Origin of the sequence: Rosenbergiella sp. YN46 (assembly GCF_036620675.1) — a bacterium.
Taxonomy (GTDB): Bacteria; Pseudomonadota; Gammaproteobacteria; order Enterobacterales; family Enterobacteriaceae; genus Jejubacter.
The window spans coordinates 1-92,906 of the sequence record NZ_JAZHEE010000015.1 but is presented as its reverse complement, the minus strand read 5'-3'; the positions used below and the strand labels follow the sequence as shown (position 1 = coordinate 92,906).

82 protein-coding genes and 7 tRNA genes are annotated in these 92,906 nt (G+C 55.3%); 37 read left to right on the top strand and 52 right to left on the bottom strand.

Annotation, left to right across the window (positions count from 1 at the left end; genetic code table 11):
• Positions 1–334 precede the first annotated feature (334 nt).
• Entirely contained in the window at positions 335–1,513 is a 1,179-nt protein-coding gene (locus V3W49_RS12795; protein ID WP_500145939.1) for an MFS transporter, read from the bottom strand.
• A 100-nt stretch (positions 1,514–1,613) separates the two neighbouring features.
• Positions 1,614–2,834, bottom strand: coding sequence for a beta-ketoacyl-ACP synthase I (gene fabB, locus V3W49_RS12790; protein ID WP_500145938.1), 1,221 nt, complete (start codon positions 2,832–2,834; stop codon positions 1,614–1,616).
• A 163-nt stretch (positions 2,835–2,997) separates the two neighbouring features.
• Between fabB and mnmC the strand changes: the two genes are divergently transcribed.
• On the top strand, positions 2,998–5,040 hold the full coding sequence (gene mnmC, locus V3W49_RS12785) for a bifunctional tRNA (5-methylaminomethyl-2-thiouridine)(34)-methyltransferase MnmC2/FAD-dependent 5-carboxymethylaminomethyl-2-thiouridine(34) oxidoreductase MnmC1 (RefSeq protein ID WP_500145936.1): 2,043 nt from the start codon (positions 2,998–3,000) through the stop codon (positions 5,038–5,040).
• Between the two features lie 74 nt (positions 5,041–5,114).
• Here mnmC and V3W49_RS12780 read toward each other — a convergent pair whose 3' ends face one another.
• The 6 genes from V3W49_RS12780 to prmB form a co-directional block, all read right to left on the bottom strand.
• Positions 5,115–5,393, bottom strand: a complete 279-nt coding sequence (locus V3W49_RS12780) for a YfcL family protein (protein WP_500145934.1) — start codon at positions 5,391–5,393, stop codon at positions 5,115–5,117.
• Positions 5,394–5,419: 26 nt separating this feature from the next.
• The gene (locus tag V3W49_RS12775) at positions 5,420–5,962 is read right to left on the bottom strand and encodes an elongation factor P hydroxylase (RefSeq protein ID WP_500145932.1); all 543 of its coding nucleotides are present in this window, start codon (positions 5,960–5,962) and stop codon (positions 5,420–5,422) included.
• Between the two features lie 4 nt (positions 5,963–5,966).
• Positions 5,967–6,764, bottom strand: coding sequence for a sulfite exporter TauE/SafE family protein (locus V3W49_RS12770; RefSeq protein WP_500145931.1), 798 nt, complete (start codon positions 6,762–6,764; stop codon positions 5,967–5,969).
• Positions 6,765–6,776: 12 nt separating this feature from the next.
• On the bottom strand, positions 6,777–7,601 hold the full coding sequence (gene mepA / locus V3W49_RS12765; protein ID WP_500145930.1) for a penicillin-insensitive murein endopeptidase: 825 nt from the start codon (positions 7,599–7,601) through the stop codon (positions 6,777–6,779).
• Between the two features lie 4 nt (positions 7,602–7,605).
• Positions 7,606–8,691 carry a chorismate synthase gene (gene aroC, locus V3W49_RS12760; RefSeq protein WP_500145928.1) on the bottom strand — a complete coding sequence of 362 codons (1,086 nt, stop codon included), beginning with the start codon at positions 8,689–8,691 and terminating at the stop codon, positions 7,606–7,608.
• Between the two features lie 66 nt (positions 8,692–8,757).
• Entirely contained in the window at positions 8,758–9,690 is a 933-nt protein-coding gene (gene prmB / locus V3W49_RS12755; protein ID WP_500145926.1) for a 50S ribosomal protein L3 N(5)-glutamine methyltransferase, read from the bottom strand.
• 160 nt (positions 9,691–9,850) lie between these two features.
• Here prmB and smrB point away from each other — a divergent pair, with 160 nt between their 5' ends.
• A complete protein-coding gene (smrB, locus tag V3W49_RS12750) occupies positions 9,851–10,402 on the top strand; it encodes an endonuclease SmrB (protein WP_500145925.1) in 552 nt (183 codons plus the stop codon).
• 80 nt (positions 10,403–10,482) lie between these two features.
• Here smrB and sixA read toward each other — a convergent pair whose 3' ends face one another.
• From sixA to V3W49_RS12730, 4 genes are all read right to left on the bottom strand, one after another.
• Entirely contained in the window at positions 10,483–10,971 is a 489-nt protein-coding gene (gene sixA / locus V3W49_RS12745; protein ID WP_500145923.1) for a phosphohistidine phosphatase SixA, read from the bottom strand.
• A 236-nt stretch (positions 10,972–11,207) separates the two neighbouring features.
• On the bottom strand, positions 11,208–13,337 hold the full coding sequence (gene fadJ, locus V3W49_RS12740) for a fatty acid oxidation complex subunit alpha FadJ (protein ID WP_500145921.1): 2,130 nt from the start codon (positions 13,335–13,337) through the stop codon (positions 11,208–11,210).
• Complete coding sequence (fadI, locus tag V3W49_RS12735; protein WP_500145919.1) at positions 13,337–14,647, bottom strand: acetyl-CoA C-acyltransferase FadI; 1,311 nt, start codon at positions 14,645–14,647, stop codon at positions 13,337–13,339. Before fadI ends, fadJ begins: the two co-directional genes overlap by 1 nt.
• 175 nt (positions 14,648–14,822) lie before the next feature.
• A complete protein-coding gene (locus V3W49_RS12730) occupies positions 14,823–15,107 on the bottom strand; it encodes a YfcZ/YiiS family protein (protein ID WP_500145918.1) in 285 nt (94 codons plus the stop codon).
• A 370-nt stretch (positions 15,108–15,477) separates the two neighbouring features.
• Between V3W49_RS12730 and fadL the strand changes: the two genes are divergently transcribed.
• From fadL to V3W49_RS12715, 3 genes are all read left to right on the top strand, one after another.
• Positions 15,478–16,800: a long-chain fatty acid transporter FadL gene (gene fadL, locus V3W49_RS12725; protein WP_500145917.1), complete on the top strand. Its 1,323-nt coding sequence runs from the start codon at positions 15,478–15,480 to the stop codon at positions 16,798–16,800.
• Between the two features lie 383 nt (positions 16,801–17,183).
• Positions 17,184–17,672 carry a hypothetical protein gene (locus V3W49_RS12720; RefSeq protein WP_500145915.1) on the top strand — a complete coding sequence of 163 codons (489 nt, stop codon included), beginning with the start codon at positions 17,184–17,186 and terminating at the stop codon, positions 17,670–17,672.
• Between the two features lie 345 nt (positions 17,673–18,017).
• The gene (locus V3W49_RS12715; RefSeq protein ID WP_500145913.1) at positions 18,018–18,926 is read left to right on the top strand and encodes a hypothetical protein; all 909 of its coding nucleotides are present in this window, start codon (positions 18,018–18,020) and stop codon (positions 18,924–18,926) included.
• Here the strand turns inward: V3W49_RS12715 and V3W49_RS12710 are convergent.
• From V3W49_RS12710 to ccmA, 14 genes are all read right to left on the bottom strand, one after another.
• Entirely contained in the window at positions 18,898–21,012 is a 2,115-nt protein-coding gene (locus V3W49_RS12710) for a peptidase domain-containing ABC transporter (RefSeq protein ID WP_500145911.1), read from the bottom strand. The two genes, V3W49_RS12715 and V3W49_RS12710, sit on opposite strands and share 29 nt — an antisense overlap.
• Positions 21,005–22,288 (bottom strand): HlyD family secretion protein, encoded by a 1,284-nt coding sequence (locus V3W49_RS12705; protein ID WP_500145910.1) that lies wholly within the window; start codon positions 22,286–22,288, stop codon positions 21,005–21,007. The genes V3W49_RS12710 and V3W49_RS12705 overlap by 8 nt, the downstream gene beginning before the upstream one ends.
• A gap of 188 nt (positions 22,289–22,476) precedes the next feature.
• Positions 22,477–22,728 (bottom strand): hypothetical protein, encoded by a 252-nt coding sequence (locus tag V3W49_RS12700; RefSeq protein WP_500145908.1) that lies wholly within the window; start codon positions 22,726–22,728, stop codon positions 22,477–22,479.
• Between the two features lie 55 nt (positions 22,729–22,783).
• Positions 22,784–23,008, bottom strand: coding sequence for a hypothetical protein (locus V3W49_RS12695; RefSeq protein ID WP_500145906.1), 225 nt, complete (start codon positions 23,006–23,008; stop codon positions 22,784–22,786).
• Positions 23,009–23,543: 535 nt separating this feature from the next.
• The gene (gene mlaA, locus V3W49_RS12690; protein WP_500145904.1) at positions 23,544–24,305 is read right to left on the bottom strand and encodes a phospholipid-binding lipoprotein MlaA; all 762 of its coding nucleotides are present in this window, start codon (positions 24,303–24,305) and stop codon (positions 23,544–23,546) included.
• Positions 24,306–24,336: 31 nt separating this feature from the next.
• The gene (ccmI, locus tag V3W49_RS12685; RefSeq protein WP_500145903.1) at positions 24,337–25,542 is read right to left on the bottom strand and encodes a c-type cytochrome biogenesis protein CcmI; all 1,206 of its coding nucleotides are present in this window, start codon (positions 25,540–25,542) and stop codon (positions 24,337–24,339) included.
• On the bottom strand, positions 25,539–26,003 hold the full coding sequence (locus tag V3W49_RS12680) for a cytochrome c-type biogenesis protein (RefSeq protein WP_500145901.1): 465 nt from the start codon (positions 26,001–26,003) through the stop codon (positions 25,539–25,541). The genes ccmI and V3W49_RS12680 overlap by 4 nt, the downstream gene beginning before the upstream one ends.
• Positions 26,000–26,557 (bottom strand): thiol:disulfide interchange protein DsbE, encoded by a 558-nt coding sequence (gene dsbE / locus V3W49_RS12675; protein WP_500145899.1) that lies wholly within the window; start codon positions 26,555–26,557, stop codon positions 26,000–26,002. The genes V3W49_RS12680 and dsbE overlap by 4 nt, the downstream gene beginning before the upstream one ends.
• Positions 26,547–28,508, bottom strand: a complete 1,962-nt coding sequence (locus V3W49_RS12670; protein WP_500145898.1) for a heme lyase CcmF/NrfE family subunit — start codon at positions 28,506–28,508, stop codon at positions 26,547–26,549. Before V3W49_RS12670 ends, dsbE begins: the two co-directional genes overlap by 11 nt.
• On the bottom strand, positions 28,508–28,984 hold the full coding sequence (gene ccmE / locus V3W49_RS12665; RefSeq protein ID WP_500145897.1) for a cytochrome c maturation protein CcmE: 477 nt from the start codon (positions 28,982–28,984) through the stop codon (positions 28,508–28,510). Before ccmE ends, V3W49_RS12670 begins: the two co-directional genes overlap by 1 nt.
• Complete coding sequence (gene ccmD / locus V3W49_RS12660) at positions 28,985–29,203, bottom strand: heme exporter protein CcmD (RefSeq protein WP_500145895.1); 219 nt, start codon at positions 29,201–29,203, stop codon at positions 28,985–28,987. It abuts the gene before it with no gap.
• Positions 29,203–29,940, bottom strand: a complete 738-nt coding sequence (locus V3W49_RS12655; protein WP_500145943.1) for a heme ABC transporter permease — start codon at positions 29,938–29,940, stop codon at positions 29,203–29,205. Before V3W49_RS12655 ends, ccmD begins: the two co-directional genes overlap by 1 nt.
• Before the next feature lie 35 nt (positions 29,941–29,975).
• A complete protein-coding gene (gene ccmB, locus V3W49_RS12650; RefSeq protein ID WP_500145893.1) occupies positions 29,976–30,635 on the bottom strand; it encodes a heme exporter protein CcmB in 660 nt (219 codons plus the stop codon).
• Positions 30,632–31,258: a cytochrome c biogenesis heme-transporting ATPase CcmA gene (gene ccmA, locus V3W49_RS12645; RefSeq protein ID WP_500145891.1), complete on the bottom strand. Its 627-nt coding sequence runs from the start codon at positions 31,256–31,258 to the stop codon at positions 30,632–30,634. The genes ccmB and ccmA overlap by 4 nt, the downstream gene beginning before the upstream one ends.
• A gap of 509 nt (positions 31,259–31,767) precedes the next feature.
• Between ccmA and V3W49_RS12640 the strand changes: the two genes are divergently transcribed.
• Positions 31,768–31,842: transfer RNA gene (locus tag V3W49_RS12640), tRNA-Arg, on the top strand.
• Between the two features lie 267 nt (positions 31,843–32,109).
• Positions 32,110–32,805 carry a DUF3313 domain-containing protein gene (locus V3W49_RS12635; protein ID WP_500145889.1) on the top strand — a complete coding sequence of 232 codons (696 nt, stop codon included), beginning with the start codon at positions 32,110–32,112 and terminating at the stop codon, positions 32,803–32,805.
• 1 nt (position 32,806) lies between these two features.
• On the opposite strand, the gene V3W49_RS12630 is transcribed toward V3W49_RS12635, so the two are convergent.
• From V3W49_RS12630 to V3W49_RS12620, 3 genes are all read right to left on the bottom strand, one after another.
• The gene (locus V3W49_RS12630; protein ID WP_500145888.1) at positions 32,807–33,370 is read right to left on the bottom strand and encodes a helix-turn-helix transcriptional regulator; all 564 of its coding nucleotides are present in this window, start codon (positions 33,368–33,370) and stop codon (positions 32,807–32,809) included.
• Positions 33,371–33,434: 64 nt separating this feature from the next.
• On the bottom strand, positions 33,435–40,421 hold the full coding sequence (locus V3W49_RS12625; RefSeq protein ID WP_500145887.1) for an autotransporter outer membrane beta-barrel domain-containing protein: 6,987 nt from the start codon (positions 40,419–40,421) through the stop codon (positions 33,435–33,437).
• A 377-nt stretch (positions 40,422–40,798) separates the two neighbouring features.
• Positions 40,799–41,386: a tyrosine-type DNA invertase gene (locus V3W49_RS12620; RefSeq protein WP_500145942.1), complete on the bottom strand. Its 588-nt coding sequence runs from the start codon at positions 41,384–41,386 to the stop codon at positions 40,799–40,801.
• A 333-nt stretch (positions 41,387–41,719) separates the two neighbouring features.
• Here V3W49_RS12620 and V3W49_RS12615 point away from each other — a divergent pair, with 333 nt between their 5' ends.
• Both V3W49_RS12615 and ypdK read left to right on the top strand, forming a co-directional pair.
• Entirely contained in the window at positions 41,720–43,351 is a 1,632-nt protein-coding gene (locus V3W49_RS12615) for an OFA family MFS transporter (protein ID WP_500145886.1), read from the top strand.
• Positions 43,352–43,733: 382 nt separating this feature from the next.
• Positions 43,734–43,850: a membrane protein YpdK gene (gene ypdK, locus V3W49_RS12610; protein WP_216646545.1), complete on the top strand. Its 117-nt coding sequence runs from the start codon at positions 43,734–43,736 to the stop codon at positions 43,848–43,850.
• A 58-nt stretch (positions 43,851–43,908) separates the two neighbouring features.
• Here the strand turns inward: ypdK and alaC are convergent, their stop codons facing one another.
• Positions 43,909–45,111 (bottom strand): alanine transaminase, encoded by a 1,203-nt coding sequence (gene alaC, locus V3W49_RS12605; RefSeq protein ID WP_500145885.1) that lies wholly within the window; start codon positions 45,109–45,111, stop codon positions 43,909–43,911.
• A 367-nt stretch (positions 45,112–45,478) separates the two neighbouring features.
• Here alaC and V3W49_RS12600 point away from each other — a divergent pair, with 367 nt between their 5' ends.
• Positions 45,479–47,170 carry a LytS/YhcK type 5TM receptor domain-containing protein gene (locus tag V3W49_RS12600; protein WP_500145883.1) on the top strand — a complete coding sequence of 564 codons (1,692 nt, stop codon included), beginning with the start codon at positions 45,479–45,481 and terminating at the stop codon, positions 47,168–47,170.
• Positions 47,167–47,892: a LytR/AlgR family response regulator transcription factor gene (locus V3W49_RS12595; RefSeq protein ID WP_500145882.1), complete on the top strand. Its 726-nt coding sequence runs from the start codon at positions 47,167–47,169 to the stop codon at positions 47,890–47,892. The genes V3W49_RS12600 and V3W49_RS12595 overlap by 4 nt, the downstream gene beginning before the upstream one ends.
• Positions 47,893–47,904: 12 nt before the next feature.
• Here the strand turns inward: V3W49_RS12595 and glk are convergent, their stop codons facing one another.
• Positions 47,905–48,873, bottom strand: a complete 969-nt coding sequence (gene glk, locus V3W49_RS12590) for a glucokinase (protein WP_500145881.1) — start codon at positions 48,871–48,873, stop codon at positions 47,905–47,907.
• Positions 48,874–49,011: 138 nt separating this feature from the next.
• Positions 49,012–50,670, bottom strand: a complete 1,659-nt coding sequence (locus tag V3W49_RS12585) for an alpha-keto acid decarboxylase family protein (protein WP_500145880.1) — start codon at positions 50,668–50,670, stop codon at positions 49,012–49,014.
• A gap of 189 nt (positions 50,671–50,859) precedes the next feature.
• Between V3W49_RS12585 and mgrA the strand changes: the two genes are divergently transcribed.
• Both mgrA and V3W49_RS12575 read left to right on the top strand, forming a co-directional pair.
• A complete protein-coding gene (mgrA, locus tag V3W49_RS12580) occupies positions 50,860–51,852 on the top strand; it encodes an L-glyceraldehyde 3-phosphate reductase (RefSeq protein ID WP_500145941.1) in 993 nt (330 codons plus the stop codon).
• 127 nt (positions 51,853–51,979) lie between these two features.
• Entirely contained in the window at positions 51,980–52,306 is a 327-nt protein-coding gene (locus tag V3W49_RS12575; RefSeq protein ID WP_500145878.1) for a DUF2502 domain-containing protein, read from the top strand.
• A gap of 34 nt (positions 52,307–52,340) precedes the next feature.
• On the opposite strand, the gene V3W49_RS12570 is transcribed toward V3W49_RS12575, so the two are convergent.
• On the bottom strand, positions 52,341–53,579 hold the full coding sequence (locus V3W49_RS12570) for an Nramp family divalent metal transporter (RefSeq protein ID WP_500145876.1): 1,239 nt from the start codon (positions 53,577–53,579) through the stop codon (positions 52,341–52,343).
• Positions 53,580–53,941: 362 nt separating this feature from the next.
• Between V3W49_RS12570 and V3W49_RS12565 the strand changes: the two genes are divergently transcribed.
• Complete coding sequence (locus V3W49_RS12565) at positions 53,942–55,129, top strand: NupC/NupG family nucleoside CNT transporter (RefSeq protein ID WP_500145875.1); 1,188 nt, start codon at positions 53,942–53,944, stop codon at positions 55,127–55,129.
• A 282-nt stretch (positions 55,130–55,411) separates the two neighbouring features.
• On the opposite strand, the gene V3W49_RS12560 is transcribed toward V3W49_RS12565, so the two are convergent.
• The 3 genes from V3W49_RS12560 to V3W49_RS12550 form a co-directional block, all read right to left on the bottom strand.
• Positions 55,412–57,607: an EAL domain-containing protein gene (locus tag V3W49_RS12560; RefSeq protein WP_500145874.1), complete on the bottom strand. Its 2,196-nt coding sequence runs from the start codon at positions 57,605–57,607 to the stop codon at positions 55,412–55,414.
• A gap of 377 nt (positions 57,608–57,984) precedes the next feature.
• A tRNA-Ala gene (locus tag V3W49_RS12555) sits at positions 57,985–58,060 on the bottom strand.
• Between the two features lie 40 nt (positions 58,061–58,100).
• Positions 58,101–58,176, bottom strand: a tRNA-Ala gene (locus tag V3W49_RS12550).
• Positions 58,177–58,392: 216 nt separating this feature from the next.
• Here V3W49_RS12550 and V3W49_RS12545 point away from each other — a divergent pair.
• Together V3W49_RS12545 and V3W49_RS12540 are read left to right on the top strand one after the other, a co-directional pair.
• Positions 58,393–58,758: a YfeC-like transcriptional regulator gene (locus V3W49_RS12545; protein WP_500145872.1), complete on the top strand. Its 366-nt coding sequence runs from the start codon at positions 58,393–58,395 to the stop codon at positions 58,756–58,758.
• Positions 58,755–59,132 (top strand): YfeC-like transcriptional regulator, encoded by a 378-nt coding sequence (locus tag V3W49_RS12540; RefSeq protein WP_500145870.1) that lies wholly within the window; start codon positions 58,755–58,757, stop codon positions 59,130–59,132. The genes V3W49_RS12545 and V3W49_RS12540 overlap by 4 nt, the downstream gene beginning before the upstream one ends.
• Before the next feature lie 39 nt (positions 59,133–59,171).
• Here the strand turns inward: V3W49_RS12540 and gltX are convergent, their stop codons facing one another.
• Entirely contained in the window at positions 59,172–60,584 is a 1,413-nt protein-coding gene (gene gltX, locus V3W49_RS12535; RefSeq protein ID WP_500145869.1) for a glutamate--tRNA ligase, read from the bottom strand.
• A gap of 260 nt (positions 60,585–60,844) precedes the next feature.
• On the opposite strand from gltX, the gene V3W49_RS12530 reads away from it, so the two are divergent.
• The 4 genes from V3W49_RS12530 (at position 60,845) to V3W49_RS12515 (ending at position 61,261) form a co-directional block, all read left to right on the top strand.
• Positions 60,845–60,920 (top strand) — tRNA-Val (locus V3W49_RS12530).
• A gap of 45 nt (positions 60,921–60,965) precedes the next feature.
• Positions 60,966–61,041: transfer RNA gene (locus V3W49_RS12525), tRNA-Val, on the top strand.
• Positions 61,042–61,105: 64 nt separating this feature from the next.
• A tRNA-Val gene (locus V3W49_RS12520) sits at positions 61,106–61,181 on the top strand.
• Between the two features lie 4 nt (positions 61,182–61,185).
• Positions 61,186–61,261, top strand: a tRNA-Lys gene (locus V3W49_RS12515).
• 54 nt (positions 61,262–61,315) lie between these two features.
• Here V3W49_RS12515 and V3W49_RS12510 read toward each other — a convergent pair.
• A complete protein-coding gene (locus V3W49_RS12510; protein ID WP_500145868.1) occupies positions 61,316–62,239 on the bottom strand; it encodes a LysR family transcriptional regulator in 924 nt (307 codons plus the stop codon).
• 90 nt (positions 62,240–62,329) lie between these two features.
• On the opposite strand from V3W49_RS12510, the gene V3W49_RS12505 reads away from it, so the two are divergent.
• Positions 62,330–63,328: a bile acid:sodium symporter family protein gene (locus V3W49_RS12505; RefSeq protein WP_500145867.1), complete on the top strand. Its 999-nt coding sequence runs from the start codon at positions 62,330–62,332 to the stop codon at positions 63,326–63,328.
• A 5-nt stretch (positions 63,329–63,333) separates the two neighbouring features.
• Here V3W49_RS12505 and V3W49_RS12500 read toward each other — a convergent pair whose 3' ends face one another.
• The 3 genes from V3W49_RS12500 to zipA form a co-directional block, all read right to left on the bottom strand.
• A complete protein-coding gene (locus V3W49_RS12500) occupies positions 63,334–63,549 on the bottom strand; it encodes a DUF3820 family protein (protein ID WP_500145866.1) in 216 nt (71 codons plus the stop codon).
• A 3-nt stretch (positions 63,550–63,552) separates the two neighbouring features.
• Entirely contained in the window at positions 63,553–65,571 is a 2,019-nt protein-coding gene (gene ligA / locus V3W49_RS12495; RefSeq protein ID WP_500145864.1) for an NAD-dependent DNA ligase LigA, read from the bottom strand.
• A gap of 75 nt (positions 65,572–65,646) precedes the next feature.
• Complete coding sequence (gene zipA, locus V3W49_RS12490) at positions 65,647–66,639, bottom strand: cell division protein ZipA (protein WP_500145863.1); 993 nt, start codon at positions 66,637–66,639, stop codon at positions 65,647–65,649.
• Between the two features lie 229 nt (positions 66,640–66,868).
• Here zipA and cysZ point away from each other — a divergent pair, with 229 nt between their 5' ends.
• The 5 genes from cysZ to crr all read left to right on the top strand — a co-directional run bounded on the left by cysZ (position 66,869) and on the right by crr (position 71,780).
• Entirely contained in the window at positions 66,869–67,630 is a 762-nt protein-coding gene (gene cysZ, locus V3W49_RS12485) for a sulfate transporter CysZ (RefSeq protein WP_500145861.1), read from the top strand.
• A 203-nt stretch (positions 67,631–67,833) separates the two neighbouring features.
• Entirely contained in the window at positions 67,834–68,805 is a 972-nt protein-coding gene (gene cysK, locus V3W49_RS12480; protein WP_500145859.1) for a cysteine synthase A, read from the top strand.
• A 392-nt stretch (positions 68,806–69,197) separates the two neighbouring features.
• Entirely contained in the window at positions 69,198–69,455 is a 258-nt protein-coding gene (ptsH, locus tag V3W49_RS12475; RefSeq protein WP_131864030.1) for a phosphocarrier protein Hpr, read from the top strand.
• 47 nt (positions 69,456–69,502) lie between these two features.
• Positions 69,503–71,230 (top strand): phosphoenolpyruvate-protein phosphotransferase PtsI, encoded by a 1,728-nt coding sequence (gene ptsI, locus V3W49_RS12470; RefSeq protein ID WP_500145857.1) that lies wholly within the window; start codon positions 69,503–69,505, stop codon positions 71,228–71,230.
• A 43-nt stretch (positions 71,231–71,273) separates the two neighbouring features.
• Complete coding sequence (crr, locus tag V3W49_RS12465; RefSeq protein WP_500145855.1) at positions 71,274–71,780, top strand: PTS glucose transporter subunit IIA; 507 nt, start codon at positions 71,274–71,276, stop codon at positions 71,778–71,780.
• Between the two features lie 59 nt (positions 71,781–71,839).
• On the opposite strand, the gene cysM is transcribed toward crr, so the two are convergent.
• The 8 genes from cysM to V3W49_RS12425 all read right to left on the bottom strand — a co-directional run bounded on the left by cysM (position 71,840) and on the right by V3W49_RS12425 (position 79,197).
• Positions 71,840–72,751 (bottom strand): cysteine synthase CysM, encoded by a 912-nt coding sequence (gene cysM, locus V3W49_RS12460; protein WP_500145853.1) that lies wholly within the window; start codon positions 72,749–72,751, stop codon positions 71,840–71,842.
• Positions 72,752–73,119: 368 nt separating this feature from the next.
• Positions 73,120–74,205, bottom strand: a complete 1,086-nt coding sequence (gene cysA / locus V3W49_RS12455; RefSeq protein ID WP_500145852.1) for a sulfate/thiosulfate ABC transporter ATP-binding protein CysA — start codon at positions 74,203–74,205, stop codon at positions 73,120–73,122.
• A complete protein-coding gene (gene cysW, locus V3W49_RS12450; RefSeq protein ID WP_500145851.1) occupies positions 74,202–75,065 on the bottom strand; it encodes a sulfate/thiosulfate ABC transporter permease CysW in 864 nt (287 codons plus the stop codon). The genes cysA and cysW overlap by 4 nt, the downstream gene beginning before the upstream one ends.
• Positions 75,065–75,898 (bottom strand): sulfate/thiosulfate ABC transporter permease CysT, encoded by an 834-nt coding sequence (cysT, locus tag V3W49_RS12445; protein ID WP_500145849.1) that lies wholly within the window; start codon positions 75,896–75,898, stop codon positions 75,065–75,067. The genes cysW and cysT overlap by 1 nt, the downstream gene beginning before the upstream one ends.
• Positions 75,898–76,917 carry a sulfate ABC transporter substrate-binding protein gene (locus V3W49_RS12440; protein ID WP_500145847.1) on the bottom strand — a complete coding sequence of 340 codons (1,020 nt, stop codon included), beginning with the start codon at positions 76,915–76,917 and terminating at the stop codon, positions 75,898–75,900. Before V3W49_RS12440 ends, cysT begins: the two co-directional genes overlap by 1 nt.
• Before the next feature lie 171 nt (positions 76,918–77,088).
• Positions 77,089–77,988, bottom strand: coding sequence for a Dyp-type peroxidase (locus tag V3W49_RS12435; RefSeq protein WP_500145845.1), 900 nt, complete (start codon positions 77,986–77,988; stop codon positions 77,089–77,091).
• A 125-nt stretch (positions 77,989–78,113) separates the two neighbouring features.
• The gene (locus V3W49_RS12430; RefSeq protein WP_500145843.1) at positions 78,114–78,695 is read right to left on the bottom strand and encodes an RpoE-regulated lipoprotein; all 582 of its coding nucleotides are present in this window, start codon (positions 78,693–78,695) and stop codon (positions 78,114–78,116) included.
• Positions 78,696–78,741: 46 nt separating this feature from the next.
• Positions 78,742–79,197, bottom strand: a complete 456-nt coding sequence (locus V3W49_RS12425; protein ID WP_500145842.1) for a DUF2919 domain-containing protein — start codon at positions 79,195–79,197, stop codon at positions 78,742–78,744.
• Between the two features lie 94 nt (positions 79,198–79,291).
• Between V3W49_RS12425 and V3W49_RS12420 the strand changes: the two genes are divergently transcribed.
• The 3 genes from V3W49_RS12420 (at position 79,292) to V3W49_RS12410 (ending at position 81,297) form a co-directional block, all read left to right on the top strand.
• Positions 79,292–79,681 (top strand): YgiW/YdeI family stress tolerance OB fold protein, encoded by a 390-nt coding sequence (locus V3W49_RS12420; RefSeq protein ID WP_500145841.1) that lies wholly within the window; start codon positions 79,292–79,294, stop codon positions 79,679–79,681.
• Positions 79,682–79,996: 315 nt separating this feature from the next.
• Complete coding sequence (locus V3W49_RS12415) at positions 79,997–80,833, top strand: DUF3289 family protein (RefSeq protein ID WP_500145839.1); 837 nt, start codon at positions 79,997–79,999, stop codon at positions 80,831–80,833.
• On the top strand, positions 80,830–81,297 hold the full coding sequence (locus V3W49_RS12410) for a DUF943 family protein (RefSeq protein ID WP_500145837.1): 468 nt from the start codon (positions 80,830–80,832) through the stop codon (positions 81,295–81,297). Before V3W49_RS12415 ends, V3W49_RS12410 begins: the two co-directional genes overlap by 4 nt.
• A gap of 411 nt (positions 81,298–81,708) precedes the next feature.
• Here the strand turns inward: V3W49_RS12410 and V3W49_RS12405 are convergent, their stop codons facing one another.
• Positions 81,709–82,134: a GNAT family acetyltransferase gene (locus tag V3W49_RS12405; RefSeq protein ID WP_500145835.1), complete on the bottom strand. Its 426-nt coding sequence runs from the start codon at positions 82,132–82,134 to the stop codon at positions 81,709–81,711.
• A 273-nt stretch (positions 82,135–82,407) separates the two neighbouring features.
• Between V3W49_RS12405 and amiA the strand changes: the two genes are divergently transcribed.
• The 4 genes from amiA (at position 82,408) to V3W49_RS12385 (ending at position 85,204) form a co-directional block, all read left to right on the top strand.
• Entirely contained in the window at positions 82,408–83,283 is an 876-nt protein-coding gene (amiA, locus tag V3W49_RS12400; protein WP_500145834.1) for an N-acetylmuramoyl-L-alanine amidase AmiA, read from the top strand.
• A complete protein-coding gene (gene hemF, locus V3W49_RS12395; RefSeq protein WP_500145833.1) occupies positions 83,283–84,179 on the top strand; it encodes an oxygen-dependent coproporphyrinogen oxidase in 897 nt (298 codons plus the stop codon). Before amiA ends, hemF begins: the two co-directional genes overlap by 1 nt.
• 154 nt (positions 84,180–84,333) lie before the next feature.
• On the top strand, positions 84,334–84,567 hold the full coding sequence (locus tag V3W49_RS12390; RefSeq protein ID WP_500145831.1) for a DUF8812 domain-containing protein: 234 nt from the start codon (positions 84,334–84,336) through the stop codon (positions 84,565–84,567).
• Between the two features lie 220 nt (positions 84,568–84,787).
• On the top strand, positions 84,788–85,204 hold the full coding sequence (locus V3W49_RS12385) for a lysozyme inhibitor LprI family protein (protein WP_500145829.1): 417 nt from the start codon (positions 84,788–84,790) through the stop codon (positions 85,202–85,204).
• 91 nt (positions 85,205–85,295) lie between these two features.
• On the opposite strand, the gene maeB is transcribed toward V3W49_RS12385, so the two are convergent.
• Positions 85,296–87,575, bottom strand: coding sequence for an NADP-dependent oxaloacetate-decarboxylating malate dehydrogenase (maeB, locus tag V3W49_RS12380; RefSeq protein WP_500145828.1), 2,280 nt, complete (start codon positions 87,573–87,575; stop codon positions 85,296–85,298).
• Positions 87,576–88,106: 531 nt separating this feature from the next.
• Between maeB and tal the strand changes: the two genes are divergently transcribed.
• Together tal and tkt are read left to right on the top strand one after the other, a co-directional pair.
• On the top strand, positions 88,107–89,057 hold the full coding sequence (tal, locus tag V3W49_RS12375; protein WP_500145827.1) for a transaldolase: 951 nt from the start codon (positions 88,107–88,109) through the stop codon (positions 89,055–89,057).
• Between the two features lie 20 nt (positions 89,058–89,077).
• Positions 89,078–91,081 (top strand): transketolase, encoded by a 2,004-nt coding sequence (tkt, locus tag V3W49_RS12370; RefSeq protein ID WP_500145825.1) that lies wholly within the window; start codon positions 89,078–89,080, stop codon positions 91,079–91,081.
• A 29-nt stretch (positions 91,082–91,110) separates the two neighbouring features.
• Here tkt and nudK read toward each other — a convergent pair whose 3' ends face one another.
• Positions 91,111–91,689 (bottom strand): GDP-mannose pyrophosphatase NudK, encoded by a 579-nt coding sequence (gene nudK / locus V3W49_RS12365; RefSeq protein WP_500145824.1) that lies wholly within the window; start codon positions 91,687–91,689, stop codon positions 91,111–91,113.
• 557 nt (positions 91,690–92,246) lie between these two features.
• On the opposite strand from nudK, the gene V3W49_RS12360 reads away from it, so the two are divergent.
• The gene (locus V3W49_RS12360; protein ID WP_500145822.1) at positions 92,247–92,492 is read left to right on the top strand and encodes a hypothetical protein; all 246 of its coding nucleotides are present in this window, start codon (positions 92,247–92,249) and stop codon (positions 92,490–92,492) included.
• A gap of 111 nt (positions 92,493–92,603) precedes the next feature.
• A complete protein-coding gene (locus tag V3W49_RS12355) occupies positions 92,604–92,741 on the top strand; it encodes a hypothetical protein (RefSeq protein ID WP_500145821.1) in 138 nt (45 codons plus the stop codon).
• Positions 92,742–92,906 lie beyond the last annotated feature (165 nt).

Genomic DNA, 92,906 nt, shown 5'->3' with positions numbered 1-92,906 from the left:
GTGAACGGAACAGCCCACTACATCGTCATATTCCGCCGCTTTTGTTCTGAAACAGGGCGCCGGAGCCGCCTGTCCCCTCACTCCGGCCCTCTCCCGAAACGGGAGAGGGAGTTTCCCGGCAGTGAACGGAACAGCCCACTACATCGTCATATTCCGCCGCTTTTGTTCTGAAACAGGGCGCCGAAGCCGCCTGTCCCCTCACTCCGGCCCTCTCCCGAAACGGGAGAGGGAGTTTCCCGGCAGTGAACGGAACAGCCCACTACATCATCATATTCTGCCAGCTTTCAGCTTACGCTTTCGAACATTCCACGCTAATCCACGATAAACCTTTTTATTAGCGACGAAACGCCGCCAGCGTGACCGCTATCCCCAATAACGCGCTGATAGCACCAGCAAGAAACACGGAAGGGTATCCCATCGATGTGGCCAGAAGGCCAGTCAGCGGCCCGGTCACACCATAGGCGATATCCTGAAAGGCGGCATAGCCGCCCAGCGCAGTTCCCCGCACCTGCGGCGCTACGCGTTTCACCACCTCAACGCCCAGTGCCGGGAAGATCAGCGAACAGCCACAGCCGGTCAGGGCCGCACCGGTCAGCGCTATCCAGGCGTTAGGCGCCTGCCATAGTAGCGCCAGCCCCAGAGACTCTATCAGCAGCGATACCACGGCAACGCGAACCCCGCCATAGCGATCCGGCATCCAGCCGAACAGAATACGCATCAGCACAAAAGCACAGCCAAACGCCGTCAGGGTAAAGCCCGCCATCGGCCATCCACGGCTCATGAACCACAGGGAGACAAAGGTACCAATAACCGCGAAACCTACCCCCTGAAGCGCCAGTCCAAAACCCTGGGGCCAAATCTGGCCCACCACGCTCCACAGCGACGGGCGTTCACCATTATGGGTCGGAACCCGGCTCACGCCGGCATTAAACAGCAGCGCTACCAGCGGCAACGCAATAGTCGTGCCCGCCAGCGCCGCCACGCCGAAATGACTATGGATCCATAATCCCAGCGGCGCCCCCGCCGCCAGCGCGCCATAAATGGCCATACCGTTCCAGGACATCACCTTACCGGAACGTCGTGGCCCGACCAGACCCAGTCCCCATGCCAGGTTGCCGGTCAAAAGCTGGCTTTCACCAAAGCCGAGAATCAGGCGTCCCACCACCAGCAGAGCAAACTTCGCCGCTGTCGGCACTGGCAAAATCACCGCCAGCAGCCAGGCCAGACCGGCCAGACCGCAGGCGAACATCCCCTGCATCACCGAACGTTTGGCGCCGCGTTGATCCGCCAGCTTACCGGCATAGCCGCGGGTCAAAACCGTGGCCAGAAACTGAATGCCCACCGCCACCCCGACCAGGGTATTGCCATAGCCCAAATCGTGATGCACAAATAGCGGGATCACCGGCAGCGGCAGCCCGACGGTCATGTAGGTCAGGAATACGGCAAAGGCGATACGAAACAGTGATTGCGTTTCCGATGCCGATTTTTTTTTGCTTTGTTCTATAGCAGACATGCTGCTGGCTCCATCAAACCGCAGAATGGGGCGGACGCCAGGCCCGCCACCAGACGTAAAAAAGGGTCGCTAACGCGACCCTTTTCTTACAGCGCCGGAATCAGGCGCTAAATTTACGCATCACCAGCGTGGCGTTAGTACCGCCAAAGCCGAAGCTGTTGGACATCACGGTGGTCAGTTGACGTTCGGTCGGCTCGGTCACAACATTCAGACCTTTTGCCTGCTCGTCCATCTCTTCAATGTTAATGCTCGGCGCGATAAAGCCGTGCTCCAGCATCAACAGCGAGTAGATGGCTTCCTGTACGCCTGCAGCGCCCAGAGAGTGACCAGTCATTGCTTTGGTCGCAGAGATAGCCGGCGTCGCGTCGCCGAAAACTTCACGAATCGCGCCCAGCTCTTTCACGTCGCCAACCGGCGTGGAGGTGCCGTGACTGTTCAGATAATCGATAGGGGTATCCACGCCGTCCATCGCCATCTTCATGCAGCGCACCGCGCCTTCACCGGAAGGCGCTACCATATCCGCACCGTCGGAAGTCGCGCCATAGCCAACGATTTCCGCATAGATGTGCGCGCCACGCGCCAGCGCGTGCTCCAGCTCTTCCACAACAACCATACCGCCGCCGCCGGCGATAACGAAGCCGTCGCGGCTCGCATCATAGGTACGGGATGCCTTCTCTGGCGTGTCATTGTATTTGGTGGAAAGCGCGCCCATAGCATCGAATTCACAAGCCATTTCCCAGCACAGCTCTTCACCACCGCCGGCGAAGACAATGTCCTGCTTGCCCAGTTGGATCTGCTCAACCGCATTGCCGATACAGTGCGCGGAAGTCGCACAGGCAGAGCTAATAGAGTAGTTAACACCGTGAATTTTGAACGGCGTCGCCAGACAGGCGGAAACGCCGGATGCCATCGCCTTGGTGACCACATAAGGGCCCACAGCCTTCAGGCCGCGCGGGCTGCGCATGGCGTCGGCGCCAAAAACCTGAAATTTCGGAGAGCCACCACCAGAGCCGGCGATCAGGCCGACCCGCGGGTTATTCTGATAAGCCTCGGCAGAGAGCCCGGCATCCTGAATGGCCTGCTCCATGGAGAGGTATGCGTAGATGGATGCGTCACTCATGAAACGCACAACTTTACGATCGATAAGCCCAGTCGTGTCCAGTTTCACATTACCCCAGACGTGGCTACGCATGCCGGAGTCTTTTAGCTCCTGAGAGAAAGTGATCCCTGAGCGCCCTTCACGCAGAGATGCCAGGACTTCCTGCTGGTTATTACCGATGCTGGAAACGATGCCCAGGCCAGTAATCACTGCACGTTTCATTCAATACCTCTTTGCAAGTCAATGCACGATTAGTCATTTCGAGTCGCACAATAGCGTACAGTTGTACGCCGAACAAGTCCGATCAGAGAATTAATCAGGAAATTTGCGCACTCCTACACACATCGTTAAGATCGTTCTACTGCCTGCCAGACGAGCAACTTACGTGAAACAATCTGCTATACAACCTGCCAGCCTCCACTTTAACGAAGAGGGTACACCTGTATCCCGAGAATTCGATGACGTCTACTTTTCCAATGATAACGGACTGGAGGAAACGCGCTATGTTTTTCTGGGAGGCAACCGGCTGCCGGAACGCTTTGTAGAGCACCCACGAGCGCTTTTTATCACCGCCGAAAGCGGCTTTGGTACTGGACTGAATTTCTTAACGTTGTGGCAGGCGTTTAACGCTTTTCGCGCCGCGCATCCCGATGCCACACTAAAGCGTCTGCACTTTATCAGTTTTGAAAAATACCCGCTGACCCAGGACGATATGGCCCGGGCCCATAGTCACTGGCCAGAACTGGCGGAACTGTCCCGTCAGCTCCGGAACAACTGGCCGCTCCCCTTTTCCGGCTGTCACCGACTGCTGCTGGATAACGGTACGGTCACCCTCGACCTGTGGTTCGGCGATATTAACCAGACGATGTCACAACTGGATGACAGCTACCGCGCTCAGGTGGACGCCTGGTTTCTGGACGGCTTCGCGCCAGCCAGGAACCCTGATATGTGGGTAGCGAAACTGTTTCACAGTATGGCTCGACTGGCGCGCCCCGGCGCTACGCTCGCCACCTTTACCGCCGCCGGTTTTGTGCGCCGCGGTTTGCAGGAGGCTGGATTCGCTATATCGAAGCGAAAGGGCTTCGGCCGCAAACGTGAAATGCTGACCAGCACGCTCGAAACGGCTCCGGAGGAGTATCAGCGAACCCCATGGTATTACCGCCCTGCCGCGCGCGGGCAAGAAGCGGCGCTTATCGGCGGAGGCATCGCCAGCGCGCTGCTGGCCCTGGCGCTGCTCAGACGCGGCTGGCAGGTTACACTCTACTGCGCGGACGATGCGCCGGCGCAGGGGGCATCCGGCAATCGCCAGGGGGCACTCTATCCGCTGCTGAATCCGGGAGATGCCGCGCTGGCGGACTTCTTTCCCGCCGCGTTCACCTTCGCGCGTCGACTCTACGACACCCTGCCGTTAACCTTCGATCACGACTGGTGCGGCGTGACCCAACTGGGCTGGGATGAAAAAAGCCGCAATAAGATAGCCAAAATGCTGGCCATGGAACTGCCTGGCGATATCGCCCGAAGTCTGGACACCGCCGAAGCCGAGCACCAGACTGGCGTGGCCGTCGGCTGCGGCGGCATCAGCTATCCGCAGGGTGGCTGGCTAAGCCCGGCGCAGCTAACCGCCGCCGCCCTTGCGTTCGCCGGGGAACAGGGGCTACATCTGCGCTATCGCCACGAGGTGACTGCTATTCAGCCTTGTGACGACGGCTGGATGCTGCGCTTCGCAGATGGCCGGTCAGCTCAGCATCAAGCTCTGGTGCTGGCCTGCGGTCATCGCATCACCCATTTTACTCAAAGCGAATCATTGCCGGTGTATCCTGTCGCTGGTCAGGTGAGCCATATTCCCACCACCCCTGCTCTGAGCGCGCTGCGCCAGGTGCTGTGCTACGACGGCTATCTGACGCCGCGCAGCCCGCGCTTTGATCAGCACTGCATCGGCGCCAGCTATCACCGGGGGGAAACCGGCACCGGCTACCGACCAGACGACCAGCAGCAGAATCGCCAGCGGTTGATCGACTGCTTCCCCGGGGCGCCGTGGGCCAAAGAGGTGAATGTCAGCACCGGAGAATCACGCAGCGGCGTACGCTGCGCCACCCGCGATCATATGCCGATGGTAGGCGCCGTGCCCCATTATGACCAAACACTCACCCGCTATACGCAACTGGCAGAACAGGCGGCCGCGCCCGAGCGGGTGGAAAAGGCCCCGGTTTACCCGAATCTGTTTATTCTGGGGGCCCTGGGATCGCGGGGGCTGTGCAGTGCGCCGCTTGCGGCTGAAATTCTGGCAGCGCAGATGAACGGCGAGCCGTTGCCGCTGGAGGCCGCGACGCTGGCGGCGCTGAATCCGAATCGGTTCTGGATAAGGAAGTTGCTGAAGGGAAAACGCCCTCACCCCAACCCTCTCCCAAAGGGAGAGGGAGCAGGTTAGCGCCTGTTATTTAAGGAAAATGCCCGTATTTTATCCCTTCGCCCCTTTGGGGAGAGGGTCAGGGTGAGGGGAAATTACTGCGCCTTAGCCTTCTGGAACAGGCGATCCCACATTTCCAGCACCAGCGCCTGATCGCGCGGCGACAGCTCGCCCGCACGAATCGCCGTTTCCAGGCTGTTCGCTACGGTAGAGTATACCGCATCGGGCGAGTGGTCGTCGCCGTGTTCCAGCTCGGCCACCGCCAGCGTCAGGTGGCCACGCAGATAACCGCTGGCGAACAGTTCATCATCGCTGGCGTGTTCCACCATGTCGTCAATTAGCGCCAGAATGCTTGCTTCAAAATCCGCGATCATCGCTTTTCCTCATCATGAACCGTCGGTTACCGGAGTTCTTCCGGCCACGGAAACTGCTCCGCCGTCAGCGGCGGCGTATGGTAATAGTGGCGCAGGGCGTTGATAAAACGCGCCGGTCGTGCCGGAATTCCCTGCTCAAGATACGTCATGACCTGACCGTGAACCCGACGCTGGAACGCGATGCGATCCGGCTCGAAGTTTCCTTCCAGGTTGTCGCAACTGACATTAAAGGGGTAACCCGCCGCCGCGCAGAACAGCCAGTCCAGCGCCTGCGGTTTTACCTCAACGTCTTCAAAACGGCTCTGGGTCTGCGCGTCGCGACCGTCCGGGCAGTACCAGTAGCCGAAATCCACCAGCTCACGACGTTTGGCACCCGCAATACACCAGTGTGATATCTCATGCAGGGCGCTGGCGTAAAAGCCGTGTGCGAAGATAATGCGGTGATAACCGACCTCTTCATCTGCCGGAAGATAGATCGGTTCATCATCGCCTTTAATCAGACGGGTATTAAATTCGTCGAAAAAGCAGCGTTCGAAAATTTCGATCAACTGCTCATAATGGTGTGTCATCGTGTTATGCCATCCCCAGCCAGTGGAGGAATTCCTGTCCATGGCTGTCATACAACAGTTTAGCGCTCATCACCGCAGAGACGACTACGATCATCGGGCGAATCAGCTGCTGTCCTTTGCTTAATACCAGGCGCGAGCCAAGGCGGGCGCCACAGAACTGGCCGGCCATCATCACGAAGCCGGTCCCCCAGACCACCTTACCGCCAATAATAAACAGCAGCAGGCCGCCCAGATTCGAGGTGGCGTTTAATACCTTGGCGTGGGCCGTGGATTTCGCCAGATTAAAGCCGCACAGGGTAACGAACGCCAGTGCGTAAAAGGATCCCGCGCCGGGGCCGAAAAAGCCATCGTAAAAACCGACCAGGCCACCGGCCACCAGAGCGAACGGCAGGCCATACAGCCTGCGCTTACGATCTTCTGCGCCGAGCTTCGGCATCAGCAGAAAATAAAGGCCAATACCGATAACCAACAGCGGCAGAATCTGACGCAGGATATCCGACTGAACGTGCTGCACCAGCAGCGCCCCGCTGGTTGAACCGATAAAGGTCATCAGGATATTCAGCTTCTGATCGGCCAGATTCACCACCCGACGCCGGATAAAATAGAGGCTGGCAGAGAGCGATCCCCCGCAAGCCTGCAACTTATTGGTGGCCAGCGCCTGGGCGGGCGACATGCCGGCCGCCATCAGGGCGGGCACCGTTAGCAGCCCGCCGCCGCCGGCCAGGGCATCGATAAAGCCGGCAAGCATAGCCACGAAGAACAACACCGCCAAAAGCAGCGGCGACACCATAAACCAATCCATTTTGCTCTCCCGTTATGGCTGAGTTCTATCCAGCAAGGCCTGACAGGAAGGCGGCGGCGGTGGCGGCGTCTTCTTCTTATGGGGCTGACTGCCGGGCTTCGGCGGTTCAAACCAGCTTTGCAGTTCGTAACCACAGCCGTCGCCCGGCGGCGGCGGAGCCTGCTCTTCGCACTCCAGGCTATCCGCCGGACAGCGCAGACGCACGTGCATATGGGCACGATGACCAAACCAGGGACGGACCTTACGCAGCCAGTCGCGATCGGCGCCGGCATCTTCACACAGCCGCTGCTTAATGGCCGGACTGACAAAGATACGCGTCACTTCATCATCCTGGGCGGCCAGCCGCACCATGGTTCCGAGCTGCGGCTGCCAGCGGGAGGAAACCACCTGTTTCCCGTTGGCGGAAACCAGATCCAGCGCCTGGGGGCGCAGCAGCTGCGCGCTGGTCCAGCGATATTGCGGTAGTTGCAGAAAAATATCCACGTCCAGACCGGTCTGATGGCTGGCGTGACCGCTGCTAAAGCGTCCGCCGGCCGCCATCCCCATATCCCCCACCAGCATGGTACCCAGACCCTCCCGGTGCAGTTGGCTACTCAGGCGCTGAATAAACGCCACCAGATGTGGATGCCCGAAGTAGCGGCGCTGGTCGGTGCGCATAACCTGATAATTTTCCGACTCCAGCGGCAGCGGTTTGGCGCCGATGATACAGCCATTAGCAAAGGCGCCGATCGACTGCGGACTTCCGGCGATCGGGTGCGTGATCTTCTGCCACGGCGTGGCGGCCGCAGCGCCCGCGCATATCAGCGCGCAGGCCAGGGCGATAAGCGGTTTTATCATGTTATCACCAGCGCGGCAGAGAGCTGACAACATCGCCGTTCTGGCCACGCTGGCGCAGCAGATGGTCCATCAGAACGATGGCCATCATCGCCTCGGCGATCGGTACGGCGCGGATCCCGACGCAGGGGTCGTGACGCCCGCGCGTCACCATCTCCACCTCTTCACCGGCACGGTTGACGGTACGGCCCGGCACCATAATGCTGGAGGTCGGCTTCAGGGCCATGCTGGCGATAATCTGCTGACCGCTGCTGATCCCCCCCAGCACGCCGCCGGCGTGGTTGCTCTGGAAGCCCTCGCGGGTGATCTCATCGCGGTTTTCGCTACCGCGTAAGGCGATAACGTCGAATCCGTCACCTATCTCCACCCCTTTCACCGCATTGATGCTCATCAACGCATGGGCGATATCGGCATCCAGGCGATCGAACACCGGCTCGCCCAGCCCTGGCGGCACCCTATCCGCCACCACGGTCACCTTCGCGCCGATAGAGTCGCCCTCTTTTTTCAGGCTGCGCATCAGTTCGTCCAGCGCGTCGATTTTATCGGGATCCGGGCAAAAGAAGGGGTTCTGCTCTACCTGAGCCCAGTCTTTGATCTCCAGCGGAATATTGCCCATCTGGGTCAGGCAGGCGCGAATTTCAATACCGTGTTTCTGCGCCAGATATTTTTTGGCGATGGCTCCCGCCGCCACGCGCATGGCGGTTTCCCGCGCCGAAGAGCGGCCGCCGCCGCGGTAGTCGCGCAGGCCATATTTCTGTTCATAGCTGTAATCGGCGTGTCCGGGACGGAACAGATCCTTAATGGCGCTGTAGTCCTGGGAGCGCTGATCGGTGTTTTCAATCAGCAGCCCAATGCTGGTACCGGTAGTGACGCCTTCGAAAACACCAGACAGGATTTTCACCCGATCCGGTTCCCGGCGCTGGGTGGTGTAGCGCGAAGTACCCGGGCGGCGCCTGTCCAGATCGTGCTGCAAATCGGCTTCGGTCAGCGCAATGCCCGGCGGTACGCCGTCCACAATGCAGCCCAGCGCCGGGCCGTGAGATTCACCGAATGTCGTTACGCGAAAGAGTTGTCCAATACTGTTCCCTGCCATCACGGCTCCTTACCGTTGTCGTCGTTGTATTTGAAAAGGCGCGGATTCATTGCCCGCTCCCGTTTTTTAGTCTTTGTAGATGCTGAAGTGTTCACGAGCGGCGATCAACTGCTCTTTGGTCAGCATAAAGACCCCATCGCCGCCGTTATCAAACTCCAGCCAGGTAAAGGGCACATCAGGATACTGTTCCATCATGTGCACCATGCTGTTGCCCACTTCACAAACCAGCACGCCGCCGTCGTTAAGATAATCTGGCGCGCAGCCGAGGATGCGGCGCGCCAGCTTCAGGCCATCACACCCTGCCGCCAGACCCAGTTCCGGCTCGAAATGATATTCACCGGGCAGATCGCCCATATCTTCGGCATCCACATACGGTGGATTGGTGACAATCAGGTCATACTGCACCTTCGGCAGGTCGCGGAACAGATCGCTGCGGATCGGCGTCACGTTATTTTGCATACCGTGCTCTTCGATATTGCGCTCGGCGACCGCCAGCGCGTCCGGTGAGATATCCACGGCATCCACTTCGGCTTCCGGAAAGGCGTACGCACAGGCGATGGCGATACAGCCGCTGCCGGTACACATATCCAGAATGTGACTCGGTTCATGGCCAACAAGCCCGGCGAAGCGCGCGTTAATCAGTTCGCCGATTGGCGAACGCGGCACCAGCACTCGCTCATCCACGTAGAATTCATGCCCGCAGAACCAGGCTTTATTAGTCAGATAGGCCACCGGAATACGTTCATTCACCCGGCGGATCACGCGCTCAACAATGCGGTGGCGTTCGCTGGAGGTCAGACGCGAGGTGCGCATATCCTCAGGGATATCCAGCGGCAGATAGAGGGTGGGCAGAACCAGCTGTACAGCCTCATCCCAGGGGTTATCGGTACCGTGACCGTACCAGATATTGGCGGCGCTAAAGCGACTGACGGCCCAGCGCAGCATATCCTGAATGGTATGCAGTTCGCTGACTGCCTCATCAACAAAAATTTTATCCACATTGCCCTCCGCAGGCCGATAGCGCATTCTTTCCGGCGGCTAGTTTGCCATGAACGCCGCGACAAATCAGCACTCAGGCTGATAAAGGAAATGCGGCTTTTCATTAACAGCCGGGCAGAAAATGCTAAAATCCACGATCTCTACCGTGAATGAGAACGTTATGAACAAGAAAGATCCGCTTAACCCCGAAGATAAGGCGCTGTTCCGGGAACTGATGCGCGGCACGCGCCAGCTTTCTCAGGACACGGTCGTGCACCGTCCACTGCGCAAAAAAAGCAGTGAAGTGCCGGCCAAACGTCTGATTCAGGATCAGGTGGATGCCAGCCACTACTTTTCAGATGAGTTTCAGCCACGGCTGGCGACGGATGGCCCCACCCGCTACGTGCGTGAAGACGTTAGCCACTTCGAACTAAAGAAGATCAGGCGCGGCGACTATTCGCCGGAGCTGTTCCTCGATCTGCACGGCCTGACCCAGATGCAGGCCAAACAGGAGCTGGGCGCGCTGATTGCGGCCTGTCGTCGCGAGCATGTCTGGTGCGCCTGCGTAATGCACGGCCACGGCAAACATATTCTCAAGCAGCAGACGCCGCTATGGCTGGCGCAGCATCCGCACGTGATGGCGTTCCACCAGGCGCCGAAAACCTGGGGCGGCGACGCCGCGCTGCTGGTGCTGGTTGAAGTGGAAGAGTGGCAGCCGCCGGAACTGCCGTAATAGCGGGTGCCGTAAAATGACCGAAGCCGCCTGCTGGCGGCTTCGGGGCGCAAACGGGTAGATTTGCGTCAGACCGAAAGTCAGATAGCCTTCGGCATTTTCAGGTTGCAGGGGCTCATCTGCCAGTCGAATTTCCCCTGCCCGGTTTCAGCATCCAGCGTGACGCTGGCGATCGCCGAAGTGCAGAACATCGGCGGAGTTTCCCCCGGGCAAAGCTCCGACACCAGGTACCCCACCAGTGGCAGATGCGAAATCACCAGAACCGAGGAGACGCCCTCGTTCGCCAGAACCTGCAGCCAGGCGCTGACCATGGCGGGATCGCCGCATGGAGTCAGTTCCGGCATGACTTCTACCTGCGACAAACCGGAGAGCGTCTCACGCACCACATCCAGAGTCTGTTCGGCTCGCAGATAGGGGCTTACCAGAACACGTTCGATATCCACCTTTTGACCTTTTAGCCAGGTCGCCATCTGACGGGATTCATCACAACCGCAGTGGGTTAGCGGACGAACCGGGTCACTGGCGGCATCGAGTGCCGCGTCGCCATGACGCATGATAAAAACTTGCATATTGCACCGCTTTTGTTAACCAGAAACGCCAACCTGCGCAGTTAAACAGAACATGCTGTTAACAGCGCCTGGCCGACGGCCGGGCATTGTGCCTGATCCATTTTTCGAATGAAACGCTGTCTTTTACCTTAATGGTGTAAGTGTAGTCAATGACTGATGACAAAACAGCCTGCGCAGCATTCGCACCTTACCTGACACTTCAAACAGTTACCTTTATTCAGACTCCCTGGAATGGTTCAGGGTTCCCCTGACCCGATACTTTCTCCTGCTGCGCGCGCGCGCAGCGCTTCGCAGGGGGTAAAGCGCTCGCCAAAACGCTGCGCCAGCTGTTCCAGCTCCGCCACGACAGCAGCGGCCCCCAGACTATCGATATAGTGGAACGGCCCCCCCAGAAAAGGCGGGAATCCCAGACCGAACACAGCGCCGACATCGCCGTCACGCGCGCTGCGCACTACGGATTCGTCCAGACAGCGCGCCGCTTCATTCAGCAGCATCAGCATACAGCGCCGGGCAATCGTCTGAGCGCTCTGCTGTACCGCAGGCGTAACGCCAAGGAGCCGATAGATAGCCGGATCGCCCCTCTTCTTCCTGCTTTTACCCCCTTTGGCGGGATAAAGATAGAAGCCGCGGCCATTTTTACGCCCTTTGCGACCGTCATTCAAAATTGCTGCAATCGTTTCAGGCGGACTAAAGCGGCTACCGAACGCCTGTTCCAGTACCGGAATGATTTTGGTACCCACGTCGATACCCACTTCATCCAGCAGTTGTATCGGCCCGACCGGGAACCCGGCTTCGGTCAACGCATGGTCGATATGTTCCACCGGCTCCCCCTCACTCAGGCAGCGCAGCGCTTCATTGATATAAGGGGCCAGAATGCGGTTCACGTAAAAACCCGCGCTATCGGCCACCACAATGGGGGTTTTACCCTGCTGTTTCGCCAGCCAGACCGCAGTGGCAAGGGTGGATTCGTCGGTTTGCGCATGGGGAATCACTTCCACCAGCGGCATTTTTTCCACTGGACTGAAATAGTGCAACCCGATGATCTGCCCAGGCCGTTGCGCTCCGGCAGCGATCTCGCTAATCGGCAGCGACGAGGTATTCGAAGCGAAAATAGTATGCGGCGCGCTATGCGCTTCGATCTCCGCCACCATCTGGCGCTTCAGGGTTAAATCCTCAAACACCGCCTCAATCACCATCTCCCGCTGGCTAAAACCGCTGTAATCTGTCGTACCGGTAATGGTCGCCATCTGTGCATCTCGCTGCGCCGCCGTTATCTGGCGTCGATTCACCCGGGAGGAAAGTTGCTGCCATGCATGTTTCAGCGCGTGATTAATGCCCTGTTCCCGGATATCTCGGATCCGTACCGGCAGCCCGGCCCGGGTGGCGGTCACATACGCGATACCGCCCCCCATCAGGCCGCCGCCCAGAACGCCAACCCGGGTGACGGGCAGCGGCGCCGTACGGCTTGCGGGATCTTTTTTAATCCGGGTGCTGATAAAAAACAGATGGCGCAGCGCCGCGGATTCCGGCGTCATGGCCAGTTCGCCAAAGGCTCTGGCCTCTTCGTTGTAACCGATGGTATCGCTCTGGGTCAGTCCCGCGCGCACCACCTCCTGAATGCGCCGGGCCGCCGGATAGTTGCCCCGGGTTTTACGCAATGTCTGCTTTTCAACAATACGAAACAGTAGCGCCCTCCCCAGCGGGCCGGTCAGAAGCCGTTCCCGTATTGGTAAGCTACGGCGCAGTCGCGTTTTGTTCGCAATGCGCGCCACCGCGCTCTCAAGCAGAATGCTTTGCGGCACCACCTCATCCACCAGTCCTATCTTCAGCGCCTGCTTCGCCCGTAGCTGGCGTCCGGTCAGCATCAACTCCAGCGCCCGGCTGGCTCCAACCAGACGTGGAAGGCGCTGGGTGCCTCCGGACCCAGGCAACAGTCCCAGTTGAACTTCCGGCAGTCCCAACCGGGTGACATCGTCGTCGCTACATATCCGCTGCTGGCAGGCCAGCGCCAGCTCCAGCCCGCCTCCCAGGCAGGGGCCGTGAATCGCCGCCACCGTAACGACCGGCAGCGCCGCGATCTCAGCCATTAACTGCTGCCCCTGACGCGCCAGCGCTTCCGCCTGTCCGGCGCTTCGGCAGCCGTCAATCATGTTGATATCAGCCCCGGCGATAAAGTTATCCGGCTTGCCGGAAATAAACACCACGCCCGCCAGCTCGGAGTTTTCCCTTAACCGACACAGTATGGCGCGCACTTCGTCAGCGAAATCGACCCTGAGAACGTTCATCTGTTCGTCGGGAATGTCGATAGTAATAACGGCAACGTTATCCGGGCGTAGCCTCAGAGAAAATGCGGAGCCTGTTTCCATTATTCGACCTCCAGAACCATAGCAGCGCCCAATCCCCCTGCCGCGCAGGCAGTGACCAGCCCCAGACCGCCGCCGCGTCGCCGCAGTTCGTTCAGGGTCTGGGTTATCATACGGGCGCCGGTCGCGGCAAAGGGATGCCCATAGGCCAGCGAGCCGCCCAGCACGTTAAACTGACTGCCGTCCACCTCGCCGGTGGCACATTTGCGCCCCAGAACGTCCCGGGCGAAGCGATGGCTTGCCAGCATCTTCAGATTACAAAGCGCCTGGGCGGCAAAGGCTTCGTGCATATCGAACAGGGTTAAATCCGCCAGCGTAATTCCTGCCCTATCCAGCGCCACAGGCGTAGCCCAGGCCGGGCCCAGCAGCATATCCTGGCGGACATCCAGAGCGCGAAAGGCATAACTGCGCAGAAAGCCCAGTGGAGTAAGGCCCAGTTCCCGGGCCCGGGATTCGGTCATCATCACCAGCGCCGCCGCGCCGTCGGTCAGCGCCGAACTATTCCCTGCGGTGACCGTGCCATGGCGGCGGTCGAAGGCTGGCCGTAGCCTGGCGTAATCTTCCAGCCGCGAATCCTGGCGAATGCCGTTATCGCCGCTGACCGGCTCCCGCCATGGCGGGACATATGCCGTCATCACCTCCTGGTTCAGCAGCCCCTCTCGCCAGGCCCGGGCCGCCAGCTGATGTGAACGGTGCGCAAAAGCATCCTGGTCTTCACGACTGATGCTATGTTTCTTCGCCATCTGCTCCGCTGAATCTCCCATCCGCAAACCAGTGGAATATTCCGCCACCGCCGGCGCTACCGGCAGCAGATCCCGGGGACGCAGACGTGTCAGCAGCTTCAGTCGCTGCCCTGAACTACGTGCGCGGTTAAGATCCACAAGCGTCGCGGCCAGCCTTTTACTTACGCCAATGGGCAACACCGAAGCGGAATCCGCGCCGCCGGCAATGCCGGCGCGAATGGTTCCCGCCATCAGGCTTTCCGCCACATTCGCCACCGCCTGAAAGCTGGTAGCGCAGGCGCGACTGACGCTGTATGCGTCAGTCTCTACCCGCATGCCGGTTCCCAGCACTATCTCACGGGCGATATTCGGGGCTTCGGGCATCTGAATCACCTGGCCGAATACCAGCTGTTCGATGGCCTCGGGGGGAATTTCACTGCGCGCCAGCAATTCAGCGACCGCGATTCTACCCAGATCGAGCGCGGTCAGCGCGCGCAACCCGGTTGCCTGACGCGCAAACGGAGTGCGCAGACCGGCGACAAATGCAATACGCTCCCCCTGGTGGGTGACCAGCGATCCGGATTGATTCATAACGCTCCCTTGTTTTCCTGGCTTAATTTTTATGCCTTAGCGCAAAGAGGTCTGACCTGATATCAGTGTTAACCAGAAAGCAACATTCAGCCAGAAAGGGCAGCGGGAAAATGCGAGTCAACGCACGGAAATATGAAGAAAAAAAGCCCCCCGAACGGAGGGCTGATGCGAGGGATTAACGCAGGCCGAGCTGGAAAATCAGCGCTTCGGCCTGGCAGGCGAAAGCGAAATCGACATCCAGGCGCACGCCTTCGGCTTCTTCAGTGAAGCGCGGCGTAATCTGGCAGGGTTCAGATTCAGCCTGACGCGCTTTGGCCGTCAGTTCCGCCAGCATCTTTTCAGCTTCAGCTTTGGTTGCGAATACCCGGCTCCAGGAGGCTGTGCAGTCAGTGTTGTCCATGACGGTGCCAACATCAACGCAGCAGCAAACCGGAGTTTCATCAGCACTGCATTTGCTCATTATCATTTCCTCTGTTTGCGCACCCGAGGATGCGCCGGTAGATACTGTGAATATTTTACGCCCCGCCCCAGCCCCTCTCCAGTCGAGAATGCCGGAATGGCGGTTCCGTGACAAAAATCACAGTTAAAAATGATCTAAAACAAAAAATATCCGCTTATGCCCCCTGAATTCCCCGGGAAATTGCCAGCCAGATCTCGTTTCGTTACTTACAATTGAAAAAAATCGTATACATAACTGCAACATTCCCGCTGGTCGTACCATACTCTCGCCACTGGTCTGATTTCCTCGCAGTACCACAGACCCTACACTTCGCGCTCCTGTTACGGCATGTAACATTGTTTGAATAAAAATAAATTATGAGGTTTTGGTCATGAGCCAGAAAACCCTGTTTACAAAATCATCGATAGCAGTCGCAGTGGCACTTATCTCAACATCCGCGTGGTCTGCCGGCTTTCAGTTAAACGAGTTCTCTTCCTCAGGCCTTGGTCGCGCCTATTCGGGGGAAGGCGCCATAGCTGATAACGCGGGCTCCGTCAGCCGTAACCCGGCAACGATTATGATGTTCGATCGTCCGAGCTTTTCCGCCGGGGCTATCTTTGTCGACCCCGATGTAGATATTTCCGGAACCTCTCCCACCGGCAACAGCCTGGACGCGGATAACATCGCCCCCACAGCCTGGGTGCCGAATATCCACTTCGTGGCGCCGATTAACGAACACTTCGGCTGGGGAGCATCGCTGACCTCTAACTACGGTCTGGCCACCGAATTTGCCGATAGCTACGCCGCCGGCACCATGGGCGGCAAGACCGACCTTGAAACCATGAACCTGAACCTGAGCGGCGCTTATCGTCTGAACCCGCAGTGGAGCTTCGGTCTGGGCTTTAACGCCGTTTACGCCCGCGCCAAAATCGAGCGCTACGCCGGTGATATGGGGCAGATCGCGGCAGGTTCCGGTATGCTGCCACCCGCGCAGGCGGGCATGGTGGCGAACCTGCCTTACAATACCCAGATTGCCCGCCTTAAGGGCAACGAATGGGGTTTCGGCTGGAACGCCGGTATCCTGTATGAGCTGGATAAAAACAACCGCTACGGCCTGACTTATCGTTCCGAAGTGAAGATCGACTTTGACGGCGCCTATAAGAGTTCACTGCCTTCTGCCTATAATCAGATTCTGGGCAGCTTTGGCCTGCCTATGGGCACCAACGGCAGCACCGTGGACGGCTCCCTTCAGCTTAATCTGCCGGAAATGTGGGAAATTTCAGGCTACAACCGGGTCGCGCCTAAGTGGGCTATCCACTACAGCATGACCTACACCAGCTGGAGCCAGTTCCAGGAGCTGAAGGCCAAAGGCCACGGCGGAGAGACTCTGTTCTATAAGCATGAGGGCTTTAAGGACGCGTGGCGCGTAGCGCTGGGCACCACTTATTATATGGATGATAACTGGACCTTCCGCGGCGGTATCGCCTTCGACGACAGCCCGGTACCAGCCAGTTCCCGCTCTATTTCCATTCCGGATCAGGATCGCCTGTGGCTGAGCCTGGGCACCACCTACGCCTTTAACGACGATGCGTCAGTGGATGTGGGGGTTTCCTATATGCACGGTCAGCACGTCACCATTAACGAAGGCCCTTACACCTTTAAATCCGACGGTAAAGCCTGGCTTTACGGCGCTAACTTTAACTACCGCTTCTAAGCGCTGTGCCCTGAAAACAACGGGGTGAGCTTAGCTCTCCCCTTTCCCATATACAAAAAATCCATCTGCTTTGATATTCCGTTGCTTTATCATTGTTATCAAGAGGGGTTTTCAGCATTGTTACTTTAGTATTAACACTTCCCATTACTCCTCCAATAAAGCCACCAACGCTGGGAATCCAGCCATATGAGCTTCTGCTGGCATCAGAGTAAAACATAAAGCATTATCCGCCCCCTGTTATCATCAAAGCCATTATCACCTGGTTTCCCATATTTAGCTTCGATAGTCTGGCGAGATATCTCCCCTGGGATAATAAACTCTTTCAAATAGCATGGGTGATGGTTTTTACCGCCATATTATCGTCAATCCCGGCATGATGCCCAATGATCTTTGCCAGCTCCGGCGCTGAAGTTCCGGCTATATTGCCTGTGAACTGGTCGCCACCAAAACTCCCACCACCGCTCAGGGTAATATGGTTAACAGGAAAACAGGTGCCCGTTCTGGCTGTGAGGATTCTGATTGAGTGGTGGCTTGCGCTAAAACAGCTCTTCGTTCTAACTGCTGATGCTATTGCTGATTTTGTTGTAGTAACTGCTGCTGTTGCTGCTAAATGGCGTTACGATCGGCGGGTGAAAGCGGTACGGCACCTGCGGTTCCGGACCCAAAAACCGGTGCCAGAGCGGCCATGCGATAGACATTCATCCCCGCTTCCCTTGCCAGCAGCTCATAAGGAGTCGCAAAATGCAATACACAATATTAAATTTAACTTTATATTTCAATTAGTTACTTTATATAAAAATGAAAGAGCCTTTGATTGTTATGACATAACTGACGGCAATGACGACATCAAAAAAATAAATATAATGAGGTAAAAAATACATTTTCAAAAACAAAAAACCAAGAAAGCACAAAATATCAGCATTTTTAACCAAAAGAATCGTCAGTCATTGCGCAGGAAAAATCATATTGCATGACCTGCCATGCCTGCGAAATACGATTTTTAGATAACAATGAAAATATCCCCGTAATACATCACCATATACCGCATTACGAATTAATCATCTTGAGCCCGGCACAAGAAAGCATCGTCAGCTCGTTACCTCTCAGCTAAAATCTGAAAAATCACCATATCACTACCGAAAGATAGTATTTTACATTTTTGACCTTATGATCATTCTCTCAACTAACTGATTGATATACTTTAATAATAATTAATTATGGATGATAAAATTATGCACAGCCAACAGCGTAAGATGCTCATTTCAGCGCTGGAAAAGAAAGCTTATCAAATCTACCACCAGGAAAATTTAAACGAGATGATCATGGTTCATGAAATGATGCTCGATACCTTTTACAGGAGAAGACCTTTATTCTATAAAACATTGTTTAAGCATCATCGATTTTGCATCAGCGCCATCATTCTTGCCATTTTTTATAATCAGCGCGATGCAACGCTAAAATTGGTCAAAGAGCGTATTATGTCAGGAAAAAAAATCGTCAGTGCAACCGCATTAGACGCTTTTCTGGTTCAGTTACGAATCTCAGGGCGACTGGAGATATTTCGGAATGCCGAAAACCGACGAGAGAGTATTTATCGCCCAACAGAAAAATTCATCACAGAAGCTTACGAACTTATTTTATGCATACTCAAGCCATACGAAATATTGAATGGTGCAACTCAAATAAATTATGCTCATAACCCGCAAGACTTCATTCCTGCATTTTTCAAACGCTATATTGACTTTGTGCTAAATGATATTACGATTATTGATATAATTCCCAGGGCGGAAGTTTTCATTGAAAAAGATGCCGGGCATATGATTATGCTAATTATGTATCGTGAATATGTTCGACAGCAAAGCTTATGTATTATGTTGTCCAATAAGAGCATTGCGCGCTACGCTCATGTATCCCGCACCCATGTCAGAAACGTGTTACTCGCAGCTCAGGATGCCGGTTATCTATGGCAGAAAAGCAATCTGTCCATTGAGCTGACGCCAGAATTTATTTCACTGTTTCGTATGTACTTTTCTATCTATATGGCTAAGGGGCTCTACGCCATCAGCGACGCAGAGCCCACTCACTATACAGAAACGACTAATTTTCTATCGAAGCACCCAGATTAATGACCCGGTCGGCGCTGGCAATCGTTGAAGGACGATGAGCAATAAAAATACGGGTAATCTGGAGATCGCGTATCGACTGATTGATTCTGGCTTCATTCTCCAGATCCAGATGGCTGGTCGCTTCGTCCAGAAACAGGATACCGGGCTGGCGATATAACGCGCGGGCAATTAACAGGCGCTGTTTTTGCCCGCCGGATAAATTACCGCCCAGCTCACCAATTAACGTTTCATAACCCATAGGCATCCGCATAATTTCATCGTGGATGCTGCAAAGCCTGGCACACTCTTCTATTCGTTCGTGATCTTTATACTCTTCAAAGCTGCTTATATTATCGGCAATCGAACCGGCAAACAGTTTATCATCCTGTAATACGCAGGCGATACTACGGCGGTAGTTATTGAGGCCAATACTGTCAATATCCAGACCGTTAGCCAACACGCACCCCTGCGACGGTTTCAGCAGGCCTGACATGACTTTCATCAGCGTCGTCTTTCCTGCCCCCGACGGGCCAATAATAGCCACGCTTTCACCGGCCTGGACGACGATATCCAGCCCCGAAAATATCGGTTTTGATAAAGCATCATACTGAAAACTGATCTCTTTTGCGTGAAACGCTACCGGTTCATTTGCCTGTGTCAACCTGCGTTCCGGCTGCTCAACTTCCGGATCCGACAGAACAATATCCGCCACACGCTCGTTATGCAGGCCCAGCAGTCGCATCTGCAACGCGATATTGATTAGGTTGGAAGTACGCTCGGAAAACTGGCTACGATAAGCGCTAAATGCCACAAACATTCCCAGCGTCATCCCCCCGTCAATAACCATAGAAGCCCCCAGCCAGAGAATTGTTATCTGATCCACGGCATTAAGGAAATTAACCAGCCCTCCGTATAGCATATCCAGGCGAGAGGTACGAATTACCGCATTGGCGCTATCGATATTGAGATTCAGCCAAAATCGCGAGCGCAGCCCGGTAATGCCCAGCGCCTTGAGCGTACTGATGCCATAAAGCGTTTCCATAAAGTGCGAGCTGGCCTTCGCTTCTTTTACAATCTGCTCTTCCCACGCCTGACGATATCGACGATAGGTTGTGATACGCAGCGTCATATAAAGTAGCGTGAAGCCACAGACTATCCAGACCAGCCAGCCGCCATAGAGCAACATCATCACGAATACGCCAATCGAGACGATGATATCAATAATGCTGTTGACCAGATTGTCCGTCAGCGTATGGCGAATAGTGTCCAGTGACCCAATTCGCGACTGAATATCACCTAACCGCCGTTTCTCAAAGTACGACAGCGGCAACTTCATGAGATGATCGAATATTCCACTCTTCCACTGCACGTTAATCACGGAGGCCATCACCAGCGATGTCCAGGCGCGTAAGGTGCTGATGACGGTACGGCACAGAATAAACGCCAGTAATCCGATACAGATAAGCGACAGCAGATGATGATCTTCCGCGATAATGACGTGATCCATCACCAACTGAGTACCAACTGGAATTAACAGATTGATAGCTTCAATAAGCAGGCTAAAACAGAATATTTTACCGAGCGTGGCGACCAGTCCGTCAATGTGGCTCATCAGATCCCTGAGTCGCATCTTGCTACGCGATTTTTCCTGGGAGAAGCCTTTATCCGGCCACAGCTCAAGAGCTACGCCAGTAAAGTGACGAGACAGTTCTGCCAGACCGATAACCCGACGACCAAGCGCCGGATCGTGGATGACGAACCGATTACGCCCTGCGGAAATCAGCACCACAAAGTGACACATGTCCCAGTGTAAAATACAGGGTGTTCTGAGCTGGCGCACTTCATCCAGATCTAACGAAAGCGGCCGGGTTTTTAAGTTCACTTTACCGGCAATATCGACCAGCAATCCCAGGGTAGCGCCATGCGACGAAATGCCAAACCGATGGCGCAGGTTAAATAAGTCAACATCCATACCGTAATAACGACATATCATCGTCAGACAAGCCAGACCGCATTCGGCGCTTTCCGTTTGCAGTATCTGTGGAACCTTCCTGATAAAGCTAAAATGCAGCCGTTCAGATATCCGTTTTAATAATGTCTTATCCATTTACCGGCCCCATCAGGCTATTGACGACATCATAGAATGGTGAAAGTACCCATTGATAAAGTGGCCGACTTTCAAGAAATACCGTAGCCTGAGCTTTCATACCATTAGTGAGTACCAGCGAGTGACGACGGGAATCATCATCGATATTGATAATCGCTTTATAAAAGGGCTCTGCCGGGCCATTTAGCTGAATTTTGGGAGGATTGCTGTAAGACGCCAGCTCCTGAGGAGAAGCGGGAACACTGGATATCGAAATGACTTTACCGGAAAACTGCCCAAATTTTTCATAAGGGAAAGCATCATAACGAATATTTATTTTATCGCCTGTTTTGACATAAGGAATACTGCTGTTAGGCAACCAAAGGATCAAAAAATAACCCTGGCTATCTTCAGGAACAATCTGGGCAAGGCTATCTCCGGCATTGACCATTTGCCCCTGAGTTACGCTAAGCGATTCAACTCTGCCATCCAGTGGCGCGCTAACAAAGAGAGTGCCAGAAGCATCCATCTCCGCCAGCTGGCGTCGCAGATTGCCCAATTGATACTGCTGTTGAGCTATCTGGTTATCAAAGTCTGTCGCTTTAGTAATCACATCGCCTTTCAGGCTGATAATCTGCAAATTTTGCTGAATCAACTGACTGTTCAGGTTCTGGTATGCACTCTGCTGCTGGTAATAGAGATAACGCTGATTAGTCATCTGATCGTTATTCACCAACCCCTTCCGTTTGTAATCGGAATAGTTATCCATTGTTGCTTTCATATCGACCATACCCTTACGGGCATTATCTACTATGCGCAGCGACTGCTGATACGCGTTTTGATATTTTTCCAGCTGTTGCTCCATATGAGACAGCGTGATCTTTTTGTTATCATTCAGTTTATCAATAATGCTTTCAACTATACTGATTTGCTGACGAATGGACTGAATCATATTTTCGCTAACGTTGCCGGAATGGGTGACCCGACTGACGTCAATCTGATAGAGTCGGTCGCCCTTACTCACCCGTTCCCCCACCCGAACGTCCGACAGGCTGATAAATCCCTGGCCAGGTGAAAAGATGTTCACGGCTCGGGGCAGCGAAGTGACTTCTCCATTAACATTAATTCTGCGTGTGTAGTCGCAAAAAATAATTACCGCCAGAAGCACACTGATAAAGACCAGCGTAAAAATAGCGACAATCCAGACAGGGTAGCCGGATAACAGTAATGCCTGCCCCAGCCATCTTGACTTTGCATTCTCGAGTGCTTCCTGACGAAACAATCCTCTGTCACTCATAACAGTCCGCTATTTATCCTGGAGATAACAACAATATTTAAACATAACGCTGACTGACAGCAATAAAAATCGGGTGGCTTCGACTCCAGGGATAATGAATATTATATAGACCAGAATCGAAGCTTAACACCCGAAAAAGTAACAATATTAACGTAAAATTAATCCCAACTGGCGACAGTGCGAACTACTTATGCAATGCCAAATATTTTTTCAACCAGACCACCAACACCTTTGCCAATACCTGAACCAATAAAGTTACCAATCGATTGACCCAGGCGACCGAAAATAAAGTTTCCGACTACCGGCAGAGCGCTGCCGAGCAGCGAACCAATTCCGCCACCGACCATACTGCCAATCGAGCCGCCAACGTCCCCCAGAGTATCCTGCACAACGCCAGCGCCATTAACAACGGTCATTTCCGCAGCATTTAACTCACGCATATTCCCTCCAGAATAGCCATAAGAAAATATCTTATGGCTATAATAAAGTCAGATTTTATTTTTTACCGAACAGGCCGCCAAAGATTGAAGAGAGCAGATTAACGCCCGTTTCAATCACAGCACCAATTCCCGTACCCAGTGCCGTGCCAGCTTCAGCAGCACCTTTAACACCAGCAGCTTCAATGATAGCGCCAATACCAGTACCTAATGCAGCACCTGCATCTTTAATAGCACCTGCGCCAGAAACTTCGGCTAATTCATTTGAGTTAAGATCTCTCATTTTCCCTACTCCTGATAAATTGATTTAGGATAAATCTTCTATCGCGAGGTGTTCCCTCACATCTATATTTATAGAAGTCTGAATAATAGAAATCAATAAGCGATATCAGTGCTGGTATAATTAGTGTAAACATTACAAATAAAGCGCCAGGAAAAAAAGAAGAAATAAAAAGACATTACCATTAAAAATAATGGGTTAAACATGCCGGCAGACACAAACAATAATATTACCGCCAGTTATTATCCTTATTAATTATAGATGTGATTTTACCAGCACCAGCACCAGCACCAGCACCAGCACCAGCACCAGCACCAGCACCAGCACCAGCACAATACGTTCACTTTTTGACCAAAACAAAAAGCAACGCCGATTATTGATGATGGCGCAAATTAAGTAAAACGATGGAAAATAGAGAATGATGATTTTGGGCCATTTTGGGCACTTAAAGTAGCCCAGACCCGGTATGATGGTGTGACCAGTGCCAGCCTCCTGGCATCGAAGTAAATAATAAGAGGCTGGCATCCAACGATATCGACTACTCCGAATCGATATCCTTAAGATCGTCCTGAATCGCCTGGGCGTTGGGATTCTCTTCCGGCTTCAGCTCACCGCCGTTGGCAATAAAGTCATGGCGCTGGAAGTAAGCTTCACGCACCATAATGTACGGATCGGACGACTGACGCAGCAGACCGTCGGAATCCAACAGCTGGGCGCGGCTTTCGATCCCTTCCAGAGTCCATTTACCAATGGAAAGCGGCCAGGTTAACCAGGAGAGCACCGGATAGAGGTCATCCGCCATATCGCCGACGTCTTCTCGCAGGGTAAAGCTTCCGTAGAACGGCAACTGCATATAGGGGCCATAACCCACTCCATAATGGCCCATAGTGCTACCAAAGCGGTGCGGTTCGGTGCGCTGCAGTTTCGGGTTCGCTGCGCCGGCCACGTCCATCAGACCGCCCAGACCCAGGGTACTGTTCAGGAAGAAGCGGGTGAAGTGCACCATCCCTTTGTAAACATCGCCACGCAGGAAGGAGTTGACCATAATGGCCGGCTCTTCCAGGTTGCTGGTGAAGTTGCTCAGGCCATTACGCGCCGGCTGCGGCATGTAATCCCGCCATGCCACAGCGACTGGCCGCACGACATAGGGATCCAGCACGTTAAAGTTAAAGTTGTACATCGAGCGGTTAAATCCTTCGAAAGGATCGGAACGCCCCTGCTGCTGTTGAGGGTCTGAGGAGCTGGCGCAACCCACTAAAAGAGTAGTGGCGATCGCCAGCCCGGTCAGGCGAAGTTTCATAGCATCTCCCTGTATCATGTGACTGGCGCGCTCAAGGCTGCTGTCGCGACACCTCCACCGCTACCGGCTCCTGGCCCGGTAGCGTGATGGTCGCACTTTCCCCAAGCCAGTCGCCAGACTGCGGCTCGGGTCTGCCATTCTGAGAAATATGCACCTTTACAACACCGCGATGCAGGCCGGACAGCGGCCGGTTGGGCATCATGGCATCGGTATCGTCTAACGTCAGCGACAGCGGGAAGTGGCCCAGTGGTAGTTTTTTTACCGCCACCGGCACATTCGATTCGCCATCGGTCACCGAAACAAATAGTATCCCGTTCTCGGGCAAGGTTTTTTTGGCTTTCGGCGTGAGCGTGATTGTAACAGCCAGTTTCACGTTGTCTACGCCAGCTTCCACTTTGGCCTGCGCGATGCTTCGTTCGATAACCCCCCGGCGTTCATCACCCGCCGGCAGCAGTCGCAGCATAATCTGCCATGCACCAATGGCTTCCTGATACTGTTTCTGCTCAAAAGCGTTAAATGCCAGCAGGCTCAGCACCCGAATATTGGTGTGATCGGCGCGCAGCATTTCGCGCAGCATAGCGCCGCCCTGCTGATTATCCTGAGGATCGGCGGAACGGGTCAATATTTCAGCATAGTCCAGCTTTACGCTGGCGTTATCCGGCGCCAGTTTCCAGGCGCGTTCGAAAGCCTCCGAGGCGGTACCGGCGTTATTCAGCACCATACCGATACGTCCCAGCATCTGCCAGGCCTGAACGTTGGTGGGGTCGTCCTGCAAGCGGGTACGCAACCCCAGTCCCAGACGCGCCATTTCTTCCATATTCAGCGGCCGGGCATCAGGATCCATCACCCGCTGCATCAGCGCTGGAGTCTGTCGGGTAACGGCCTGCCATTCACGCACTTTTGAAACGCCCGACGTTTTTAAAAATACGCCAACACTCACCGCCGCCAGCAACAAAATCGCAGGCAGCAACACCCAGCGGCTGGATGTGCGACCAGCGCCCTCACCTGGCTCATCAGGAATATCCTGCAGCAGGTTCTGCTGAAGCTCTTCGACCATCCGCTCGCGCTGCTCGGGTGAGACCGGTGCATTATCCCGCTCCAGCTCCTGCAGCCGGGCATGATAAAAAGCGCGGTTCATTTCATTGCGATCCGGGCTCTGAGCACGCCCCCAGGGTATAAACAGCAGCAGCGATACGGCCAACAGCAGAACAATAATAGTAATAATCAGCAGCGTCATGGCGCCTTCCTTTCTTTTTCCAGCAGCGCTTTCAGCCGCTGCTGCTCTTGCTCGCTCAGGGCGCTTTCATCGCGCTTGCCGCGACGGCGGCTACGCATCACAATCGCTGCGGCGCCCACCAGGACGCACAGCGCCGGAATCAACCACAGTAAAATAGTCAGCGGCGTCAACGGCGGCTCATAGGTGACGAAGTGGCCATAGCGCGCCACCATATAGTCGATGATCTGCTGCTTACTTTCGCCCTGCTGCTGTAGCTCGTATACCTTCTGGCGCATATCAGCGGCGATCATGGCGTTAGAATCGGCGATACTGTTGTTCTGGCATTTAGGGCAGCGCAGCTGTTCAGTCAACTGGCGGAACTCCTGCTCCTGGGCCTCGTTTTTAAACTGGTATGTATCGATGGCCGCGCTGGCGCCGAACGTCACCACCAGGGCCATCAGCCCGATTAACCACCGGCTCATGCCCCCGCCTCCCGGCTGTATTTATCCCACAGCGATTTCAGCTCCTGCTGCCAGACCCGATCGTTAAGATCGCCGGCGTGGCGGTAACGGATTATCCCTTTACCGTCGATCAGGAAGGTTTCCGGCGCGCCGTAAACTCCCAGATCCAGCCCCAGCATTCCGTCGCCGTCAAACAGGCTCAGGGCATAGGGATTGCCTAATTCATTCAACCAGCGCACCGCCTTCTGGCGATCGTCTTTGTAGTTCATACCCACCACGCGGATCCCCTGGGCCGACAGGCCGTTCAGGAACTGGTGCTCGGCACGGCAGGTGGGGCACCAGGTTGCCCAGACGTTAAGCAGCAGCGGCTTGCCGTCGGTCAGTACTGACTGATCGTAGGTTTTTCCCGGGTTTTCCAGCGACTCCAGGCGGAATACCGGCACTGGTTTGCCGATCAACGCCGATTCCAGGCGGGTCGGATCGTCGCCATCGGCATTGCGTACCAGCTGCCAGAGCAGCGCCGCCGCCAGCAGCAGAAACAGGAATAGCGGAATAAACAACACTTTACGATTCATTGCGCGCCCCTTTCAGCGTTTTACGTAAACGGTAACGCGGATCGAACATACAGAGCACGCCCCCCAGCGCCATCAACACGCCGCCGTACCAGATCCAGCGCACAAAGGGCTTATAGTACAGACGTACCGCCCAGCTACCGTCATCCAGCTCTTCGCCCAGCGCGGCGTAGAGATCCCGGGTCAGCCCGCCGTCAATAGCCGCTTCGGTCATCATCATCCGGTTGCTGTTATAAAAACGCTTTTCGGCGCGCAGCGTCGCTTCTGGCTTGCCGTTGCGGGTGACGTCGATAATCCCTACCCCGCCCCGGTAGTTCGGGCCGGTAATATCGTGCACGTCGCGGAAGGTGAAGTGGTACTGGTGGATATTCACGCTATCACCGGACTTCATCCGCACATCGCGCTCAATGCTGTAATTCTGACTAAAGGCGATGCCCACTACCGTCACCGCTACACCAACGTGGCCCAGTACCATACCCCAGTGGCTGCGCGACAGCTTCATCAGCCCGCGCCACAGGCCGTGGCGATCGGTGGCTCGCTCATGAACTTCCATCAGCGCCAGCACAAAGACCCAGATGGCCATCAGCAGCCCGACTACCGTCATCGCTTCGATCCTGTCCTGGAACAGCCACGGCAGCAGCAGCGCAAGCAGCGCGGTGACCACCAGCGCAATCAGCAAGCGCCCGCGCAGCTTGTGAGGCTCGTCGCGGCGCCAGCGTACCAGCGGCCCGATGCCCAGCATCAGGGCGAACGGCGCCATCAGCACGCTGAACATAGTGTTAAAGAAAGGCTCGCCGATAGAGATGCTGCCCAGCCCCAGTTGCTTATGAACCAGCGGCAGCAACGTGCCTAACAGCACCACCAGCATGGCCGCTACCAGCAGCACGTTGTTGCCCAACAGGAAAGATTCGCGCGACCACAGCTCATTGCTGACGCGGGCCCGTACCCGGTTGCCCTTCACGGCGTAGAGCAGCAGCGAACTGCCGATCACAATCACCAGCAGCGCCAGAATAAACATGCCGCGCGCCGGATCTGACGCAAAGGAATGCACCGATACCAGCACGCCGGAGCGTACCAGGAAGGTGCCGAGCAGGCAGAGTGAGAAGGCGGTAATCGCCAGCAGCACGGTCCAGGCCTTAAAGCTGCCGCGCTTTTCGGTTACCGCCAGCGAATGCATCAGCGCGGTACCCACCAGCCAGGGCATAAAGGAGGCGTTTTCCACCGGGTCCCAGAACCACCAGCCGCCCCAGCCCAGCTCGTAATAAGCCCAGGCGGAGCCCAGCACGATACCGATGGTCAGGAACACCCAGGCGGCCTGGGTCCAGGGGCGCGACCAGCGCGCCCAGGCGGTATCCAGCTTGCCCGCCATCAGCGAGGCGATGGCGAAAGCGAAGGCCACCGAGAAACCGACATAGCCCATATACAGCAGCGGCGGATGGAAGATTAGCCCGATATCCTGCAGCAGCGGATTCAGATCGCGCCCTTCGATGGGAAAATCCGGCAGGGTGCGGGTAAAGGGGTTTGAGGTCAGCAGAATAAACAGCAGGAAACCAACGTTAATCATCCCCATCACCGCCAGCACCCGCGCCACGGAATCCAGCGGCATCCGACGGCTGAACAGCGCCACCGCGCAGGTCCAGGCGCTCATCAGCAGCACCCACAGCAGCAGCGAGCCCTCATGCGCCCCCCAGGTGGCGGCTACCCGGTACCAGACCGGCAGTTCGGTATTGGAGTTATTCACCACATACAGCACGGTGAAGTCGTTGACCACAAAGGCGTACACCAGGGTAAGGAACGAGCCGAGAATGGCCACAAACAGCGCGCAGCCCAGCGGTCGCGCCAGCGCCATCAGCCGCGCGTCCTGGCGGGACGCGCCCCACAGCGGCCAGATGCTCAGCACCAGCGCAATGCCGAGCGCCAGGCAGAGCAGGTAATTACCTATTTCCGGCATCATCAGTGATTATCCTTATAAGCTTCCGCGGGGCGATGATGGTTCTCTTTCATCGCCTCTTTCACTTCCGGCGGCGTATAGTTTTCATCATGTTTGGCCAGAACCTCTTTGGCAATAATATGATTGTTTTCGCCCAACTCTCCCTGGGCCACTACCCCCTGCCCTTCGCGGAACAGATCCGGCAGAATGCCCTCAAACGAAACATCCACCGTGCCGCGGGCGTCATAGAGCTTAAAGTTCACCTTCAGGCTCTCTTTATCACGCTTCACGCTGCCGGGCATCACCATGCCGCCGACCCGCAGGCGCTGCCCCGGTTCTGGTTTCAGATGACTTTCCCCTTTACCGTAGATGATTTCGCCGGGGGTATAGAAGAGATCGATATTGGAACGCAGCGCATAAAGCACCAGCGTAACAGTGAGCGCTACCCCCGCCAGCAGCGCCGCTGCCAGCCAGAGCCGGTTTTTTCGACGTGGATTCACTTAGGCTTCCTCAGGCTTAATATTCTGTTGCGCCGCGCGAATACGCCGTTCGCGGGACTGTTGACGGCGAACCTCTGCCAGCAGCGCACGACGCTGCCACAGGGTATGAACCACCAGGCCGAACAGGGCGATAATCGTCGCCGCTACCGCCAACCAGACGTAGAAGGCATAGCCCCCCATCGCCCAGAAATCCTGCCAGCTATTGAACGCCAGTAGCATCAGGCTTTCCTCCCTTTTTGCGCCAGCGCGGCCACCCACGGGCGGCGTCGCTCCTGAATAAGAATAAGGTTACGCAGACGCATCAACGTCAGCGTCGCAAACAGCGCAAGGAACCCAAAAATGCACCAGCGCAGCGGCATCCGCATGGCCGGATCGATAGTCTGCTGCATATTAGTAGAGCCCTGATGCAGGGTATTCCACCAGACCACCGAATAGTGAATGATCGGCAGGTTGACGACGCCTACCAGCACCAGAATACCGGCAGCGCGCCCCGCCAGGCGGCGGTCGTCAAAGGCGTTGTACAGGGCGATAACCCCAACGTACAGGAACAGCAGCACCAGCTCCGAAGTCAGACGGGCATCCCAGATCCACCAGGTTCCCCACATCGGCTTACCCCAGGCGGAACCGGTAATCAGCGCAATCAGGGTATAAACGGCCCCGACTGGCGCCATGGCGGCCACCGCCAGATCGGCCATCTTCATCTGCCAAATCAGCCCAATAAAAGCGGCAATCGCCATTGAGGCGTAGATGCCCATCGACCACATGGCCGCCGGTACGTGCAGATACATGATGCGATAGCTCTGCCCCTGCTGGTAGTCCGCTGGCGCAAAGGCAAAGCCCCAGACGCAGCCCACCACCAGTAGCAGAGCGCTCAGTAGCCCCAGCCACGGGATAAAGCGCCCGCAGAGGCCATAGAGCCGCTCCGGAATCGCCAGCTGATGTAATGCTTTCCACATTGTTTTATCGCTCACAAAGCTCAGAAATTCTTTTGTTATTGAACGCTAACCCTGAGCGCTGCCGCCGTGGCAAAAGGCCCAAGGGTGGCACTCCCGGCCAGAAAGGCGCCTAAAATCGCCATATAACCGTTTACCGGCAAATTCATTGATGCCGCATCCAGCGCCGCGGTGGCGAAAATCAGCAGCGGAATCGTCAGCGGCAGTACCAGCAGGCTTAATAAAACACCGCCGCGCCGCAGCCCTACCGTGAGTCCAACGCCGATGGCCCCCAGAAAACTCAGGGTCGGCGTGCCCAACAGCAGCGTCAGAGCCATTACCTGCCAGCTGTGAAAATCCAGCCCCAGCAGCAGCGCCACCAGCGGAGACAGTAACAGCAATGGCAGACCTGTCACCACCCAGTGAGCGCCCACTTTTGCCAGCACCACCGCAGGCAGCGGCAGCGGCATCAGCATTAGCTGCTCCAGGCCGCCATCCTGCCAGTCATCGCGAAACAGCCGCTCCATCGCCAGTAGCGAAGAGAGTAGCGCCGCCACCCAGATAACCCCGGGGGCGATACGTGCCAGCATCTGCGGCTCCGGCCCGATACCTAACGGAAACAGCGTAATCACAATCAGGAAAAACCACAGCGGGTTAATAATTTCCGCCCCTTTGCGAAACGCCACCCGCAGCTCGCGCCGAAAGATAAGCCACATCATGCGCCTTCCTCCATCACACCAGGAGCAAGGGTAATACAGCGCAGCGGGCAGGACATTGGCCGTAATGGCTGATGAGTGGTCAGTACCACCATTCCCCCCCGGGCGGCATGAAATTCAAAACGTTGGGTTAGTTTTTCCACTCCGGAGACATCGAGCGCGGTAAAAGGCTCATCCAGAATCCACAGCGGCGCTTTGCTCAACCACAGCCGCGCCAGCGCCACCCGCCGCTGCTGTCCGGCGGAAAGCTGGGCCGCGGGTACATCTTCATAACCCACAAGTCCGACCGCCTCCAGCGCCTGCCAGCGCGCCTGCTGGTCGGAATCGGCGTGGAAAAAACGCAGGTTTTCGTCCGCCGTCATCACGTTTTTGACCCCGGGCTGATGGCCCAGCCACAGCAGTTCCCGATGATAGCCTTCGCGATCGCGCCGCAGCGGCGTTTCACGCCAGCATACCTGCCCCGTTTCCATCGATGCCAGCCCACACAGGATGCGCAACAGCGAGGTTTTTCCGGCGCCGTTAGGGCCTGCGATCTGTACCACATCGCCCGAGCAAACGGTGAACGACAGCGCCTGAAACAGCACCCGTTCATCGCGAACGCAGGTCAGATTTTGCGCATCAAGCATCGGGGAGGGACTCCATCATCATTCAGGGCGCGGGAATCATACCATACACCACAGGCGTGCTCTAAGCCCTGCGGGGCCTGATTACTAACCATAAAGGAGTAATGTTTTTTAACCAGATCAAAAACTGATCGGATAGTTTTCCCGGCGCGCGGCTACGTTTAATACCGGGATGACAAACGGAGGGAAAAATCACCATGCGCCAGCCTGATGACCCGGCTTATCGCTTCAGACGAGCTCCCCATATTGTGCCCGGCAGCGTCTGGACATTTCTTCCTGACCTTTAACTGGAGTGAGTTCCTGTGGCCCTTCCCCTCTGTCGGTGCTTGCGGACAATATTATCGGCAGTGCCTTTATCTTCGCGCTGATTAGCCGCACCCGGATCCGTAACGCTATGGCAACTCAAAAAAAGCGCCGTAGCGCGCAGGTGGAATAGCGGCTGGCGATACTTTAAGCAGTCAGGCGGCAGGTAGCTTAACCTGACGGCAAAAACAGGTATACTGGTCGCCGCCGTCCCCTTAGTTAAATGGATATAACGAGCCCCTCCTAAGGGCTAGTTGCAGGTTCGATTCCTGCAGGGGGCGCCATTCATCTCTACCTTTCTTCATATCCCTTATTAAATTCATACATCCGCGAACTATAAACTCAATCAGGCGAGCGAATTATTTCGTATCCCCCAGAAAAACATCTTTTAATCATAAGATTATATAATCCTGAAGATCTATAGCGAAGATAGCCCCAGAGCTTTGTTTCCTTTGTAATAACCCCTCGCGAAATTAGATCTACTAAACTCATGATTAACCAGGATGTTTTTCAACACCGCTATAATCGGCGCCTCTATCCCAGGAGTCGATATGAAGCGTTCAATTTTTGTTCCATTTTTATTCGCCGGCAGTGCCCTGCTATTAAGCGGCTGCGCCAGCAAACTTGCCTCACCGGAGCAGTATTCCGGCTTTCTGAAAGACTACTCCGGGCTCAAAGAGGCCCAGACCGCCTCAGGCAAGCCGGTAATGCGCTGGGTCGCCAAAGACTTTCACCCTGAAGACTACCATAGCGTCATTTATCAGCCGGTCGTCTATTATCCCGAACCCAAACCGACCACCCGGATCGGTAAAGAGACCCTGGATAAGATCCTCTCTTATACCGATATTCAGATGAAGGATGCGGTATCCCAACGCTATCCGCTGGTCGATAAACCGGGTAAAGGTACCCTGGTGTTCCGCAGCGCCATTACCGCGGTGGACACCTCAAACCAGGGACTTCAATTTTATGAAGTACTGCCCATCACGCTGGCGCTGGCGGGAACCGAGTATGTCACCGGCTACCGAACCCAGGATACCCATCTTTATTTTGAAGGTGAGCTGATGGATTCACAGACCCATAAAGTGGTGGCGAAGTTTGTGCGTAAAGGCCAGGGCAAGCAGATCTCCAACGCGAATAAGTTGCTGACGCTGAACGATATGAAAGGCGTGGTAGATAATATGGCGAAAGATGCCCGTAATTTTGAGGTGGCGAAACGCGATGCTTCCGCCACGGTGAAGGGAATCTGAATCAGGCGTCGTTCCCCGAAAACGGATGCTTAAAGGTGGACTGGCGTACCGCGCCGGCCACCGATTTCAGCACCCGCATAAACTGACAGAGTTCCTGAGTCGAGTCGATACCCAGTTTCTTCATGGCCCGACGCTTACGGATGCTAACGGTTTTCATCCCCACCTCCAGCGTCCGTGCACAGGACTGAAGATTCCCCTTTTCGCTCAGAAAACCAATCACCCGAAGCTCATTGGCGGTCAGTTGCTTTTCTCTGGGAATACGTCGGCGCGGATAGCCATATTTCATACCGTTGAGGATAATGCGCCCCATCTCGGCCACCGTCATAGGCAGGCTGATAAAAATGCCTTCGTGAATCCGGGTATGCAGCAAATGTTCCTCGCCCGGCCCCGGCGCTTTTTGGGTGATATAAAAAAGAACCTGATGGCGGGTAATATCTACCGTCGGGAATGGCCCCGGATCGCTGATATCGATAAACAATGGCAGATAATTCATCTGGCTGGCTAATTCGGCCACAATGGCGGCGATCCCCTTTTCCAGGAAGTAATTACGGGTCACTATTTTCACGTTGATACCTGATAATACCCGGCGCGGCGGCGCGGTCTGACACCGCACCGCCGTCTGCCGCTGGTCAGAAGTTATATTTAATGCCCAAGGTCGCTACGTTGTCGTTATAGCCTTTATCCCCCACCTGAACGCCCACATTGCCCCACAGGTTAAGGCGCGGACTCACCTGCCCTTCAACCCCCACCTTGATTTCGCCGATATTTCTGGCGCCGTCCTGGCGGGTCGTTACGCCATTCATCACCGCAGCGAAGTCCCGGGTGTTGTGGATCCAGTTCGCCTCGACAAAGGGCTCAAAGGTTCGTTCCTTTCCATCATCCATCTGATGATGGCCTTTCAGGAAGGTTCGTACCCCAAGGCGAGTCATCAGGTTACCGTCGCCCTTACCCTGAATGCGGGTGCCGTTTGACTCATAGTGATCGTCGGCCTTCACTCCCATCCAGACGGCCTGAGCCTGAGGCTGAATAAACCATTCGGTCGTAGTGCCTTTGCTTCCCTGGTACTCGCCCAGGCGGAAGCTGTAACCACTCTCCAGCGATGCAGTAAAGCCTTTCGAACGATAAGACTCCGCAGGCAGATCGTCGCCGTTTACCTGATTACGGAACCAGCTGTACTGCAGCCATGAATCGACATAAAGCCCGGATTTATCCTGCTCATTGGCAAACCAGGTGCCGTAGATACCCACGCTGTAGCCGTTGACCGACCCTTTAGCGCCGTGCCCGGTACGTGAGGAATGGGTCGAGCTATGGCTGTTGGCATAGCCCGCCATCAGCCCCAGATGACCGCGATCTTCGCCGTCCCGGCTCCACTGCGCGATATCACCGCCGAGTTGCATAACGTAGCGGTTCTCCTGAGTAGCGAGCTGGCCACTGCCGTCATGCCAGCGCTTATGGCCGCCAACGTGACGCATCCACATGCTGGTGACTCGCTTTTCGCCGCTCAGCGCATCGACATAGTTAGTCTCCCCCAGACGATCGTGCAGCGTGGTGACAAACAGAGTGTTGGCCGCCGCCAGGTTAGCCGTGTAGCTGCCCCCTTCCGGGCGGCGGTTGTCATCTTCGCCAGAATCAGGATTATCCGGATCGGTGCCAGAGGCATGACTGGTGAGATACCAGTTGCCGCTGTTGCCGCCTTCTCCCCGCGCCAGGGTGTAGTCCCAGGCGCCAGCGGCGATCCTGCCTTGCTGAGTAAATTCGCCGTTCGATTTACCGTCGACGTGAATCAACTCAATCCCGTTCAGGGTCTGAGCACCACTGCCGCCGGCATTAGTTACCCGCACGCTGCTCTGCCCTTCGGTATCGCCCTTCACGACTAACCTGTCAGTCAGCGAATCATCGCCGCCCAACACGGTATTGAAGTTCAAGCGACCATCGGCGCCCTGATAATTCCCCTGAACCACCAGCTGGTTGCCTGGGGCCTGGCCAGCAACGCCGAAAGTCACATCACCGCTGTTGACCAGATTACCGCCGACATTGAAGCTTCCGGCCGGGCTCTGTACGCCGTTCCCCAGCCTCAGTTCACCGGCATTATCGATATTGCCCGCCACGCCGCCGAATCCGGAAAGCATACCCTGTTCACGAATATTGACCTGCTGGCTGGCAAGCGTTACCGGTTGGTCGGCCTGGCCCAGGGTCAATCCGCCCTGCTCGATCTCCGTCACGCCGCGCCACTGCGCGGCGTCGGTCAGCGTTACGGTACCGCCGCCCCGCTTATAGAAATCCCCTGCGCCGCTCACCCGATTATCGAGCGTCCAGTCGCTGGCGCTCGCCACCACCAGCGAACCTTCATTCTGAATATCCGCGTGGCCGATATGCTGCGCCAGCGCAATTTGCAGCTGTGAATCACCGTCAATATCGATATTGCCGGCAAAATCACTGTTATTACCTGTGAGTGCAATAGTGCTGCCCGCCAGCGCCAGCTCGCCTGCCCCGCTCAGCGCATTCGCCATAGCGCCTTCGGCCCCGTTCAGATGAAGTTCACCATCCAGTTGAATATCGCCACGCCCCAGACCGCTGGCGTTATCCAGCAGCGCCTTAGCACCATCCGCGATGGTCGTTTCCGCGTTCAACGCCGTATTGGCGCCCTTCACCGTCAACGTTCCGCTTGCCAGCGTCAGCGCGCCCGAGCCAGCCAGTTCTCCGGCGGAACTACCGCCGTTTTCCAGCGTCAGGCTGCCGCCGTTCAGGTTAAGCAGAGAACCCTCGTCGCCGTTCAGAAGGCCAATGCTCTGGCTGTGGCCATTCATATCCAGACCGGTTTCCGTCGCCAGCCGCAGCTCCCGGGTATTACCCAGCACGTTGTCGTTTTGCATCAACAGATTGCCGCCGCGTACGTCGGTCACGCCGGTATAATCGTTATCCATATTGGAAAGAGATACCGTCTGACCAGGCTGACTATCTAAGGCCAGATCGCCGCTACCGGTCACTCTGGCGCTCAGATCTGCACTATTGCCGGTGTTGCCTGCCGCATCCAGCGTCAGCGCGCTATCGCCACTCCCCAGCAGTTCGACCTGAGTCAGCCCATAGTTGATATACAAGCCATCGCCGCTGCCGCTGGTCAGCCGATAGTCCCAGGTGCCGCGAGCCACCGTCTCTCCGTTCTGGGCGATATCCACCGTCACCGCATCATTAATGGGGTTGCCGTCGGCGCCGAGCAGCGTCAGGTTACCCGCACCGCCCTGTACCGCGCTGTCGGATGTAGCCAGCCTGATAAGCGCGTTGTCATCGTCCTGTTCCAGCAGAGAAAGTCGATCGTCAGGCGCAGGCCGATCGTTGCTGACAATACCGGTATCCACCTGAACGTTACCGCGCCCTGACAGGTCTATCTCATGGGCATGGATAACGCCTGCCGCCTGAGCCTCACCGGGCGTCACGCCATCGAAACTGACGGTTCCACCGTTAAAGTCCAGCCCCCCAATATTCTGCTCGCCGATCCCGACGTGGGTCAGGCTACCGCTACCGGCGCTCAGGGTCGCCTGGCTCAGCGCCTGGGTATTCAGGCCATCCAGCTCGAAACGGCTGTTGGTCAATGCCAGCGTACCGTTAAAGCCGTCGCTGGCATTATTGGTCGTAAAGTCAAAACGATGACCAGCGGTATCTGCCGCCACGGTGCCGGTACCCGCCAGATGACTGTTAAAGGCGGTATCCGCCTGTTGGCGCAGCGTCAGCGTACTGCTGCCGTCCAGTTGATAACCGGTTCCGGCGCCATCGTCCTGGGCATCGCCCAGCGCCAGCGTCACGTTATCCAGGGTAAATTCCGAACCATCGGTCAGTTCGATATGCTCCATACCGGTGACGGCATCGGCGTTATTCAGGGTATAACGGGAATTTTGCAGGGTCAGCGTGTCATTGCCCTGGCCGCCGTTCAGGGAGCTGAACAGCCCGGTTTCGCCGTTCTGAATATCTTTCAGCAGGAAGCGATCGTCACCGTTGCCGGTCGTGAAATCATTGCCGGTACTGCCGGAGACCAGTGTGACCAGGTTATCGCCGCTCAGCAGGTTAACCTGGCCGGTAATGGCACCGCCGCTGGCGTTGGTAAACTGGATACCGCTGCCGGTATGGTTATCCAACGCGACCTGCTCACGGCTGTCGGCCTGAATCGTACCGTAGTTGGTAAAGCTGGTCAGCGAACCATTGTTAACGTCGACCACCGGGCTATTTTGCGATACGGAGGTCAGATTGCCGTACTGGCCTACCCGCTGCGTCGTTCCGCCCACAATCAGCGCCGCGCCGCCGTTGCTGTCCAGCACGTTAACGCTGGCGCCGGTATCGAGATCCGACGAGGCATTGGTCACAATCCCTTTACCGTCGGCCTGCTGTACGTTGATCACCAGATCCCGGGAATCACGCATATCCAGTACTTCATCGGTTCGGGAGCCATCGATATTTTCAAACAGAATGCCGGTACCGCTGCCGGAAACATTAATGGTGCCAGAGTTAGTCTGGGCCATGGACGCGCCGGTATGTACACCGATGCCGTTACCGACGTTGATGGTGGTTTTTTTAAGCTGAATGCCGGCCAGTGCGGCGCGGTTCTCAATCGCGCTGCCGCTACCCGCGTTGTCCATGCTGATGGTGGCGCCTTCAACGCTAAGACCACTGGCCCCCTGATCCAACAAAATGCCGTGCGCGCTGCCTGCGGCACGGGTTTCGCCGCTGCCGGTCAGCGTCAGGCTGGCATCCTTACCGACCAGATAGGCGGCGGTTCCATCGGTGGCGGTCACGGTGCCGCTATTGGTTACCCGGGAATCCGCTCCCTGAATATTGACGGCAGTACCGTTAACATCAATGGTTGAGCGATTATCCAGGGTGCCGCCATCCACCAGAACGCCGGTACTGTCCGTCGCGGTAAAGTCGATATTGCCCTGATGGATCAGGGTACCGCCGTTACGGGCGATGTAGCCAAAAGCGCCGTTGGCAGTATTGCTGGTTTCAAGCGTCGCGTAGCTGGTCAACACCGAATTGCCGTGCTTCGCCTCATTAACGCTGCCGTCCAGATCGTAATAATCGCCATCCACAATGCCGGCGGTGGTGTTCTGACCGTCGATCCTGACGATCACCGCATCGGCGCCGATCTCACCCTGTGCGCCGCCTTCAATGCGGATCCCGGTGGCGCCGGTTCCGGTGACGCTCAGCGCCATCTTGCCCGAATTAAAAGTACTGCCCTGCCCGGTGGTACGCACAATGGTGGCGCCGGCGCCGCTGGCATTAAGCTGGGCGGCATCAGTCACGCCGCCGTCAAATGCGGCGCCGCCGTCCACCCGATACAGCGTCGAATCCGTGGTCGTCACATCCTGCACGCCGCTGGCGGTATTCTTAATCGAGGATCCGGCGCCGTAGATGTAATAACCCGTCTGGCGGGCGCCGCTCACAAAAGCCACTTCGCCGCTGCCGGTGACATTGATTTCACTTTTTAAGCGGGCGTGAACGCCAATGGCGCCGTCGCCGCTCAGATTCACTTTGCCGGAAAGGAGTGCCTGCGCTCCTTCGCCTTCGGCATAGATACCGTAACTGGCATAGTGGCTGATGGGATCCAGCCCTCCTTTCACGTTGATCGTGCCGCTGTTGGTGGCCTGACCGTTCGCCAGCACCTTGATCCCGATGCTGTTCAGCCCATTAAGATCGATAGTACCGCTGTTAACCACTTTCGCCGTGCTGGTGCCTTCCCGCGCCAGGATCCCGGTATTGGTGGCGACCTCCTGACCGGCCACCGCACCGTTGATTTCAATGGTTCCATTCTGCGCAAGCTGGGCAGCACCGCCGACATCGATGGCAGTGGCATTCTGTACCTGGCTGCCAATCACGATCCGCGATCCCGCTTCGCCGTTATAGGTACCGTTGCCGTAAAGCTGTACGCCGATAGACTCCTGCTTAATCGCCAGATCCTGGCTGGCATCACCCGGCGCGCGCTGAGCCATACGACCGATATAGAGAGTGCCGCGGTTATTAAAGGTGGTATTGCCCTGAGTCACAACACCGATATTAGCGCCGGAGCCCAGGATACTGGCGCCCTCTTTGCTGGCGGCAATGTTGATAGCCCCTTCGTTATTCAGGGTGGCATTGTCGCTCATCAGAATACCGGTATTGCCGTGATAGTGATCGCGCGAAGCCAGGTTAATCACCCCTGAGGCGTTGTTGTTCACTACCGAGGCGCCGTTGGCCAGTACGGCGATCTGGGCGCCCGCCGCCACGCCAGAGGCACCTAAGGCGCTTGAGGCACCAGGCTGGAGAAACCCGGCCATTTCCGGGTTAGTACCCGCATCGATCACGCCATTGTTTTCAACCTGCGAACCACCATGGGCAGCTACCACATAGGCGCCGCGATAGGTATTATCCGCCGTTCCCAGGGTACCGTTGTTCACCAGGGTCGCGCCGTTTTCCAGGTTCACCACGCTGGCGTCAGAGTTCACCATCTGAATATTGGCGTCGTTATTAATAGTAACGCTCGCCTGTTCGCCTTCAGCGTGAATATAAGCGACCGCATCGCGGTTGGTCTGCGCCCTGAGGGCGTCGTCGCTACCAATACTGCTGGTATCGGCATAGATGGAATGCAGCGCAGTATCTCTGGCCTTATTCAACTCATCGCTGTATTCCTTCTCCGTAAGCTGAACCTGACCGCTCTCGATCGCCTTAATCAGCGCGTCATTATAGGCTTTGAACTCTTCAACGCTGGTCACGTTTTGTTCGCCAATCACGCTATCGAATTTGCCAACGAAATCGGCGGCGGTCATATTTGCCAGTGCATTGCCCTGGTCGCGAATATTATTGTTTTGATTACCTAATACCACGACGTTTTTGGTATCGTAATTCAATGCCGCCGCACCGCTGTCACCAGTAACGTGAAACACCGAAGCCCGGTTTTCTGTCGCACTGGAGCTTTTCAGAATGGCGCTAAAGTGGTTGCTATCGTCCCCCACCCAGTTTGCAGAATCCTTACCCACGCTGACATCAAGCGCACTTCCGCTGCCAATCTGGTAGAAGTTGCGATCCACATACTGACCGTCTGCCCCCACCGGTGTTGAAACCACCACCCGAAAATCTTTTGCCGGTTCGGTCTGCATATCGCTATTGTCATAAACCTTCATCGAGGTTTGATTACCGGTTACGGGATCGACATAGTTAATCACTTTGGTCTGCGAACCTATGCGGAAAATATAGTGATCGACCCACTGGGCGCTATCACTGGTAATTATTCCGTCCTTTTTTGCCTGTCCCAGCGTCGTCCAGCGATAACCTTCTTCACCCCGCTGAATACCAGCAAAGCTACCGATTAAGTTATTTCCAGCTCCAGAGATAACTTCTTCGTATTTATCCTGGGGTGTAAAGTCGTGGACCTGAATATCTGCTGCCATGGCAGAAGCAGTTATTCCCATAACTGAGAAAATGGCAATCGTCAAGGATGAAGTTCTAAATAAGGTTATTCTTCTTTTATTTTCAATTGAGCACGCCGTTGCCGGGTTATTCTGGCTAATGCAGCTGTTATTACGGGCCAGCTCAGAGGTTACGACAAACCGCTGCTGACAGTGATTCCAGATAACTTTAAAAACCCTATTCATATCGCAACCCTTTGTATTAAAACCATTTAAACACTTCTAAATATTTCTCCCACAGTCACAGCCTCTCGCCTGCAGGAAAGGAGATCCACGGTACAAAATCAGAAACATTACATTTTGAGCCAAATTGTTATATTTTGGCTCAAAACAGGATGATTAATATGTTGTTTTATATGTATTTTTTGATTTTCCCTGGTGATGAAGGATGCGGGACAATTCTTAAGAAAATGGCCAGTCAGGAAGATGTTTTCGTCAGGTAAATAATGTTAATAATCATTTTTATCAATAAGTTATGGTGTTAAGAAAAATCAAAATACCCATTGACAAAATGTGGGAATCTTCCTAGAATCATGTCAATTTGGCTCAAAATGTCATGTTTTTTAAGTGGTTAAGTCTTCCCAGACATTAATAAACCGGCGTGAGTTACTGGCGGTGTAAATCACCGTGTGCTGTATATTCTTATGGCCAAGATAATCCTGAATTAAACGCGTATTGGCACCGCGATCGGCAAGTGCATAGCCACAGGCATGACGAAGCATATGGGGATGAGGCTCAACGGCGATATCCGCTATTTTTCCGTATTTGCGAAACAGTAAATAAACTTGCTGACGACTGAGCCGCCCCCCTTTTTGTGATAAAAAAAGCCAGTCGCTCCCGCAATTGCGCCAGGCTTTACGCTCCTCCAGCCACGCCAGTAATAAGGGCATTTCGCTGCTGACCAGCGGGTGAATAGTGGATAATCCGTTTTTACTACGATGCACAAACAGCGTTTTACTGTTAAGGTCCAGATGTTGCAGCTGAATTTTGCAAAGCTCAGTCACCCGAAAGCCGTGAATAAAGCACATTTTTATTAAGCAGGCATCACGTTTCGCATGTACTCCGGCACTGGCTGCAATAATCAAGCGCTCAATCTCTTCCTGAGTCAGGTATTTTCGCATTGCATTGTCTCCTATGTTAAAAAAACACATAAATATCAATAACATAATCAATCATACGCAGAAATTTACATACCTTCAATAACCCGCTACGCGCTCACTTCAGTTCTCAATTTGAGAATCAGTAATCGCCGGTTGCCGGGAAGCTTTGCAGTCCGGGATTCTCAAAACGGCACCCTGCGCGTTCTCCTGTGATGGGGTATCCTTGCCAGCTTTCACTGGCCTGGGTTTCATGCTGTTTTTTTAACCATGCTTAATCGTTCTGTCTCTCACTTTTATCCCGGCCTCCCGCGCCTGGCACTCATTCTGCTTACTTAATCGCCAGACGGCGTTTCCATGCGCCAGGCCCATATCAAGGAGCAGAATATGACTCAACAGAGCGTCGGCGACCTGCCGTTTAGTCCCGCAAAGGGCAATTTTTTCAGTAAACAGCGCACCATCGCCCGGCCGGGCTACAACCGCTGGCGGGTTCCGCCTGCGGCGCTGGCGCTGCACCTGTGTATCGGCATGGCCTACGGTTTTTCAGTGTACTGGCTACCAATGTCACAGCTTATCGGGGGCAACACACCGCTGGCCTGCCCGGCGAAAATGAACGTCTGGCAGCAGCTTATTACCCGGGAATGCGACTGGAAAATATCAATGCTCGGCTGGACTTACACCCTGTTCTTCGTCTTTCTGGGGGCGGCGGCGGCACTTTGGGGGGACTGGCTGGAAAAGGTGGGGCCGCGGCGGGTGGGTATGGTGGCGACCCTGTGCTGGTGCGGCGGGCTAGCCCTGTCGTCACTCGCCATTTACACCCATCAGCTATGGCTGCTGTGGCTTGGGGCCGGGGCTATCGGCGGTATCGGCCTGGGGCTGGGCTATATCTCACCGGTTTCCACGCTGATGCGCTGGTTTCCGGATAAACGCGGCATGGCGGCAGGTATGGCAATTATGGGTTTCGGCGGCGGCGCGCTAATCGGCGCACCGCTGGCCGACTGGTTGATGACCATTTTCGCCACCGACCAGGGTTACGGCGTATGGCAGAGCCTGCTGGCGCTGGCCGTTATCTATACCGTTTTTATGCTCACCGGCACCCTGAGCTATCGGGTGCCACCCGACGGCTGGACGCCTGAAGGTTATCTCCATCCATCAACCGGGCGCGGCGTTAGCTATATTCAGGTGCACGTCAACGTCGCCTGGCGCACTCCACAGTTCTGGCTGCTGTGGCTGGTACTATGGCTGAATGTCACCGCCGGTATCGGGCTGTTGGGCATGGCCTCCCCTATGCTTCAGGAGATCTTTGCCGGACGTTTGCTGGGCCTGGATCTCAACTGGCAGCAGCTCGATAAGCCCCAACTGGCGCACATCGCCACCCTGGCGGCAGGATTCACCGGACTGCTCAGCCTGTTCAATATTATGGGGCGCTTTTTCTGGGCTTCACTGTCGGATCTGTGCGGCCGGCGAACCACTTTCGCCCTCTTTTTTCTGTTGGGCGCGGGCCTCTATAGTTCGCTTCTGCTGATTAATGATGCGGGTAATGTCACCCTGTATACCATTGTGCTGTGTATCATTATTTCAATGTACGGTGGCGGCTTTGCGACCATTCCCGCCTGGCTGGCTGATATCTTCGGTACCCGTATGGTTGGCGCCATTCACGGACGTCTGCTGACGGCCTGGTCAGCGGCGGGAATTAGCGGCCCGGTACTGGTCAACTATCTGCGCGACTGGCAGTTAAGCATCGGCGTGCCGCCACGCCAGGTTTACGACATAACACTTATCGTACTCTCGGGGCTGCTGCTCGTCGGGCTTATCTGTACGTTACTGGTACGACCGGTAGCGGAAAAATACCGAATGCGCGAAACGGTAACAATGCCGGATAACGCACAACGGCCGGTGATTAGCTGGCAGGCGAATCCTGAATACCTTCCGCTGATTGTGAGCTGGCTGATGGTAGGGATTCCGCTACTGTGGGGCATTGGCATTACGCTGCGTCAGGCAACGGCTTTTTTTCGCTGAGGCACCAGCAATACCGCGTCGACAACTCATCGCCCGGGTCGGGCGTTACTCTGACGTTGTCGACGAAGTGACGCCTCTTTGGTGCCGAAGCCAGCGAGATTTCTGGAATGGCGCACCTAACGATACCGCGCGGTGGAAATTAACCACACGTCGTAGACCCCGCTGCGTTACGATGACAGAAAAAGCAGGACGCCCTAAACTTCCTTTCGCACCAAATGTTTATCAGGCCAGGCAGCGGCGCTTGTCTCGATTCGGCTTTGCAGGTAAATTAGCGCCGTCTGACCCGTCCGGGCCACAGCGTCAGAGGAAACAGTATGCAAAATGCTGCCAACTGCTTCCCGGGCCACACGGCCTGATACTGTGCTTAACTCTGAAGTGATATGTGGAATTCAAGCGTACAGACGGAAACGCGGAGCAAAGTGACGTGAAATATTTTTTGATGGGCATCTCGGTGATTCTGATCCTGTGGGCAGGCACCTTTTTCCTGATGCTTGATTAACCCCGCCGGGGAAGAAAAACAGGAGCCATCGGCTCCTGTTTATGTTACTGACACCCGGCTACAGTAATCCGTCCGCCCGGAACATCGCTTTAATCCCGCGCACCGCCTGACGAATGCGATCGCGGTTTTCAATCAACGCAAAACGCACGTGAGTATCGCCGTATTCGCCAAAACCGATGCCCGGCGATACGCAAACTTTCGCATCTTTCAGCAGTTTGCGGGCAAACTCCAGCGAGCCCAGTTCGGAATAAGGTTCAGGGATCTTCGCCCAGACGTACATCGACGCCTTCGGGCATTCCACCATCCAGCCTGCCTCATGTAGTCCCTTGACCAGCACGTCCCGTCGCCGTTTATACTGCTCCGCGATATCCCGCACGCACTGCTGATCGCCTTCCAGCGCCGCAATGGCCGCCACCTGTAACGGCGTAAAGGTGCCGTAGTCGTGGTAACTCTTGATACGCGCCAGCGCCGCCACCAGTTCCTGGTTGCCGACCATAAAGCCGATACGCCAGCCCGCCATGTTATAGCTTTTGGAAAGCGTAAAGAACTCCACCGCTACATCGCGGGCGCCTGGTACCTGCATAATCGACGGCGCTTTCCAGCCGTCGTAAACAATGTCGGCATAGGCCAGATCGTGCACCACCAGCACGTCGTAACGCTTCGCAAGGGCGATTACCCGCTCGAAAAACTCCAGCTCGACGCACTGAGAAGTGGGGTTAGACGGAAATCCCAGTACCATCATTTTCGGCCTGGGGTAGCTTTCGCGAATAGCGCGCTCCAGCTCGTTAAAGAAGTCCACCCCTTCCACCAGCGGCACCGAACGCACCTGGGCGCCAGCAATTACCGCACCGTAGATATGAATCGGGTAGCTCGGATTCGGCACCAGCACCGTATCGCCATGCTCCAGGGTCGCCAGCATCAGATGTGCCAGCCCCTCTTTAGAGCCGATAGTCACGATAGCTTCGCTTTCCGGATCGATATCCACCTGATAGCGATCCTGGTACCAGCGCGATATAGCACGCCGCAGACGCGGAATGCCGCGCGAAGTGGAATAGCCGTGAGTATCCGGACGCTGCGCTACGGTACAGAGTTTCTCAACGATATGCGGCGGCGTGGCGCCGTCCGGGTTGCCCATACTGAAGTCGATAATATCTTCGCCGCGCCGTCGCGCAGCCATCTTCAGTTCAGCGGTAATATTAAAAACATAAGGGGGGAGACGATCGATACGCCCGAAATGGCGCTTGGGACTGGAGTCAGTCATAGATTCCTCTTTATTTACGTCAGCGCCCGGACCGTCCGAGCGACGCGGCCAATACATAGCCTTTCTCCATCCTGCCACGAAAAATTTTCTACTGTCGAGGGGAAAATACAAAAATCATTTCCGGATGACATGCTAAAAGCACCTCACCAGCAGTTTATTATTCTGGTAATGAGTAAGTTATCAGAAGGTTAGATTACTGTACGGGATATAATCGAAATCTAAAGCCAGACGGCATACCAGCCAGAGTTTTTTTGCCGTTATTGCGCTTTACCCTACGGGCTCCCCTACATCAACAGGTCTTTGGCTGGCGATTCCGCGCCGGATTTTTTATTCTATAGCCCCTCACCCTTTATGTTACGAGCGCCTGGTGCACGATATTTTCAATATGCTGCTGGCGGTATTTGACCGCGCGGCCCTGATGTTGATTTGCCTGTTCTTCCTGATTCGCATCCGGCTGTTCCGCCAGTTGCTGCATAAGCGCGCCCACACCCCCAAAGAACTGCTGGCGGTCACCGTTCTGTTTTCGCTGTTCGCACTGTTCAGTACCTGGTCAGGCGTGCCGGTGGAAGGCTCGCTGGTGAATGTGCGTATTATCGCCGTAATGTCCGGCGGTATTCTGTTCGGCCCCTGGGTGGGGATTATTACCGGATTTATCGCCGGGATTCATCGCTACCTGATAGACATCGACGGCATTACCTCTGTCCCCTGTCTTATCACCAGTATCGTGGCGGGCTTTGTCTCCGGGTGGATCAGCCTGCACGTTCCCAAATCACGCCACTGGCGCGCCGGTATTCTCGCCGGCATGCTGTGTGAAACCCTGACCATGATTCTGGTGGTGCTGCTGGCTCCCGATATGGCGCTGGGTCTGGATATCGTCTCGAAGATCGGCATTCCCATGATTCTGGGCAGCGTCTGTATCGGCTTTATTGTACTGCTGGTGCAGAGCGTGGAGGGGGAAAAAGAGGCCAGCGCGGCGCGTCAGGCCAAGCTGGCGCTGGAGATAGCTAACAAGACGCTGCCGCTGTTTCGTCATATTAACGGCGACGCGTTACGTCAGATTTGCGACATCATCCGACGCGATATCAATGCCGACGCGGTGGCGATTACAAATACCTCTGAAGTGCTGGCCTACACTGGCGTCGGTGAGGATAACTATCATGGGCGCATGGATGACATTAGCCCGACGACCCGCCAGGCCATTCGCTACGGGCGGATCATTATCCGCAACGACGATGAAGCCTGGCGTACCCCGGAAATCCACTCCCTGCTGGTGATTCCCCTGTGGGAGAAAGGCATAGTGACCGGCACCCTGAAGATATACTATTGCCACGCCCACCAGATCACCTCTTCACTACGCGAAATGGCGGTAGGTCTGTCGCAAATTATCTCTACCCAGTTGGAAGTTTCCCGAACCGAGCAGCTGCGAGAAATGGCCAATAAAGCAGAGCTAAGGGCGCTACAGAGCAAGATAAATCCCCACTTCCTGTTTAACGCCCTGAACGCTATTTCGTCGTCGATTCGGCTGAATCCCGATACCGCGCGCCAGCTGATTTTTAACCTGTCGCGCTATCTGCGCTACAACATCGAGCTAAATGACGACGAACCCATCGATATCAAGCGCGAGCTGTACCAGATCAAAGACTATATCGCTATTGAACAGGCACGATTTGGCGATAAGTTGACGGTGATTTACGACATCGATGAAGAGGTGGACTGCCGGATCCCCAGCCTGTTGATCCAGCCGCTGGTGGAAAACGCTATCGTTCATGGTATTCAGCCCTGTAAAGGCAAAGGCGTGGTGACCATCAGCATTACCGAATGCGATAACCGGGTACGTATTGCGGTACGGGATACCGGCCATGGTATTGATCCGTCGGTCATCGCCCGGGTGGCAAGCAATGAGATGCCGGGCAACAAGATAGGACTGCTGAACGTGCATCACCGGGTGAAGCTGCTTTACGGCGAAGGGTTGCATATTCGCCGTCTGGAGCCGGGCACCGAAATTGCCTTCTATGTCCCCAACGCCGGTGCGATGCAGCAACAGGAGGATGACGCATGAAAGTAATTATCGTTGAGGATGAAGTCCCGGCCCAGCAGGAGCTAAGCTGGTTAATCAAAGAATACAGCCAGATGGAGATCGCAGCCGTTTTCGACGACGGGCTGGACGTACTGAAATACCTGCAGCACCACGAAGTGGACGCTATTTTTCTGGATATCAACATCCCGTCACTGGATGGTGTGCTGCTGGCCCAGAACATTAGCAAATTCGCCAAACGACCGTTTATCGTTTTTATTACCGCCTGGAAAGAGCACGCGGTGGAAGCGTTCGAACTGGAAGCATTCGACTACATTCTTAAACCCTGGGAAGAGTCACGCATTATCAACATGCTGAACAAACTGCAGCATGCATGGCAGCAGCAGAATCAACCACAGGGCGGCGCAGCGCGCGAAAACGCAACGATCAATCTGATCAAAGACGAACGGATTATCGTGACCGATATTAACGATATCTACTACGCCGAAGCCCACGAAAAGATGACTTTCGTCTACACCCGGCGCGAAACCTACATTATGCCGACCAATATCACGGAGTTTTGCAGCCGCCTGCCGGAAGGCCACTTCTTCCGCTGCCACCGCTCTTACTGCGTGAATCTCAGTAAGATACGCGAGATCGAACCCTGGTTTAATAACACTTATATACTGCGACTGCGCGACCTCGATTTCCAGGTGCCGGTCAGCCGCAGCAGAGTAAAAGCGTTTCGCCAGTTAATGCGCCTGTAAAGGCGCAATGCATTAAAGCACCTGCCCCAGAATCTGACGCAGATGAGCACCAGCGCCCAGCAGCCCCGGCTGCTCATGGGTGATCAGATAAACCGGAATACCCTCGACCCAGTCCTTAAAGCGCCCTTTATCTTCAAAGCCGCCGCGAAAACCCGAAGCCTGAAAGAACGACAGGAAGCGTGGCACTATCCCGCCTGCGATATAAACACCGCCGAAGGTACCCATCGTCAGCGCCAGAGAACCGCCAAAGCGCCCCATGATCACGCAGAATAGCGACAGCGCGCGACGGCAATCGGTACAGCTATCGTCCAGCGCCCGTTCGGTAACATCCTTTGGCTGCAGGTTTTCCGGTACCCGGCCGTCGGCCTTAACGATAGCGCGATAGAGGTTGACCAGTCCAGGCCCGGAAAGCACTCGCTCTGCGGAAACGTGCCCCATCTCGGCTCGCAGCTGTTCAAGGATAATATCCTCCTCTTCGCTGTTTGGCGCGAAATCCACATGTCCACCTTCCCCGGGCAGGCTAATCCAGCGTTTGTCCACATGCACCAGATGAGCCACCCCCAGCCCGGTACCGGCGCCATAGACCGCAATGGGCTTCCCTTCGATAGGCTTGTCGCCGCCAAACTGGATCAGGTGCTCCGGATTCAGCATCGGGATGGCCATCGAAACCGCGGTAAAGTCATTGATAATCTCCAGGGTGCTGAAGCCCAGATTTTTGCGCATTTCGGCTATTGAAAAGGCCCAGGTATGGTTGGTCATCGCCACCCAGTCGCCGTTGACCGGGCAGGCAATGGCGATGCAGCCTTTATCAATGCTGACATCGCTCTGCTCATCAAGATAGACGCGCACCACGGCTTCCAGGCTGGGGTAGTCCAGCCCGGAATACGTTTTAGTACGGGAAATGTCTCCGTTATCCAGGCAACACAGCGCAAGACGTGCGTTAGTGCCGCCGACGTCTCCCACAAGGGCGAAATTGGTCATTGGTCAGATACTCCGCTTAAGTCTGAAAAGTCTGCCCATACTCTAGAATCAAGCCCGGACAACAACAATGACCATAGCACAGATGCCCTGTGAATATTGACCCCCGTCACACTATCGCCTTAAACGTTTCAGCCACAGTCATGATTCCCTGGTGTAGCCCAGAGAATCGGTCACTCTGCTAAGCAGTTCCGGCACATCCTGACGCGGCAATACCGCTTCAATAAGTGACAATCGCTGCGAAGAAGCAGCCTTATTAAGAGCCCCTTCCAGCTGCACCCGTTCCGTCACCCGCCAGCTTTGGGCCGGGCAGTCCACGCACAGCGCCTGGGGGACCCGCGTCCAGTCCCAGCGGGCGATGTCGTTATAGCGCTGTTGTGCGCCGTGAATCGCCCGTTCCACCGTATAACCGTCGTTATTCAGCACCAGAATAATCGGCCGCTGGCCGTCGCGCAGCATACTCCCCAATTCCTGGATAGTCAGTTGCGCCGCGCCATCGCCGATAATCAGCAATACCCGGCGCTCCGGACAGGCGGTCTGGGCGCCGAAAGCAGCGGGTAGCGTATAGCCTATCGAGCCCCATAGCGGCTGAACGATAAAATTAACCTCGCCGGGCAGACGCAGCGCGGCGGCGCCGAAAGAGGCTGTGCCCTGATCCGCCAGCACGATATCGCCCGGCTGAATAAACTCCTGTAGCGTCTGCCACAAAGCATGCTGATCGAGCACGCCTTCGCGACACGTCGGTAGCGCTGGCGGCGATGGCGCATCCAGTTCACGCCCCTGCAAATTCTGGCGGCACAGTTGCTGGATAATCTCTACCGACTGTGCCATGGGAATCCCGCTGAACCAGCGCTTCCCGACTCTGACAGCATCCGGCTGAACATCGATGGTGTGTTCCTCCGACAGCCGGTAAGTGAAGCCCGTGGTCACCGTATCGGTGAAGCGTACCCCGATACAGATAGTCAGATCGGCGCTTTCGATGGTCTGACGTACGCTTCGGGCGCTGCCGCCACCACTCCAGGTACCGATAAATCCCGGCTGGGTTTCATCAAACAACCCTTTGCCCATCAGCGTGGTGGCATGAGGCAGCGGCGCTTCGCTCATCCATTTGCGCAACTCGCCGTCCAGCCCGTAGCGCTGAACCAGAAAATCCGCCAGCAGCGCCACACGCGGGGCATTATCCAGCAGCGACTGGATGCTCAGACGCAGCGCTTCCAGGCGTTTTGGCGCGGCAAAATGCGTCACAACCTCCAGCGCCGACTCCGGCGGCATGGCGGGAGCCTCCGATACATCACAGGGCAGCAGCAGATAGACCGGGCGTCGCTCACTCAACGCTGCGCTAATAACACGATCGATTTCAGAACAGGCGTTTTGCGGCGTCAGAACGCTCCAGGCCGCCGCCATTTCAGCGCCGATTCGCGAAAAATGATGGAAGTCTCCGTCACCCAGGGTATGGTGCACCAGCGCACCGCGCTGCTGAACTTCACGCTTCGGCGCCCCAACGATATGGACAACCGGCAGGTACTCCGCATAGCTACCCGCCACCCCGTTCAAAGCACTGAGCTCCCCGACCCCAAAGGTGGTGACCAGCGCGCCGGCGCCGCGGCAACGGGCGTATCCGTCGGCCGCGTAGGCGGCATTCAACTCGTTGGCGCAACCGGTCCAGCGAATCGTACGGTGATCAATAACGTGATCGAGAAAAAAGAGGTTATAGTCGCCAGGCACCCCGAACAAATGTTCAATACCGCATTCGGCAAGGCGATCCAGCAGATAATCGGCAACGCTGTAGTGGGTTGGCATATAGTGGCTCCCTTCTCTGTCAGTACCTGCTCTGAGTATTAGATAGCCGTCACCTCTGTCCAGGCAAATACCATAATCCTATGATGGAAAGTTAAATTTCCACACAATAAGAGCAACTACTTACTTGCCACGGGACCAGTGTAACCGTATACACTACGATAACTTTGTTACCAGGACAGGACTTTGACCATGAACTATCAGGCCAGCCATACCCGCTACCAGCAGATGGAATACCGCCGCTGCGGCAATAGCGGTCTTAAGCTGCCCGCCGTCTCTTTGGGACTGTGGCACAACTTCGGCGATACCACCCTACTCGACAACAGTCGCCAGTTATTGCGTCGCGCCTTCGATCTGGGCATCACCCATTTCGATCTGGCGAATAATTACGGGCCGCCTCCCGGCTCTGCGGAACGCAACTTCGGGGAATTGCTGAAGGCGGATTTCGCGCCGTGGCGTGATGAGATGATTATCTCATCCAAGGCAGGCTATACCATGTGGGACGGCCCTTATGGCGACTGGGGTTCACTCAAATATCTGGTGGCGAGTCTGAACCAGAGCCTGAAGCGCATGGGACTTGAGTATGTGGATATTTTCTACCATCACCGGCCAGACCCGCAAACGCCGCTGGAAGAGACTATGGGCGCGCTCGATCATCTGGTGCGTCAGGGCAAGGCGCTCTACGTTGGCCTGTCTAACTATCCGCCGGAGCTGGCACGCCAGGCGTTCGCCATTCTGCGCGATCTGGGTACGCCCTGCTTAATCCACCAGCCCAAATATTCAATGCTGGAACGTGAACCAGAAAACGGACTACTGGATACCCTGAAGCAGAACGGCGTGGGCTGTATCGCCTTCTCTCCACTGGCTGGCGGACTGTTGACTGACCGCTATCTGACCGGGATTCCGCAGGATTCACGCGCCGCCAGCGCCAGTAAGTTCCTGAATCCAGAGCAGATCACACCCCAGAGTCTGGCGCGCATCCGTCGCCTGAACGATGTGGCGCAGCGTCGCGGTCAGAAACTGTCGCAAATGGCGCTGGCATGGGTGCTGCGCGACGATCTGGTCACTTCAGTGCTGATTGGCGCCAGTAAGGTCGCCCAGATTGAAGATGCCGTCGGAATGCTGGCAATGCGCCAGTTTAGCGACGAGGAGCGCGCCGAAATCGAGGCTATCCTGGCCGCTTAACGGCGGCTTTTACAAAAAATGCTCCGGCGCGGGATTTAAGAATCGCGGCGATGAAACACCCACTTACCTTTCCTTAAAATTGGCATAACAGGTACCCAATAAACCTGGCTGATTATAAGGAGTTCGTATGAAATTTAAGTCGTTGTTTCTTGCCGCTGCGCTACTGGCCGCCACGCCGTGGTTCGCCAGCGCCGGAGAGATTTATCTGTTACCCGGGGTAAAACTAAAGATTGGCGATCACGATCACCACGGCCACCGCTGGGACGGCCACCGCTGGCGCGATCGCGATTACTGGAATCGTAACTGGCGCTGGCATGACGGGCGCTGGCATCACCGCAGCGCCTGGCGCGGTCACAAAAAGTATCGTCATCACGAACGCCACCACTACCGTCATCACCATCATGAGCATCGTCATCATGGTCGCCACGGCCATCATGGCCGCCATCATCATTAATGTCTCCCCTCCTGAGGCGGAGGGGAATACAGGCTTAATTCCCCGTCGCCATTCCAATCAGCAACCAGAGATTCAGCGCCACCACCACAGAGACGATTAACCAGCCAGTCTGCTTAATCAAACGGCTGTTCACCAGTTCGCCCATCAGCGATTTGTCGCTGGTGAACACCAGTAGCGGCACCAGCGCCAGCGCGATACCAAAGCTAAGCAGCACCTGGCTCATCACCAGAATGCGGGTCGCGTCCAGCCCCATCAGAATCACCACAAACGAAGGCGCCATGGTGATAGCCCTGCGCAGCCACAGAGGAATATGAAAGCGCACAAATCCCTGCATCACCACCTGGCCTGCCAGGGTTCCTACAACCGTAGACGACAGACCCGCCGCCACCAGGCTCAGACCGAAAATAGTCGCGGCCGCATGGCTGAGCAGCGGCTCCAGAGTCAGATAGGCTTCATCCAGATCTGCCACCCCGGTGTGTCCGCTAAAATGGAATGCCGCCGCCGCAGTCGCCATCATCGCCAGGTTAACGAAGCCGGCAATCGTCATGGCGATGGCGACGTCCCAGCGGGTGGCGCTATAGCGCTGGCGTTTAGTGCCGCCGTGCAGGTTCTGGGTCAGTGAAGAGTGCAGGTAGATAACATGAGGCATAATGGTGGCGCCCAGTACCCCGGCCGCCAGGAAGACCGCTTCGCCGTTCGGCAATCCGGGTATAATCATCCCCTTCGCCAGCGTCGGCAGATGCGGTTGTGAAAAGATAAGCTCCACAATATAGGCGCCGGCCACAAACAGCAGCAGCGCGCCAATCACTTTTTCCAGCGGCTTCTGCCCGCGGCGTTGCAGCATCAGGATCAGAAAGGTCGCGATACCGGTCAGCACCGCCCCTTCCAGCAAAGAGATACCCAGCAGCAGCTTAAAGCCCACCGCGGCCCCAATGAATTCCGCCAGATCGGTCGCCATGGCGATAACTTCCGCCTGAATCCACCAGAACCAGACCAGCGGACGCGGATAACGATCGCGAATGTGCTCAGCCAGGTTTTTACCGGTGGCAATACCCAGTTTTGCCGACAGGATCTGAATCAGCATCGCCATCAGGTTGGCCCAGACCACCACCCACAGCAACTGATAGCCAAAACTGGCACCAGCCTGAATATTGGTAGCGAAGTTACCAGGATCGATATAACCGATAGCCGCAATAAACGCTGGCCCCATCAGCGCCAGTCTTAGCTTACGTGCCGCCCGCCCTGTATTAGCTTCTATGCGACTGTTTGTCATCTCTGCCTCAGAAATATAGCCTTTGCTATGTTTCATGCTACCAAAATGCGAATGATTATCAAGTGCATTTAATTGGGGGATTCCCGATCGTTGTGATAGCTGAAAACAATGAAAGGCGGGGTTTGGACGACTACGCTGATAGATAAATGTCATCGAATGAAAAATCAGCGGTCTTATGATCATTCTATCAGAACTACATAACGTTTCACTGTTTTAATTAACATTACATAACAGGGGTTGACCCTGGATTGAGGTTAGTGCGTAACCCATGTCAGCATAATGTGACTTTTATCTCGTTTTATTATTCTGTGTTTCATAGAATGTGCGCCGAAATTAAACCTTCATCATAATTTGGAGCCAACATGTTCCGCGTTCTGCACTTTATTCTGGCGATTGCCGTAGTTGCACTGCTCGCGCTGCTGGTTAGCCACGATCGGAAACAAATCCGCATTCGTTACGTCATCCAGCTACTCGTCATTGAAGTTGTGCTGGCCTGGTTCTTCCTGCATTCGGAGGCAGGACTTGGGTTTGTGAAGGGATTCTCAGCAATGTTCGAGAAACTGCTGGGCTTCGCCAGTGAAGGCACTGACTTTGTCTTTGGCAAAATGAACGACGAGGGACTGGCTTTCTTCTTTCTGAAAGTGCTGTGCCCCATCATCTTTATTTCAGCGCTTATCGGCATTCTGCAGCATATTCGGGTATTGCCCGTCGTTATCCGCTTTATCGGTACCCTGCTTTCGAAAGTGAACGGCATGGGGCGTCTGGAATCCTTTAACGCGGTGAGCTCGCTGATTCTGGGGCAGTCGGAAAACTTTATCGCCTATAAGGACATACTGGGCAAGATGTCACGCAACCGCATGTACACCATGGCCGCGACGGCAATGTCCACAGTATCTATGTCGATCGTCGGCGCCTATATGACCATGCTTGAGCCACAGTATGTGGTCGCTGCGCTGGTTCTGAATATGTTCAGCACTTTTATTGTCCTGTCTATCATCAATCCCTATCGCGTGGAAGGCAGCGATGAAAACCTGCAAATGAGCAATTTGCATGCCGGGCAAAGCTTCTTCGAGATGCTGGGGGAATATATTCTGGCGGGCTTTAAGGTCGCGATTATCGTCGCCGCGATGCTGATCGGTTTTATCGCGCTGATCTCCGCCCTGAATGCGCTGTTTGCCGCGGTACTGGGCATTTCCTTCCAGGGTATTCTGGGCTACATCTTCTGGCCGGTTGCCTGGATGATGGGGGTTCCGGCCAGCGAAGCGCTTCAGGCTGGCAGCATTATGGCTACCAAACTGGTTTCCAACGAGTTTGTCGCCATGATGGAGTTGCAGAAAGTGGCCGATAATCTGTCACCGCGCGCCGAAGGCATTCTTTCGGTATTTCTGGTCTCGTTTGCCAACTTTTCCTCCATCGGGATAATCGCTGGCGCGATTAAAGGGCTGAACGAAGAACAGGGTAACGTGGTTTCCCGCTTTGGCCTGAAGCTGGTTTACGGCTCGACTCTGGTAAGCGTACTTTCTGCTTCTATTGCGGCGCTGGTGCTGTAACGTAGCGCCTGATAAAAAACCTCCCCAGGGAGGTTTTTTAGGTTCATCGCGGGTTAGCGTGGAGTGTTAGAAAGCGAAAACAAAAGCGGCAGAATATGACGATGCGGTGGGCTGTTCCGTTCACTTTGAGTGATTGCTTCTCTGCTGATTCACCAGTTCCGCAACCGACATATAAAAATATCCTTAAGGTGAACGGAACCTTCTCCTGCGCCACATACTCACCCGGAAGCCAGGGCCGCCGCCGGTCACTTCAGCTTCACGCCAATCCGCGATGAACCTTGTTTATGCCTCCAGCGGTACCGGCTTGCCTATCAGCCAGCCCTGCAGGTAGTCCACTCCCAGTAACAGCAGCAGCTCACGCTGCCTGCTGTTTTCCACAAATTCAGCGACAACCGTCATCGACTTGGCCCGGGCCATCTCGCAAATGGAGCGGACAATCATCGCATCCATCGGGCCGTTGAGAATATCACGCACAAAGCAGCCGTCTATTTTGATGATATCCGCATCCAGCTCTTTAAGACGCCCGTAATTGGCGTATCCGGTACCGAAGTCGTCGATAGCGATTCTGAATCCGTGATTGCGCAACTGCGCGATATTTTTATGGCTGACGCCGTCATCAGAGAACGCCTGCGCTTCCGTCACCTCAATAATGACGGCTTGAGCCTCGATACCATAATCCTCAAATAACCTGATGATGTCGGTCGCAATTTCCTTCTGCATCAGGGTCAGCGGCATCAGGTTGACCGAAAAACGCGTGCCGGGCTGAGGCGACGGGTGACAACGCAACCACTCCAGCATCTGAGTCATAATCTGCATATCGAAACGAGCGCTGAGATTAAATTCTGCCACCACGGGAATAAAACGCTCCGGCATAATCATCTGACCGTTATCGTCGAAAATGCGGCACAGAATTTCCCGATAGCCCCTGTCATGACGATCCTTAATGGGCTGGGCATAGAGCTGAAGCCGCCCTTCATCCAGTGCCCGTGTAACCTGGCGCAGCAGATAGACCCGCTCTGAACTCTGATCCAGCAGCATCTCCTGTTCGCTGTCGTCCATCGACTGAACCTGATTATCAGCGCAGGCCTGTTCCGCCAGCCAGCTCAACTGCCCCAGCCGCTGCTGGAGATCGTCCGACTGGATATGATTCACCACGCCCCAGGATGCGCCATATTCAATGTCTATCTCATGGCCATGCCAGTAAATTTTTTTGCTGCTCAGCATATCGACCATATGGCTAAGCCGCGCCTGAATCTCTGGCCCACGCAGAAACAGCAACAGTTCACAGCCCGGAATCTGGAACACCCGCTCGCCTTTATACAGCCAGGGCTGTAACGCCTGGTTGATCGTACGCTTACAGTGAATACGCATCACAATGCCGTAATGGCGGCTAAGAAACTCCAGGTTGGACATCTGCAGACAGCATAACGCTCCCTGGGGGTAAGCCACCAGATGACGCTCCAGCGCTCTCAGGTTGGGGAGTTGGGTCAGGGGATCGGTTTCCGACTGATTATAATAGCTGCGCTGTATCCACTCACTTTTGCGATAGATAGCCGTCATATAGAACAGGCAGACGGTAAACGAAATAAACACCGACAGAATAAACGACAGGGGTATCCCTCTGGTAACGCCCGAGAGAAAATTAGCGTTAAAGGTTAGTAACAGCCAGGCTGAAAATGCCCACAACAGGTGCATCAATGCCTGATTCACCAAGCGAATACCAATAGTGAAGATGATAAATATCAGCGGAACCAGATAACCGGAGATAAGGAGAGTTTCGGTACGCCAGCACACGACGATCAGGAAGGTCGCCAACAGCGTTAGCCATCCCAGCGACCAGCCGCGCTTCCCTGTCTCCAGTAGCGGCCGAATGCTGGTTCGCCAGAAAGTCCGCGCAAAACGCGGATTAAGCAGCATACGCAGCGGATAATAGAATAAACGGGAAAACAGTAGCGCAGCTGAAATCAGCCCCAGAATATCGACAATGGAGAAAATCAGCGAAGCACTGTTGCCAAAATAATGGTTCAACTCGGGCGGGAACGTTATCAATCTGCCAGCCATATACATGCTTAGCTTCACCACACAGGGGGCGAAGAAACCGAGCCAGAACAGCCGTATTCCCAGGCTGGTAAGCGGTACGGCAAAGCGCCAGCGCCGCCCCAACATGGTTCGCAGCGCCGCGCAGGCCACCAATACCGGTAACGTCACACAGCCGACAAAGACCAACAGTTGCGTCAGGGTCAGATGAAACTTCACGGGGAAAAACAGCAGCAGGGCAATAAGCAGCGATGGAACCGCCGCTCGCCCAAACAGATAGAGCATGGCGATAATGACGCTCAGGGGCATCCAGACCAGGAAGATATCGTTACCTTCAATGATGGCCCTGGGCGAAACCGCCCGCGACAGCGGTAGCAGCATTAAAAAAAGCGCCAGTGAAATCGCGAATTTCCTTATCGCTGGCGTGAAATATCCTTTCATTTAACCTAATCGCTCTTTGATCTGTAGCCGGGCTGGCTGCTTCAGAATAATAGGTTTGTTCGCAAGGCCAGGCAAGAAAAGCAGGGCGTTCAGCCCTTTTTTACCCTGCCTGACATGCAATTCAGAATCCTGACAGAAACCCATACGCTTTTACCAAATAGTGAAGGATTAATTGTAGATAAAGGCATCAAATAAGAGTAATCAGGCAGGAAATTGCGGCGATCCTCCCATATTTCCGGGAGATTCAACCGTCAGGCATAAGGCATAATATGAAGGTTGAGCTGTCAGAATAAGCGTGATTATTTTGCTGCTTCGATTAAGATTATTCTTAGGCGGGCATAAAAAAACCCCCGCTGTAACAGCGGGGGTTCGGTATCTGGTGGAGCTAAGCGGGATCGAACCGCTGACCTCCTGCATGCCATGCAGGCGCTCTCCCAGCTGAGCTATAGCCCCGAGTCGTATCGTTTTACACGCAAACCTTGTGGGTAAGGTTTGGTGGAGCTAAGCGGGATCGAACCGCTGACCTCCTGCATGCCATGCAGGCGCTCTCCCAGCTGAGCTATAGCCCCTTCGTAAACGAGTTGTCGTCTCGACGGGCGGCATAATATGAATTCCCCTTCCCGGTGTCAACGCTATTTTCACTCTCTCCGAACAACCGTTGAAAAAGGCAGCAAATCCTTCGTAATGGTTCGCATTTTAACCAAACGTTAGTTAATCCCGTCACGGATTCACGTAATATGATGACGTAAACTGATCAACTAAAAACGAACCAGGATGGTAACAATATGTTCAAGGAAAGAATGACGCCGGACGAACTGGCGGCACTAACCGGCTACAGCCGCCAGACAATCAATAAATGGGTGCGCAGAGAACACTGGACGACTTCGCCCCGCCCCGGTATTCAGGGCGGCAAGGCTCGACTGATTCACGTTGATGAGCGAGTGCGCGAATTTATCCTCAGCACACAGTGCAGCGCCGCCGACGGCAACGCTGCCTATCAGACGGGAGAAACTTCGCTGGAAAACCTGCTGCTCAATGCCGTCAGAGAGATGAATGCGGCGGAGCAGAAACAACTCACCTCACTATTATTGCGTGAAGGCATCAGCGGCTTGCTAACCCGACTTAGCATCTGTCCTGATGAATACGGATGATCACCTTTAAAAATAAAATGACCCCAAAAGAGCTGGCACAGCTGACAGGCTACACGCCACAGGCTATAAATCGCTGGATCCACCGCTTCGGCTGGCTGACCACGCCGCTGCACGGCGTTAAAGGCGGTCGCGCCCATGTGGTACACATCGATGCCGATGTGCGACGCTTTCTGCTGAATACGCCGCTGATGCGCCAGCGCATGCAAAAAGGCGCGGCCGAAACGCCTGCGCAATACGCCAGCGTCGAAAACACGCTCGAAATTCTGTGGCTTGAGGCCCTGCGTCAGCTAACGGAAGAAGAGCGGCAAGCGTTAACGACGCTTTTACACAGGGAGGGTATTTCCGGGATTTTCCGACGTCTGGCGGGAAAATAATCATCGCTCCTTCCTTGCGAAAGGAGCGATTTACAGCGATTACGCCTGTTCGCGTGCCTGGATAAATTCCAGAGCCTTATTGATACGCTCCACACTGCGAGATTGACCGATAGCGTTTACCGTCACATCCAGCGCAGGCGACTGGCCTGCGCCGGTTACAGCCACGCGTAGCGGCATCCCTACCTTACCCATACCCACTTCCAGTTCATCGGCCGTCGCCTGGATAGCTTCATGGATATTGTGCGCATTCCACTCGGTGATAGCCTGCAGCTTGTCGCGTACCACTTCCAGTGGCTGACGAGCGACCGGCCGCAGATGTTTCTTCGCCGCATCGGCGTCAAACTCGGCAAAATCTTCGTAGAAATAACGGCAGCTGGCCGCCATCTCTTTCAGCGTTTTGCAGCGCTCGCCCAGCAGCGTCACCAGCTCAGAGAGTTGAGGGCCGTTGCGGGTATCGATCTTCTCCTGCTCGATATGCCACTGCAGATGGGTAGCCACATAGTTCGGGTCCATGTGGTTAATATAATGGTGGTTCAGCCACAGCAGCTTATCAGTATTGAAGGCGCTGGCAGATTTACTGACCGCTTCCAGGGTAAACAACTGCTTCATTTCCTCGATCGAGAAGACTTCCTGATCGCCGTGGGACCAGCCCAAACGGACCAGGTAGTTGAGCAGCGCTTCCGGCAGGTAGCCGTCGTCGCGATACTGCATTACGCTCACCGCGCCGTGGCGCTTGGACAGCTTCTTGCCATCGTCGCCCAGGATCATGGAAACGTGGGCGTATTCCGGTACCGGCGCATTCAGCGCTTTCAGGATGTTGATCTGACGTGGCGTGTTGTTGATATGGTCTTCACCACGTACCACGTGGGTAATCTCCATATCCCAGTCGTCCACGACCACACAGAAGTTGTAGGTCGGAGAGCCGTCGGTACGGCGAATGATCAGATCGTCCAGCTCCTGGTTGCTGAACTCGATGGGGCCGCGGATCAGATCGTTAAAGATCACGGAGCCTTCCTGCGGGTTGGCGAAACGCACCACACAAGGTTCACTGGCGTCGTGATGGCTATGGTCATGCCGACAGCGCCCGTCATAGCGCGGCTTTTCGCCTTTCGCCATCTGATCTTCGCGCAGCTTTTCCAGTCGCTCCTTCGAACAATAACACTTATAGGCAGTTCCCGCCTCCAGCATCTCGTCGATGGCTGCGTTATAGCGTTCGAAACGTTTGGTCTGGAAATAAGGACCTTCATCCCAGTCCAGACCCAGCCAGTTCATGCCATCCATAATGGCGTCGATTGCCTGCTGGGTTGAACGCTCCAGGTCGGTATCTTCGATACGCAGCACAAACTCGCCGCCGTGATTGCGGGCAAACAGCCATGAATAGAGTGCAGTACGAGCGCCACCGACGTGCAGATAGCCAGTCGGGCTGGGCGCGAAGCGGGTTTTGATTTTCATTAAGCGGCCTTAATTACGTATAAAAGTGCCGGAAGCCGGCAAGCCAGGAAAAATAAAGTGGGCAACATTCTACCACCGTGGGGCGATTCCTCAATGTCGGCGCGGACAGTCGTCGACCGGAGAGTTAAAATCGCCGCAAAATTTCCCCGCAGCGGGCAATCCAACAGCGCTTTGTTTAATTTTACGACGAATAAACAAAAACTTTGGAAAATGCGTTGACTCATTTTCCGCTATCCCTATAATGCGGCTCCACACAGCGGGGGTGATTAGCTCAGCTGGGAGAGCACCTCCCTTACAAGGAGGGGGTCGGCGGTTCGAACCCGTCATCACCCACCACTATCTATAGTGGCCCGCAGTGTAGAAGAGCAGTTTGAAGAGTCCGGGTGATTAGCTCAGCCGGGAGAGCACCTCCCTTACAAGGAGGGGGTCGGCGGTTCGATCCCGTCATCACCCACCAAACTCTTTTAGTCTGGCTTTTCTTGCCGGTGAGTAAAACCGGTGTTATACAGAAGTACCGAAGTGGGTGATTAGCTCAGCCGGGAGAGCACCTCCCTTACAAGGAGGGGGTCGGCGGTTCGATCCCGTCATCACCCACCACTTCGGGTCGTTAGCTCAGTTGGTAGAGCAGTTGACTTTTAATCAATTGGTCGCAGGTTCGAGCCCTGCACGACCCACCATTGTGAAAAGGCGCCCTAAAGGCGCCTTTTTGCTTTTCCGCCCTTCCCTCTCCATTATTCAAACAGCGAATCACCTTTACGCGCTTCATTCAGCAGACGCGCCTGTTCCGCCACCACCTCCCATACCGCCCGGGCGGCACCGGAAAGCGAACGATTTTTTCGCCGCATCAGCATCAACTGGCGTTGCACAGTCGGCACCAGCTTTCTGACCACCAACGGCCGACTTTCCGGCAACGGCAATGCCAGTGCCGGAAGCACGCTAATGCCGATTCCAGCCTCCACCATAGGAAATAGCGTAGCCGGATGGCCGATCTGCTGAACGATACTGGCTTCTATTCCCTGGCAGGCCAGGGCCTCATCAATCAACGCCCGACTGCCCGAGGCGTAATCCTGCAACACCAGATCGGCGCCATTCAGCGCCTGCCAGGATACCTGTTCCTGAGCCGCCAGCGGATGGTCGCTGCGACACAGCAGCAGAAAAGGCTCCGCGAGCACCGTTTCACCATCGAGATCCGTTGCCTGAATCGGGTCAATTACCATACCGAAATCCACTTCGCCACTGCGAATGCTTTCCATAACCCAGTGTTGAGGGCGGTCGTGCAGAACAAAGCGGATCGCCGGATAGCGCTGCTGGCAACAGGCGATAGACTGCGGCATCAGGTGCGCTGACAGCGTCTGACTGGCGGCGACTCTGACGGTGCCGCTCAATTGCTGGCCTGTGCTGCGGGCATCCAGCAGCGTATTGTTAAGCTCGTCCAGCACCCTTTCCAGACGTACAGCAAGCTGCTGCCCGGCGACGGTCAGCGTCACCTCGCGAGTCGTACGATCCAACAACCGCACGCCCAGCGTTTCTTCCAGCTCTTTAATGCTGTGGCTGACGGCAGACTGGCTCAGGCCGATGCGCTGCCCGGCCCGACTGAAACTCCCGACCCGGGCGACGGCGACAAAGACGCGAAGCTGTTTCAGCGAATAATTCATCGAAAACCTTCATGTATAGATGAAATAAATCAATTTTATTTATTAAATAACCCTTTGCACAATAACAAAGAAAAGATCACAGGTGATGTTATGAAACTGCTACGAATTTTCGATCCCTTTACCCTGACCCTCATCGCAACCGTACTGCTGGCCTCGTTTCTTCCGGCCCGCGGCGTCTTTGTCGATTATTTCTCCTGGCTGACCACCGCCGCCATCGCGCTGCTGTTTTTTATGCACGGCGCCAAACTTTCGCGCGAAGCGCTGGTGGCTGGCGGCAGCCACTGGCGTCTGCATCTGTGGGTGATGTGCAGCACTTTTATCCTGTTTCCGGCCCTGGGTGTGCTGTTCACATGGTGGGCGCCGGTGAACGTTAGCCCGGAAATCTATTCCGGATTTCTTTACCTGTGCATTCTGCCGGCCACCGTACAGTCGGCCATCGCCTTCACTTCCCTGGCGGGCGGTAACGTGGCGGCAGCGGTCTGTTCCGCTTCCGCCTCCAGCCTGCTGGGGATTTTCCTGTCGCCATTGCTGGTAAGCCTGCTGATGCATACCGGCGGCGGCGCCAGTCACGACAGCCTGCGCCAGGTCGGTGCTATTATGCTGCAACTGCTGCTGCCCTTCGTGCTCGGTCACCTGTCGCGGCCCTGGACCGCAAACTGGGTGGCTCGCCATCGTAAATGGATCGGTAAAACCGATCAGACCTCAATTCTGCTGGTGGTGTACACCGCCTTTAGCGAAGCCGTAAACAACGGTATCTGGAGCCAGGTGGGGATCGGCGCGCTGGGCTTTATTGTGCTGGCGAGTATTGTTCTGCTGGCGATTGTACTGGCAATTAATACCCTGGTGGCCCGGTGTGCCGGTTTCAACAAGGCGGACGAAATCACCATTGTGTTTTGCGGTTCGAAAAAGAGCCTGGCGAACGGAATACCCATGGCCAACATTCTGTTTCCGGTACAGGCGGTGGGGATGATGGTGCTGCCGCTGATGATTTTCCACCAGATTCAGTTGATGGTCTGCGCCATGCTGGCGCAGCGCTACCGGCGGCGCCAGCTGGAAAGCGGCGCCATCCAGGCCACGCAGAAGGGATAACAGCGCTACTGGCGCTTAAGGGGGCGGACCAGATGCTCCAGCCCCTCAACCTTAATCAGCAGCGTCAGCGCCATCAGTTCGCCAAGATGGCCGTTCGGAAATTCCCCTTTGCGGGAAAACCACAGCAGATACTCTTCCGGCAGGTCAATCAATGCCCTGCCCTGATACTTCCCGAAAGGCATGATGGTATTGGCTATCTCTATCAGGCGCTCTTTGTCCATTAATTATTCTCCCAGCAGGCGTAGCATCTCCGCCTCATCGATAACCTCAATGCCCAGCTCCTGCGCCTTTGCAAGCTTAGAGCCCGCGGCTTCGCCGGCAATCACCAGGTCGGTTTTCTTCGATACGCTGCCGCTGACTTTCGCTCCCAGCTCCGTCAGACGCGCTTTGGCGTCGTCCCGTGACATCTGGCTCAAAGAGCCAGTCAGTACCACGGTTTTTCCGGCAAACGGGCTATCTATCTCTTCAGCCCGAACCACCACCGGCGCAGGCCAGTGAATACCCACATCTTCCGTCAGCTGGCGAATAACCTCCCGGTTGCTCTCTTCTTCGAAGAAGTTGTGCACGTGGCTCGCGACCACTACGCCGACATCCGGCACTTGCTGGAGATCTTCCACGCTCGCCGCCATCAGCGCGTCAAGGGTGCCGTAATGAGCCGCCAACCCGGCTGCCGTGGCTTCGCCCACTTCACGAATCCCCAGGGCATAGAGGAAACGGGCGAAGGTGGTCTGTTTCGATTTCTCGAGCGCGTTAACCAGGTTCTGCGCCGATTTCGGCCCCATGCGATCCAGGCCAGTCAACAAACCCGCGCTGAGCCGGAACAGATCCGCCGGCGTTTTGACATACTCTTTATCCACCAGTTGATCGATAATTTTCACGCCCATACCGTCGACATCCATGGCCCGACGAGAAACAAAGTGCCACAACGCCTCTTTGCGCTGAGCGCCGCAGATAAGCCCACCGGTGCAACGTGCCACCGCTTCGCCTTCCACCCGCTCCACCTCTGAGCCACAAACCGGGCAGTGCTCCGGAAAGACCACCTCACGGGCATCGTCAGGGCGCTCAGAGGTTACCACGCTTACCACCTGGGGAATCACGTCACCCGCCCGGCGAATCACCACGGTATCGCCAATGCGTAGCCCCAAACGCTCTATCTCATCGGCGTTATGCAACGTGGCATTGCTCACCATCACGCCAGCGACCTGTACCGGCTCCAGGCGCGCGACGGGCGTAATCGCACCAGTACGCCCCACCTGAAACTCCACGTCGCGAACCCTGGTCATCTGCTCCTGAGCCGGGAATTTAAACGCAACGGCCCAGCGCGGCGCCCGCGCTACATAACCCAGCTGTTCCTGAATTGGCAGCGAGTCGACCTTAATCACCACGCCATCAATATCGAAGCCCAACGTTTCGCGATCCTGCTCTACCTGTCGGTAATAATCGAGCACCGCCTGTTCGCCGCTGCACAGCCGTACGCGGTCGCTCACCGGCAGACCCCAGACTTTAAACTGCCGTAGCCGCTCAATATGACTTTCCGGCAAGCTGCCGCCTTCCAGCAGGCCGACGCCGTAGCAGAAGAAAGTAAGCGGTCGCTTCGCGGTAACGCGCGGATCCAGCTGGCGCAAAGAGCCTGCTGCCGCATTACGCGGGTTAGCGAAAACCTTACCGCCGGTGCGTCGCGCTTCCTCGTTAATCTTCTCGAACCCCGCCTGAGGTAGAAACACCTCGCCGCGGACTTCAACCCGGCTGGGGATATTGTCCCCCTGCAGGCGCAGCGGAATCGCGCGGATGGTTCGCACGTTGCTGGTGATATTCTCACCGGTCGTACCGTCACCGCGAGTAGAGGCTCGAGTCAGAACTCCCTCTTCATACAGCAGGCTAACCGCCAGGCCATCAAGCTTAAGTTCGCAGCAAAAGGTGATCTCATCGCTATTCTTCAGTCGATCCTGAATACGCTTATAAAATGCCCGCCAGCTCTCTTCATCGAAGACGTTGTCCAGCGAAAGCATCGGCACTTCATGACGTACCTGGGTAAACGCACTGAGTGGTGCGGCCCCCACCCGCTGAGTGGGCGAGTCTGGCGTCACCAGTTCAGGGTGAGCCTCTTCCAGCGCCCTCAGTTCGCGCATCAGGCGATCGTATTCAGCGTCCGGCACCTCCGGCGCATCCAGCACGTGGTAGAGATATTCATGATGGCGAAGCGTGGTTCGCAGCTGGGTCAGTTTGTTTTCTATAGAGTCCATATCGCACCATCAACGATAAAAAACCCCCGGCAAGCGGGGGTTCAGGGAAAGCGGAAACAGATTAGCGTGGAAGCGTCAGGACTGAGCGCCCAGCACTTCGCGAATCGTGTCCTGGTATTCACGCAGCTTCTGAGGCGTCATCATCCGACGCTGATCGTCAAGCACCACGCCACCGACTTCATCAGCAATGTGCTGAGCCGACTGCAGCATCAGCTTAAAGTTTTGCAGCCCGTCCCCATAGGAGGGAACCTGCATAAAGATCGTCACGCCCGGCGTCATAAAGTCATTCATAGTTTCCGGATCGAAAGAGCCGGGTTTAACCATATTGGCCAGACTAAACAGTACCGGGCCGCTGCCGTCCGGACTCAGATGACGATGGAAAATATTCATTTCACCGAACTTGAAGCCCGCCTGCTGAATGCTGTTAAGCAGCACGTCACCGTTAAGCTGGCTGCCGGCGTGCGCGGCAACGTTCATGACAATCACCGCCTCTTTGCGCGGCGCCGGGGCGGCAGGCTCTGGAGCCGGGGCTGGCGCCTCTGGCTCAGGCTGCGCAGCCGGCTGAGGCTGCTGCTGCGGTTCGGGCTGCGAACGGGGAGCCTGAACGGCTGCCTCCGGCTGCGGCTGTTGAGGTTGCTGCGGCGCCTGCGGCTGGACTGTGGGCTGCTGAGGCTGGGCTGCTGGCTGCACCGGCTGTGGCGTTGGTTGCACCGGCTGTTGCGGCGGCTGAGCTGCAGGCTGCGGCGTTGGCTGCACCGGCTGTTGCTGCGTCTGGTGACGCGGCTGCGGCGCGCCATACGGCGGCTGATAGTTGTGCTGAGGCGCCTGATCGCGTGGCTCCTCCTGCGGCTGCGCAGGCTGAACCCGACGCACGCGAACTTCGCCGACGCCTTCGTCGGTCTCCGCTTCCGGCTCGAACTCATCGTGCCCGGACTTCATACGTCGAAGCGGACGATCCCGGAAAATCGAGGAACGCTCTTTTCTGCTGGTCCACAGGCCATGAACCAGTAAGGCGATTATGGCTATCGCGCCAACAATGATTAATATCAGACGCAAGTCCTGCATCATTATATTCTCTGTTGTTCTAACACCTTGCCACCGCGGCAAACATTTACACTCTAAGAGTATTTGTCCATCTGCCTAAGTGCAAGTGCCCCCCGGTGCTTCTCATCAGAAAGATCTCCTAAAAAGGTCCTTTTGCTGTTTTTTCGACCATTTCTGAGGTGGTTATCGCATTTTGCCCGACATATGATAGGCGGGCACCAATCGGTTGTCTTATTAAGGAGCGACGCCAGACATGGTATCACACAGCGGCAGCACCCCCCGCAGCGGGCTGCACTACTTTTCTCAGGGCTGGAAACTGATACGCGAACCGGGTATCGGCCGCTTTGTTTTCCTGCCTCTTCTGGTCAACGTTCTGTTGATGGGCGGCGCCTTCTGGTGGCTGTTTAACAAACTGGGCGCCTGGATTCCGGCGCTAATGAGCTATGTTCCCGACTGGCTACAGTGGCTGAGTTACCTGCTGTGGCCTCTGGCGACCCTCTCTATCCTGCTGGTTTTCAGCTACTTCTTTTCCACTATTGCTAACTGGATAGCCGCCCCATTTAGTGGATTGCTGGCGGAACAGCTTGAGGCGCGACTGACGGGCGCCACGCCGCCGGATACCGGCGTTATCGATATCATGAAAGATCTGCCGCGCATCATGAAGCGCGAATGGCAGAAATTCGCCTGGTATCTACCCCGGGCTGTGGTATTGCTGATTCTGTACTTTATTCCCGGCATCGGCCAGACCGTCGCTCCGGTACTCTGGTTCCTGTTCAGCGCCTGGATGCTGGCGATTCAGTATTGCGACTATCCTTTCGATAACCACAAAGTCCCGTTTGCGGAAATGCGCGTCGCGTTGCGCGAGCGCAAGGTGACGAATATGCAGTTCGGCGCTCTGGTCAGTCTCTTTACGCTGATTCCAGTGCTTAATCTGGTCATTATGCCGGTAGCGGTCTGCGGCGCCACCGCTATGTGGGTGGACTGCTACCGGGCACGACATGCCCGCTGGCGTTAAACGCAATAGCGGCGCCTGGCATCGGGCGCCGCTTCTCAACGGGCGGATTTGTGTGCCAGCCCCTGGCTATTTTCGCCCTTATTCCATAAGTTTTGTCATTTATTTCGCATCAATATATAGATATGCGATTTCCTTACTTCACCCTTGACCCCAACCGGGTATGCTGGTGTGGTTCCCAAATTTCATACAGTTAAGGACCGGCCATGAGTAAGATTTACGAAGATAACTCCCTGACAATCGGCCACACGCCGCTGGTGCGTCTCAACCGTATCGGCAACGGGCGCATCCTGGCAAAGGTGGAATCCCGTAATCCCAGCTTTAGCGTGAAGTGCCGTATCGGCGCGAACATGATTTGGGACGCCGAAAAGCGCGGCCTGCTGAAGCCTGGCGTCGAACTGGTTGAACCAACCAGCGGCAATACCGGAATTGCGCTGGCTTACGTCGCCGCGGCCCGGGGTTATAAACTGACGCTCACCATGCCGGAAACCATGAGCGTAGAGCGCCGCAAATTGCTGAAGGCGCTGGGCGCCAACCTGGTGCTGACCGAAGGCGCTAAAGGAATGAAAGGCGCCATTCAGAAGGCGGAAGAAATTGTCGCCAGCGCGCCTGAAAAATATCTGCTGCTGCAACAGTTCAGCAATCCGGCCAACCCGGAAATTCACGAAAAAACCACCGGCCCTGAAATCTGGGAAGATACCGATGGTGATGTGGACGTATTTATCGCAGGGGTCGGCACCGGCGGCACCCTGACCGGCGTAGCCCGCTACATTAAGAACACCAAAGGCAAAAAAGATCTGGTCGCTGTTGCCGTAGAGCCGACCGATTCGCCGGTTATCGCCCAAGCGCTGGCCGGCGCTGAGTTAAAACCAGGCCCCCATAAAATTCAGGGCATCGGCGCTGGCTTCATTCCAGGCAACCTCGATTTAAGCCTGGTGGATCAGGTCGTCGGCATTACCAACGAAGAGGCCATCTCTACCGCCCGTCGGCTGATGGAAGAAGAAGGTATCCTGGCCGGTATCTCTTCCGGTGCCGCCGTGGCTGCGGCGCTGAAATTGCAGGAAGATGAAACCTTTGCGAACAAGAATATCGTTGTTATTCTGCCCTCTTCCGGCGAGCGCTATCTGAGCACCGCGCTGTTCGCCGATCTCTTCACCGAAAAAGAGTTGCAACAGTGATGCCATCTTGTTAAAAAAGATTAAAAAAGCACCTTTAGGGGTGCTTTTTTGTGGATTCCATCAAACTTTTACCCCTGTTAGCATTGCTTAACCCCCCTCGCCTCTGGTATTTAACCTGCTAATTATTTTGATGCGCGAAATTATTCGCTGCGTGCCCTTAACGGCTGAATCGATTTATCCCATTGGTAGACTCGAGCATCAGGATGCATAATATTCGATGGCGAGCGAGGCGCTAACGCCAGGATGGCTGATTGAGCCCATCGCACATGAAGGCCCACAGCATCCCGCACCGCGCCACGGTTACGCCAGCGCTTAAGTAATAGAGGCTAAAGTGTGGCCCCCAGGCTAGACTTTAGTTCCATAACACTAAACCTATAAGTTGGGGAAATACAATGTTCCAGCAAGAAGTTACCATTACCGCTCCGAACGGTCTGCACACCCGCCCTGCCGCTCAGTTTGTTAAAGAAGCTAAAGGCTTCAGTTCTGATATCACCGTGACTTCCAACGGCAAAAGCGCCAGCGCCAAAAGCCTGTTCAAACTGCAGACTCTGGGCCTGACTCAGGGTACCGTAGTCTCTATCTCTGCCGAAGGCGAAGACGAGCAGCAGGCTGTAGAGCATCTGGTAAAACTGATGGCGGAACTTGAGTAATCACTCATTCAGTTTCGGATTAATATCAGTCAATTAAAGGTAGGGTTATGATTTCAGGCATTTTAGCATCCCCGGGTATCGCTTTCGGCAAGGCGCTCTTGCTGAAGGAAGATGAAATTGTCATCGACCGGAAAAAGATTTCTGCCGACAACGTCGATCAGGAAGTCAAACGCTTCCTGGACGGTCGCGCCAAAGCGTCCGCTCAGCTTGAAGCAATCAAGGTAAAAGCGGGCGAGACCTTCGGTGAGGAAAAGGAAGCCATCTTCGAAGGCCACATCATGTTGCTGGAAGATGAAGAGCTGGAGCAGGAAATCATAGCCCTGATTAAAGATAAGCACGTCACCGCTGACGCAGCGGCGCACGAAGTTATCGAAGGTCAGGCCACTGCGCTGGAAGAGCTGGATGATGAATACCTGAAAGAACGCGCGGCCGACGTGCGTGACATCGGTAAGCGTCTGCTGCGCAACATCCTGGGTCTGGCGATTATCGATCTGAGCGCGATTCAGGATGAAGTTATTCTGGTGGCCGCCGATCTGACACCGTCTGAAACCGCACAGCTGAATCTGAACAAGGTGCTGGGCTTTATCACCGATCTGGGCGGTCGTACCTCGCACACCTCCATCATGGCCCGCTCTCTGGAGCTGCCGGCTATCGTGGGTACCGGTAGCGTGACAAGCCAGGTGAAAAACGGCGATTATCTGATTCTTGATGCGGTTAACAACAAAGTTTATGTCAACCCGAGCCAGGAAGAGATTGACGCCATGCGTCAGCTCCAGACTCAGGTTGCCGAAGAGAAAGCCGAACTGGCTAAACTGAAAGATCTGCCGGCTATCACCCTGGACGGCCATCAGGTTGAAGTATGCGCCAACATTGGTACCGTGCGCGATGTCGCCGGCGCCGAGCGCAACGGCGCCGAAGGCGTTGGCCTGTACCGTACCGAATTCCTGTTTATGGACAGAGAATCCCTGCCGACCGAAGACGAGCAGTTCGATGCCTACAAAGCGGTAGCGGAAGCCTGCGGCGCGCAGGCGGTTATCGTGCGTACCATGGACATCGGCGGCGACAAAGAGCTGCCTTACATGAACTTCCCGAAAGAGGAAAACCCGTTCCTCGGCTGGCGCGCTATTCGTATCGCTATGGATCGTAAAGAGATCCTGCGCGATCAGCTGCGCGCCATCCTGCGCGCTTCCGCTTTCGGCAAACTGCGTATCATGTTCCCGATGATTATCTCTGTCGAAGAGGTACGCGAACTGAAGCAGGCGCTGGAGGGCTACAAGGCCGAACTGCGCGCAGAAGGCAAAGCCTTCGATGAAAAAATCGAGATTGGCGTAATGGTGGAAACCCCCGCTGCAGCGACCATTGCCCGCCACCTGGCCAAAGAAGTCGACTTCTTCAGCATCGGAACCAATGATCTGACGCAGTATACACTGGCAGTAGACCGTGGTAATGATATGATCTCGCATCTCTACCAGCCGATGTCGCCGTCGGTCCTTAACCTAATCAAGCAGGTTATCGATGCTTCTCACGCAGAAGGGAAGTGGACCGGGATGTGCGGTGAGCTTGCTGGTGATGAACGTGCTACACTTCTGTTGCTGGGGATGGGGCTGGATGAGTTCAGTATGAGTGCCATCTCTATCCCGCGCATCAAGAAGATCATCCGTAACACTAACTTCGAAGATGCGAAGGTGTTAGCAGAGCAGGCTCTTGCTCAACCGACAACGGACGAGTTAATGACGCTGGTTAACAAGTTCATTGAAGAAAAAACAATCTGCTAATCCACGAGATGCGGCCCAAATTACTGCTTAGGAGAGAAGGTTAATGGGGTTTTTTAGTAAACTGTTCGGTGACAATAAAGGTAGCAGCGACACCGGAACGATTGATATCGTTGCGCCGCTGTCTGGCGAAATCGTCAATATCGAAGACGTGCCAGACGTGGTATTCGCTGAGAAAATCGTTGGCGATGGTATCGCTATCAAACCGACCGGCGACAAAATGGTCGCGCCGGTTGACGGCACCATCGGTAAAATTTTTGAAACTAACCACGCCTTCTCTATCGAATCCGATAGCGGCATTGAGCTGTTCGTTCACTTCGGTATCGATACCGTTGAACTGAAAGGCGAAGGTTTCAAACGCATCGCTGAAGAAGGCCAGCGCGTAAAAGGGGGCGACGTGGTTATCGAATTCGATCTGCCGCTGCTGGAAGAAAAAGCGAAATCCACGCTGACGCCAGTCGTTATCTCCAATATGGACGAGATCAAAGAGCTGACCAAGCTGTCTGGCAGCGTTACCGTTGGCGAAACGCCGGTTATCCGCATTAAAAAATAATCGCGTTTAGCTGATGTAAAAACGGCGCCCGTCTGGCGCCGTTTTTTTATCGGCAAAATTCAGATTCCCGCCCCCTGAGTAAAATGATCTTCACCGTAAACCCCGGTGGAAAGATAGCGATCGCCGCGATCGCAGATAATCGCCACCACCACTGCCCCCGGCGTGGTTCGTGCCACCCGCAGAGCACCCGCTACCGCGCCACCGGAACTGACGCCGCAGAAAATCCCCTCTTCCCGGGCCAGGCGACGCATGGTCGCTTCCGCCTCCTGCTGGCCGATATCCAGCACTTCATCCACCAGTTCCGCATCGAAAATGCCCGGCATCCACTCCTGAGGCCAGCGGCGGATCCCCGGAATGCTACTGCCCTCTTCGGGCTGCAGGCCAACGATAGTAACCGGTGAACTCTGCTCGCGCAGGAAACGCGCAGTGCCGGTAATAGTGCCAGTGGTTCCCATGCTGGAGACAAAATGGGTCAGCTTACCGGCGGTCTGGCGCCAGATTTCCGGCCCGGTGGTTTCATAGTGGGCCAGCGGGTTATCCGGATTATTAAACTGATCCAGCACATAGCCTTCGCCACGCGCCGCCATATCCCGGGCCAGCGCTCTGGCGCCTTCCATACCGTCGCTTTTACTGACCAGGATTAACTCCGCGCCGTAGGCCTGCATCGCCGCCTGACGCTCCAGGCTCATATTGTCCGGCATCAGTAGCTTCATGCGGTAGCCTTTCAACGCCGCAATCATCGCCAGCGCAATACCGGTGTTACCGCTGGTGGCTTCGATAAGCACATCGCCCGGCGTGATATCACCGCGCGCCTCAGCATGGACTATCATTGAATACGCCGCCCGATCCTTTACCGAACCAGCGGGATTGCTACCTTCCAGCTTAACCCAAATTTCGCTGCCGTTATCCGGCGTCATACGCTGCAGACGAACCAGCGGCGTATTACCGATTGTGTTTTCCAGTGTGCTCACGTTTCACTTGTCCAGAAAATAAAAACGGCCAGGTGGCCGCTCTCGGTGATTCTTTGTTCTCTTTTATACTCTAAATAATTCGAGTTGCAGGGCATATCTGCCAAAAGCAGTTCAGCACGGCCCCGAAGGGGCGAGTCCCGCCAGGGCCCCGTAACGCAGCAAGAGAGTGACAAACCGATACCGGTTTGAACAGCGCTTGCGGCTTACCCTCCCCGGAAGCATAGTCGTACTATGTGACCGGGGTTACAAATCTGTCAGAAACAGATTTGAACGCACGATAAGTGCGGCCCTGAAAGGATGAGGCCCATGGATGGGCCGAATTTCTGAGTACCGCTAACGTGCCTGCAGCTTGCAGTATAACGGGTATATCAGGCCGTGCGCGCTAACGCAACAGGTTGTATACGCTCATCGCCGTGATAAATTCTCGCGTTCTGCAAACCCACGAACAGGCGTTCGCCGCGCCTGGGGGGGTGCTCGTCCTGCATTACCACCGTCAGCGGCTCACGGCTCCAGCCTTCAGGTTGAACCACCAGTTGCATATAGTGGCCGCGAGGGCTGACCTCTACCACCTGTACCGGCAGCGGCGAATCCAGGCTGGTACGACGACTGATATCCACTTCCCAGGGGCGCAGGAACAGATCCACCTCACCCTGCCAGGCTGGCGTATAGCCCAGCGACCAGCGGTGGGCGCCAACGTGGAACTGACCGCCACGCAGAGTGCCGCCCAGGCGATTAACCTCACCCAGGAACTCCAGCACGAAGCGGGTCGCCGGTTCTCGCCACACCTGCTCCGGCGCATCGGCCTGTTCTATATTCCCCTGACTCATCACCACCACCCTGTCGGCCACTTCCATCGCCTCTTCCTGGTCGTGGGTCACGAAGACGCTGGTAAATTTTAGCTCTTCATGCAGTTCGCGCAGCCAGCGACGCAGCTCTTTACGAACCTGAGCATCCAGCGCGCCGAACGGCTCATCAAGCAACAAAATCTGCGGTTCTACCGCCAGCGCGCGCGCCAGCGCTACCCGCTGCTTCTGACCGCCGGAAAGCTGCGCCGGGAAGCGATCTGCCAGGTGGGCCAGTTGCACCATATCCAGCAGTTTGCTGACTTTCTGGCGAATAGTCGCAGCATTCGGGCGCTGACGGCGCGGCAGCACCGTCAGACCAAAGGCGATATTGTCGAATACCGTCATATGGCGAAACAGCGCATAGTGCTGAAACACAAATCCCACCCGGCGATCCCGGGCATGCAGACGGCTGACATCGGTTCCGTGAAAGCGGATACGCCCGCTGCTCTGGCTCTCAAGACCGGCGATAATACGCAGCAGCGTGGTCTTTCCCGAGCCGGAAGGCCCCAGCAGCGCTACCATCTGGCCGGAAGGAATGTCCAGTGAGATATCGTTCAGCACCCGGGTGCGGCCAAATGATTTTTTGATTCCGTCGATCTCAATGCTCATTGATCTCCCTCCTGTTGCTGGCGTTTATGCTGATGGTTCAGACGCCACTGCAACGTACTCTTTAAAAACAGGGTAATAATCGCCATCAGGGCCAGCAGGGCCGCGGCGGTAAAGGAGCCGACCGTATTATAGTCCTGCTCCAGCAGTTCAATCTGTAATGGCAGCGATAGCGTCTCGCCGCGAATTGAGCCGGACACCACCGATACCGCGCCGAACTCACCGATGGCGCGAGCGTTAGTCAAAACTACGCCATACAACAGCGCCCAGCGGATGTTGGGCAGCGTCACCCGACGGAACATCTGCCAGCCAGAAGCCCCCAGCAGAATAGCGGCTTCATCTTCGTTGCTGCCCTGGCTCATCATCACCGGCACCAGCTCACGCACCACAAAAGGACAGGTGACGAAGATAGTCACCAGCACCATACCCGGCCAGGAAAACATGATTTGCAGATCGTGAGCATCCAGCCAGGCGCCCATCGGGCCATTGGTACCGTAAAACAGCAAATAGACCAGACCCGCCACCACCGGCGACACCGCAAAAGGGATATCCAACAGGGTCAGCAGCAGCTGGCGCCCCGGGAAAGTAAAGCGCGTTACCAGCCAGGCCAGCAGCGTGCCGAACAGCAGATTGACCGGCACCGCGATCAACGCGATCAACACCGTCAGCCAGATGGCGTGCAGCATGTCGGGATCCGCCAGATTATTCAGCGCCGGCAGAATTCCTTTAGAAAAGGCCTGGGTAAAGATGTAGATCATCGGCACCACCAGCAGCAGGAACGAGAGCAGCGCACCGGTGCCAATCAGCAGCCATTTAACCCAGTCCACTCGCGGACGGTCATACAGTTGGGTTACTTCAGACATCAGTGCCCCCCTACCCGTTTGCCAAAGCGGCTCTGCAACGTATTGATGCTAAACAGCAACAGCAGCGACGCGCCCAGGATAACCGACGCCACGGCGCTGGCCGCCGGATAATCAAACTCCTGCAGGCGCACAAAGATCATCAGCGAGGTGACTTCGGTCTTCCATGCAATATTGCCGGCGATAAAGATCACCGCGCCGAATTCGCCCAGGCTGCGGGTAAAAGAGAGCGCCACGCCGGCAAGCAGCGCCGGGGAAAGTTCCGGCAGCACCACCCGACGAAAGCTCTGAAAGCGGGTCGCTCCCAGAGTCTGGGCCGCCTCTTCGTACTCGGGCCCCAGCTCTTCCAGCACCGGTTGAACGGTACGCACCACAAAGGGGACGCTGGTGAAGGCCATCGCTACCGCGATACCAAGCCAGGTATAGGTCACCTTAATACCCATTTCACCCAACCATTCGCCGTACAGGCCATGAGCGGAAAAGAGCGACGCCAAAGTCAGACCCGCCACGGCGGTCGGCAGCGCGAACGGCAGATCCATCAGACCATCCAGCAGGCTACGGCCGGGGAACTGATAGCGGGTCAGAATCCAGGCCATCAACATGCCGAAAACGCCGTTAAACACCGATGCTACCGCGGCGGAAAGCAGCGTTACCTTATAGGCGGCGACCACCTGCGGATTCGTAATCACCTCCCAGTATTGCGCCAGCGTCATCTGGGAGAGCTGCATCACCAGTGCGCTCAACGGCAGCAGCAGGATCAGGCAGACAAACAACAGACTGGTGCCCAGGCTCAGGGTAAAACCTGGCAGCACGCGCTTCGATGCAACCGCAAACATTAGCTACGCCCCGCCGCCAGCAGTTTATCCAGCTCCCCGCCGCTGGCGAAATGGGTTTTCATCGCCTCATTCCAGCTGCCGAACAGATCTTCCACCCGGAACAGCTCAGTTTCCGGGAATCGATCCTTCAACTGCCCCATCAACTTCGGGTTATTCACCCGGTAGTAGAAATCGGTAATAATTTTCTGAGCCGATGGGCTGTAGAGATAGTTCAGGTAAGCCTTCGCCGCCTTTTCGGTACCGCGGGACTCCACATTTTTATCCAGCCAGGCCACCGGGAATTCCGCCAGTACGTTGACCTTCGGTACCACCACCTCGAACTGCCGATCCGGATACTGATTACGAATATTGTTCACTTCAGATTCGAAGCTAATCAGCACATCGCCCAGCCCGCGCTCCACAAAGCTGGTAGTGGCGCCGCGCCCGCCGGTGTCGAACACCTCAACATTCTTCAGGAAGCGGGTCATAAACTGTTCGGTTTTCGCCTTATCGCCGCCGTTCGCTTTCCAGGAAGCGCCCCAGGCCGCCAGGTATGTGTAACGGGCGTTGCCCGAAGTCTTCGGATTGGGGAAGATAAGCTTAACGTCGCTGCGCCCCAGATCCTGCCAGCTATGGATATTTTTCGGGTTTCCCTTACGTACCAGAAAGGCCATGGTGGAATAGAACGGTGAGCTGTGGTTCGCCAGACGGCTCTGCCAGTCAGCGGGCAGCAGACGACCGCGATCGTGCAGAATCTGCACATCGGTCACCTGGTTATAAGTTACAACATCGGCTTTTAAGCCCTGCAAAATCGCCAGCGCCTGTTTCGATGATCCGGCGTGGGACTGTTTGATGGTCAGGGGATCGCCGTGGTTTTCGCTGGCCCACTGTTTGACGAACGGCGGATTCAACGCGGCGAACAGCTCGCGCGAAACGTCATAGGAACTGTTGAGCAGCTCGGTCGCCTGCGCCTGCCCCACCAGCAGTAGCAGCGAAACGGCCAGCGCGCGTCCTGATGTTTTTAGTGACTTAACGGACATTCTCCCACCCTAATATCTGAAATCAGCAGCTATCACGCCCTTACTTCAATGGATATCAGTGTATTTATAACGGGAGGCAAAGCTGTAACGCTTTTATATACCGTTTGGTGATTTACAAGCGCAAAACAATATAAGAAGGCAGCGCGGCCGGAAAGCCACGCTGCAGTGGACTCACAGGGCCAGAAGCCGGTCCAGGGAAGGGGCGAAGTAGTAGCCGCCGGTAACGGGTTTGGTAAAGCGCAGCATGGCGTCGCGTTTACCATCGGTTTCGCCAAACATGCTCAGCAGTTGCTGCTCAATGTTGTGCAACCGCGCACAATAGGCAATGAAGTACAGACCGTGAGTGCCGCTGGCGGTGCCATAGGGCAGACTCTGGCGAATAATCTTCAGGCTCTTGCCGTCTTCTTCCAGATCCACCCGGCTCAGGTGCGAAGTCACCGGACGCTCTTCCGGTTCAATCTCTTCATTCGCCACTTTGGTACGACCAATAATCATCTCCTGATCGGGGATGCTAATATTACCGAGCTGCTTCAGGTTATGTTCCCAGCGCTGGGCGAACACATAGCTGCCGCCATCGTCCACGCCGCCGTTGATGATGCCATACTCGCGGCGCAGCTCCTCGCCGGCCGGGTTTTCGGTGCCATCCACGAAACCACTGAGATCGCGCTCTTCAACCCAGCGGAAGCCGTGGATCTCCTCTTCGACCTTCAGCACGCCACCGAAAGCCGCCAGCGCGGCCTGAGCGGCACTGAAGTTCACATCATGACGCCAGGAGAGAATGTGAATCAGCACATCACGTTGGGTGGCCGGAGCCAGTCCCTTGCCAAGCGGGGTAAAATCTTTCAGCTCTGGCGCGCCTGCGCCGCCGCTCAGATCGCGCCACAGATCGTGGCCAAAAGCCACCACCGCGCCGAGACGGGCATCCGGCCACTGGGCGCGCAGCGCTTCCAGTCGCGCATGAAAATCCTGACATCCCTGCTTCAGCGCAGCGAAATCCCCCTGAAAACGCGCTTCCAGCCAGATAGCAGCGCGACAATGTTCCGGCAAAATACCGGTCTGCACCCGGGACATAACTCCTCCTGAAAAATAAAATGAACAACGGCTCGTTGAGGCTTATGCGGGCTTATGCTGCCCGTCCAGTCGTGAACTCAGCGCCGCAGAAACGCGGCGCTGCAGAGGCTATATAGTAGCGCGGCTTAACGCTGCCAGACGATCTTTTTAAGCCGCCATTCTTTTAATGTATCATCTGAAGGCATCAGCCCTTCCGGCCCACGCCATGTGCCGCCAAACAGATAGCTCAGATGCTGGCTGTTCGGCGCCTTACAGACCACCAGCTCGGCATCCTCGCCGCTGCCTTTGGTACAGGCGCCATAGGCCTTACGGTAAAGATCGCTAAAAGGCGTTCCCAATTTAACGCCGCCTTCAGCAGTAGCGATATCCTCATCCATTACGATGATTTTTCCTACATGGCCGCCATCGCCGCTAATTATCAGCGCCACGTTGTCATCTTTCAGGGCTTCGTAATAGCTCATCACCCGACCGTCGGTCATCCTCATACCGCTGCGCAGCCGGTAATCTCCGTTCAGGCCGTCGGCAATGGCCTCTTCGTTAAGCGGCGTAGCGGCGCCGATTCCCCCTACCCCGCTGTCGCTGACGCTAATCGAGGAGCCAAACCAGTTCCATGGCGCCATTTTCGACCAGTGAACTTCAGACAAGGTCGAACAACCGCTGGCCATCAGCACCATGCTCCCCATCAGTAACGCTCGCAGTTTCTTCATTCCTTATTCCCGTACTTGTTGTGTGACGCACAGTTGGAGTGCGGCATCAGCTAAAAGTGCCATTATGTTCATCAAACGGCGTAAAACAGGCACGCAAACGACGGCTAACCAGAAGCCACCATAGCGCCAGCAGATCGACGATGAGTAGCGCCAGGGCGGTCACGGTTTCCGCCTCCCCCTGGGCCAGCAACCACAGCTGCCAGAGCGAAAGAAGCGATTGGGTCACGATAAGCACCCGACGCCATCCACGCCACAGCCGTGGGAAACGCTGACGCCGCCCGCTAAGTAAAAAAGCCAGCGCCGCTGGTATCCCCGCCAGCAGGCCCAGCCAGAACGCGGTGCGATCCGGATAAAACAGCGCCAGCAGCGTCTCTCCCTGCTGGCGTGAAGCCCCTGCCAGCACCAGCAGCACCCAGGTTCGGGCCTGTAGCACCAGCACCGCCCAAAATAGCGGCGGCAGTCTTAACCAGCCATGGCTATTATAATCAGATGCTTCCCACATATGCCTTAAGGTTTAGATAAGATGGAAGTGACAGATTATGGCATTGTGAAAGCGATACGCACATATTCGTATCCCGAAGAATAAGGAGATTGAGATGAAAAAAAGCGTTCTGGCTCTGCTGCTTGCAACCGCAGCACTGACCGCAACCTCCGCGATGGCTCAGAATGGCGGCTTTTCTGGGCCGGATCAGTCAACCCAACGCCAGGGCGGTTTTGTCGGCCCTAACGTTTCCAGCACTACGGTGGAAAAAGCAAAAGGCCTGCGCGACGACAGTTGGGTGGTGCTGGAAGGCAACATCCTGCGTAAAGTGGGTAAAGAGCTGTATGAATTCCGCGATGCCAGCGGCTCCGTCAATGTCGATATCGACGACGACGTCTGGGGCGGCCTGACGGTAACCCCAAAAGATAAAGTGCGTATTGAAGGCGAAGTGGATAAAGACTGGAACTCGGTCGAAATCGACGTTAAGAAAATTACCAGGCCATAATATATCAGATTCATTACGCCTTACCGGGAAATGCGACTTTGCTCTTCAGGAAGAAGTCGTCGTTATCCCGGTATCCATATACCATTTTTATTACCCTGATCTTATTGTTCGCTCCTCCCTGCCCCCCATTGGTACAAAAACCTCATGTTGTGAGGCGTGGCTTTGCCGTGTTAAAAGAAAATCGGCGCATTACGACACGTTCAGAAATCTGAATTCGCGTAGTAAAGAGATGCAATATGACACTATGGCAAGACACATATATAGTATTGTGATATGTAAGGCTGCATGGGCTATTACGATAAGGAACGTCTTTTTATGCCTGCACTTCAGTTTCCCTGCACGATATTTAAAACGCAAAAATGGATGGACGACTACCGCGCCAGCGATATGCGCTGCGGCGACCTGTCCGAAAGCCAGCTAAAAACACAGTTTCACCTGATAGATGTTTCCAACAGGGCAAACCCATACACGCTGGCAAAAATCACCCCGTTCAGGCAGCCACAGTCAAGGTTTCATGGCTCCCGCGGCACAGGGGAAAAAATCACCCGTCAGCAGTGTGCCGCTATACTCTTTGACGAATTCCGGGATTTGTCCCGCGCCTTTGCGATATACGGCCCTTATAAATCGCTAATAAAGCAGATGATCACCCATATGCAGGGGGCCAGCGGCGCACCGTTCAGGCATATGTTACTGGACAGGGCGCTAAAGGAGCATATTTTATCGGATAACACACCAAACAGTACTCGCTTATATTTGGATGAAGCTATTAAAAAAAATATTGACTGGGAAAATAAATGTTACCCCATGGATGGAAAAAATGAACTCAGAATGGCAATTATGGATGGAAAACTCCCTAAATTTGATCGATTCCAGGATAACTTTAACGGTATGGGAATAACCGTGCATGATACCTGGGCAACCCATATCACCATCAAATCACTACAGGTTGATGACGATCGCTACCGTGCCGTTGTTCACTATAAGGTTCAGGATCACTTCGGCCTGGATAGCGACGATATATCAAAAACTAAATTTAACCAGCTCCGGTTTTTCCGTATCTGGTTTGTACTCCAGCGTTACAGCCAGTTTGGTTTCAGGCCCTTTATGACCAATATGGAAGCTACTATTGAAATAACAGGAACCCGTAAATGAAAGTAAAAAATAAGAAAACCATTTTCCTGCTGTTTCTGATTGTCTGTACACTGCTAAGCTACTGGCTTTGGTTATCATTGCGTCCGGTGAAAGTGATTGCAGTCCATGAAGAGGGTAACCATGCATCCGTTTTAGTCAGGAACTACCCAATTACAGACAGGGGAAAAATAAACTGGTGGCTTGAAAACAAAGACAGGCTAAAGGATAAGTACAACATACCAAAGCCATCCTCATCCGGATACTTCACCATTGTATTCTGGGATTTTGGTGATGGCTACAAGGAGGAAGGAAAATATGACAGGCGATGTTTTTCCGATATAAAAACAAAAGTAAACTGCATCGAAAAGAATGCTGTTTTCACCGTTAATAAAAGTAGAAATTTCAATATAACATTCAAGCCCCATGATGGTGATAATTATCATTTAGATAACAGGGGAAACATTACCAAAATAAAATACAATTAAGTCCTTGCTTCTGGGGGCGCATACTCTCATAAAATCACTACAGTTTAACAGGCCCAATCTCGGGCCCTTTATAACCAATATGGAAGCCACTATTTAAATAACAGGAACCCGTAAGGCAAGAAAGTTATTAACGGGTACACACTGCGTAAACTTTACCCTGTTCAATGAGTTAGCCAGGCAATGTCTGTTATTCACTCTGCATAGATGATACTGGCGGACATTTTCCAAATTCAATCAGCGACAAGTAACCAGACAATCTATGCGTAAAAAGTACCCTGGCCCCTTCGGGGCAAGAGCGAACAACCCGCTGGCGCGCTACCAGACCTGAGCAGAGGAGCGCTCTGCCCGGCGCCCTCCGCCTTACCTGCGGATTTTTCGCTCAACGCCGCGTCAGAGGCCAAGAGGCGCAATCTAATACTCTTCGTCCTCTATCAGACGCCGCCCAAGGTTGATAACGTCCTGCTGTTCATATCCAAGACGTTCATACATACCGATAACGATGTCATTATCTTCACGTACCTGAATATTGATTTTGGGGCAGCCCCGGGCAATCAGCTTTTTCTCAAGACGACTGAGCAGCGCATTAGCAATGCCGCGACCGCGGAATTCCGGATGTACCCCCAGATAGTATGCCGAGCCGCGATGGCCGTCATACCCGCCCATCAGCGAACCGACAATCTCTCCGCCGACTTCGGCGACCAGGAACAGATCCGGATCGTGATTCATTTTACGTTCGATATCCATTTCAGGATCATTCCAGGGACGCAGCAGATCGCAGCGTTCCCAGAGCGTAATTATCTCTTCGAAATCATCCTGGCGAAAAATGCGTATCTCCATGAGTAGCCCCGCGTTTTTACCCTGAAAAGGCTGATTATGGCTTCAATAGAAGAAATAGCCAATATCCTGGCCTCATATCGTCGCTATCGATGGCATAATGGCCGCTGTCATTGATTGAAATGAAAAGTAAAACATTTGTTATCATCCAGCAGCGTTTAGCAAGTTACGATAGGATGTAACAACCCCCTGGCCCGCCTTGCAGGCGCGGCTTACGTGGCAATATGGAGCCGTCAGGCTTCAAGGGACATCACAAAGACAAAACAACAAGGCCGTATGAGTAAAATAAAGACGCTGCAACCCATTGCATCACGCCGCCAGTTTTTATTAACCGGTCTGGCGGCTCTGACGTTCGCCGGACTCAATAGCGCGTACGCCAGAGAAGAGAGTAAGGCATTAAAAACCCACAACGGACATAGCGCCCCCAACAAAAAATCGGGGGGACGCCGCGTGATCATGCTGGATCCCGGTCATGGCGGCATAGATAGCGGCGCGCTTGGGAGCAATGGCTCCATGGAGAAGCACGTAGTGCTGGCCATCGCCAAAAATGTGCGCACCATTCTGCGCCAGAAAGGCTATGACGCGCGTCTGACCCGTACAACGGACGAATTTATTCCGCTCTACGATCGCGTAGAGATAGCCCACAAACACGGCGCCGATCTGTTCATGTCGATTCATGCGGACGGCTTTACCAACCCTTCGGTTTCCGGAGCCTCGGTCTTTGCGCTCTCTAACCGCGGGGCCAGTAGCGCCATGGCGAAATACCTGTCCGAGCGCGAAAATGCTGCGGATGACGTCGCGGGCAACAAGGCGAAAAATCGCGATCACTACCTGCAACAGGTGCTGTTCGATCTGGTGCAGACTGACACCATTAAGAACAGCCTGACCCTGGGCTCTCACGTACTTAAGCAGATTCGCGCGGTGCATCGCCTGCACAGCAAGAGCACCGAACAGGCCGCCTTTGTGGTGCTAAAATCGCCTTCGATACCATCGGTGCTGGTGGAAACTTCGTTTATCACCAACCCTGCGGAAGAACGACTGCTGGGCACCACCGCATTTCGCCAGAAGATAGCCCATGCCATCGCAGGCGGTGTGGTGAACTATTTTAACTGGTTTGATAACCACAAGGCTCACTCTAAACGCACATCATAATGAAATCCGATATTCAAAAAGTAAAAAACTGCCTGCTGGAACTGCAGGACAGCATTTGCCATGAACTGGCCAGCCGCGACGGCGCCCGCTTTCGCGAAGACGACTGGCAACGCCCGGGCGGCGGCGGCGGCCGCACCCGGGTACTGAACGGCGAGCTGTTCGAACAGGCAGGGGTTAACTTTTCCCACGTCCATGGCGACCAGATGCCAGCTTCCGCGACGGCGCACCGCCCCGAACTGGCGGGCCGCAGCTTCGAAGCGATGGGGGTTTCACTGGTGGTGCATCCCACCAACCCATACGTTCCCACCAGCCACGCTAACGTGCGATTCTTCATTGCCGAAAAACCGGATGCCCCTCCGGTGTGGTGGTTCGGCGGCGGCTTTGATCTCACCCCTTATTACGGCTTTGAGGAAGATGCCCGTCACTGGCACCGCACTGCGCGCGATCTCTGTCTGCCCTTTGGTGAAGAGGTGTATCCGCGCTACAAGAAGTGGTGCGATGAATATTTCTGGCTCAGGCATCGCAATGAACAGCGCGGTATCGGTGGCCTGTTCTATGACGATCTGAACACCCCGGATTTCGACCACTGCTTCGACTTCACGCAGGCCGTCGGCCAGGGGTTTCTTGACGCTTATCTGCCGATCGTCGAACGGCGTCGCGCTATGCCATGGGGCGAACGCGAGCGCGAATTCCAGCTGTGGCGCCGCGGACGTTACGTGGAGTTTAACCTGGTCTGGGATCGCGGCACCCTGTTCGGCCTGCAAACCGGCGGACGTACCGAATCGATACTGATGTCGATGCCGCCGCTGGTGCGCTGGCAGTATGACTACCACCCCGAACCCGGCAGCCCGGAGGCTGAACTGAGCGAATTTCTGAAAGTGCGGGAGTGGGTATAGTCACTCCCTGGAGCGAAATCACGATCGCACTGCTGGCGGGCGATCGTTTTCCATTTTCAGAACCGGCGATAGCGTACAGATATGCCTTGATGAAAATAAAAATAACTGATATCTGAGATATACCGTTAAAGCGTATTTATGGAGAACATTGCACATGGAGCCCAGAGAAGGACTACTCACTTTCCGTGCCGAAGGCAATAACATTCCCGGCAGCCTTTATTACTCAAGAAAAATTCACTGGCCGGGAATCTCATCCCGGTGCCATGCCTACGGTTCTGGTGTTACAATAGGACGAGGTCACGATCTAAAATACCGCTCAACCACCGGGATTATTCGCGATCTGACTTCTGCTGGCATTCCATCTGAACAAACAAAAAAAAATAGCTGAAGCCTCCCGAAAAAGCCACTGTAGCGCCCGAGACTTTGTTAAGCAGCAAAAAGATAATTTTTGTTGATATGAAATATCAGGGTTCCCTAAACTATAAGATGGTTTCATATTTTGAGAAAAATAAAAAAGAAAGCGTTATCAGATTAATAAGAGAAACTCCTTCTTTGCTCGAATATGAGTCTGTCAGAGGTCGTATACGCTATCTACAAGGAAAGAAGTAATGAAGCTATTTATGTTTTTTTTATTACTCCTGCCATCAGCGTTCTACTCTTACGCAAATGAATCCCATGATAAAGATAACGCCTCTTTCCCGTATTGTACGAATATGTCACACACGGCCGAAATCACTGTGTGTATTATGGATGTAGCCATTCAAAAGAAAAAAGAATATCAGAGATCGTTCAATAAATATTTTCAATCGATATCTTCCCCTGAAGAGAGACCCTATGATAAAGCTACCGTCGCCAGACTGGCCAGGAAAGCGAAAAAAGGTTGGGATACTTATATTGAAAATGAATGCTTAGCCGAGGCTTCGGTTTATGAAAAAAACTCTTATGGCTACAATGATACTTATCATATATGCCTGATAACAGGCTATGACAGCAGAATAAAATATTATAAAAAAAATCTGTATTAAGCTCTCAGAGAACCATCAAATCCACGAAGATTATTGACGATAAAGACTTTAATAGAATGCTCCCTTTATGGGAGCATTCCATCAACGCCCGTTACAGCGGATTCGTCTGAGCTTCGACCACCGCCAGCGCCACCATATTCACGATACGACGTACTGAAGCGATAGAAGTCAGTACGTGAACCGGTTTGGCGATGCCCATCAACACTGGCCCAACCGTCACCCCTTCAGAACTGGAGACCCGCAGCAGGTTGTAGCTGATACGCGCCGCTTCCATATTCGGCATAATCAGGATGTTCGCCGAACCTTTCAGCGGGCTGTCCGGCATACGGTCGTGACGGATATTTTCCATCAGCGCCGCATCGCCGTGCATTTCGCCATCGATCATCAAATCCGGCGCCCGTTCACGCACCAGCTCCAGGGTCTGGCGCATCTTACAGGCCGCCGGGGCGTCCGAAGAGCCGTAACTGGAGTGCGACAGCAGCGCCACCTTAGGCTCAATCCCGAAACGACGTACGGTCTCCGCCGCCATCAGGGTGATTTCCGACAGCTGCTCCGGCGTAGGATCGTCATTCACATAGGTATCGGCAATAAAGGTGTTGCCGCTCGGCAGCAGCAGCGCGTTCATTGCCCCGGCAGCGCTGACCCCTTCGCGATAGCCAAACAGCTTTTCCACTACCGAAAAATGCTCATGATATTCGCCGATAGTACCGCAGATCAGCGCGTCGGCCTCGCCGCGATGCACCATGATGGCGCCGATGGCGGTGGTGTTGCTCAGAATCGCCCGCTGGGCCTGCTCCTGAGTCACGCCGCGGCGCTTCATGATCTCGTAATACTCGTTCCAGTAAGACTTGTAGCGCGGATCGGATTCGTTATTAACGATCTCGAAATCGCGGCCCGGCTCGATCTGCAGGCCCAGTTTCTTGATGCGCATTTCAATAACGCTTGGGCGACCTATCAGAATGGGCTTCGCCAGCCCCAGGGTGATTAGCTCCTGGGTGGCGTGCAGCACGCGGCTGTCCTCGCCTTCTGCCAGCACCACGCGTTTGGGATCCTTACGGGCCTGGGAGAAAATCGGCTTCATAAACAGGTTGGTTTTATAAACGAACTCGGTCAGCTTATCCTTATAGGCTTCGAAATCGCTGATAGGACGCGTCGCCACGCCGGAATCCATCGCCGCCTTCGCCACGGCCGGGGCGATCTTGACGATAAGACGCGGATCGAACGGTTTAGGGATCAGGTACTCCGGCCCGAAGGAAAGTTCCTGATCGCCATAAGCGGAAGCAACCACTTCGCTCTGTTCGGCGTGGGCCAGCTCGGCAATGGCGTGAACCGCCGCCAGTTTCATCTCTTCGTTAATGGCGGTGGCGCCCACATCCAGCGCGCCGCGGAAGATAAACGGGAAGCAGAGAACGTTGTTCACCTGGTTGGGGAAGTCGGAACGACCGGTGCAGATAATGGCGTCGGGGCGAACTTCTTTCGCCAGCGGCGGCATGATCTCCGGCTCCGGATTAGCCAGCGCCAGAATCAGCGGCGAGTCGGCCATCTTCCTGACCATCTCCTGGGTCATCACTTTCGGGCCGGAGCAACCCAGGAAAATATCGGCGCCTTCAATCGCTTCGCTAAGGGTGCGTTGGCCGTTGTCATCGATGGCGTAGGCCGCTTTAGTTTCGGCCATGTTCTCTTCACGGCCCTTGTAGATTACGCCTTTGGAGTCGCACACCACGATGTTGTGCTTCTGCATCCCCAGGGCTACCAGCAGGTTCATACAGGCGATGGCCGAAGCGCCGGCGCCGGAAACCACCAGACGAACATCGGAGATATTCTTTTTCACCACCCGCAGACCGTTCAGCACCGCAGCGGTACAGATAATGGCGGTACCGTGCTGGTCGTCGTGGAACACCGGAATATTCATGCGCTCGCGCAGTTTTTTCTCAATATAGAAACATTCCGGCGCTTTAATGTCTTCCAGGTTGATCCCGCCGAAGGTCGGCTCCAGCGCCGCTACCACATCGATAAGCTTATCGGGATCCATTTCATCGACTTCGATATCGAATACATCAATACCGGCGAATTTCTTGAACAGCACCCCCTTACCTTCCATAACGGGTTTACCGGCCAGCGCGCCGATGTTTCCCAGGCCCAGCACCGCCGTACCGTTAGAAACCACGGCCACCAGGTTACCGCGCGCCGTATATTTGTGAGCTGCCAGCGGATCATCGGCAATCTCAAGGCAAGGTGCCGCCACGCCCGGGGAGTAGGCCAGCGCCAGATCGCGCTGGGTCGCCAGCGGCTTGGTCGGTGCGACCTGAATTTTGCCCGGGACGGGGAACTCGTGAAAATCGAGGGCACTTTGCTTCAACTGTTCGTCCATTGTTTTGTTCCTATCTTTTTTGCTAAGGAAGATGTCAGGGATATGGCGCCATCTGGCACCGGTAGAGTATCGCGCCGAGCCGCCACGCAAACTTTGAACGGAGCCAAAGTATCAGCATTGCGGGTCTCTAAATGTTATTTAGTTTTAACCTTTATGTTACATATCCTGCAAAGCATTACCACACCTCTCTGCTATCCTTTTTCTGTTATGCCAAAAGGTATTTTCTATAACCTAACTAATTCGAGTCGCAGGACATATCTATCGCAGGCAGATATCAACGTGCTTCAGCACGGCCTCGTAACGCGGCAAGGGAGTGACAAGCCGGTTTGAACAGCGCTTGCGCTGGCCCACAGGGTAAGCCGAGGCTCATCATCCCCAGCAGCATAGAAAAACTATGTAACCGGGATGACAAATCTGTCAGGAACAGATTTGAACGCACGATAAGTGCGGCCCAGGAAGGGCCGAATAGCTGAGCGAAGTCAAGGCACCTGCAGCTTGAAGTATGACGGGTATATAACCAGGGAGTTTCAAATGAACCAGCTAGATGCGATCAAACAGTTCACCACCGTAGTTGCCGACAGCGGCGACATTGAGTCTATTCGCCACTATCAGCCACAAGACGCCACCACTAACCCTTCCCTGCTGCTCAAAGCCGCAGCGCTGGAGCAGTACCAGCCTCTGATTCATGATGCCATCGAATGGGGTAAACAGCAGGGAGCCAGCCACGAAGAGCAGGTTATGAACGCCTGCGATAAGCTGGCGGTCAACTTTGGCGTAGAAATTCTCAAGAGCATTCCGGGCCGCGTCTCCACCGAAGTGGACGCCCGTCTCTCCTTCAATCAGGAAAAGAGCATCGATAAAGCCCGCCGTCTGGTGGAGCTGTATCAGCAGCAGGGCATCGATAAATCGCGCATTCTGATTAAGCTCGCTTCCACCTGGGAGGGGATCCGCGCCGCAGAATTGCTGGAAAAAGAGGGTATTAACTGTAACCTCACCCTACTGTTCTCCTTCGCCCAGGCCAGGGCCTGTGCTGAAGCAGGCGTTTTTCTGATCTCCCCTTTCGTGGGCCGTATTTACGACTGGTACCAGGCACGCCAGCCCCTGAATCCCTATGTGGTGGATGAAGATCCCGGCGTGAAGTCGGTGCGTAATATCTATGCCTGGTATAAGCAACACAACTTCGAAACCATCGTCATGGGGGCCAGCTTCCGCCGTACCGAACAGATTCTGGCGCTGGTGGGCTGTGACCGCCTGACCATTTCGCCATCCCTGCTTCAGCAGTTGCAGGAAAGCGAAGAACCCGCCCCCCGCAAGCTGGTTCCCAGTTCACAGGGCTTTAAACGCCCGACCCCGCTGGATGAAGCGGAGTTTCGCTGGGAACACAATGAAGATCCGATGGCGGTGGACAAACTGGCCGAAGGCATTCGGCTGTTCGCTGTCGATCAACGTAAGCTGGAGGATCTCCTCTCCTCCAGATTCTAACTGCCGCCCTGGAGTGAATAATGAACCGACAACAACTTGCCAACGCTATTCGCGCCCTGAGTATGGACGCCGTACAGAAAGCGAACTCGGGGCATCCCGGTGCGCCTATGGGGATGGCGGATATCGCCGAAGTACTGTGGAACGACTTTCTGAAACACAACCCGGCCAACCCGCTATGGCCGGATCGCGATCGCTTTGTGCTCTCTAACGGGCACGCTTCAATGCTGCTCTACAGCCTGCTGCATCTGAGCGGTTACGATCTGCCGCTGGACGAGTTGAAAAACTTCCGCCAGCTTCACTCCCGTACCCCCGGCCATCCGGAATCGGGGCTGACGCCCGGTGTCGAAACCACCACCGGCCCGCTGGGCCAGGGGCTGGCTAACGCCGTGGGCATGGCCATTGCCGAACGCACCCTGGCGGCACAGTTTAACCAGCCGGGCCATGAAGTGGTCGACCACTACACCTGGGTGTTTATGGGCGACGGCTGCCTGATGGAAGGCATCTCTCACGAAGCCTGTGGACTTGCCGGAACCCTTGGGCTGGGTAAGCTGATTGGCTTTTATGACTGCAACGGCATCTCTATTGACGGCGAAACCAAAGGCTGGTTTACCGACGACACCGCTAAGCGCTTTGAAGCCTATCACTGGCACGTAGTCCATGAAATTGACGGTCACGATCCGCAGGCTATTCGCCGCGCAATTCAGGAAGCTCAGCGGGTGACGGACAAGCCTTCTCTGATTATCTGCCGTACCACCATCGGCTTCGGCTCCCCCAATAAAGCCGGCAAGGAAGAGGCCCATGGCGCGCCGCTGGGCGAAGCGGAGGTGGCGCTGGCCCGCAAACAGTTGGGCTGGACATATCCCCCCTTCTCGATTCCCGACGATATCTACCAGGCCTGGGACGCCAGAGAACGCGGCGAGCGCGCCGAAGCCGATTGGGAAAAACGACTGGCGGAATGGTGCGACGCTTACCCGCAACAGGGGCGGGAATTTATGCGCCGGATGCGTGGCGAACTGCCGGAAGACTGGGCGGCGCTGAGTCAGGGCGTTATTCATCAGTTGCAGGCCAACCCGGCGAAGGTAGCCAGCCGTAAGGCGTCGCAGAACTGCCTTAACGCCTTCGGCCCGTCGCTACCGGAGCTGATGGGCGGCTCGGCGGATCTGGCGCCCAGCAACCTGACCATCTGGTCCGGCTCCCGCTCGCTCAAAGAGGATAATGCCGGAAACTACATCCACTACGGTGTGCGCGAATTCGCCATGACCGCCATCAGCAACGGTATCGCCCTGCACGGCGGCTTTCTGCCCTACAGCGCCACCTTCCTGACCTTCGTGGAGTACGCCCGCAATGCGGCGCGCATGGCGGCGTTAATGAAGGCCCACCAGATTATGATCTACACCCACGACTCCATCGGCCTGGGGGAAGACGGGCCGACCCACCAGGCGGTGGAGCAGCTCGCCAGCCTGCGGCTGACGCCCAACTTCAGCACCTGGCGCCCCTGCGATCAGGTGGAAACCGCCGTCGCCTGGAAAGCGGCCATTGAACGCCACACCGGCCCCACGGCGCTGATTCTTTCGCGTCAGGGGCTACCGCAGATGGATCGCACGCCGCTACAGCTCGACGCGGTGGCCCGCGGCGGTTACGTACTGAAAGAGAGCCAGGGGGAAACCGAACTGATTCTGATCGCCACCGGCTCGGAGGTGGCAGTAACGATGCAGGCGGCGGAGCGCCTTGAACAGGAAGGCGTGGGGGTACGAGTGGTGTCACTGCCTTCCACCGATACCTTCGACGCCCAGGATGACGACTGGCGAGAATCAGTACTGCCCGCCCGCGTCACTGCCCGGGTGGCGATCGAAGCAGGTATTGCCGATTACTGGCGTAAATATGTCGGCCTGCACGGTGATGTAGTCGGTATGACCAGTTACGGCGAGTCAGCCCCGGCGGAGCAGCTTTTTCCATTCTTCGGCTTCACCGTCGATAATATCGCCGACAAAGCGCGCCAGACCCTGGCGCGACAGCCTCGGTAGCCAGAGCACGGGCCAGGGAGCGGCCAGCGTTAATTCATTATGCCCAGCAGTTGCAAATGCTGGAGCAGAATCACGGTCTTACCGTCGCGGATCTCGCCGCTGCGCACCATCGCCAGCGCGCGTTCGAAGGGAATCTCCAGCACATCGATATCTTCATCTTCAACGCCGCCGCCGGCGTTGACCCGCACGGCCTCGCTGTATTCGGCCATAAAGAAGTGAATCAGTTCAGTTACGCCGCCGGGCGACATATAGAGTTCGAACAGCTTTGTCACCTCGCCCACTGCAAAGCCGGTTTCTTCTATCGCTTCTTTACGGGCGCATACTTCAGGCTCATCGGCATCCAGCAGCCCGGCGCAGCTTTCAATAAGCATTCCATCGGCATTGCCGTTAACCCAGGTCGCCACCCGAAACTGGCGCGTCAGCACCACGCTGCGTCGTTCCCGATTATAGAGCAGGATGGTGGCGCCATTGCCCCGATCGTAAACCTCCCTCTTGTGGCGCACCACTTCACCGTTCCCACGGCTCAGGTCATAGGTGATATTGCGCAGCACGAAGTAGTTTTCCGACAGGATCTTATCTTTAATCACGTCAATTTTTAGCGATGACATAGTCACTCCAACGACTTATGGCTCATCCCCATACTACGTCGTAACGTAAAACTTGTCGCGGCTCACAAAAAAGAAAGGTTTATCGCGGATTAGCATAAAACCGGAGTAAACCGGGAGCGGTATACTTTTGGTTGAGTATATTGCGTTGAAGAAAACGCTGTTTACCACGCGTGAATTCGGGATATCGCAGTTTGTTCATGTCGATAACCAAGCTGGTGAATCAGCAGAGAAGCAGAAACCAAAGTGAACGGAACAGCCGCCGCATCATCATATTCTGCCCGGTGGCCTTTCAGATGCAGGCCAGGACGACGGTTGTAGTACGTGGTTATGCCGGTTGCGCTATTTTTGCGTCTATGCCGTGTTCTGAAAGAATATGTCGCGCTGGCGAAGGTTCCGTTCACCTTAAGGGTATTTTTATATGCCGGTTCTGGAACCCGTGAGTCCACAGTGAAGAGTCGTATTCCGGGAAAATATGCCACGCTGGCGGAAGTTCCGTTCACCTTAAGGTGATTTCTCTTATGCCGGTTGCGGAACCGGTGAACGGGCCAGGGGCTCAAATGCCGCCCCTGACAACCCCGCTTTCCGGCGTGAAAATCGCCGCTGACGCGGGCCCCTGCGTATTCCCGCCAGCCGGACGGGTCGGGCGTGACGCCACCTCCCTGTGCCGCACGCCCTCAGCCCGACGTCCTGTCGGGCTGACCCTGGCCGCCGGGAATACTCCGGCGATTTTCAGGCCGGAGAATGTCACCGCCCTGAATCTTCTGCCCAAACTTATCCGTAAAGGTATTTCTGGTGTCATTTGAAAAAACAGACTGAAGCGACGAGGGGCTTATATCCCGGCTTAAAAAACGCCGTAGCGTTCACGCAGGGCCGGAGGAGCGACAGGATGTCGCGACAGGGTAAGGCCGCCTGGGATGGCGACTCTTGCCCGTTCCGAAAAGCCCGGCGTGATAAGCGAAGGGGCCCACGTCAGCGGCGTTTTTTACCACCGGGAAGCCCGGGTCGCCAGGGGAGCGGCGACTGACCCCCCCTGGCCCGTTCACCGGCGCTGAATCCACAGAGAAGCAGTGGCTCAAAGTGAACGGAACTGCCCGCCGCATCATTATATTCTGCCGGTTTTATTCTGAAACCAGGCGCCGAAGCCGCCTGTCACCCTCACCCCGGCCCTCTCCCGAAACGGGAGAGGGAGTTTCCCGGCAATGAACGGAACTGCCCGC

Bases quoted from the DNA above. Each gene is read 5' to 3' on its own strand.
- V3W49_RS12795 (WP_500145939.1), bottom strand. From the start codon at position 1,513: ATGTCTGCTATAGAACAAAGCAAAAAAAAATCGGCATCGGAAACGCAA.
- fabB (WP_500145938.1), bottom strand. From the start codon at position 2,834: ATGAAACGTGCAGTGATTACTGGCCTGGGCATCGTTTCCAGCATCGGT.
- V3W49_RS12780 (WP_500145934.1), bottom strand. From the start codon at position 5,393: ATGATCGCGGATTTTGAAGCAAGCATTCTGGCGCTAATTGACGACATG.
- V3W49_RS12775 (WP_500145932.1), bottom strand. From the start codon at position 5,962: ATGACACACCATTATGAGCAGTTGATCGAAATTTTCGAACGCTGCTTT.
- V3W49_RS12770 (WP_500145931.1), bottom strand. From the start codon at position 6,764: ATGGATTGGTTTATGGTGTCGCCGCTGCTTTTGGCGGTGTTGTTCTTC.
- mepA (WP_500145930.1), bottom strand. From the start codon at position 7,601: ATGATAAAACCGCTTATCGCCCTGGCCTGCGCGCTGATATGCGCGGGC.
- aroC (WP_500145928.1), bottom strand. From the start codon at position 8,691: ATGGCAGGGAACAGTATTGGACAACTCTTTCGCGTAACGACATTCGGT.
- smrB (WP_500145925.1), top strand. From the start codon at position 9,851: ATGAACAAGAAAGATCCGCTTAACCCCGAAGATAAGGCGCTGTTCCGG.
- sixA (WP_500145923.1), bottom strand. From the start codon at position 10,971: ATGCAAGTTTTTATCATGCGTCATGGCGACGCGGCACTCGATGCCGCC.
- fadJ (WP_500145921.1), bottom strand. From the start codon at position 13,337: ATGGAAACAGGCTCCGCATTTTCTCTGAGGCTACGCCCGGATAACGTT.
- fadI (WP_500145919.1), bottom strand. From the start codon at position 14,647: ATGAATCAATCCGGATCGCTGGTCACCCACCAGGGGGAGCGTATTGCA.
- V3W49_RS12730 (WP_500145918.1), bottom strand. From the start codon at position 15,107: ATGAGCAAATGCAGTGCTGATGAAACTCCGGTTTGCTGCTGCGTTGAT.
- fadL (WP_500145917.1), top strand. From the start codon at position 15,478: ATGAGCCAGAAAACCCTGTTTACAAAATCATCGATAGCAGTCGCAGTG.
- V3W49_RS12720 (WP_500145915.1), top strand. From the start codon at position 17,184: ATGATCTTTGCCAGCTCCGGCGCTGAAGTTCCGGCTATATTGCCTGTG.
- V3W49_RS12715 (WP_500145913.1), top strand. From the start codon at position 18,018: ATGGATGATAAAATTATGCACAGCCAACAGCGTAAGATGCTCATTTCA.
- V3W49_RS12710 (WP_500145911.1), bottom strand. From the start codon at position 21,012: ATGGATAAGACATTATTAAAACGGATATCTGAACGGCTGCATTTTAGC.
- V3W49_RS12705 (WP_500145910.1), bottom strand. From the start codon at position 22,288: ATGAGTGACAGAGGATTGTTTCGTCAGGAAGCACTCGAGAATGCAAAG.
- V3W49_RS12700 (WP_500145908.1), bottom strand. From the start codon at position 22,728: ATGCGTGAGTTAAATGCTGCGGAAATGACCGTTGTTAATGGCGCTGGC.
- V3W49_RS12695 (WP_500145906.1), bottom strand. From the start codon at position 23,008: ATGAGAGATCTTAACTCAAATGAATTAGCCGAAGTTTCTGGCGCAGGT.
- mlaA (WP_500145904.1), bottom strand. From the start codon at position 24,305: ATGAAACTTCGCCTGACCGGGCTGGCGATCGCCACTACTCTTTTAGTG.
- ccmI (WP_500145903.1), bottom strand. From the start codon at position 25,542: ATGACGCTGCTGATTATTACTATTATTGTTCTGCTGTTGGCCGTATCG.
- V3W49_RS12680 (WP_500145901.1), bottom strand. From the start codon at position 26,003: ATGAGCCGGTGGTTAATCGGGCTGATGGCCCTGGTGGTGACGTTCGGC.
- dsbE (WP_500145899.1), bottom strand. From the start codon at position 26,557: ATGAATCGTAAAGTGTTGTTTATTCCGCTATTCCTGTTTCTGCTGCTG.
- V3W49_RS12670 (WP_500145898.1), bottom strand. From the start codon at position 28,508: ATGATGCCGGAAATAGGTAATTACCTGCTCTGCCTGGCGCTCGGCATT.
- ccmD (WP_500145895.1), bottom strand. From the start codon at position 29,203: ATGCTACTGGCGTTCAATAGCTGGCAGGATTTCTGGGCGATGGGGGGC.
- V3W49_RS12655 (WP_500145943.1), bottom strand. From the start codon at position 29,940: ATGTGGAAAGCATTACATCAGCTGGCGATTCCGGAGCGGCTCTATGGC.
- ccmB (WP_500145893.1), bottom strand. From the start codon at position 30,635: ATGATGTGGCTTATCTTTCGGCGCGAGCTGCGGGTGGCGTTTCGCAAA.
- ccmA (WP_500145891.1), bottom strand. From the start codon at position 31,258: ATGCTTGATGCGCAAAATCTGACCTGCGTTCGCGATGAACGGGTGCTG.
- V3W49_RS12635 (WP_500145889.1), top strand. From the start codon at position 32,110: ATGAAGCGTTCAATTTTTGTTCCATTTTTATTCGCCGGCAGTGCCCTG.
- V3W49_RS12625 (WP_500145887.1), bottom strand. From the start codon at position 40,421: ATGAATAGGGTTTTTAAAGTTATCTGGAATCACTGTCAGCAGCGGTTT.
- V3W49_RS12620 (WP_500145942.1), bottom strand. From the start codon at position 41,386: ATGTGTTTTTTTAACATAGGAGACAATGCAATGCGAAAATACCTGACT.
- V3W49_RS12615 (WP_500145886.1), top strand. From the start codon at position 41,720: ATGACTCAACAGAGCGTCGGCGACCTGCCGTTTAGTCCCGCAAAGGGC.
- alaC (WP_500145885.1), bottom strand. From the start codon at position 45,111: ATGACTGACTCCAGTCCCAAGCGCCATTTCGGGCGTATCGATCGTCTC.
- V3W49_RS12595 (WP_500145882.1), top strand. From the start codon at position 47,167: ATGAAAGTAATTATCGTTGAGGATGAAGTCCCGGCCCAGCAGGAGCTA.
- glk (WP_500145881.1), bottom strand. From the start codon at position 48,873: ATGACCAATTTCGCCCTTGTGGGAGACGTCGGCGGCACTAACGCACGT.
- V3W49_RS12585 (WP_500145880.1), bottom strand. From the start codon at position 50,670: ATGCCAACCCACTACAGCGTTGCCGATTATCTGCTGGATCGCCTTGCC.
- mgrA (WP_500145941.1), top strand. From the start codon at position 50,860: ATGAACTATCAGGCCAGCCATACCCGCTACCAGCAGATGGAATACCGC.
- V3W49_RS12575 (WP_500145878.1), top strand. From the start codon at position 51,980: ATGAAATTTAAGTCGTTGTTTCTTGCCGCTGCGCTACTGGCCGCCACG.
- V3W49_RS12570 (WP_500145876.1), bottom strand. From the start codon at position 53,579: ATGACAAACAGTCGCATAGAAGCTAATACAGGGCGGGCGGCACGTAAG.
- V3W49_RS12565 (WP_500145875.1), top strand. From the start codon at position 53,942: ATGTTCCGCGTTCTGCACTTTATTCTGGCGATTGCCGTAGTTGCACTG.
- V3W49_RS12560 (WP_500145874.1), bottom strand. From the start codon at position 57,607: ATGAAAGGATATTTCACGCCAGCGATAAGGAAATTCGCGATTTCACTG.
- V3W49_RS12545 (WP_500145872.1), top strand. From the start codon at position 58,393: ATGTTCAAGGAAAGAATGACGCCGGACGAACTGGCGGCACTAACCGGC.
- V3W49_RS12540 (WP_500145870.1), top strand. From the start codon at position 58,755: ATGATCACCTTTAAAAATAAAATGACCCCAAAAGAGCTGGCACAGCTG.
- gltX (WP_500145869.1), bottom strand. From the start codon at position 60,584: ATGAAAATCAAAACCCGCTTCGCGCCCAGCCCGACTGGCTATCTGCAC.
- V3W49_RS12510 (WP_500145868.1), bottom strand. From the start codon at position 62,239: ATGAATTATTCGCTGAAACAGCTTCGCGTCTTTGTCGCCGTCGCCCGG.
- V3W49_RS12505 (WP_500145867.1), top strand. From the start codon at position 62,330: ATGAAACTGCTACGAATTTTCGATCCCTTTACCCTGACCCTCATCGCA.
- V3W49_RS12500 (WP_500145866.1), bottom strand. From the start codon at position 63,549: ATGGACAAAGAGCGCCTGATAGAGATAGCCAATACCATCATGCCTTTC.
- ligA (WP_500145864.1), bottom strand. From the start codon at position 65,571: ATGGACTCTATAGAAAACAAACTGACCCAGCTGCGAACCACGCTTCGC.
- zipA (WP_500145863.1), bottom strand. From the start codon at position 66,639: ATGATGCAGGACTTGCGTCTGATATTAATCATTGTTGGCGCGATAGCC.
- cysZ (WP_500145861.1), top strand. From the start codon at position 66,869: ATGGTATCACACAGCGGCAGCACCCCCCGCAGCGGGCTGCACTACTTT.
- cysK (WP_500145859.1), top strand. From the start codon at position 67,834: ATGAGTAAGATTTACGAAGATAACTCCCTGACAATCGGCCACACGCCG.
- ptsH (WP_131864030.1), top strand. From the start codon at position 69,198: ATGTTCCAGCAAGAAGTTACCATTACCGCTCCGAACGGTCTGCACACC.
- ptsI (WP_500145857.1), top strand. From the start codon at position 69,503: ATGATTTCAGGCATTTTAGCATCCCCGGGTATCGCTTTCGGCAAGGCG.
- crr (WP_500145855.1), top strand. From the start codon at position 71,274: ATGGGGTTTTTTAGTAAACTGTTCGGTGACAATAAAGGTAGCAGCGAC.
- cysA (WP_500145852.1), bottom strand. From the start codon at position 74,205: ATGAGCATTGAGATCGACGGAATCAAAAAATCATTTGGCCGCACCCGG.
- cysW (WP_500145851.1), bottom strand. From the start codon at position 75,065: ATGTCTGAAGTAACCCAACTGTATGACCGTCCGCGAGTGGACTGGGTT.
- cysT (WP_500145849.1), bottom strand. From the start codon at position 75,898: ATGTTTGCGGTTGCATCGAAGCGCGTGCTGCCAGGTTTTACCCTGAGC.
- V3W49_RS12440 (WP_500145847.1), bottom strand. From the start codon at position 76,917: ATGTCCGTTAAGTCACTAAAAACATCAGGACGCGCGCTGGCCGTTTCG.
- V3W49_RS12435 (WP_500145845.1), bottom strand. From the start codon at position 77,988: ATGTCCCGGGTGCAGACCGGTATTTTGCCGGAACATTGTCGCGCTGCT.
- V3W49_RS12430 (WP_500145843.1), bottom strand. From the start codon at position 78,695: ATGAAGAAACTGCGAGCGTTACTGATGGGGAGCATGGTGCTGATGGCC.
- V3W49_RS12425 (WP_500145842.1), bottom strand. From the start codon at position 79,197: ATGTGGGAAGCATCTGATTATAATAGCCATGGCTGGTTAAGACTGCCG.
- V3W49_RS12420 (WP_500145841.1), top strand. From the start codon at position 79,292: ATGAAAAAAAGCGTTCTGGCTCTGCTGCTTGCAACCGCAGCACTGACC.
- V3W49_RS12415 (WP_500145839.1), top strand. From the start codon at position 79,997: ATGCCTGCACTTCAGTTTCCCTGCACGATATTTAAAACGCAAAAATGG.
- V3W49_RS12410 (WP_500145837.1), top strand. From the start codon at position 80,830: ATGAAAGTAAAAAATAAGAAAACCATTTTCCTGCTGTTTCTGATTGTC.
- V3W49_RS12405 (WP_500145835.1), bottom strand. From the start codon at position 82,134: ATGGAGATACGCATTTTTCGCCAGGATGATTTCGAAGAGATAATTACG.
- amiA (WP_500145834.1), top strand. From the start codon at position 82,408: ATGAGTAAAATAAAGACGCTGCAACCCATTGCATCACGCCGCCAGTTT.
- hemF (WP_500145833.1), top strand. From the start codon at position 83,283: ATGAAATCCGATATTCAAAAAGTAAAAAACTGCCTGCTGGAACTGCAG.
- V3W49_RS12390 (WP_500145831.1), top strand. From the start codon at position 84,334: ATGGAGCCCAGAGAAGGACTACTCACTTTCCGTGCCGAAGGCAATAAC.
- V3W49_RS12385 (WP_500145829.1), top strand. From the start codon at position 84,788: ATGAAGCTATTTATGTTTTTTTTATTACTCCTGCCATCAGCGTTCTAC.
- maeB (WP_500145828.1), bottom strand. From the start codon at position 87,575: ATGGACGAACAGTTGAAGCAAAGTGCCCTCGATTTTCACGAGTTCCCC.
- tal (WP_500145827.1), top strand. From the start codon at position 88,107: ATGAACCAGCTAGATGCGATCAAACAGTTCACCACCGTAGTTGCCGAC.
- tkt (WP_500145825.1), top strand. From the start codon at position 89,078: ATGAACCGACAACAACTTGCCAACGCTATTCGCGCCCTGAGTATGGAC.
- nudK (WP_500145824.1), bottom strand. From the start codon at position 91,689: ATGTCATCGCTAAAAATTGACGTGATTAAAGATAAGATCCTGTCGGAA.
- V3W49_RS12360 (WP_500145822.1), top strand. From the start codon at position 92,247: ATGCCGCCCCTGACAACCCCGCTTTCCGGCGTGAAAATCGCCGCTGAC.
- V3W49_RS12355 (WP_500145821.1), top strand. From the start codon at position 92,604: ATGGCGACTCTTGCCCGTTCCGAAAAGCCCGGCGTGATAAGCGAAGGG.